The organism is Aquitalea sp. LB_tupeE (assembly GCF_013391415.1).
GTDB lineage: Bacteria > Pseudomonadota > Gammaproteobacteria > Burkholderiales > Chromobacteriaceae > Aquitalea.
Window position 1 is genome coordinate 1 of record NZ_JACAXB010000008.1, and the last position, 115,035, is coordinate 115,035.

The 115,035-nt window shown below is 57.4% G+C and carries 102 protein-coding genes, 12 tRNA genes and 1 pseudogene (1 of these 115 only partly in view); 44 read left to right on the forward strand and 71 right to left on the reverse strand.

Annotated elements, in window-relative coordinates; translation table 11 throughout:
* Together HWX34_RS21025 and rnr are read right to left on the reverse strand one after the other, a co-directional pair.
* The coding region (locus HWX34_RS21025) for a hypothetical protein (RefSeq protein ID WP_218645021.1) at positions 1–194 on the reverse strand (194 nt) is incomplete at its 3' end.
* A 192-nt stretch (positions 195–386) separates the two neighbouring features.
* Positions 387–2,999, reverse strand: a complete 2,613-nt coding sequence (rnr, locus tag HWX34_RS02105) for a ribonuclease R (protein ID WP_178970782.1) — start codon at positions 2,997–2,999, stop codon at positions 387–389.
* Between the two features lie 76 nt (positions 3,000–3,075).
* On the opposite strand from rnr, the gene HWX34_RS02110 reads away from it, so the two are divergent.
* The 3 genes from HWX34_RS02110 to HWX34_RS02120 all read left to right on the forward strand — a co-directional run bounded on the left by HWX34_RS02110 (position 3,076) and on the right by HWX34_RS02120 (position 3,440).
* Positions 3,076–3,162, forward strand: a tRNA-Leu gene (locus HWX34_RS02110).
* 51 nt (positions 3,163–3,213) lie between these two features.
* A tRNA-Leu gene (locus tag HWX34_RS02115) sits at positions 3,214–3,300 on the forward strand.
* A 53-nt stretch (positions 3,301–3,353) separates the two neighbouring features.
* A tRNA-Leu gene (locus HWX34_RS02120) sits at positions 3,354–3,440 on the forward strand.
* Positions 3,441–3,498: 58 nt separating this feature from the next.
* Here the strand turns inward: HWX34_RS02120 and HWX34_RS02125 are convergent.
* Both HWX34_RS02125 and acpA read right to left on the reverse strand, forming a co-directional pair.
* Entirely contained in the window at positions 3,499–4,914 is a 1,416-nt protein-coding gene (locus tag HWX34_RS02125; RefSeq protein ID WP_255496542.1) for a DHA2 family efflux MFS transporter permease subunit, read from the reverse strand.
* Between the two features lie 149 nt (positions 4,915–5,063).
* Positions 5,064–6,680 (reverse strand): acid phosphatase, encoded by a 1,617-nt coding sequence (gene acpA, locus HWX34_RS02130; RefSeq protein WP_178970783.1) that lies wholly within the window; start codon positions 6,678–6,680, stop codon positions 5,064–5,066.
* Positions 6,681–7,005: 325 nt separating this feature from the next.
* On the opposite strand from acpA, the gene HWX34_RS02135 reads away from it, so the two are divergent.
* Entirely contained in the window at positions 7,006–8,136 is a 1,131-nt protein-coding gene (locus HWX34_RS02135; RefSeq protein ID WP_255496543.1) for a cytochrome-c peroxidase, read from the forward strand.
* Between the two features lie 11 nt (positions 8,137–8,147).
* Here HWX34_RS02135 and HWX34_RS02140 read toward each other — a convergent pair whose 3' ends face one another.
* The 17 genes from HWX34_RS02140 to ndk all read right to left on the reverse strand — a co-directional run bounded on the left by HWX34_RS02140 (position 8,148) and on the right by ndk (position 25,212).
* Positions 8,148–8,639, reverse strand: a complete 492-nt coding sequence (locus tag HWX34_RS02140) for a heme-degrading domain-containing protein (RefSeq protein WP_178970785.1) — start codon at positions 8,637–8,639, stop codon at positions 8,148–8,150.
* Entirely contained in the window at positions 8,636–9,685 is a 1,050-nt protein-coding gene (locus tag HWX34_RS02145; protein ID WP_178970786.1) for an oxidoreductase, read from the reverse strand. The genes HWX34_RS02140 and HWX34_RS02145 overlap by 4 nt, the downstream gene beginning before the upstream one ends.
* A 138-nt stretch (positions 9,686–9,823) precedes the next feature.
* Entirely contained in the window at positions 9,824–11,119 is a 1,296-nt protein-coding gene (locus tag HWX34_RS02150; RefSeq protein WP_178970787.1) for an adenylosuccinate synthase, read from the reverse strand.
* A gap of 32 nt (positions 11,120–11,151) precedes the next feature.
* A complete protein-coding gene (locus HWX34_RS02155; protein ID WP_045844763.1) occupies positions 11,152–12,303 on the reverse strand; it encodes an ATP phosphoribosyltransferase regulatory subunit in 1,152 nt (383 codons plus the stop codon).
* 111 nt (positions 12,304–12,414) lie between these two features.
* The gene (gene hflC / locus HWX34_RS02160; RefSeq protein WP_370459655.1) at positions 12,415–13,281 is read right to left on the reverse strand and encodes a protease modulator HflC; all 867 of its coding nucleotides are present in this window, start codon (positions 13,279–13,281) and stop codon (positions 12,415–12,417) included.
* A 13-nt stretch (positions 13,282–13,294) separates the two neighbouring features.
* The gene (gene hflK, locus HWX34_RS02165) at positions 13,295–14,521 is read right to left on the reverse strand and encodes an FtsH protease activity modulator HflK (RefSeq protein ID WP_255496544.1); all 1,227 of its coding nucleotides are present in this window, start codon (positions 14,519–14,521) and stop codon (positions 13,295–13,297) included.
* Positions 14,490–15,635 carry a GTPase HflX gene (gene hflX, locus HWX34_RS02170; RefSeq protein ID WP_218645023.1) on the reverse strand — a complete coding sequence of 382 codons (1,146 nt, stop codon included), beginning with the start codon at positions 15,633–15,635 and terminating at the stop codon, positions 14,490–14,492. The genes hflK and hflX overlap by 32 nt, the downstream gene beginning before the upstream one ends.
* A gap of 125 nt (positions 15,636–15,760) precedes the next feature.
* Positions 15,761–16,018, reverse strand: coding sequence for an RNA chaperone Hfq (gene hfq / locus HWX34_RS02175; protein ID WP_045844760.1), 258 nt, complete (start codon positions 16,016–16,018; stop codon positions 15,761–15,763).
* A gap of 89 nt (positions 16,019–16,107) precedes the next feature.
* Complete coding sequence (gene der, locus HWX34_RS02180; protein WP_045844759.1) at positions 16,108–17,520, reverse strand: ribosome biogenesis GTPase Der; 1,413 nt, start codon at positions 17,518–17,520, stop codon at positions 16,108–16,110.
* 8 nt (positions 17,521–17,528) lie between these two features.
* Positions 17,529–18,668, reverse strand: a complete 1,140-nt coding sequence (gene bamB / locus HWX34_RS02185) for an outer membrane protein assembly factor BamB (protein ID WP_178970789.1) — start codon at positions 18,666–18,668, stop codon at positions 17,529–17,531.
* A 3-nt stretch (positions 18,669–18,671) separates the two neighbouring features.
* Positions 18,672–19,301 (reverse strand): tetratricopeptide repeat protein, encoded by a 630-nt coding sequence (locus HWX34_RS02190; protein ID WP_178970790.1) that lies wholly within the window; start codon positions 19,299–19,301, stop codon positions 18,672–18,674.
* Positions 19,302–19,318: 17 nt separating this feature from the next.
* The gene (gene hisS / locus HWX34_RS02195) at positions 19,319–20,590 is read right to left on the reverse strand and encodes a histidine--tRNA ligase (protein ID WP_178970791.1); all 1,272 of its coding nucleotides are present in this window, start codon (positions 20,588–20,590) and stop codon (positions 19,319–19,321) included.
* Between the two features lie 54 nt (positions 20,591–20,644).
* Complete coding sequence (gene ispG / locus HWX34_RS02200; protein WP_178970792.1) at positions 20,645–21,928, reverse strand: flavodoxin-dependent (E)-4-hydroxy-3-methylbut-2-enyl-diphosphate synthase; 1,284 nt, start codon at positions 21,926–21,928, stop codon at positions 20,645–20,647.
* A gap of 14 nt (positions 21,929–21,942) precedes the next feature.
* Positions 21,943–22,881, reverse strand: coding sequence for a RodZ domain-containing protein (locus HWX34_RS02205; protein ID WP_178970793.1), 939 nt, complete (start codon positions 22,879–22,881; stop codon positions 21,943–21,945).
* Positions 22,882–22,883: 2 nt separating this feature from the next.
* On the reverse strand, positions 22,884–23,627 hold the full coding sequence (gene pilW / locus HWX34_RS02210) for a type IV pilus biogenesis/stability protein PilW (protein WP_255496545.1): 744 nt from the start codon (positions 23,625–23,627) through the stop codon (positions 22,884–22,886).
* Positions 23,624–24,718, reverse strand: coding sequence for a 23S rRNA (adenine(2503)-C(2))-methyltransferase RlmN (gene rlmN / locus HWX34_RS02215; RefSeq protein ID WP_131355213.1), 1,095 nt, complete (start codon positions 24,716–24,718; stop codon positions 23,624–23,626). Before rlmN ends, pilW begins: the two co-directional genes overlap by 4 nt.
* Positions 24,719–24,786: 68 nt before the next feature.
* Positions 24,787–25,212: a nucleoside-diphosphate kinase gene (gene ndk / locus HWX34_RS02220; protein ID WP_045846015.1), complete on the reverse strand. Its 426-nt coding sequence runs from the start codon at positions 25,210–25,212 to the stop codon at positions 24,787–24,789.
* A gap of 139 nt (positions 25,213–25,351) precedes the next feature.
* Here ndk and HWX34_RS02225 point away from each other — a divergent pair, with 139 nt between their 5' ends.
* Both HWX34_RS02225 and HWX34_RS21195 read left to right on the forward strand, forming a co-directional pair.
* Positions 25,352–26,185, forward strand: a complete 834-nt coding sequence (locus tag HWX34_RS02225) for an SPOR domain-containing protein (RefSeq protein ID WP_178970794.1) — start codon at positions 25,352–25,354, stop codon at positions 26,183–26,185.
* 15 nt (positions 26,186–26,200) lie between these two features.
* Positions 26,201–26,326 (forward strand): hypothetical protein, encoded by a 126-nt coding sequence (locus tag HWX34_RS21195; RefSeq protein ID WP_255496546.1) that lies wholly within the window; start codon positions 26,201–26,203, stop codon positions 26,324–26,326.
* A 22-nt stretch (positions 26,327–26,348) separates the two neighbouring features.
* Here HWX34_RS21195 and HWX34_RS02230 read toward each other — a convergent pair whose 3' ends face one another.
* The 4 genes from HWX34_RS02230 to iolC form a co-directional block, all read right to left on the reverse strand.
* Positions 26,349–27,842 (reverse strand): CoA-acylating methylmalonate-semialdehyde dehydrogenase, encoded by a 1,494-nt coding sequence (locus HWX34_RS02230; protein ID WP_178970795.1) that lies wholly within the window; start codon positions 27,840–27,842, stop codon positions 26,349–26,351.
* Between the two features lie 116 nt (positions 27,843–27,958).
* Entirely contained in the window at positions 27,959–28,756 is a 798-nt protein-coding gene (iolB, locus tag HWX34_RS02235) for a 5-deoxy-glucuronate isomerase (RefSeq protein ID WP_178970796.1), read from the reverse strand.
* Positions 28,753–29,670 carry a myo-inosose-2 dehydratase gene (gene iolE / locus HWX34_RS02240; RefSeq protein ID WP_178970797.1) on the reverse strand — a complete coding sequence of 306 codons (918 nt, stop codon included), beginning with the start codon at positions 29,668–29,670 and terminating at the stop codon, positions 28,753–28,755. Before iolE (HWX34_RS02240) ends, iolB begins: the two co-directional genes overlap by 4 nt.
* An 18-nt stretch (positions 29,671–29,688) precedes the next feature.
* Positions 29,689–31,626, reverse strand: a complete 1,938-nt coding sequence (gene iolC, locus HWX34_RS02245) for a 5-dehydro-2-deoxygluconokinase (protein WP_178970798.1) — start codon at positions 31,624–31,626, stop codon at positions 29,689–29,691.
* Between the two features lie 235 nt (positions 31,627–31,861).
* Here iolC and HWX34_RS02250 point away from each other — a divergent pair, with 235 nt between their 5' ends.
* Positions 31,862–32,728: a MurR/RpiR family transcriptional regulator gene (locus HWX34_RS02250; protein ID WP_218645024.1), complete on the forward strand. Its 867-nt coding sequence runs from the start codon at positions 31,862–31,864 to the stop codon at positions 32,726–32,728.
* On the opposite strand, the gene HWX34_RS02255 is transcribed toward HWX34_RS02250, so the two are convergent.
* From HWX34_RS02255 to HWX34_RS02285, 7 genes are all read right to left on the reverse strand, one after another.
* The gene (locus tag HWX34_RS02255; protein WP_178970800.1) at positions 32,658–33,575 is read right to left on the reverse strand and encodes a DMT family transporter; all 918 of its coding nucleotides are present in this window, start codon (positions 33,573–33,575) and stop codon (positions 32,658–32,660) included. The genes HWX34_RS02250 and HWX34_RS02255 overlap by 71 nt on opposite strands.
* Positions 33,576–33,734: 159 nt before the next feature.
* Positions 33,735–34,760 carry an ABC transporter permease gene (locus HWX34_RS02260; protein ID WP_178970801.1) on the reverse strand — a complete coding sequence of 342 codons (1,026 nt, stop codon included), beginning with the start codon at positions 34,758–34,760 and terminating at the stop codon, positions 33,735–33,737.
* A gap of 47 nt (positions 34,761–34,807) precedes the next feature.
* The gene (locus tag HWX34_RS02265; RefSeq protein ID WP_178970802.1) at positions 34,808–36,355 is read right to left on the reverse strand and encodes a sugar ABC transporter ATP-binding protein; all 1,548 of its coding nucleotides are present in this window, start codon (positions 36,353–36,355) and stop codon (positions 34,808–34,810) included.
* Between the two features lie 58 nt (positions 36,356–36,413).
* Entirely contained in the window at positions 36,414–37,352 is a 939-nt protein-coding gene (locus HWX34_RS02270; protein WP_178970803.1) for a sugar ABC transporter substrate-binding protein, read from the reverse strand.
* A gap of 366 nt (positions 37,353–37,718) precedes the next feature.
* Positions 37,719–38,630 carry a myo-inosose-2 dehydratase gene (gene iolE / locus HWX34_RS02275; RefSeq protein ID WP_178970804.1) on the reverse strand — a complete coding sequence of 304 codons (912 nt, stop codon included), beginning with the start codon at positions 38,628–38,630 and terminating at the stop codon, positions 37,719–37,721.
* Between the two features lie 31 nt (positions 38,631–38,661).
* On the reverse strand, positions 38,662–40,518 hold the full coding sequence (iolD, locus tag HWX34_RS02280; protein ID WP_370459656.1) for a 3D-(3,5/4)-trihydroxycyclohexane-1,2-dione acylhydrolase (decyclizing): 1,857 nt from the start codon (positions 40,516–40,518) through the stop codon (positions 38,662–38,664).
* A 167-nt stretch (positions 40,519–40,685) separates the two neighbouring features.
* Positions 40,686–41,741: a LacI family DNA-binding transcriptional regulator gene (locus tag HWX34_RS02285; RefSeq protein ID WP_178970805.1), complete on the reverse strand. Its 1,056-nt coding sequence runs from the start codon at positions 41,739–41,741 to the stop codon at positions 40,686–40,688.
* A 209-nt stretch (positions 41,742–41,950) separates the two neighbouring features.
* Here HWX34_RS02285 and HWX34_RS02290 point away from each other — a divergent pair, with 209 nt between their 5' ends.
* From HWX34_RS02290 to HWX34_RS02315, 6 genes are all read left to right on the forward strand, one after another.
* Positions 41,951–42,862: a sugar phosphate isomerase/epimerase family protein gene (locus HWX34_RS02290; protein ID WP_178970806.1), complete on the forward strand. Its 912-nt coding sequence runs from the start codon at positions 41,951–41,953 to the stop codon at positions 42,860–42,862.
* Positions 42,863–42,888: 26 nt separating this feature from the next.
* Positions 42,889–43,713, forward strand: coding sequence for a TIM barrel protein (locus HWX34_RS02295; RefSeq protein ID WP_178970807.1), 825 nt, complete (start codon positions 42,889–42,891; stop codon positions 43,711–43,713).
* Between the two features lie 37 nt (positions 43,714–43,750).
* Positions 43,751–44,758 carry a Gfo/Idh/MocA family protein gene (locus tag HWX34_RS02300; protein ID WP_178970808.1) on the forward strand — a complete coding sequence of 336 codons (1,008 nt, stop codon included), beginning with the start codon at positions 43,751–43,753 and terminating at the stop codon, positions 44,756–44,758.
* Positions 44,759–44,957: 199 nt separating this feature from the next.
* Positions 44,958–45,944 carry an inositol 2-dehydrogenase gene (gene iolG, locus HWX34_RS02305; RefSeq protein WP_178970809.1) on the forward strand — a complete coding sequence of 329 codons (987 nt, stop codon included), beginning with the start codon at positions 44,958–44,960 and terminating at the stop codon, positions 45,942–45,944.
* A 59-nt stretch (positions 45,945–46,003) separates the two neighbouring features.
* Entirely contained in the window at positions 46,004–47,032 is a 1,029-nt protein-coding gene (locus HWX34_RS02310; RefSeq protein ID WP_178970810.1) for a Gfo/Idh/MocA family oxidoreductase, read from the forward strand.
* Positions 47,033–47,165: 133 nt separating this feature from the next.
* Complete coding sequence (locus HWX34_RS02315) at positions 47,166–48,383, forward strand: GGDEF domain-containing protein (RefSeq protein ID WP_178970811.1); 1,218 nt, start codon at positions 47,166–47,168, stop codon at positions 48,381–48,383.
* 16 nt (positions 48,384–48,399) lie between these two features.
* On the opposite strand, the gene HWX34_RS02320 is transcribed toward HWX34_RS02315, so the two are convergent.
* A complete protein-coding gene (locus HWX34_RS02320) occupies positions 48,400–49,869 on the reverse strand; it encodes an acetyl-CoA hydrolase/transferase family protein (protein WP_218645030.1) in 1,470 nt (489 codons plus the stop codon).
* A gap of 531 nt (positions 49,870–50,400) precedes the next feature.
* On the opposite strand from HWX34_RS02320, the gene HWX34_RS02325 reads away from it, so the two are divergent.
* The 7 genes and pseudogenes from HWX34_RS02325 to HWX34_RS02355 all read left to right on the forward strand — a co-directional run bounded on the left by HWX34_RS02325 (position 50,401) and on the right by HWX34_RS02355 (position 58,632).
* A complete protein-coding gene (locus tag HWX34_RS02325; protein ID WP_178970813.1) occupies positions 50,401–51,021 on the forward strand; it encodes a TetR/AcrR family transcriptional regulator in 621 nt (206 codons plus the stop codon).
* A 77-nt stretch (positions 51,022–51,098) separates the two neighbouring features.
* Positions 51,099–52,643 carry an efflux transporter outer membrane subunit gene (locus HWX34_RS02330; RefSeq protein ID WP_178970814.1) on the forward strand — a complete coding sequence of 515 codons (1,545 nt, stop codon included), beginning with the start codon at positions 51,099–51,101 and terminating at the stop codon, positions 52,641–52,643.
* A gap of 50 nt (positions 52,644–52,693) precedes the next feature.
* Positions 52,694–53,821 (forward strand): efflux RND transporter periplasmic adaptor subunit, encoded by a 1,128-nt coding sequence (locus HWX34_RS02335; protein WP_178970815.1) that lies wholly within the window; start codon positions 52,694–52,696, stop codon positions 53,819–53,821.
* Between the two features lie 9 nt (positions 53,822–53,830).
* Complete coding sequence (locus HWX34_RS02340; protein ID WP_178970816.1) at positions 53,831–56,896, forward strand: efflux RND transporter permease subunit; 3,066 nt, start codon at positions 53,831–53,833, stop codon at positions 56,894–56,896.
* Positions 56,897–57,161: 265 nt separating this feature from the next.
* Positions 57,162–57,386, forward strand: a complete 225-nt coding sequence (locus tag HWX34_RS02345; protein ID WP_178970817.1) for a hypothetical protein — start codon at positions 57,162–57,164, stop codon at positions 57,384–57,386.
* A gap of 61 nt (positions 57,387–57,447) precedes the next feature.
* Complete coding sequence (locus HWX34_RS02350) at positions 57,448–57,723, forward strand: transposase (RefSeq protein ID WP_370459657.1); 276 nt, start codon at positions 57,448–57,450, stop codon at positions 57,721–57,723.
* Between the two features lie 38 nt (positions 57,724–57,761).
* Positions 57,762–58,632, forward strand: a pseudogene (locus HWX34_RS02355) (IS5 family transposase).
* 61 nt (positions 58,633–58,693) lie between these two features.
* Here HWX34_RS02355 and HWX34_RS02360 read toward each other — a convergent pair.
* From HWX34_RS02360 to HWX34_RS02375, 4 genes are all read right to left on the reverse strand, one after another.
* Positions 58,694–58,834 (reverse strand): transposase, encoded by a 141-nt coding sequence (locus tag HWX34_RS02360; RefSeq protein ID WP_370459659.1) that lies wholly within the window; start codon positions 58,832–58,834, stop codon positions 58,694–58,696.
* 146 nt (positions 58,835–58,980) lie between these two features.
* Positions 58,981–59,056 (reverse strand) — tRNA-Thr (locus HWX34_RS02365).
* A gap of 60 nt (positions 59,057–59,116) precedes the next feature.
* A tRNA-Pro gene (locus HWX34_RS02370) sits at positions 59,117–59,193 on the reverse strand.
* An 80-nt stretch (positions 59,194–59,273) separates the two neighbouring features.
* Positions 59,274–59,350 (reverse strand) — tRNA-Pro (locus HWX34_RS02375).
* A gap of 92 nt (positions 59,351–59,442) precedes the next feature.
* On the opposite strand from HWX34_RS02375, the gene HWX34_RS02380 reads away from it, so the two are divergent.
* The 4 genes from HWX34_RS02380 (at position 59,443) to HWX34_RS02390 (ending at position 64,438) form a co-directional block, all read left to right on the forward strand.
* Entirely contained in the window at positions 59,443–60,444 is a 1,002-nt protein-coding gene (locus HWX34_RS02380) for a recombination-associated protein RdgC (protein WP_178970818.1), read from the forward strand.
* Positions 60,445–60,933: 489 nt separating this feature from the next.
* Positions 60,934–63,105 carry a catalase/peroxidase HPI gene (gene katG / locus HWX34_RS02385; protein ID WP_178970819.1) on the forward strand — a complete coding sequence of 724 codons (2,172 nt, stop codon included), beginning with the start codon at positions 60,934–60,936 and terminating at the stop codon, positions 63,103–63,105.
* Between the two features lie 253 nt (positions 63,106–63,358).
* On the forward strand, positions 63,359–63,481 hold the full coding sequence (locus HWX34_RS21200) for a hypothetical protein (protein ID WP_255496548.1): 123 nt from the start codon (positions 63,359–63,361) through the stop codon (positions 63,479–63,481).
* Positions 63,482–63,658: 177 nt separating this feature from the next.
* The gene (locus HWX34_RS02390) at positions 63,659–64,438 is read left to right on the forward strand and encodes a class III extradiol ring-cleavage dioxygenase (RefSeq protein WP_178970820.1); all 780 of its coding nucleotides are present in this window, start codon (positions 63,659–63,661) and stop codon (positions 64,436–64,438) included.
* A gap of 47 nt (positions 64,439–64,485) precedes the next feature.
* On the opposite strand, the gene HWX34_RS02395 is transcribed toward HWX34_RS02390, so the two are convergent.
* From HWX34_RS02395 to HWX34_RS02405, 3 genes are all read right to left on the reverse strand, one after another.
* Complete coding sequence (locus tag HWX34_RS02395) at positions 64,486–65,424, reverse strand: dihydroorotate oxidase (protein WP_178970821.1); 939 nt, start codon at positions 65,422–65,424, stop codon at positions 64,486–64,488.
* Positions 65,425–65,546: 122 nt separating this feature from the next.
* The gene (gene feoB / locus HWX34_RS02400) at positions 65,547–67,316 is read right to left on the reverse strand and encodes a ferrous iron transport protein B (protein ID WP_178970822.1); all 1,770 of its coding nucleotides are present in this window, start codon (positions 67,314–67,316) and stop codon (positions 65,547–65,549) included.
* Entirely contained in the window at positions 67,313–67,573 is a 261-nt protein-coding gene (locus HWX34_RS02405) for a FeoA family protein (protein WP_178970823.1), read from the reverse strand. The genes feoB and HWX34_RS02405 overlap by 4 nt, the downstream gene beginning before the upstream one ends.
* A gap of 189 nt (positions 67,574–67,762) precedes the next feature.
* On the opposite strand from HWX34_RS02405, the gene dcd reads away from it, so the two are divergent.
* Positions 67,763–68,332: a dCTP deaminase gene (gene dcd / locus HWX34_RS02410; protein ID WP_059286513.1), complete on the forward strand. Its 570-nt coding sequence runs from the start codon at positions 67,763–67,765 to the stop codon at positions 68,330–68,332.
* 371 nt (positions 68,333–68,703) lie between these two features.
* Here the strand turns inward: dcd and HWX34_RS02415 are convergent, their stop codons facing one another.
* The 4 genes from HWX34_RS02415 to cysK form a co-directional block, all read right to left on the reverse strand.
* Positions 68,704–69,018: a hypothetical protein gene (locus tag HWX34_RS02415; protein ID WP_178970824.1), complete on the reverse strand. Its 315-nt coding sequence runs from the start codon at positions 69,016–69,018 to the stop codon at positions 68,704–68,706.
* 276 nt (positions 69,019–69,294) lie between these two features.
* Complete coding sequence (locus HWX34_RS02420; protein ID WP_178970825.1) at positions 69,295–69,705, reverse strand: YchJ family protein; 411 nt, start codon at positions 69,703–69,705, stop codon at positions 69,295–69,297.
* Positions 69,706–69,713: 8 nt separating this feature from the next.
* Positions 69,714–70,040: a hypothetical protein gene (locus HWX34_RS02425; RefSeq protein ID WP_255496550.1), complete on the reverse strand. Its 327-nt coding sequence runs from the start codon at positions 70,038–70,040 to the stop codon at positions 69,714–69,716.
* A 287-nt stretch (positions 70,041–70,327) separates the two neighbouring features.
* On the reverse strand, positions 70,328–71,260 hold the full coding sequence (gene cysK / locus HWX34_RS02430) for a cysteine synthase A (protein ID WP_178970826.1): 933 nt from the start codon (positions 71,258–71,260) through the stop codon (positions 70,328–70,330).
* Between the two features lie 120 nt (positions 71,261–71,380).
* On the opposite strand from cysK, the gene HWX34_RS02435 reads away from it, so the two are divergent.
* Positions 71,381–72,250 carry an ion transporter gene (locus tag HWX34_RS02435; protein WP_178970827.1) on the forward strand — a complete coding sequence of 290 codons (870 nt, stop codon included), beginning with the start codon at positions 71,381–71,383 and terminating at the stop codon, positions 72,248–72,250.
* 18 nt (positions 72,251–72,268) lie between these two features.
* Here the strand turns inward: HWX34_RS02435 and HWX34_RS02440 are convergent, their stop codons facing one another.
* The 3 genes from HWX34_RS02440 to HWX34_RS02450 form a co-directional block, all read right to left on the reverse strand.
* The gene (locus HWX34_RS02440) at positions 72,269–73,393 is read right to left on the reverse strand and encodes a glycerate kinase (RefSeq protein WP_178970828.1); all 1,125 of its coding nucleotides are present in this window, start codon (positions 73,391–73,393) and stop codon (positions 72,269–72,271) included.
* A gap of 88 nt (positions 73,394–73,481) precedes the next feature.
* Positions 73,482–73,886, reverse strand: a complete 405-nt coding sequence (locus tag HWX34_RS02445; protein WP_178970829.1) for a ProQ/FINO family protein — start codon at positions 73,884–73,886, stop codon at positions 73,482–73,484.
* A gap of 211 nt (positions 73,887–74,097) precedes the next feature.
* Positions 74,098–74,182, reverse strand: a tRNA-Leu gene (locus HWX34_RS02450).
* A gap of 217 nt (positions 74,183–74,399) precedes the next feature.
* Between HWX34_RS02450 and HWX34_RS02455 the strand changes: the two genes are divergently transcribed.
* The gene (locus HWX34_RS02455; protein ID WP_178970830.1) at positions 74,400–75,596 is read left to right on the forward strand and encodes an amino acid aminotransferase; all 1,197 of its coding nucleotides are present in this window, start codon (positions 74,400–74,402) and stop codon (positions 75,594–75,596) included.
* A 90-nt stretch (positions 75,597–75,686) separates the two neighbouring features.
* On the opposite strand, the gene HWX34_RS02460 is transcribed toward HWX34_RS02455, so the two are convergent.
* On the reverse strand, positions 75,687–76,796 hold the full coding sequence (locus HWX34_RS02460) for a nucleoid-associated protein (protein ID WP_255496551.1): 1,110 nt from the start codon (positions 76,794–76,796) through the stop codon (positions 75,687–75,689).
* Positions 76,797–77,035: 239 nt separating this feature from the next.
* On the opposite strand from HWX34_RS02460, the gene HWX34_RS02465 reads away from it, so the two are divergent.
* From HWX34_RS02465 to HWX34_RS02485, 5 genes are all read left to right on the forward strand, one after another.
* Positions 77,036–77,572, forward strand: a complete 537-nt coding sequence (locus HWX34_RS02465; protein WP_178970831.1) for a fimbrial protein — start codon at positions 77,036–77,038, stop codon at positions 77,570–77,572.
* A gap of 75 nt (positions 77,573–77,647) precedes the next feature.
* Positions 77,648–78,394 carry a molecular chaperone gene (locus tag HWX34_RS02470; protein WP_178970832.1) on the forward strand — a complete coding sequence of 249 codons (747 nt, stop codon included), beginning with the start codon at positions 77,648–77,650 and terminating at the stop codon, positions 78,392–78,394.
* A gap of 14 nt (positions 78,395–78,408) precedes the next feature.
* On the forward strand, positions 78,409–80,901 hold the full coding sequence (locus tag HWX34_RS02475) for a fimbria/pilus outer membrane usher protein (protein ID WP_178970833.1): 2,493 nt from the start codon (positions 78,409–78,411) through the stop codon (positions 80,899–80,901).
* Positions 80,902–81,087: 186 nt separating this feature from the next.
* Entirely contained in the window at positions 81,088–82,185 is a 1,098-nt protein-coding gene (locus HWX34_RS02480; protein WP_178970834.1) for a fimbrial protein, read from the forward strand.
* Between the two features lie 137 nt (positions 82,186–82,322).
* Positions 82,323–83,405 (forward strand): fimbrial protein, encoded by a 1,083-nt coding sequence (locus HWX34_RS02485; protein WP_178970835.1) that lies wholly within the window; start codon positions 82,323–82,325, stop codon positions 83,403–83,405.
* A gap of 110 nt (positions 83,406–83,515) precedes the next feature.
* Here HWX34_RS02485 and HWX34_RS02490 read toward each other — a convergent pair.
* The 8 genes from HWX34_RS02490 to HWX34_RS02525 all read right to left on the reverse strand — a co-directional run bounded on the left by HWX34_RS02490 (position 83,516) and on the right by HWX34_RS02525 (position 86,980).
* A tRNA-Cys gene (locus HWX34_RS02490) sits at positions 83,516–83,589 on the reverse strand.
* Between the two features lie 42 nt (positions 83,590–83,631).
* A tRNA-Gly gene (locus HWX34_RS02495) sits at positions 83,632–83,707 on the reverse strand.
* A 31-nt stretch (positions 83,708–83,738) separates the two neighbouring features.
* Positions 83,739–83,814: transfer RNA gene (locus HWX34_RS02500), tRNA-Gly, on the reverse strand.
* Positions 83,815–83,859: 45 nt separating this feature from the next.
* Positions 83,860–83,935 (reverse strand) — tRNA-Gly (locus tag HWX34_RS02505).
* Between the two features lie 28 nt (positions 83,936–83,963).
* Positions 83,964–84,039 (reverse strand) — tRNA-Gly (locus tag HWX34_RS02510).
* Positions 84,040–84,127: 88 nt separating this feature from the next.
* A complete protein-coding gene (pgsA, locus tag HWX34_RS02515) occupies positions 84,128–84,709 on the reverse strand; it encodes a CDP-diacylglycerol--glycerol-3-phosphate 3-phosphatidyltransferase (protein WP_045845694.1) in 582 nt (193 codons plus the stop codon).
* A gap of 26 nt (positions 84,710–84,735) precedes the next feature.
* Entirely contained in the window at positions 84,736–86,541 is a 1,806-nt protein-coding gene (gene uvrC, locus HWX34_RS02520) for an excinuclease ABC subunit UvrC (protein ID WP_178970836.1), read from the reverse strand.
* A gap of 4 nt (positions 86,542–86,545) precedes the next feature.
* A complete protein-coding gene (locus HWX34_RS02525; RefSeq protein ID WP_178970837.1) occupies positions 86,546–86,980 on the reverse strand; it encodes a DUF4124 domain-containing protein in 435 nt (144 codons plus the stop codon).
* A 133-nt stretch (positions 86,981–87,113) separates the two neighbouring features.
* Between HWX34_RS02525 and guaB the strand changes: the two genes are divergently transcribed.
* A complete protein-coding gene (guaB, locus tag HWX34_RS02530; RefSeq protein ID WP_178970838.1) occupies positions 87,114–88,577 on the forward strand; it encodes an IMP dehydrogenase in 1,464 nt (487 codons plus the stop codon).
* Positions 88,578–88,665: 88 nt separating this feature from the next.
* Here the strand turns inward: guaB and HWX34_RS02535 are convergent, their stop codons facing one another.
* Positions 88,666–89,151 carry a GyrI-like domain-containing protein gene (locus HWX34_RS02535; RefSeq protein ID WP_178970839.1) on the reverse strand — a complete coding sequence of 162 codons (486 nt, stop codon included), beginning with the start codon at positions 89,149–89,151 and terminating at the stop codon, positions 88,666–88,668.
* A gap of 262 nt (positions 89,152–89,413) precedes the next feature.
* On the opposite strand from HWX34_RS02535, the gene HWX34_RS02540 reads away from it, so the two are divergent.
* Entirely contained in the window at positions 89,414–90,286 is an 873-nt protein-coding gene (locus tag HWX34_RS02540; protein WP_178970840.1) for an alpha/beta fold hydrolase, read from the forward strand.
* Between the two features lie 140 nt (positions 90,287–90,426).
* Entirely contained in the window at positions 90,427–91,284 is an 858-nt protein-coding gene (locus tag HWX34_RS02545) for an HDOD domain-containing protein (RefSeq protein ID WP_178970841.1), read from the forward strand.
* A 63-nt stretch (positions 91,285–91,347) separates the two neighbouring features.
* Here the strand turns inward: HWX34_RS02545 and HWX34_RS02550 are convergent, their stop codons facing one another.
* Together HWX34_RS02550 and HWX34_RS02555 are read right to left on the reverse strand one after the other, a co-directional pair.
* Positions 91,348–92,838 (reverse strand): carboxypeptidase M32, encoded by a 1,491-nt coding sequence (locus HWX34_RS02550; protein ID WP_178970842.1) that lies wholly within the window; start codon positions 92,836–92,838, stop codon positions 91,348–91,350.
* Positions 92,839–92,923: 85 nt separating this feature from the next.
* Complete coding sequence (locus HWX34_RS02555) at positions 92,924–93,625, reverse strand: hypothetical protein (RefSeq protein ID WP_178970843.1); 702 nt, start codon at positions 93,623–93,625, stop codon at positions 92,924–92,926.
* On the opposite strand from HWX34_RS02555, the gene HWX34_RS02560 reads away from it, so the two are divergent.
* Positions 93,624–93,815 (forward strand): hypothetical protein, encoded by a 192-nt coding sequence (locus tag HWX34_RS02560; RefSeq protein ID WP_178970844.1) that lies wholly within the window; start codon positions 93,624–93,626, stop codon positions 93,813–93,815. The genes HWX34_RS02555 and HWX34_RS02560 overlap by 2 nt on opposite strands.
* Here the strand turns inward: HWX34_RS02560 and ribD are convergent.
* From ribD to ilvD, 7 genes are all read right to left on the reverse strand, one after another.
* Positions 93,790–94,896 carry a bifunctional diaminohydroxyphosphoribosylaminopyrimidine deaminase/5-amino-6-(5-phosphoribosylamino)uracil reductase RibD gene (gene ribD / locus HWX34_RS02565; RefSeq protein ID WP_178970890.1) on the reverse strand — a complete coding sequence of 369 codons (1,107 nt, stop codon included), beginning with the start codon at positions 94,894–94,896 and terminating at the stop codon, positions 93,790–93,792. The genes HWX34_RS02560 and ribD overlap by 26 nt on opposite strands.
* Before the next feature lie 105 nt (positions 94,897–95,001).
* Complete coding sequence (gene nrdR, locus HWX34_RS02570) at positions 95,002–95,460, reverse strand: transcriptional regulator NrdR (RefSeq protein ID WP_045845686.1); 459 nt, start codon at positions 95,458–95,460, stop codon at positions 95,002–95,004.
* Positions 95,461–95,608: 148 nt separating this feature from the next.
* Positions 95,609–96,856, reverse strand: a complete 1,248-nt coding sequence (gene glyA / locus HWX34_RS02575; RefSeq protein ID WP_178970845.1) for a serine hydroxymethyltransferase — start codon at positions 96,854–96,856, stop codon at positions 95,609–95,611.
* A 134-nt stretch (positions 96,857–96,990) separates the two neighbouring features.
* Positions 96,991–98,094, reverse strand: coding sequence for a hypothetical protein (locus HWX34_RS02580; RefSeq protein WP_178970846.1), 1,104 nt, complete (start codon positions 98,092–98,094; stop codon positions 96,991–96,993).
* Positions 98,095–98,854: 760 nt separating this feature from the next.
* On the reverse strand, positions 98,855–99,493 hold the full coding sequence (gene yfcF, locus HWX34_RS02585; protein ID WP_178970847.1) for a glutathione transferase: 639 nt from the start codon (positions 99,491–99,493) through the stop codon (positions 98,855–98,857).
* Positions 99,494–99,517: 24 nt separating this feature from the next.
* Positions 99,518–99,904 carry a nuclear transport factor 2 family protein gene (locus HWX34_RS02590; RefSeq protein ID WP_178970848.1) on the reverse strand — a complete coding sequence of 129 codons (387 nt, stop codon included), beginning with the start codon at positions 99,902–99,904 and terminating at the stop codon, positions 99,518–99,520.
* Between the two features lie 83 nt (positions 99,905–99,987).
* Positions 99,988–101,841 carry a dihydroxy-acid dehydratase gene (ilvD, locus tag HWX34_RS02595; protein ID WP_178970849.1) on the reverse strand — a complete coding sequence of 618 codons (1,854 nt, stop codon included), beginning with the start codon at positions 101,839–101,841 and terminating at the stop codon, positions 99,988–99,990.
* Positions 101,842–102,039: 198 nt separating this feature from the next.
* Here ilvD and lgt point away from each other — a divergent pair, with 198 nt between their 5' ends.
* From lgt to HWX34_RS02635, 8 genes are all read left to right on the forward strand, one after another.
* The gene (gene lgt / locus HWX34_RS02600; RefSeq protein ID WP_178970850.1) at positions 102,040–102,891 is read left to right on the forward strand and encodes a prolipoprotein diacylglyceryl transferase; all 852 of its coding nucleotides are present in this window, start codon (positions 102,040–102,042) and stop codon (positions 102,889–102,891) included.
* A gap of 118 nt (positions 102,892–103,009) precedes the next feature.
* Positions 103,010–103,858, forward strand: a complete 849-nt coding sequence (locus tag HWX34_RS02605) for a putative selenate ABC transporter substrate-binding protein (RefSeq protein ID WP_178970851.1) — start codon at positions 103,010–103,012, stop codon at positions 103,856–103,858.
* Positions 103,855–104,652 (forward strand): ATP-binding cassette domain-containing protein, encoded by a 798-nt coding sequence (locus HWX34_RS02610; protein ID WP_178970852.1) that lies wholly within the window; start codon positions 103,855–103,857, stop codon positions 104,650–104,652. The genes HWX34_RS02605 and HWX34_RS02610 overlap by 4 nt, the downstream gene beginning before the upstream one ends.
* Positions 104,646–106,214, forward strand: a complete 1,569-nt coding sequence (locus HWX34_RS02615) for an ABC transporter permease (protein ID WP_178970853.1) — start codon at positions 104,646–104,648, stop codon at positions 106,212–106,214. The genes HWX34_RS02610 and HWX34_RS02615 overlap by 7 nt, the downstream gene beginning before the upstream one ends.
* A 166-nt stretch (positions 106,215–106,380) precedes the next feature.
* Entirely contained in the window at positions 106,381–107,187 is an 807-nt protein-coding gene (locus tag HWX34_RS02620) for an ABC transporter substrate-binding protein (protein WP_178970854.1), read from the forward strand.
* Between the two features lie 90 nt (positions 107,188–107,277).
* Positions 107,278–108,015, forward strand: coding sequence for an amino acid ABC transporter permease (locus HWX34_RS02625; RefSeq protein ID WP_178970855.1), 738 nt, complete (start codon positions 107,278–107,280; stop codon positions 108,013–108,015).
* Entirely contained in the window at positions 108,012–108,686 is a 675-nt protein-coding gene (locus HWX34_RS02630; protein ID WP_178970856.1) for an amino acid ABC transporter permease, read from the forward strand. The genes HWX34_RS02625 and HWX34_RS02630 overlap by 4 nt, the downstream gene beginning before the upstream one ends.
* A gap of 177 nt (positions 108,687–108,863) precedes the next feature.
* A complete protein-coding gene (locus HWX34_RS02635) occupies positions 108,864–109,631 on the forward strand; it encodes a 3',5'-cyclic-nucleotide phosphodiesterase (RefSeq protein ID WP_178970857.1) in 768 nt (255 codons plus the stop codon).
* Between the two features lie 12 nt (positions 109,632–109,643).
* Here the strand turns inward: HWX34_RS02635 and HWX34_RS02640 are convergent, their stop codons facing one another.
* The 5 genes from HWX34_RS02640 to ppx all read right to left on the reverse strand — a co-directional run.
* The gene (locus HWX34_RS02640) at positions 109,644–110,408 is read right to left on the reverse strand and encodes an ABC transporter substrate-binding protein (RefSeq protein WP_178970858.1); all 765 of its coding nucleotides are present in this window, start codon (positions 110,406–110,408) and stop codon (positions 109,644–109,646) included.
* A 116-nt stretch (positions 110,409–110,524) separates the two neighbouring features.
* Positions 110,525–110,740 carry a heavy-metal-associated domain-containing protein gene (locus tag HWX34_RS02645; RefSeq protein ID WP_178970859.1) on the reverse strand — a complete coding sequence of 72 codons (216 nt, stop codon included), beginning with the start codon at positions 110,738–110,740 and terminating at the stop codon, positions 110,525–110,527.
* Between the two features lie 16 nt (positions 110,741–110,756).
* The gene (locus HWX34_RS02650; protein ID WP_178970860.1) at positions 110,757–113,105 is read right to left on the reverse strand and encodes a heavy metal translocating P-type ATPase; all 2,349 of its coding nucleotides are present in this window, start codon (positions 113,103–113,105) and stop codon (positions 110,757–110,759) included.
* A 124-nt stretch (positions 113,106–113,229) separates the two neighbouring features.
* Positions 113,230–114,297, reverse strand: a complete 1,068-nt coding sequence (corA, locus tag HWX34_RS02655) for a magnesium/cobalt transporter CorA (protein ID WP_178970861.1) — start codon at positions 114,295–114,297, stop codon at positions 113,230–113,232.
* Between the two features lie 3 nt (positions 114,298–114,300).
* Positions 114,301–115,035, reverse strand: the 3' portion of a protein-coding gene (ppx, locus tag HWX34_RS02660) for an exopolyphosphatase (protein ID WP_370459660.1). The gene runs 732 nt beyond the window's last position; only the last 735 of its 1,467 coding nucleotides appear in the window; its start codon lies off the right edge, out of view; the stop codon is at positions 114,301–114,303.

Here is a 115,035-nt window from a genome sequence, read left to right on the forward strand (position 1 = left end):
GTTTTTTTAAAGAGCGGTGCAGGTCGCTGCGTTTCGTTTCCATCGCTGCGTTGTCTGCTGAGGAGGCGAACTATACCGCCCTGCCCCACCCTCGTCAACACTTTGTGCGAAGAAATCTGCAGGATTTGCTGAAATTCCGTCGCACAGAACGCTAAGTCACTGAACGGTAATACTTTATGAAATGCGGGTTTCATGACTGTTTTGCTGCGGGTGCGCAGCCCGTCATGCGTTACTGCCTATCCTGCCAGTGAAAAAGGGGCTGACGCACGCAAAAATCGGCCTCGGTACCGAAAGACACAGGCACAGGCGTCAAAAAGCCCGGCTGACGCCGGGCTTTTTGCTGAGCCAGCGATTCTCACACAGGAGAGGCTGGCTAAATAACCAACTTACTGACCATCCGATTTCTTGGTATTACGGCTACGGCCGCGCGGCGCTGATGGTACTGCCGGCTCAGAACTTGCAGCCGGCTTACGGCGCGAACGCGGAGCAGGCGCAACGGCATCTCGCGCTGGCTGTACAGCCGAGGGACTGGCCGCAGACTTGCGTCGTGCCGCTGCCGGCGGGGCTGATTCTCCCTTCACAGACGGGCGCGGATCTACAGGTGTTGGCACAGCTGCCGGTTTGCGCCGATTCCTTGCGGTGCCGGATGCTGCCGATGCCGCCGGGGGGATAGCAGTCACATTATCCTGACGATTGTCAGCACGCTTGCCATGCTGACTCCGACCGCGGGCACCATGATTGCTCTGCTTGCGGGAGGATGCAGTATGACTTGCATGTTGCGGTTTCTCGCGCTTAGTACTAGGAGAAAACGATTCGGCCTGTTCAGAATCACGCACCAATGCAAAATCAACCTGGGCATTTTCCAGATTGGCGCTCACCACTCTTACCGTCAGAGTATCTCCGAGGCGATAAGACATGCCGCTCTTTTCACCGACAATCGCCTGTATGTCCTTGCGGAAGTGGAAGTAGTCCTTACCCAGTTCGGAAATATGCACCAAACCTTCCACATAGACATTATCCAACAGCACAAACACACCAAAGCTAGTGACCGCACTGATCTTGCCCTCGAACACCTCGCCCACTTTATCCTGCATGTAGTAAGTCTTGAGCCAGGATTCAACGTCACGACTGGCGTCATCCGCTCGCCGCTCTGTCATGGAACAGTGCATCCCAAGCTGTGCCCACTTGCCGGGTTTGTACTTACTACCTTGCAACACTGCCTTAATGGAACGGTGCACCAGCAAGTCCGGGTAACGGCGAATCGGTGAGGTGAAATGCGTGTAGGCATCATAAGCCAGACCAAAATGGCCATTATTGTCTGGCGTATAAACAGCCTGCTGCATGGAACGCAGCAACATGGTCTGCAACACAGGCGCATCGGGGCGGCCATGAATCTGCTCGGCAAGCTTGGCATAGTCCTTGGCAGTCGGCTTGTCGTTACCCGCAAGGGTGAGTCCAACCAATTGCAAGTAGTTGCGCAGGTTCTCCAGCTTTTCCGGAGTGGGCCCCTCATGCACACGATACAAGCACTTCTGCTTGCTCTTGAGCAGGAAGTCAGCTGCACAGACATTAGCCGCCAGCATGCACTCTTCAATCAAACGATGAGCATCGTTACGGATCACCGGAACGATTTTGTCTATCTTACCCTGATCATTGAAGACCATCTGGGTTTCGACCGAGTCGAACTCGATGGCACCGCGCTTGGCACGCGCAGCCAGCAATACCTTGAACAGGCCGTATAAGGTATGGATATTGGGCAATAAAGGATTATCGGTGCCATGCTGAATCCAGTCCCATACCTGGGTATAGGTCAGACGTGCCTTGGACAGCATGACCGCCGGATAGAACTGATAGCGCTTGACCTCACCCTTGCCGTTGATTTGCATGTCGCAAACCATGCACAGGCGCTCAACATCAGGATTCAAGGAACAGATGCCGTTTGACAGGGCTTCGGGCAACATGGGGATGACCCGACGCGGGAAATAAACGGACGTTCCGCGTTCCAGCGCTTCCTGATCAAGAGCATCACCCGGCTGAACGTAATGACTGACATCAGCAATAGCCACAATCAGCCGGAAACCCTTGCCTTGCTTCTCGGCATAGACAGCATCGTCGAAGTCGCGCGCGGTTTCGCCATCGATGGTAACCAAGGGCAAGTGACGCAGGTCGACACGATCCTTGGACAAGTCTTTTTTGCGTACCTTCTTGGGCGTGGATTTGGCCTGGGCTAATACTTCGGCCGGAAATTCGTGCGGCAAAGCATGTTTGCGCAAGGCAATTTCTATTTCCATGCCCGGATCGGCATAGTTACCCAGCACTTCCACAACCTGCGCTACCGGCTGTCGGTAGGCATCCGGATATTGCAGGATTTCCACCATGACCACCTGGCCGTGCTTGGCATCCTTCTGGCTGCCAGGTTCGATCAGAATTTCATGCCGGATACGACGATCTTCAGGTGTGACGATCCAGACGCCACGTTCCTGATGAATACGCCCTACCAATTTGCTGAATGCATGATCCAGCACCTCGACAATTTTTCCTTCCTGCCGTCCACGACGATCAACACCGGAAGGACGGACCAGTACACGGTCGCCATGCATGACTTTTTTCATTTCACGTTCGGGCAGGAAAATATCCAACCCACTGCCTTCACCTTCATCCGGCAGAGCGAAACCAAAACCGTCACGATGACCTGAAACCTTGCACTTGATCAGGTCCAGTTTTTGCGCAGCACAAATCGCACCTTTTCGATTGATGATCAGCTGACCTTCACGCTCCATGGCTAGCAAGCGGCGCTCAAAGAAGCCCAATTCGGCATTCTTGATAGACAACATGGCGGCCAGTTCTTCCGGGAACATGGGCACACCATTATCTTCCAGGAGTTGCAGAACGAACTCCCGGCTGGGTAAGGGGTTGGAATATTTGAGTTTTTCTCGTTCCAAGAAAGGATCCTGCAAACGCAGGGGGATATTTTTTTGTTTTTTTGCAGATTGGGCCATTGACACCCTCAGAAACTTGTTTATAATTCGCATCTCGTTGCAGCAAGACAGCAACTGAATGATACAGCAAAGCAGTGCCCAGGTGGCGGAATTGGTAGACGCACTAGGTTCAGGTCCTAGCGCCCGCAAGGGTGTGGAAGTTCGAGTCTTCTCTTGGGCACCAACAAACTGTATTGTATAGTGCTTGTTCAGCTTGTAGCAGAAAACTTGGTTTGCCCAGGTGGCGGAATTGGTAGACGCACTAGGTTCAGGTCCTAGCGCCCGCAAGGGTGTGGAAGTTCGAGTCTTCTCTTGGGCACCAACAATTTTTAAAATCAGCATGCGCTGCTGGTTTGCAGTACCACAATTTGCTTTGCCCAGGTGGCGGAATTGGTAGACGCACTAGGTTCAGGTCCTAGCGCCCGCAAGGGTGTGGAAGTTCGAGTCTTCTCTTGGGCACCAATAAAAAGCCGTTGATCTTTGATCAACGGCTTTTTCCATTTTCAGACAGATAATTTCATTACGCTTGCTTTTTGCTATCGTCCCCGCGCGCTGCCAGTGCAGCACCAGCATTACGATCCAAGCTCCAGAAAAATGCGACCGAAAGCAAGGTCAGCACGCCCATCGCCAGAAATGACCATGCGAAGTCACTGCCTTGCAAAGTCTCATGTCCTTGCAATCCGGCAGTAGTCTGCAAAATGATGGCTGCAAAAGTCACACCAAACCCAGCTGCCAGCTGCTGCGCCACGCTGGAGAGGCTGGTGGCATGGCTCATGCGAGCCTGTGCCACGTCTGCAAAAGCAATGGCGTTCAGACTGGTAAATTGCAAAGAGCGCAGAAATCCACCCAACACAAACACCAGCAGCATTACCCAGTGCGGCGTTTCGGGACGAAACAGTCCGTACACCGCCATGGAAATGGCAACCAAGACGGCATTCCAAGTCAGCACTTGCTTGAAGCCAAAACGTTCAAGCACGCGCGATACAATGGTCTTCATGAAGATAGCCCCGATCGCAGTGGAGCACGTCAGCAAACCCGATTCAAACGGCGTGTAGCCAAAACCAAGTTGTAGCATCAGGGGCAGCAGAAACGGCGTAGCCCCAATACCCATCCGTATGAGAAAGCCACCCCACACACTGGCATGAAAGGTTGGCAAGCGTAGCAAGGACAAATCCAGCAACGGTTCATCTACCCGGCGGTAATGCAGCAAGTAAGCCAGCAACATCACTGCCCCAGCCATACTGACTGTCAAAGAAAGGTTGGCCGACAACATATGCTTGCCCTCGGTAGCCAGTCCCAGCATCAGCATGGACAAGCCCACTCCGGTCAAGAAGAATCCGGTCTTGTCCAGTGCCGGTACATTCTCATCCCGCAGATTCTCGATGTAACGGCCTGCGAGCACCATGCCAAGCAGGCCGATGGGAATATTGATGAAGAAAATCCAGCGCCAATGGAAATAAGTGGTGATAAACCCACCCAATGGTGGCCCGATAACCGGGCCCAACAGGGCTGGAATGGTCAGATAGCTCAATGCCCGAACCAGTTCATCCTTGCGTGTGGTACGCAAGATGACCAGCCGCCCCACTGGAACCATCATCGCCCCACCCATCCCCTGCACGAAACGCGCCAGCACGAAAGATTCAAGCGAGCCGCTAAAACCACACAAAACCGAACCCACCATGAAAACCAGAATGGCGGAGCGGAAAATACGTTGGGCGCCAAAACGGTCTGCCATCCAGCCGCTGACCGGAATGAAAACGGCAAGACTGACCAGATAAGATGTCAGTGCCAGCTTGAGAGCCACTGGATCGACCTGCAAATCCTGTGCGATAGCTGGTAATGAGGTGGAGATTACCGTTGCATCCATGTTTTCCATGAATAGCGCGGTGGCGATGATGAGCGGTGTAAGCATGCCGCTGGCAAGAAGAAACTGCATATTGTGTCAAAGTGATGGGAAGGGACTGAATTCAGTCTAACAGTTTGACCCATGCCTGCCGTCATGATCTTACAAACAAGTGTTGCGGATGACTAAATAAAACAAGGCAGCATATGGCTGCCTTGTTTGTAGCGGGAAATTCAGTGGCGTTACTGCGCAGTCAAATCCAAGGCATTGCTGAGATCACCCATTGGTGCTGCGCCATTGGCACGCAAGCCCGCATCCCGTTCGAGCAAGCCAGGCAAAGGCTGCAACTCAAAACGGCGCGTCAGGAAACGCAAAATCGAGCCGGTATCGTATTGCGTGTGATCGACAAAGCCTTTGCGGGCATACGGGGAGATGATGATGGCGGGAATACGGCTGCCCGGGCCCCAACGATCGCCTTGCGGTACAGGAGCATGGTCGTAGATACCGCCGTTTTCATCATAAGTCACTACAATCAGCATGTTCTTCCACTGCGGGCTCTGTTGCAGACGGGCAATGACCTGAGCGATGTGTTCGTCACCATCTGCCACGCTGGCATAGCCTGCATGCTGGTTGACATTACCTTGTGGTTTATAGAATGCAACCGTTGGCAGCTTGCCGGCTTGCGCAGCCTGGAGGAATTCTGCATCAAAATCCTTCAGGTGTGCCTGACGGTTGGCCTGCCGGGTAAGCGGGTCAAACTCAGCATAGTAGTTAAAGGGCTGATGGTGCGGCTGAAAGTTTGGCGTACTGCCGTTGTAGATATTGCTGCGTGCGGCCAGTGCAGCATTCCAGCCACCGGCATACCACGCCCAGCTCACCCCTTTGGCACTCAGCCGGTCGCCGATCGTCGGGCCATTCTGCGCCGGGAGGGTGGTCGCTTTGGCAGTGTCTGCGTACTGGCTTACTCCGTTGGTAGCCGGTGCATTGCCACTGGGCTGGTATAGCGGCTGCATGGTATTGACCGCATAGAACATGCCCTGCCCGTCTTTTGGTGTCAGGTTGCCGTCATTCTTGTAGCTTGGCTTGCCTTCTAGCACAGACGTCTTGGCACTGGCTGCCGGGGTCAGACGCAGGAAACGCCCCTGCGCGTCGGTGTCGATGGCCGAAATGGAATCCCGAGCCGGCGAGTCAGCTGCATCTGCATGCGGATATTGCGGAGCACAGGCACAGATCAGGTACTGGTGATTCAGGAAGGAACCACCAAAGGCACCCATGAAGAAGTTGTCGGCCAGCGTGTACTGACGCGCCAGCTTCCACAAGGCCATTTTGCTGCCATCGTAATACCCCATGCTCAGACCGCCGGCATCGGAATAAGCGGCAAACTTGTCGTTGGTACCACCATTGATCTGCATCTGGTTGTTATAAAAACGGTGAACCAGATCTCGTGTCGTGACATCCTGCGCAATCACGGTGCCGCTGCCCTGCACTCCTTTGGGATCATCCAGCTGGAACGGCCGGTTGGGCCAGCCCATGGTTTGTGCCTGGGACAAGGTGACACGCTGCCCGGCTACCGTCAGACCACCCCAGGTTGGCGGCAATAAGGGAAGCACGGACCCGTCAAAATCCTTCTGCGGAACATAGGTACCACGTGCAGAGGGGTTCACGCCGGGTATGCCGTTTGCACCGGGAAACAGTCCGTATAAATTATCAAAAGCGCGGTTCTCGGCAAAAATGACCACTACGTTCTGGATGGCATCAAGCGAGCCTGCGGTTGCCGGTGCCGCTACAGGCATGCTGTTACAACCTGCCAGCGCAAGGGTCAGCGCCATCGGTGCCCACAAGAGCTTGGAATTTTTCATGTCTGTCTCCGTTTGCTGAATACCAGCGATTGTGGCTGCGGCGTGTTGCAGCATGATGATGGATTAGAAACTGAAAATTATGGATGCGGCAAGGCGGCAGTTACTGACCCTAGTACAGAGGCTTAACGTCATCAGGCCGTGATGAAACTGCGTTATGTTGCAAGAATTCTGTTATCGATCCAGGACCATGCACCACACTTTCCCCCTGATACGCATCTCACATTGGCTAAGCGCGGTTCTGCTACTCGGCAGCCTTTCTGCATGCACCCCAACCAACAAGCAAGTGCAACACAGCCAGACAACCGGTATCTATGCGGTCCCAACAATGCCGGACAACCGCCAGCTGACCCAGCTGGGACGCCAGCTTTTCTTTGAAACCGCGCTGTCGGCGAATGGCAAGCAATCCTGTGCCAGCTGCCATAGCCCAGAGCATGCGTATGGCCCTCCGGATGGCAAGTCGGCACAACTTGGCGGGCTGGATGGCAAACAAATGGGTAACCGTGCAGTGCCATCCCTGCGCTATTTGCAGACTGTACCGCCTTTTAGCGAGCATTTTCGCGACAACGATGGCAATGACAGCGAGGATGCAGGGCCAACCGGGGGCTTTACCTGGGATGGCCGCGCGGCCAGCCTGCACGAACAGGCGTCCATTCCATTGCTGGCAAGTAATGAGATGGCCAATGCCAGCGCAGACCGGGTGGTGAAGCAGCTAAAAGGCAGTGCAAGTGCCAACGCCTTCATGGCAGTTTTCGGCAAGGATATCTTCCTGCACCCGGCACAAGCCTTCGACAAACTGGTGCTGGCACTGGAGGTGTTCCAGCAAAGTCCGGCAGATTTTTATCCGTATAGCAGCAAATATGATGACTGGTTGCGGGGCCAGGCTGAACTGAGCCGCCAGGAGCTGCGCGGCTTGCAAGTATTCAACAATCCGGACAAGGGTAACTGCGCTGCCTGTCATTTGAGTGAGCGGCAGCCCGATGGCGGCTTTCCGGCATTCAGCGACTTTGGCCTGATTGCCCTGGGAGTACCGCGTAATCGACAACTGGAAATAAATCGGAATACGGCATTCCACGATATGGGTCTATGCGGGCCGGTCCGCCAGGATATGCAGAAAACAGAATACTGCGGGCTATTTCGCACCCCGTCTTTGCGCAATGTGGCCACACGCAAGGTGTTTTTCCACAATGGCGTATTCCATGATTTGCGCAAGGCGGTGGAATTCTACGCCAGCCGCGATACCCAGCCGGAGAAATGGTACCCCGCTGCCAGCAATGGCCAGCCAGTGATGTTTGATGATTTGCCGACGATTTATCATGGCAATATCAACCGCGAAGCCCCCTTTGGCGGAAAACGGGGAGCACCGCCAGCGCTGAGTGCACAAGAAATCAACGACTTGCTGGCTTTCCTCGGTACGCTGACGGATGCCGATGCCCGCCCAGCCCGCAGCGGGCAATAGCAGAGTATGGCTTACCGCTCCAGCCGGGGCACATCCGCCCGGCCCAGCATGGCAGCGAGCACATCCACCACCAGTTGATGATCCTCGCGTTGTGGTAAGCCGGACACCACCACCGAGCCGACACACAAGCCGCCTTCCAGCCGCAGCGGAAACCCGCCGCCATGGGTAGCGTAATCTGCCAGTAGCAGCCCGTTCTTCTCCTGCAAGCTGGTTTGCTGGCGCTGGCAATCCAGACCGATGGCCAGTGAGCTGCGCTCAAACTTCTGCACCACATTGTGTTTGCGACGGGCCCAATCCTCGTTATTGGCCGTGGCACCCGGCATCAGGCACTGAAAATGCCGGGTCTGGTTGAGGGTAAGCACAATTGCCAAAGCAGCACCACGGCGCATTGCCTCCTCCCGCAGCCTACAACCCAACAACCACGCCGTGTCAGCATCGAATTGCTTGAATTGCAGCAGGGCTTCCTGTTGCGCAATGATCTGTAAATCCTGCTCGATACTCACAACACTTCCTCCGCCGATACTTCACGCCCCAATGCGGCGCTACGCACTGCGCGCTCCAACCACTCCATCACATTGACCGCTTCAGCAGCTGTCACCGGATTACTGCCCTGCCCATGGATGGCTGCGGCAACTCGCTGGTAGTAACAACGATAGTCGCCCGCCAGATTAGCCAATTGGGTGCTATTGCTCGCATCCCCCTCAGCCACAATCAGTTGCCCCGGCTGCGGGTCAGTCCCCCAGCCCTCCCCGCCTACAGCCTTGCCCTGCTTGAGATCAGACTCCTGTGTATCCAGTCCATATTTGACATAGCTGGCGAGATCGCCATGCACCGCGTAGCGCGGGATACCACCACTCACCAGGCATGAGCCATGCAATACCACGTGCGTTGCCGGATAGCGCAATTGCACATGGAAATAATCCGTCGCTTTGGCTCCCTGACGCTGCGTGGCAAGAAAGGCGGTAATTCCCAGAGGGCGCCCGAACAACAACAAGGCCTGATCCAGCAGATGCGGGCCCAGGTCGTACCACAGACCGCTACCGGCCCCACCCTGCTCGCGCCAGCGCTGTCGTACTGCAGGACGGTAGCGATCAAAATGCGAGACAAACTGGCTGATCTGGCCCAAGCGGCCACTGTCCAGTAACTGGCGCAGGGTCAGAAAATCCGCATCCCAGCGACGATTATGGAAAACAGATAACAACACGCCCTGCTGTTTTGCCAGCGCATCCAGCTGTCTTGCCTCGTTGAGCGTGACGCTAAATGGCTTGTCGACGACAACATGCTTGCCAGCCAGCAGCGCCGCCTGAGCCTGTGCGAAATGCAAGTCATTGGGTGTAGCAATGACGATCAGGTCGACTGCTGCATCTTGCAAAGCCTGTTCAAGGGTGGGCCAGCATCGTGCATCAGGCCAGTCAGCCTGTAACTGCTCGGGCTTGCTGCTGACAATACCGTATAAGCGCAGGTCCTGGCAGGCGGCAATCAAGGGGGCATGGAAGGTTTTACCGGCATAACCATAACCAAGCAGTACAGCATTCAGAGGTGTGCTCATGTCATTTCCAGAGGGTGGCAAGGCAGGTGGATCGCGCACAGGAGACAACTGCATCCCAGGTGTTAGCGCTATCATGCCAGCCCTCACACATAAAAAAAACCCACCGTATGAGGTGGGCTTTTTTTGATCAGGCCAGGATTACAGCCCGTAAGGATGACGCAGTACGATGGTTTCTTCACGGTCGGGACCGGTAGAAACGATATCGATCGGCGCACCACATACTTCTTCGATACGCTTCAGGTAAGCCTGGGCGTTAGCCGGCAGGTCTTCCCAGCGCTTGGCTCCAACGGTGGAGTCGGTCCAGCCCGGCATGGTTTCGTAGACCGGTTCGCACTTGGTGACGGCATCGGAACCGAAGGGCAGGATGTCGATCTTCTTGCCGTCCAGCATGTAACCGGTGCACAGCTGGATTTCTTCCAGGCCGTCCATCACGTCAAGTTTCATCACGCACAGACCGGACACACCGTTGATCTGGATGGAACGCTTCAGCGCAGCGGCATCGAACCAGCCACAACGACGCGGACGACCGGTAACCGAACCGAACTCGTTACCACGCTTGGCCAGGAAGGCACCAATTTCATTTTCCTGTTCGCTCGGGAAGGGACCGGAACCCACGCGGGTGCAGTAGCCCTTCACGATACCCAGCACGTAGCTGAGCATTTGCGGCGGCACACCCGCACCCGGTGCGGCGGCACCGGCCACGCAGTTGGACGAGGTAACAAAGGGGTAAGTACCGTGGTCGATATCCAGCAGCGTGCCTTGGGCACCTTCAAACAGGATGGGAGTACCGGCCTTGTCCATGTCGTACAGTGTGCGGGACACGTCAGACACCATCGGCTTGATACGCTCTGCCAGCTTCATGGTGTTAGCCAGGATTTCTTCGTAACTTACCGGCTCGGCCTTCAGCAGATTGGTCAGCAGGAAGTTGTAATACTCAACGTTCTCTTTCAGCTTGGAGGCAAAACGTTCCGGGTTGAACAGGTCGATCACCTTCAGGGCGCGACGGGCAACCTTGTCTTCATAGCAAGGGCCGATACCACGACCGGTGGTACCGATTTTGCCAGCACCCAGTGCAGCTTCGCGCGCCTGATCCAGCGCTACGTGGTACGGGAGGATGAGCGGACAGCCTTCGGCAATCTTCAGACGGGCCGAAGCATTCACGCCAGCAGCTTCCAGTTCGTCGATTTCCTTCAGCAGTGCTTCAGGCGACAGCACCACGCCATTACCGATAAAACATTCCACGCCTTCACGCAGAATGCCGGACGGAATCAGGCGCAGCACGGTTTTCTTGCCATTCACCACCAGGGTGTGGCCCGCATTGTGACCACCCTGGAAACGTACCACAGCACGTGCGTGGTCGGTCAGCCAGTCAACGATCTTGCCCTTGCCTTCATCACCCCATTGGGTACCGATCACGACAACATTCTTGGACATTGGAAAAACCTCTTCTTCAGTCAAACTAAAAATCAGTTAAAGGGGACGATCTGCCAGCCGTCAGCGGCCGGAACGAGTTCACGGTTGCAGCCGATGGCCTCGGCTGATTCCCCCAGATAATCAATGATCACCACTTCACCACCGGCGCGCAGGCGCTCGACTTCTGCCTGTGCCGCTGGCAGATGGCGATTAGAAACGCGGATGCCCATGGCACTGCCGCGTTCCGGCAGGATCTGGATCAGGTCACGCAGATCCAGACTGAAACCTGTCGCCGGACGGGCGCGACCAAAACGGCGGCCGACATTGTCGTAGCGGCCACCACGCGCCAGCTCTACCGCCCAGCCCGGGGCATAGGCGGCAAAAATCAAACCAGTGTGGTAGTGCGTGCCACGCAGCTCGGACAAATCAAAGCTAATGGCAACACGGCCTTCAAAAGCACGGGCAATGGCAGTCAGCTGCATCAGTGCCAGTTCCACTTCCGGCAAGGAAGGCAGACGCGTGCGCGCCTTTTCCAGCACGCTGGCCGGGCCGTACAGTTCGGGCAGGGCCAGGAAGGCAGAACGATACGGTTCAGCCAGACCGGCGACCTGCTCTGCAATGCTGGCGGCATCCTTGTTTTGCAACACGGCAAACAGTTCGCGGGTTGCCTGCGGTGACAAGCCTGCAGCATTGGCCAGACCACGGAAAATGGCGGTATGACCAACATCCAGACGCAGCTGAGGAACCTTGACCTGTTCCAGCGTGGACAGCATCAGTTCGATGATTTCAATGTCCGCCTCAATGCCGGCGTAACCATACAGCTCGGCACCAACCTGCATGGGCTGGCGCGAGCTCATCAAACCGTTGGGACGGGTGTGCACTACGCTGCCGGCATAGCACAAACGCGTCACGCCAGTGCGATGGCCCAGCAAATGCGCGTCGATACGCGCCACCTGCGGGGTGATGTCGGCGCGCAATCCAAGCTGATGGCCGGACAGTTGGTCGTCCAGCTTGAAGGTTTTCAGATCCAGCGCGGTATCCCCTTCGGCGATCAGCGAATCGACATATTCGATCAGCGGCGGCAGGACCAGTTCATAACCTGCACAGCGGAATTGTTCCAGCATCGCCGCCTTGGCAGACTCCACCTGGCGGGCAGTGGCGGGCAGAATGTCCGCAATGTATTCGGGTAACAGCCAGTTACGCATATTCCGTTTTCGACAAATAAAAGGCGGGATTCATCACCCCGCCCTGTTTACGGCAAACTGGCCGGGGTGTCCGGCCAGTCATGAAAACTGATTGTAGAATCAATACAACGCTTACTTGCCTTTGCTGGCAGACTGCGGGTTCTTGAAGTACTTGAAGAACTCGCTGTTCGGGTCCAGCACCATGACATCGCTCTTGTTCTTGAACGATTCCTTGTAGGCATCCATGCTGCGCCAGAACGCGTAGAACTCCGGACTACGGCCATAGGCTTCAGCATAAATCGCTGCTGCCCGGGCATCGCCAGCACCTTTCAGTTGCTGCGCCTTGTTGTAGGCTTCGGCAAGAATGACATCGCGTTGCTTTTCTGCTTCGGCCCGAATGCGTTCAGCATCGGCAGCACCTTCGCTGCGCAACTGGCTGGCGACGGTACGGCGTTCTGACTGCATACGGTCGTAGACAGAGCTGCTTATTTTATCCGGAAAATCGACGCGTTTTAAGCGCACATCGAGAATTTCCACGCCTATTTTACGCGCATCTGCGTCTGCGCGCTTGCGAACCGTCTCCATCACCTCGTCCCGCTTGCCGGAAATCACGTCAGCAACCGTCTTCTGGCCAAACTCGGCACGCAAGCCGTCATTGATGGTTTGCTTCAGGCGGGCAACCGCTGCGGCTTCCGAACCAACACTCTTGTAGAACTGTTCGACATCCACAATGCGCCATTTTACATAGCTATCCACCAGCACGTTCTTCTTCTCGCGGGTGTTGAACAGCTCTGGTGCTTCGGCATCGATGGTCAGCACGCGGCGGTCGAAATACCGCACATTCTGCAACAGCGGTATCTTGAAGTGGATTCCCGGGGTAGTAATGATGCGATTCACCTCGCCAAACTGGAAGACCATGGCGTACTGCCGCTGGTCGACCGTAAACAACGACAGGCTGGCGATGAACAGGGTGGCCAATACTGCGAGTAGGGTTGGCATGAGTTTTTGCATGTCAGCGCTCCCCGCCGAGAATGTCACGGCCACGACCGAAATCGCGACCATTCTTGTTGGCGCGCACGGCAGGTGCCGATGGCGTCACAGGCGGCGTTGCGGCAGGTGCAGATGCCGCACTGGCCGCAGGGGGTGCAGTTGGCGCAGCTGCCTGCATCAGTTTGTCCAGCGGCAGGTAAAGCAGGCTGTTTCCACCCTTTTGGTCCACAACAACTTTACTGCTGGAGCTCATCACCTGCTGCATCATGTCCAGGTACAGGCGGTCACGCATGACCTTGGGAGCCTTGTTGTATTCCGACAACACTTGCTTGAATCGAGAGGCATCGCCTTCGGCTTGCGCTACCACTTTCTGCTGGTAGGCCTCGGCCTCTTGTTCCAGTCTGGCAGCCATCCCCTTGGCTTTGGGCACGACATCATTGGCGTAGGCCAAACCTTCGTTGCGCAACTTGTCCTTGTCCTGACCGGCCTTCACCGCATCATCAAATGCGGCGAGCACCTGCTCGGGAGGCTGCACTGCATTGATGTTGACCTTGGCAATGCGCACGCCCAGTCCGTAACGATCCAGAATGTCCTGGATTACTTTCTGTGCATCTGCGGCAATCTGGGCACGGCCTTCGTTTAAGACGAAATCAACCTTGTTGCGTCCGACAACTTCACGAATAGCCGTTTCCGTAGCCTGCTTGACGATGTCATTGGCATTACGATCAGCCGAGGCATTGTTGAATAGGAAAGCCTTGGGATCTTTCACGTCGTACTGCACAGAAAGTTGTACATCGATGATGTTCTGGTCTGCAGTCAGCATCAGCGATTCCTCAGGCACCTTGTTCTTGGCATTGCTGCGGTACCCCACTTCCACGCTGCGCAGTTCGGTCAGGTTGACGATTTCGGCCTTCTCAAACGGGTAAGGCAGGTGCCATTGCAAGCCAGGGTCGGTGATGCGGCTAAAGCTGCCCATGCGCAACACCACACCCTGCTCCTTGGCATCCACGACATAAAATCCGCTACCCAGCCATAGTGCGGCCAGGACACCGGCAACAGCGATGGCGCCGCCCTTGAATGCAGCCTTGGGTTCCGGTCCTGGCTGCCCGCCGGCCGGAGGGCGGGCACCAAGCAAACGTGCCAGTTTCTGATTGAGCTGGCGGAATACTTCGTCTAGATCCGGCGGTCCGTCACTGCCCTGACGCCCCCGGTTTGGATCATTCTGCGACATATTCGTCTTGTTCTTCATGTTGGTTATCAGGTGACTGCAAGCGTTCGGCAAGTGCTTCACGCAAGAGTTCCAGCCCTTCCCCGGTGAGCGCGGACAGACGCACAGCCGCAATTTCTCCCAGTTCGTCGCGTTCAATGTCCGCTGGCAATTGGCGCAAATCTGTCTTGTTCCAGACGATTAGCTGCGGCACGGACTCGGCCCCGATTTCAGCCAGCACCTTGTTAACTTCCTCGATTTGAACATCGCGCAAGGGGTTGGAAGAATCGACGACATGCAGCAACAGGTCGGCCTGAATCGTTTCTTCCAGCGTGGCACGAAAAGCTGCAACCAGGGTATGTGGCAAATCCCGGATGAAACCAACCGTATCCGAAACAATGATGGAAGTTTCGGTATTGAGAAACAGCTTGCGGCTGGTAGTGTCCAGGGTGGCAAACAACTGGTCGGCAGCATAGGCACGCGCCTTGGTCAGCGCATTGAACAGGGTGGACTTGCCTGCGTTGGTGTAACCAACGATGGAGACCGAGGCAATGCCGGTACGTTGACGACCACGGCGCTGGGTGTTGCGCTGTTTCTGTACTTGGGCAAGACGCTCTTTTAGTGCCTTGACCCTATTACCCAGCAAGCGACGGTCGGTTTCCAGCTGGCTTTCACCCGGTCCACGCAGACCGATACCCCCCTTCTGGCGCTCAAGGTGGGTCCAGCCACGGACCAGACGAGTAGCGATATGCGACAGCTGTGCCAGTTCGACTTGCAACTTGCCTTCATGACTACGAGCGCGCTGGGCGAAGATATCCAGGATCAGGCTGGTTCGGTCGATCACGCGGCATTGCAGTGCGCGCTCCAGATTGCGCTCCTGTGCTGGCGATAGTTGATGATTGAAAATCACCACATTCGCACCGGTAGCCCTCACCATCACCCCGACCTCTTCCACCTTGCCCTTGCCAGCAAACAAGGCGGCGTCGGGCCGCTGGCGCTTACCCTGGATGATACCCGTGACAGTGACATTGGCAGAGCGAACCAGCTCGGCACATTCGGCAACATTTTCCTGATGATCCGGATCACCAAAATCCAGACAGACCAGCACAGCCTGGTCTCCAATATCGGGACGATCAAACACAGTATTCAAAACCATTATGAATGGGTTGCGCTGCAACTGCTGAGCATGGCTGCAGCCGAACCTGGCATGAAAAAAGGCCGACAAACCGTGTCTGGATGACACAGTCTGGCGGCCCGTGGAGGATACAGCGCTCGGCCCGATCAGGCGTCTTGCTGATCCTGCTTCTGACCCGGATGTTCGTGCGGGATATTAACCGGACGGGCCGGTACCACTGTGGAGATGGCGTGCTTGTAAACCATCTGGGTTACCGTGTTCTTCAACAGCACGACGTATTGGTCAAAAGACTCGACCTGACCCTGCAGCTTGATACCGTTAACCAGATAGATGGAAACCGGCACGTGTTCCTTACGCAGGATGTTCAGGAACGGGTCTTGTAACATTTGCCCTTTAGAGCTCATTCGTTTTCTCCGAATCGTTGATTGTTGTATTAAGTAATCTTTAAAACCCGGCTGGCATGCTTATTTTTAGCAGAAAAAAACCCAGCCTACTATTTTTTACCACTCTTGCCCCAGCGCACTTCCTTCTCGCGCCCACGCATCTTGGACATCGGTTTGGGCTTGGCTCTGGACTTTTCCTTGGACTCTTCGGTATCGAAAGGGTTTTCCGAGGTTTTGTACTGTACCCGCAGCGGCGTACCCTGCAGTTTGAACACCTTGCGGAAGGTATGTTCCAGATAACGCGTATAACTTGCCGGAATCGCATCCAGCGCATTGCCATGGATAACGATGATAGGCGGATTCATCCCGCCCTGGTGAGCATAACGCATCTTGGGACGCATCAGGCCCGAACGCGGCGGAGCCTGACGCTCAACTGCAACATTCAACACACGAGTGAGCTTGGGCGTGGCCAGTTTGACCATGGCAGCCTGGTAGGCTTCGTCGATGGACTTGAACAGATCGGCAACGCCACGGCCTTCGATGGCCGAGATGTAATGGAACTTGGCGAAATCCAGAAAGCTGATCTTGCGGGCGATGTCCCGCTTGATGGTTTCCTTTTGCTCGAAATCCAGGTTATCCCATTTATTGACTGCCACCACCAGTGCCCGGCCTGCTTCCAGTGCAAAGCCTGCAATGGTGGCATCCTGTTCGGAAATATCCAGCTGCGCATCCAGCACCAGTACTGCGACGTTCGCGTCTTCAATGGCCTTCATGGTCTTGATGACGGAAAACTTCTCAATCGCTTCGTTCACCTTGCCACGGCGCCGCACACCTGCGGTGTCGATAATGGTATAGGTATGGCCTTCGCGTTCGAAATCAATATAGATGCTGTCACGCGTGGTGCCTGCCTGGTCGAAGGCGATCACACGCTCTTCACCCAGAATGGCATTCACCAGCGTGGATTTACCTACATTCGGACGACCAATAACGGCAAACTTCGGATGATAGCGGTCTTCTTCTTCCACTTCTTCCGGGAAGTCTTCCAGCACCATGTCCATCAGTTCGCGCACGCCGTCCCCGTGTGCGGCGGAAATGACCAGCGGCTGGCCCAGTGCCAGTTCGTGGAATTCAGCTCCGGCAATGGCGTGGCTGATGCCTTCAGCCTTGTTGACCACCAGGAAAACCGGTCGGTCGATCTGGCGCAGTCGGTTGGCGATGATCTTGTCCTGCGGCGTGATGCCGGTACGGCCATCCACCAGAAACACCACCGCATCGGCTTCATCCACCGCCTGCAAGGTTTGCTTGGCCATCTCGAACAGGATGCCTTCGTCGACCACCGGTTCGAAACCGCCGGTATCCACCACCAGATACGGTTTGCCCCCGACGCGCCCATGACCGTAATGGCGGTCGCGTGTCAGGCCTGGCTGGTCGGCGACCAGTGCATCACGGCTACGGGTGAGCCGGTTAAAAAGGGTCGACTTGCCCACATTGGGACGGCCGACCAGCGCTACGGTAGGTTTCATTACAACATTTACTCAATGGACAGCAGCGTCAGGCGGCCACTTGCCGCTTGTACCAGGGCAGAAGAGCCCAGGGACAGGGGCTGGGCGACAATGCCTTCGCTACCTAGTTTCACACGGCCCACCAGGCTGCCATTTTCGTTGGACAGCAGGTGGCCATAGCCTTCGCCATCGATCACCAGAACAAAACGTCCGAGCATGGCGGGGCCAGATACATTACGGAATTTCAGGGCATCCGTTTTCCACAGGTTGCGGCCGGTAGTACGGTCATAGGCCCAGACTGAACCGTCTTCCGCAGTGACATACAGCTTGCTGCCATCCAGCGCCACTCCGCGGCTGGAGGACAACTCGCGCGCCCACATCAGGTTGCCGCCCTTGGCATCAAAGCAGGCCACCTTCCCCTGATACGCAACGGTACACACCTGACCGCTTTCGTAAACCGGGCGACTGGTAATATCGGTAATGCGTTCCAGCTCGGTTGCACCACGCGGGTTGGCCACTACGCCTTCCCACAGGGTATTACCGTTGGTCGGGCTGATGATGTCCAACTTGCCACCAGGCAAGCCCACCATGACCGCTTCGTTGCCGACGGCCTGCATGGAGCCGGTGTTGCGCACCAGCAGTTGCGGCTGCGTGTGGGATACCGACCATTGCTGCTTGCCGTCACTCAGGCTGAAACCGGTAAGACGCCCGTCATTGCTGCGCACCACCACCATGTTGCCAGCCACCTGCGGTGCTTCCAGAATGACGCTGGTCAGCGACTGCTCCCACAGTACCTTGCCGCTGTTACGGTCTGCGGCCAGCAGTTTGCCGTCCAAGGTGCCGACGATGACGGTATCACCAGCGACAGCCACACCGGAGGAGAGGCCGCGCTTGAGTGTGATGTCGGCAGTTTGACGACCGCTAAGAGCATCCACAACACGGATATGGCCGTCGGCATCGGCAGAAACCACATTACCGTTGGCATAAACCGGTGTGAATGTGCCATCGGATGCAGCTTGCGACAGCGTCCACTTCACTTTCAGCGCCTGGATGGGCTTGATGTCCGCCAGCGGTGTGGGCTTGGCAGCGACAGAACCTTCAAACCAGCTGGCGCAACCAGCCAGCAAGAAGGAGGAGAGTACAGCGGTAACCAGCAGTTGGCGGCGCATCAATTAGGCTCCCAGTGCGTCAAGTTTGGTCTGTATGAACTGGCGGTTGGGCGAATCGCCTACCAGCTTGGCAAGCGCAGCCTTGTAGGCGTCACGGGCAGCAGCCTTGTCACCCTTGGCGGTCTGGACATCGCCGCGCAGATCAAGGAACAGGGCATCAAAGGCTGAAGGATGAGCCTGACCCAGTTCGGCCAGCGCTGCATCGTAATGCTTCTGGTCAAGCTGAATGGTCGCCAGACGCAGATGCGCCACGGCCACCATGGATTCGTCCTTCACGTTTTGTACCACCCAGCCCAGCTGGGCCTGTGCCGTGGCCGGGTCGTTCTTTTCGAAGGCGACCTTGGCGGCAAGCAAGGCGGCATCAGCCGCGTAGGCGGTACCGGCATAGTCAGCCTGCAGCTGTGCAGCTGCCGATTTGACCTTGCTTAGATCCTGCGTCTGGGCAGCCTGCTCGACATCGGCAAACACCACGGCAGCCTTGCTGGCCTGCGCAGACTGATAATAGCCATAACCCTTGTAGCCCAGATAAGCCACGCTGATGGCCAGCACCGCACCACCAATCAGTTTGCCCCACTGTTGCCAGAAGGCTTTCATGGAGTCGATCTGTTCCTGTTCCTGCAAGTCGTACGCCATTGCGCACCCCCCTTATATCAAGCCTTGATCGCGGTGATGGTCGCGGCTACCTGTTCGAGCGCCACGCTTTGCTGTGCAGCATCTGCACGCATGGGCTTGACCACGGCCTGACCTGCCGCCATTTCGTTTTCTCCAATGATGACGGCAAATTCGGCACCGCTACCATCGGCTTTTTTCATTTGCGACTTGAAGCTGCCTTCACCCAGGTGCTGGATGACGGACAGGCCGGCATGGCGCAACTGCTGTGCCAGTTTCATCGCATACATGGCGGCACCTTCGCCTTGCTGGACGATGTACACATCCACATTGCGCGCTGCCGGCAACAAACCCTTGTCCTGCAACAGCAGCAACACGCGCTCCAGGCCCATGCCAAAACCGATGCCCGGGGCAGGCTTGCCGCCCAGCTGCTCGATCAGGCCATCGTAACGGCCACCGGCACATACCGTGCCTTGTGCGCCCAGTTCGGTGGTGACCCACTCGAACACGGACTGATTGTAGTAATCCAGACCACGAACCAAGCGCGGGTTTTCGACAAAGTCGATACCCAGTGCACCAATCATGGCCTTCCAGCCTTCGTAATGGGCACGTGAAGCGTCGCCCAGATAGTCGGACAAGCGCGGTGCGCTATTGGCCATTTCCTGCAAGGCCGGGTTCTTGGTGTCCAGCACGCGCAGCGGATTAGTGTACAGGCGGCGCTTGCCGTCTTCATCCAGAATGTCGACAAAGCCTTCCAGATAGCTGATCAGCGCCTTGCGATGGGCTGCGCGCTCTTCGGCATTGCCCAGTGAGTTGATTTCCAGACGCACATACTGGCTCAGACCCAGGCGTTGCCACAGGTCAGCGGTCATGGCGATGATTTCGGCGTCGATATCCGGGCCGGCAAAGCCCAGCGCCTCGATACCCATCTGGTGGAACTGGCGGTAACGGCCTTTCTGCGGTTTTTCGTGGCGGAACATCGGGCCCATGTACCACAGCTTCTGGGTGGTGTTGTACAGCAGGGTATGCTCCACCACGGCACGCAAGGTGCCAGCAGTGCCTTCCGGGCGCAAGGTCAGGCTGTCACCGTTGAGGCTGTCGACAAAGGTGTACATTTCCTTTTCGACCACATCGGTCACTTCGCCAATGGCACGGACAAACAGCGGGGTGGTTTCCACAATCGGTGTACGAATGTTCTGATAGCCATAATCAGCCAGCAGCTTGCGCAATACGCCTTCAAAGTATTCCCATTGGTACGACTCGGCGGGCAGTACATCATTCATGCCCTTGATTGCCTGCAATTTTTGCGCCATTTGATATTTTTTCTTGCTATTCGGTTGATCTTGCCAGTCTGTTACTGCCTGTGCTCAGCGCTGCGGCAGGATGGGAATGGTGCGCGCAGCCGGTGATTCCCGGCGCTTGCTGCCACCTTCACCAAAACGGCTGTGCACATAGTTGTTCACCAGCGCCATGAATTCTGCCGCGATATTGTCACCTTTCAGGGTGACATCCTTCTGGCCATCCACATAGACCGGCGCTACCGGAACTTCCCCCGTGCCGGGCAGCGAGATGCCGATGTCAGCGAGCTTGCTTTCACCCGGGCCATTTACGACACAGCCCATCACCGCCACCTTCATGTCTTCCACACCGGGATATTGCAAACGCCATACCGGCATCTGCTCGCGCAGGTATGTCTGGATCTGGTCGGCCAGTTCCTGGAAGAAGGTGCTGGTGGTGCGACCACAACCCGGACAAGCCGTCACCAGCGGGGTGAAGCTGCGCAAGCCCATGGTTTGCAGCAGCTCCTGCGCCACCACCACTTCGCGGGTCCGTGCTTCACCCGGCTGCGGGGTCAGCGAAATACGGATGGTGTCGCCAATGCCTTCCTGCAACAGGATGGCTAGCGCCGCAGAAGATGCCACGATGCCCTTGCTGCCCATGCCGGCTTCGGTCAACCCCAGGTGCAGCGGAAAGTCGCAGCGACTGCCCAGATCGCGGTAGACGGTGATCAGATCCTGCACATTGCTGACCTTGCACGACAGCAGGATGTTGTCTGCCGGCAGGCCAAGCTCCATCGCCTTATCGGCGGACTCCAGCGCCGACACGATCAGCGCTTCGCGCATCACCAGTTCCAGCGGCAGGGGTTGCGGCTTGCGGTTGTTCGCATCCAGCATGCGTGCCAGCAGGGCCTGATCCAGGCTGCCCCAGTTCACGCCAATGCGTACCGGCTTGTCCAGCTCGGCCGCAGTACGAATCATGTAGGCGAACTTGTCGTCGCCCTTGGCACCCTTGCCGACATTGCCGGGATTGATACGGTACTTGGCCAGTGCACGGGCACAGTCGGGGTATTCCTTGAGCAGGCGTTCGCCATTGAAATGGAAATCGCCCACCAGCGGGACATGACAACCCATGTCATCCAGGCGCTGGCGGATTTCCGCCACGCGCGCGGCGGCTTCCGGCGAGTTGACCGTAATGCGTACCAGCTCGGAGCCTGCCTGGGATAATTGATAAACCTGCTCTACGGTGGCGATGGCATCTGCCGTGTCGGTATTGGTCATGGACTGCACCACAACCGGTGCAGCCGACCCCACCATGACATGCCCCACTCGCACCTGGCGGGTGGGGCGTCGCGCGATATTCACGCTATTCATGCAACAATCCGCATTTACTTGAGTTCAATTTTGGCAGTAGTGCCACGAATCTTGTCGGCCAGCGTAACCGGCTGGCCATTAAAACTGAGTTCGACCTGCGCCGCGTTGCCGATCTTCAACTGAAAGGGCGGTGTACCGCTCAATTCCTTGCTGCCACCCGCTTCCAGCGTGCCAAATTGCAGTTTCTTGCCGGTGGCGTCAATGACGGAAATCCACGCTGCCTGCTTGGCACTGAGGCTGATCTTGCCGGTAGCGGCTGCCGGTGCGGCATCTGCAGCCGCTGCCACACTGGCCTGCGGCTTGCTGGCGACCGGTGCCGGCTGCGCCACCACGGCCGGGGCCGATGCGGCAGTCTGCACAGTGGCTGTTGGCGCGACTTGCGGCACGGAAGCCGCCTCATTCTGGGGCAAGGCAACACTGGCAGCAGCGGATGCCGTTGCGGCCGAGGCTGCCTGTTCAGTCAGCATGGGTTGCAAGCTTTGTTTGCTGTCATCTGCCTTATTGGCAGGTCGGGACAGCAACCAGACCGCAGCAGCAGCCAGTGCTGCCAGCAGCACTACGAGGATCAGCCACTTTCCCGCGTTGCCGCCAGCGGAGTGAGCGCTGCCCAGACTGCTTGCCTGTGCGGCCTGTGCCACGGCGTCACCTTGCCCGTCATGCTTGACCAGGTTGACAACTTCATTGACTGCAGACGGAAACTGCTGCTCCAGCCTGGCCATCAATGGTTCCGGATCAACCCGGAGAAAACGCGCATAATTTCTGACGAAACCACGGACAAAGGTTGCACCCGGCAGTTGCTGGAAATCATCGTGTTCGATGGCTTCCAGTTGCCGGATGGAAAGCTTCAGCCTGTCGGCCACTTCGCCCAGGCTCATGCCGGCCCGCTCGCGCGCTGCTTTCAGCGCCGCACCGACCTCAAAGCCGGCAGGCTGGTCATTTGCTTCCTGTTCCATCTTCAGCTTCCGCTCAACAGCATTTGAGTTTCTTTGGAGTCCGGGTATTTGTTTTTCAGCAGGGCCGAATATTCCGCCTCATGCGCCCGGTCTCCCCCTTTTCTGGCAATCTGCACCCCCAGCCACAGCACATCAGCTCCGGGCGGGGTATTCCCGACTATTTTCAGCAGGCGGGAAAAATAAAAGGATGCCAGCTTGGCATTGCCCAGCTCCAGATGCAAGGCCGCCAGCTCGCGCAGCGCCGGCGGATAGTCCGGAGCCAGTCGCAGTGCAGTCAGCAGGTAGTCGTTGGCCTGGGTGGTTTCCCCCAGTTTGACACTGCAGCGGCCCATATTGAGGTAGGCGGTTTGTGGCGTCTGGTACAAGGGGTTGGCAATGGCCTTTGCCAGGTAGTCCATCGCTGTGCGCGGGTGATCATGCTCGCACAGGAACTGGCCATAATTGTTATTGGCTTCAGGACTGGATGGATCGACCTGCAAAGCCTTCAGAAAGTTCTTCTCGGCATCGGCATCCAGATGCATGAGATCGAAAATGTAGGCACGTGTGAGATAAGCACCGACAAAGCTGCCATCGGCCGCGACAGCTTCATTGGCCGATTCGAGCGCCACGGGCAAATTGCCCATCGATGCATATTCTACGGCCAGCTGGCTGCGGATTTCCGCCAGTTTCCGGTTGGCCGGAGCGGCGAATGCGACACAGGCATACGCCAACAGGCTTGCTGCCATCCACACTCGCCACTTGATCATTTTTCATTCTCCTGTGCGATCTGCATCCATTTGACCTGGCGACGGGTCTTGTCCATCACCTGCCCCGCCAGTTGCCCGCATGCCGCGTCGATATCGTCGCCGCGGGTTTTCCTTACGGTAACCACGTAGCCCTGCTCCTGCAACATTTCCCGGAAAATCCGGATCGCATTATTGCTGGAGCGATCGTACCCTGAATTGGGGAAGGGATTGAACGGAATCAGGTTGAATTTGCACGGTACGTCGCGCACCAGCTCCAGCAACTGGCGGGCATGCTCGGGACGGTCATTGATACCGTCGAGCATGACATATTCAAAGGTGATGAAATCGCGCGGGGCCTTTTCCAGGTAACGCTGGCAGGCCGCCATCAGTTCCTTGAGCGGATACTTTTTGTTGATGGGGACGATTTCATCGCGAATGGCATCATTCGGTGCATGCAGGCTCACGGCCAGCGCCACCGGACAGGCCTCACGCAGACGATCCATCTGCGGCACCAGACCGGAGGTGGACAGCGTCACCCGGCGGCGGCTGAGACCGTAGCCGTGGTCGTCCAGCATGATCTGCAGCGCGCTGACCACATTGTCGAAGTTGGCCAAGGGCTCACCCATGCCCATCATCACCACATTGGACACGACACGTTCGTTTTTCGGGGTAATCCCCATGGCCTTGTTGGCCCACCACAGCTGGCCGATGATTTCGGCAGTGCTGAGGTTGCGATTGAAACCCTGGCGGCCGGTGGAGCAGAACGTACACTCCAGCGCGCAACCCACCTGGGATGACACGCACAAGGTGCCGCGGTCGTCTTCCGGAATGAACACGGTTTCCACACCGTTGCCGGTGCCAACGTCGAGCAGCCACTTGCGGGTACCATCACTGGACGCCTGCCCGGTCATCAAAGACGGTACGCGCACTTCGGCCCGCTCGTGCAGCTTGGCACGCAGGCTCTTGGCCAGGTCGGTCATCGCGTCGAAATCGTCTTCGCCCATCTGGTGCATCCAGCGCATCACCTGCTTGGCGCGGAAGGGTTTTTCCCCCATGGCGGCAAAGTGTTCGGTCAGCTGGTCCAGATTGAAGTCGAGCAGGTTGGTTTTCATGCAGTCCTCGGTAAAACAGCGGCAGCCACAGGGCTGCCGCCAGATACATCCATTACGGCAAAGCGAGATTAACGGGAGTAGATCTCGGAAGCGGCAAAGAAGTAAGCCACTTCGATGGCAGCGTTTTCAGCGCTGTCGGAGCCGTGTACGGCGTTAGCGTCGATCGATTCGGCGAAGTCGGCGCGAATGGTGCCGGCGTCAGCCTTTTTCGGGTCGGTGGCGCCCATCAGTTCGCGGTTCTTGGCGATGGCGTTTTCGCCTTCCAGAGCCTGGATCATCACCGGGCCGGAAACCATGAAATCAACCAGGTCCTTGAAGAAAGGACGCTCTTTGTGCACGGCGTAGAAGCCTTCGGCTTCAGCGCGGGACAGTTGCTTGAGCTTGGCAGCAACCACTTTCAGACCGGCGGATTCGAAACGGTCGTAGATCTTGCCAATCACGTTCTTGGCGACGGCATCCGGCTTAACGATGGACAGGGTACGTTCAATTGCCATAAAAATCTCCCAAATACTCCCAAATAACAGAACAAGTGGCTAAACTAGGCTGTAGTTTATCCACTCGGGTTACGCAATTCTGAGGAACCCGATATTTTACCAGCCTTTTCAAGCCTCTGCTGCATAAAAATTCAAGGCCATGACTGAACAAAACCACGGGCAGGACCACGGCCATGCGCCGGACGAACAAGACCTCAACAGCAAGCTGAAAAAACGCCTGGCGATTGCCGGTGGCCTGGTTGCGGTGGCACTGGCCGCCATTCCGGTGCTCGATGGCATGAAAAAGCCCAAGGTCGACATGACGGCCGCAGCGCCGGTCAGCAGCTCGGGCAAGATCGTCAACGCCGCCTCAGCTCCGGTGATGGAGGCCAGCGCACCGGAGCAGCAAGTCGCCAGCGCTCCGGCGGTGGAGGCCAGTGCGCCCGAGACTGATGCCGGAACTTCGCCTTCGCCGGCTGCTCCAGCCGCAGCCACCCCACAGACCCCTGATGTGAGCAAAACCCCGGCAGTGGCCAGTGCCAAACCAGTCACACCGCCAGTAGCGCACACGCCAGTCAGCAAACCGGCCGTGAAGGCGAATACCAGCACAACAAGCACCCCGGCCCCCGCCACAGCACCGGTGGCAAACACGGCATCACCTCATGTGGTAGCCAGCAAGCCCGCGCCGACCGCCAGCACTGTACCACCGGTGGTGGTGAGTAATGCAGAACCCAGCGCCCAGCCCCAGAGCGCGCCACTTTCCAAGGCCAAGCCGGAAGGCAGTTCACTGGGCTACAAACTGCAACTGGGTTTATTCTCCAGCATGGGCAATGCCGAAAAACTGGTGAAAGAGCTCAAGGCCAAGGGGATAGAGGCTCACACCGAAACCCGCGTACAACTTGGGCCGTTCAAGAACCGGGCCGAAGCCGACGAGGCCATGGCCAAGCTGCGCAGCCTGGGTTACACCCCGCTGCTAGCGCCCGCCGGACAATAAGTACAGCAAGCGATCATGCCCAGCCCGCCCTTCATCAAGGCGGGCCTTTTGTTTGCGCCGTCAAAAAAAGGCAGCCAAGGCTGCCTGAAGGTCGATCAGAGGATACAAACCATGTCCGGTACAAAAGAAGCCAAGCAATAAGCGCGGCCTCTCTTGCTAGCGCTCAACCCAGCGTGGGCATGGAAAACTCTGCGCTCTGCACCTGACCTGCTGGCCAGCGGCTGGTGATGGCCTTCATGCGGGTGTAAAAACGTACGCCTTCCGGGCCGTGCATGTGATGGTCGCCAAACAAGGACGCTTTCCAGCCGCCAAAGCTGTGGAAGGCCATCGGCACCGGAATCGGCACATTGATGCCCACCATGCCCACCTGGATGCGATGGGCAAACTCACGCGCGGTACCGCCATTGCGGGTAAAGATGGCCGTGCCATTGCCATAGGCATGCTGGTTGATCAGCCGTACTGCCGCTTCCAGACTGTCTACCCGTACCACGGCCAGCACCGGGCCGAAGATTTCTTCCTGATAGATGGTCATCTCCGGGGTAACGTGATCGAACAGCGTACCGCCAATAAAGAAGCCCTCCTCGCAGCCTGGCACCACCAGACCACGGCCATCCACCACCAGCTTGGCCCCTTCGGCCACACCCTGGGCAACGTAAGCAGTCACCTTGTCCAGATGCTGGCGTGTCACCAGCGGGCCCATTTCGGCCTTGGGATCGGTGCCGACATTGATGTGCAGTTGCCGGGTTCGTTCGGCCAGACGCGCCACCAGCGTGTCCGCGACATCGCCCACGGCAACGGCAACGGAAATCGCCATGCAGCGCTCACCGGCTGAACCATAGGCCGCGCCCATCAGCGCCTCGATAGTCATGTCCAGATCGGCATCCGGCAGCACCACCATGTGGTTCTTGGCCCCGCCCAGCGCCTGCACCCGCTTGCCATGCGCCGCACCGGTTTCATAGATGTAGCGGGCAATCGGGGTGGAGCCGACAAAGCTGACCGCAGCCACGTCCGGATGGGTGAGCAGGCCGTCTACCGCCAGCTTGTCGCCTTGCAGCACATTGAACACGCCATCCGGCAACCCGGCTTCCTGCAGCCATTCGGCAATCAGCAAGGGGGCGGACGGGTCACGTTCGGAAGGCTTGAGGATGAAGGTATTACCGCAGGCCAGTGCCACCGGGAACATCCACATCGGCACCATGGCCGGGAAGTTGAACGGCGTGATGCCGGCCACCACGCCCAGCGGCTGGCGCATGGTCCAGGCATCCACACCGGTGGCCACCTGTTCTGTGTATTCACCCTTGAGCAACTGCGGAATGCCGCAGGCAAACTCCACCACCTCCAGCCCGCGTTGCACTTCGCCCTGGGCGTCGGATTCCACCTTGCCATGCTCGCTGGAAATCACTGCGGCCAGTTCGCGCTGACGCTCTTCCAGAATGCTCTTGAAACGGAACAGGATGCGCGAGCGCTTGAGCGGCGACAATGCAGCCCAGGCCGGGAATGCAGCGTGGGCAGCGGCCACGGCGGCTGCCACATCTTGCGGCTCGGCCAGGGCAACTTCGGCTTGCGGGCGACCCAGCGCCGGGTTGAACACGGCACTGTAACGCTGTGCCGCACCAGCAGTACGCTGGCCATTGATGAAATGCGGAATCTGCAACATGGTTTCTCCTTGCTGCGGGCAAGCCGGGGGCCTGCCCTTGAGCGGTGGGCATCAAATGGATAATGAGCGGGAATGCGGTGGCCAGCACCGGACCAGAACGGCCCGGCACCACGGCCTCAATCAGGTAGTTGCAACAGCCACTGGTGCTGCGGGTCGTTGCGGAAGGACCACTGGCGCTTGGGCCCGGCCATCACGTTGAGGTAATAGGACTGGTAGCCATAGGGCACGCACACCGGGTGATAGCCGCGCGGCACCATCATCACGTCGTGGTTTTCCACCGCATGGGATTCGTCCAGGCTGCGGTCGTCGGTATAGACCCGCTGGAAGGCAAAGCCCTGCGGCGGGTCGATGCGGTGGTAATAGGTTTCTTCCAGTGCGCTTTCCGCCGGCAGATTGTCCAGATCGTGCTTGTGCGGCGGGTAGCTGGAGGAATGGCCGGACGGGGTGATGACCTCCACCACCAAGAGGCCGTCGGCCGGCTCGGTCTGCGGCAGGATGTCAGTCACATAGCGGGTATTTGCCCCCTTGCCGCGCACACTGCGCTGCATGCTGGCAGGCGCAATCAGCCGCACCTCGGGGCCCCGCTGGCCGGGGGCCGAGCACAAGGCCACTTCCGCCGGAGTCAGCGCGGTGATGGTCAGCGGCTCGCCGGCCGGGACATACACCGCCCATGGTGCCTGTTCGTCAAACACGCTGCTGCGCTCGCCCAGGCTGTCCCAGTACTGGCTGCCCGCCTGCACGGCGACTTTGCCGGTCAGCACCACCAGACAGCATTCGCGCCCGGCATCCTGCCAGCTTTCCTGTTCGCCCACATCCAGTCGTACCGCACGGAAACCGACATGATGCCAACTGGCACTGTGCGGGGTGATGTCGGCTATTACGCGCCCCTTGCCTGCCTTGACCAACAAGCTCATGCCACACTCCTTTCCTGCTGATTGATGGCCGCCACCAGCGATGACAGGGTGCGATAGCCCTTGTCGGCGTATTCATAGCTGGGCGCTACCACAGGGTCTTGCTCGGCCTCCACCACCAGCCAGCCCTGATAATCATGCTGCGCCAGCGTGTGCAGGATGGCGGCAAAGTCGATGCAGCCATCGCCCGGCACGGTAAACGCACCATTGATCACCGCCTGCAAAAAGCTCCAGTTACCGTTCCACGCCTGCTTCACCACTTGCGGGCGCACATCCTTGCAATGCACATGCACCACGCGGGCAATATGTTTGTTCAGTACCGCCAGCGCATCGCCACCGGCAAAGGTGATGTGGCCGCTATCAAACAGCAGGCCGACTTCCGGGCCGGTGACGGCCATCAGCTGGTCGATGTCCTGCGCGGTTTCCACATAGGCCCCCATATGGTGGTGATAAGCCAGGGTGATGCCGCGTGATTGCAGATGGCGGGCAAATTCGCTCAGCCGCGCGCCATAGGCCAGCCATTGCTGTTGACTGGTGAAACGCGGTCGCTTGTACAAGGGCTGCGGCTGGCCCTGAATGGCACTGGCCACCTCGCCATACACCATCACCTTGCAACCGTTTTGCACCAGTAGTTGCAGATGCGGCTCCACGCGGCGGATTTCCTCTTCCACGCTGCTTTCCGCCAGATATCCGGAATGCCAGCCTGACACGCACTCCACGCCATAGGGCTGTAATACGGCAGCCAGCGTTTGCGGGTCGCGCGGAAACTTGTTGCCCAGCTCGAAGCCCTGGTAACCAATGCGGGCACCCTCGCGCAAAATGGTGTCCAGCGTGACTTCCCCGCCCAGCGAGGGCAGATCGTCATTGCACCAGGAAATGGGGTTGATGCCGATTTTTACCTTGAATGGCTTGCTCATTATTGTTCTCCCGGGTGCTCAGCGCGGCTGGCGACGGCTGCGCCAGATGTCGATCAGGGTTTCAAAATTGCCACGGGCGGCTGCAATCAGCCCGGCGTCGTCCAGTTCGCCGGCCAGCCAGCGTTGTGACGGTTCGTGGAACAGCGTGCGTCCCACCATGAAACCACGGCAGCTGCGGCTGGCTGCCGCGTCGGCAAAGCCCTGACGCAGCACATCCAGCGAAGCATGCAGGCCCAGCAACACCACGCCACGGCAATAGGGGTCACGCTCGGCCAGCAGCGCGTCCACCGCCTGCCATTGCGCGGCCGACATGGATTCCAGCTTCCACCACTCCGGATAGATGCCCAGGTTGTAGAAGCGCTTGAGTGCGCGCAGCACGGTGTCCGGCTGTTGTGGCAGCTTTTTCGACGGAATCACTTCCAGCAGCAGCTCGTGGCCACTCAGTTGTGCGGCCTCGTAAATGGCGCGCACCTGGGCTTCCTGCTCCAGCCGGTTTTCCAGTGTGTCGTCCGGGTGGTACTGCACCAGACATTTGATGATGTGTTCCTGCGGCCAGCTTTCCAGCCGGGCTGTGGCGGTGCGGCCACGATCGAATTCCAGCGGGTTGGAACCGGGCAATTCCACCGGACGGCCTATCCACCAGCCGCGACCGGTGGCGGCATACATGGCATCCTCGCCGTAGCGGTCATCCACCAGAATGCCGATATGGCCTTGCAGTTGCAGCGCGCTTTCGGTTTGGGCCACCGCCTCCACCAGCAGGCGCTTGAGCACGGAAATGCGCGCCTCGTCCGCCCCGCTTTGCCGCGCCAGCTCGAAAAACTGGTTGCGGTGATCGAAGGCAAACACGCACAGGTCATCCCATTGCTTGCGCTTGATGCTGACCCGGTGCAGGCGGCTGAGCGTGGCATCGTCACCCGGCCGCAGCGGTGTCTGTTCCAGACCGAGAAAATAATCCAGTTCGGCCGGAGTGGGCATGGCCGGCGAGCAGCCATGGCGCGACACCACCAGTGCGCCGCAGGCATTGGCGCGGGAGCAGCACCAGCCGTAGTCGCGGCCATGCAGCCAGCCGGACAGGAAGCCGGACAGAAAGGCATCACCGGCGCCCAGTACATTCATCACTTCTACCTGCGCGCCCTTTACCGAGAAGGCATCCTCGATGCGCGCCGGGATGGCACCCGGAATCACCGCGCAGCCCAGCGGGCCACGCTTCACCACCAGCGTGGCCTGCGGAGCGAGCTGACGCACGGTGGCCAGGCTGGTGAGCAAATCGTCCGAGCCCCCGGCGATACTGATTTCTTCTTCGGTACCGACAATCAGGTCGAACAGCGGCAGTACCGATTGCAAATGGGCAGTCACACCATCGCTGGCGATATAGCGCTCTTCGCCATTGCCACGGCCGGTTATGCCCCACAGCACCGGGCGATAGTCGATATCCAGCACGGTGCGCACATCATGCTTTCGTGCCAGCGCCAGCGCCTTGCGGCTGGCGGCATTTACCTTGGCGGTGGAAAAGTGGGTGCCGGTAATCAGCAGCGCCTTGCTCGATGCAATGAAATCTTCATTGATATCCGCTTCTTCCAGCGCCATGTCGGCACAGTTCTCGCGGTAAAACAGCAGGGGGAAGGTATCGCGGTCCTTGATACCCAACAGCACCAGCGCGGTAAGCCGTTCCGGGTCCACCTTCACCTGGCTGACATCACAGCCTTCCGCTGTCAGGGTGTCCAGCAGGTAGCGGCCCATGTGTTCGTCGCCCACGCGGGACAGCATGGCGGACTTCAGGCCAAGGCGGGCAGTACCGAATGCAATGTTGGCAGAGGAGCCGCCCAGGTAGCGGGCAAAGCTGCTGGCGTCTTCCAGCCGGGCTCCCAGTTGGCGGGCATACAAGTCGATGGCCAGTCTGCCCAGGCAGATCAGGTCCAGCGGTCGGTCGGCAGCAAAATGGGTGGTGTTTTGCATGATGTGCATTCTTTGTCTCGTTGAGTGACTGTCCGCCGCTGCGGCCCGCCTCCACCCGCCCGGGGAAGTGCGCCGTCAGCCATATCGGTGAAGTCCAGCATAAATCGCTGGCCCAGCTAATGCAACTTTTTTTTCGTATTTATTTTCTAATAGAAATTATTTTCCGAAAAATGTTTTTGTAGTGCGGCAGTTTCACTCTAAAATGACGCCATCCACATTGCCGAACATTCCTGCCATGACCAAGGAAATAAGCGCCGATCAGCTGATGCAACGCATCGCCGAGGAATACGAAGACCTGAGCAAGCAGCTGAAAGTGATTGCCAAATACGTAGAAGAGCACCGCCAGACGCTGGTGCTGGAGCGTATTACCGACATTGCGCAGGCCTGCGAAGTACAGCCATCGGCCATCGTGCGTTTTGCCCAGCGCTTTGGCTTCAGCGGCTTTTCCGACATGCAGACGGTGTTCCGTGATGCCTTCGCCCCGGCCGGTGGCAATGTCAACAATTACCAGAAGCGCATCCGCAGCGTGATTGCCACCCAGGACACGCCGTTGAGCAATACCCAGGTGACGCAGAACTTCATAGCCGCCTGTCAGCAAGGGCTGGATGAGTTGTCGCAGTCGCTGGACCCGGCGGCCATCGACAAGGCAGTGGAATTGCTGGTGAAGGCGGACAATATCTATGTGGTGGCAGTGCGGCGCATGTTTCCGATTGCCAGCTATATCAGCTATGCCCTGCAGCACACCGCCAAGCGGGTGCATCTGGTATCCGGCCTGGGCGGCATGTACCACGACCAGATCCGCAGCATCCGCGAAAACGACCTGATGATAGCCATCAGTTTCCAGCCTTATGGCAAGGAAACCCGTTACTGCGCACGTGTAGCCGGACAAAACAAGGCAAAGCAGCTGGTGATTACCGACAGCCAGTTAAGCCCGCTGGCACGCAATGCCGATGCGGTGCTGACGGTAAAAGAGGGCACCGCGTTTTCCTTCCGCTCGCTCACCAGCACCATCAGCCTGTGTCAGGCCTTGTTCATTGCCCTGTCTTACCGGCTGGAACTGGTGATTGAAGAGACCCGCGACGCCGGGGCTTACGACGACTGATCAGCAAGGACGACATGATCAGCCCCGCGCCGGTCAGCTGACTGGCGCTCATGCTGCTGCCAAACCACCACCAGGCCAGCAAGGCCGTCCATACCGGCTCCAGCAGCAGGATGAAAGCCGAACGTTGCATTGGCACCCGCGCCTGCGCCCAGCCTTGCAGGAAGAAGCGGCCACAGGTGGCCAGCAGGATACTTACCAGCAGCCAGGCCGTCACCCCGCCGCTTAGTCGGGATGGCCAGTGCTCCACCAGCACACTGCCGAGCAAACCGGCCAGTCCCGCCAGCAGCAGCTGCAAGGCGGTCAGACTCAATGCCGGCGCCTTCGCCCCTGCCCTGCCGTTCAGATTGAGAAACACCGACATCGCCACGGCCGAAGCCAGAAACAGGCTGTCGGCCGCACCCAGCTGCCAGCCACCATGCAAGGCCATGGCCGCCACCCCCAGCGCGGCCAGCGGCATGGCCCACAAGGTTTGCGCCAGCAGCACGGTGCCAAACATCAGCCGCGCCAGCACTGGTGCCAATACCACACCCAGGCTGCCGATGAAGGCACCCACGCCCAGGTTGTTGCTTTGCTGCAGGGCCAGCATCCACAGCACCATGGCCAAGGCCAGCATCAGTGCACTCCATTTGCTGGTGGCAGGTAAATGCCATGGCCAAGGCTGGGCGCGTGTGCGTGCCAGTGCGGTCAGCAGCACACCTGCGCTGCCAAAACGCACGCCCAGAAACAGCAAGGGGGGCATGCCGCGCAACACTTCCTTGGAACACAGCCAGCCAAAACCAGCAATCAGGGTCACCAGTACCAGCGTGGCTTCAGCCAGCCCGGGGCGTACAACTTGTTTCACGCTCACAACACGATTCCGCAACAATGAAAAAACGGGAAGGCTTACCTTCCCGATCAACACCCTGCTGAAAGATTGTTGCCGCATTGCCATGCCGCATGCAGTCAGCGGAGTGTGACGCCGGCGACAGTTTAACTGCTGCCACCCCCGCTGTGTGATGCGGGACGATCAGCTGCGGCGGTTACGCTGGCGGTATTGGTCTGCCACCACGGCCACCACGATGATGATGCCTTTGACGATTTCCTGGTAATAAGCGTCGATACGCAGGAAGGTGAAGCCGGAGGTCATGGTACCCAGAATCAGCGTGCCGATCACCGTGCCGGTAATCTTGCCCAGACCACCATTGAGCGAGGTGCCACCGATGACCGCAGCGGCAATCGCGTCAAGCTCGTACATCATGCCCATGCCAGCCTGACCGGACACGGCGCGCGCCGATGTGACCACCCCGGCCAGGCCGGACAGCAGGCCGGCCACGGTATACACCAGAATCAGGTGACGGTTGACATTGATGCCGGCCACCCGCGCAGCGGCACGGTTGGCACCAATGGCATAGGTGTATTTGCCGTAACGGGTGTAGCTGAGGATGATATGGAACACCAGCGCCGTTACCAGGAAAATGATGACCGGATTGATCCCTGCCCCGATTGCCGCGTAGTTGTCCGACAGCATGCTGATGGGTTCACCCTTGGTATACCACTTGGCCATGCCGCGTGCGGTCACCATCACCCCCAATGTGGCGATGAAGGGCGGAATGGCGGTTTTGGCTATCACCGTGCCGTTGATCAGGCCGCACACCAGCCCCACCAGCAAACCGGCAGCCAGCGGTGCAAGCACCGGCAGGTCGGTCAGCGCGGGGAATACCGCACGGGCAAAGTCTGAAGTTTGCGCCAGACTGGCCGATACCATGGCGGTGAGCGCCACCACCGAGCCGGACGAGAGGTCGATACCACCCATGATGATGATCTGGGTGACGCCCACCGCGATGATGCCGATCACCGACACTTGCAGCACCATCACGATCAGTCTTTCCTTGTTGGCGATGAAGCTTTGGCCGACGAACAGCCAGCCCAACAGTTCGAATATCAGGGCCACGCCCAGCAGCACCATGAAGATGCGTGCTTCAGCGGGAAGCTTGAAGCCAAATGCGCCGGATTTTGCTGCCTTGTCCAGCGGCTGCGTATTGCTGATTGACATGTTGTCTTCTCCTGCTGTTATTGTGCTTTTCCTCGCTGGCGGCAATGTCAGCCGGCAGCCAGTGTCATGATGCTGACCTGGGTCGCGTCGGCCCGGTCGACAATGCCGGTCACCCTGCCCTCGTGCATGACCATGATGCGGTCGCTCATGCCCAGGACCTCGGGCAGCTCGGACGAAATCATGATGACAGCCACACCCTGCCCGGCCAGTTTGCAGATCAGCTTGTGGATTTCCGCCTTGGCACCCACGTCGATGCCACGGGTGGGCTCATCCAGAATCAGTATTTTCGGGTTGGTCAGCAGCCAGCGGCCAATCAGCACTTTTTGCTGGTTGCCACCGGACAGGTTTTCGATGCGCTCGTCCAGATTCGGCGTTTTCACCCGTAAGGTGCCAGACATGGCTGCGCACATGCTGTCCAGCGCCTGCTGGCGGACAAAACCGGCCTTGAGGTTGTCACCGCCCAGCACCGATATCTGCATGTTTTCCTGAATGCTCAGGTTGAGAAAACAGCCGGTGTCCTTGCGGTCTTCGGTCAGAAAAGCCATGCCGTGCTGCATGGCGGTGCGCGGGGAGTCCACACTCACGGCCTGGCCATTGATGCGGATCTGGCCGCTACTGGCCGGGCTGACGCCAAACAGGGTTTCCGCCACATTGCTGCGGCCAGAGCCGATCAACCCTGCCACACCAAGGATTTCCCCCTGGCGCACGGAAAAGGACACATCGTGGAACACGCCATCCAGGGTGAGGTGTTCCACTTCCAGCGCTACCTCGCCAATCGGCACGATGGTTTTGGGGAACATCTCGGTGATTTCGCGCCCCACCATCATGCGGATCACTTCATCATGGCTAAGCTGTTCCACCCGCTTGCAGCCGATGAAATGGCCATCACGGAATACCGATACCTCGTCGGCAATCTCGAACAGCTCGTTCATCTTGTGGGTGATGTAGATGATGCCCTTGCCCTGCTCACGCAGCATGCGCACGATGCGGAACAGATGGGCGACTTCGTGCTCGGTCAGCGCTGACGTGGGTTCATCCATGATCAGCACGTCGGAGTTGTACGACACCGCGCGAGCAATCTCCACCATCTGGCGGCTGGAAATGCTCAGGCTGGCCACCTTGGCCTCGGGGTCCAGATCGATGGACAGCTGGGCAAACAGCTCGCGGGTCATCTGGTACATCCTGGCGTGGTCGATCAGGCCGAAGCGGTTCAGCGGCTCGCGGCGGATCCAGATGTTTTCGGCAATGCTCATGAAGGGCATCAGGTTGAGTTCCTGATGGATCATGGCGATGCCGTTTTCCAGCGCGTCCAGCGGCGAAGTCAGCGCGATGTCGCGGCCGTGCAGGCGGTACACGCCCTTGTCCGGGATATACACCCCGGCCAGAATCTTCATCAGCGTGGACTTGCCAGCGCCGTTTTCGCCCATCAGTGCATGCACGGTGCCGGCGCGCAGGCGGAAGGACACATCATCCAGCGCCACTACACCGGGGAAAGCCTTGCGTACGCCTTCCACTTCAATCAGCAGCGTTTCGCGCTCCACGGGCGGGTGGGACGCTGCAGCTGCTTTCGGTTTTTCCGGGGCCAGGCTCAACATGGCTTGCTCTCCTCCTTGAGTACCGGGCGGCACACTGCTGCGGCCGCCCGCTTCAGCATTAGTTGCGCGACTGGTAGTTCTTCAGGTTGGCCTGGGTCACCAGCTCGAACGGTACCCAGATCATGGACGGCAGCTTCTCGCCACGCGACAGTTTCAGCGCGGTGTCTACCGCACCCTTGCCCTGACCGGCGGCATTCTGGAACACGGTGACTTTCAGCTCGCCGTTTTTCATGGCGGTGAGGGCATCCTGGGTGGCATCCACGCCAGCCACGATGGTTTTGTCCAGACGCTTGGCGGACTTGAGCGCCTGGATGGCACCCAGGGCCATTTCGTCGTTATTCGACACCACGGCGTCAAACTGCAGACCGGCACTCAGCCAGTTCATCATCAGGTCGCGGCCATCGGTACGCGACCATTTGGCAGTCTGTTTTTCCACAATCTTGATGCCGTTACACGGGGCCTTGGCGATGACTTCTTCCACATCCTTGGTACGCTGACGCGCGGCCTGGTTGGCCAGGTCGCCCATCATCACCACGATATTGCCCTTGCCCTTCATCAGGCGGCATACCTCTTTCATTTGCACGGTGCCGGATTCGGCCTCGTTGGAGCCGACAAAGGCCACCTTGGCGGGCAGGGTCTTGTCAGCCGGCATGCGGTTTACGTACACCAGCGGGATGCCGGCGCTTTGCGCCAGCTTGGTGATTTTCGGCGTGGCATCGGTATCCACCACATTGACGATGATGGCATCCACTTTCTGGGCAATGAAGTTTTGTACCTGGCTAAGCTGGCGGCCGACGTCGTTCTGCGCATCTTCAAACTGGATGTCCACACCCTTCTGGCTGCCTGCATAGGTTTTCATGTTATTGCGCAGCACGGTGAGGAAGTTGTCGTCAAAGGCGGACATGGTCACGCCCAGTTTGGCGGCGGATGCCGGCATGGCCAGCATGGTGAGGGAAAAGAACACTGCGGAACCAGCAAGCTTGGTGATGCGTTTCATTGATGCGTCTCCTGTCCTTATGGTGTGGGTTCGATCCCGACATGCCGCCGACCGCTCATGTTGCAGTGCAATGCGAAGCGCATATCGTGTTGTCGTGCAGCTAAGATAAGTGAGCCGCATCAATATTGCAAATAAAATTTCATGCTGCATTGCACATAGAAATATTTTTCTATATTTTGCCAGATGAACCAGTTGCCCCTGCAAACCAGGGTCCTGCAACAGCGCCATGCACAGCATGGCCATCCCATTGATTTAACGGGTTTTAACCGGGCACAAATGCAACAGCAAGGGCGAAAAAATGAAAAAGCCATGCCGACATGGCATGGCTACTGACAACGCGACCAGTTGTACTGGCAACAAGCGTTTTCAGGCAACAACCGGCTGGCGCAGGCTGGCACACAAGGCAGCCAGATAGTCATAGCCCTTCTTGGCGTATTCATAGCTGGGTGCCAGCGCCGGGTCCTGCTCGGCTTCCACCACCAACCAGCCACGGTAGCCATGGCGCTGCAGCGTGGCGAGAATGGGGGCGAAGTCGATCATGCCGTCGCCCGGTACGGTAAACACCCCCTTGAGCACAGCGTCCAGAAAGCTCCAGTTTTCTGCCTTGGCCTGTTGCATTACCGCCCGTCTTACATCCTTGCAGTGCACATGTACCACCCGGTCCACATGCTTGAGCAGCTCGACATAGGCGTCCCCCCCGGCAAAAGTGATGTGGCCGGTATCAAACAGCAGGCCGACATCCGGCCCGGTGAGGGACATCAGCACGTCCAGGTCGGCACTGGTTTCGCAATACGCACCCATGTGATGGTGATAAGCCAGAGTGATGCCCCTGCCGTTCAGCCAGGCGCCAAAGGCATCCAGTCGCGCGGCGTAATCCTGCCATTGCTGTTGACTGGTAAAACGCGGGCGTTGTGACAACGGGGTTTGCTGCTGGCCCTGCACTGAACCGGCTACTTCGCCATACACCAGCACCTGGCAGCCGTTGTAAACCAGCTTGTCCACATGCGCCGTCGCGGCGGCTATTTCCTGCTCAACCGTGCCGTTTGCCAGATGGCCGGAATGCCAGCCGGACACCACCGCCACGCCGTATTCGGCCATCTTGTCGCGCAGTGCCTGCGGGTCTTTGGGAAACTTGTTGCCCAGCTCGAAGCCGGCATAGCCGATTTCCGCGCCCTCCTGCAGACAGGTCTCCAGCGGGATATGGCCACCCAGTTGCGGCAGGTCGTCGTTACTCCAGGAAATGGGATTGATGCCGATACGCACGTCAAATTGCTGCACTGTCTCGCTCCTTATTTATGTCGTTGCTGTGCTACTGCCGTTGACGCAAACGGGCTTGCTCGTAGTCGGCGCGGGCACTGCGTACCGCTTCGCGTTCGGATACTTCCGGAATGCCCACCTCCCACCAGCTGCCGCCTTCCGGCGTGCATTGCGGACCATCGATGCGCAGCTGTATCAGATAACTGCGGCTGGATGCCCGGGCACGCACCATGGCGGCCAGCAGTTCGGCCACCGAGCTCACCGTTTCGGCCTCGGCCCCCAACGAGCGGGCATTCTGGGCAAAGTCGATCTGCGGAATGCCGTGTTCGCCGTGCAGGCAGTCGGCCAGCATATTATTGAAGGGTGCGCCGCCGCAGGCCTGCTGCAAACGGTTGATGCAGGCGTAGCCAGCATTGTCCAGCAGCACCACGATGATCTTGTGCCCCAGCATCACCGAAGTGGCCAGTTCATTGTTCAGCATCAAATAGCTGCCATCGCCCACCATCACGATGACTTCACGTTCTGGCCGGGCCATCTTCACCCCCAGGCCACCGGCCACTTCGTAACCCATGCAGGAAAAGCCGTACTCCATGTGATAACCACCTGGCGTACTGGTGCGCCACAGCTTGTGCAGTTCGGCCGGCAGCGTACCGGCAGCGCACACCACGATGTCGCGTTCGGCCGAATCTGCCGCCGAGGCCTGTACCGCGCCAATAGCCTCGGCATAGGTAGGCAAGTTGGCACGCGGGCTGCGCACAATTTCGTCCACCTGCCGCCGCCAGCCATTGCACAGCCGCTGGCTGTGGGCAGTCCAGTCGCTATCCGCCTGCCAGCCTTCCAGCGCAGCACTCAGCGCGGCCAGCCCAACGGCGGCATCACATTGCAGGCTGTGCCCACCCCATTTGATGGCATCAAAGCCATTCACATTGATGGACAACAGCGTGGCCTGCGCATATAGCGTGTGCGAGCCGGTGGTGAAGTCCTGCAAACGGCTGCCCACTGCCAGCACCAAGTCGGCCTGACCGGCCAGCTCATTGGCAGCCGGGGAACCCGTCACGCCGATGGAACCGGCCAGCAGCGGATGGTCCCATCTCAGTGCCCCCTTGCCCGCCTGACTCTCACCAACCGGAATTCCATGTGTTTCGACAAACTGGCGTAGCGCGTCAGCACCACCTGCGCTGTACAGTACCCCGCCACCGCACACAATGAGCGGGCGCTTGGCCTGGCGTAGCAAACTCGCCAGAGCAGCCAGTTCAGTGGGTTCGGCCGGAGGCTGACGGAAGTGGATATCGCGCTCGGCAAAGAAGGCTTCCGGCCAGTCAAAAGCCTGCGCCTGCACATCCTGTGGCAGGGCCAGTGTTACCGGGCCGCATTGTGCCGGGTCGGTGAGCGTGGCGATGGCGCGGGGCAAGGCGGTCAGCAACTGGGATGGCACCACGATGCGGTCGAAGTAGCGGGAAACCGGGCGCAGGCAATCCACCGCCGACACACCGCCATCCTGAAAATCTTCCACCTGCTGCAATACCGGGTCCGGGGCACGTGAAATGAACACATCCCCCGGCAGCAACAGCATGGGCAGGCGATTGACGTGCGCCACCGCCGCAGCAGTGACCAGATTGGTACAACCGGGGCCGATCGAGGTGCTGACCGCCATCATGCGGCGGCGGAAATGCGCCTTGGCATATGACGTGGCGGCCAAGGCCATGCCCTGCTCGTTGTGGGCGCGCAAGGTGGGCAGCACATCCTGCGCGGCCTGCAAGGCTTCACCCAGACCAGCCACATTGCCGTGACCGAAAATGGCCCACACACCGCCAAACAGCCGCTCCCGGCTGCCATCCGGCATGGTGACAAACTGCGCAGCCAGATAGCGCACCAGCGCCTGGGCCACGGTGAGACGTACGGTTTTCACATTGCTTCTCCAGAGGGCAAGCAGCCAGCAGGCGGTGGGGCGGCACCGGGCCGGGCTTGATGTCGGTAAGGGAGGTGTCAGCCGCTACGATATAAGATTCCAGCACATTTGCAAATTATTTTTCATTTTTATTTTTTTTGGAAAACATTTTCCTGATCATGGCGTGATCAGCCCGGCAGGTAGGGCCAGGGTGTCATGTTTTCTGCCAGGTACAAACGGAACTGCGCCGGGCCGATTTCCCCCTCCACCGGCCACATGTCCAGGGTGGCCAGCAGCTGTTGCAAGGCCTTGATGGCCTGGCCATCCGGGTCCTGGTCGATCACCACATCCAGCAGCCCCTGTTGCAAATACTGTTGGTGGTCGTCCGACAGCTCGTGTGTCACCCAGCACACCTTGTCGTGAATGGCATAGCGACGCAGCGCGGCCTCGATGCCGGGTGAGCCCGCTCCGCTGTTATAAATACCGGCAATCGGCTGGCCCTGCTTGAAGGCATGGCTGACGGCGGCATAGCAACGGTCCGCATCGTCATGGGTGGCGGTGGCCACCTGATCGCAACGCAAATGGGGAAAGCCCTGTGCCAGCACCTCGGCACAGCCGCTGGCCCGCTCCAGGTGGCCACGGTAATCCGGGCGACTGGACAGCAGCAGCACCCGTCCGGGCTGGCGGCACAGCCGGCCCAGCAACCAGCCTGCGGTGCGCCCGGCAGCGTGGTTGTCGATGCCGACATAGTGCGCCTGTGGCAGATCGGCCACATTGCTCACCACCAGCGCGACTTGTTCGCCCCGTTGAATAGCCGCTTGCAGGGCTTGGCGCACCGCCGGGGTATCCGGTGCCGCCACAATCAGGCCGTGACGCCGGTAGGGCCGCGCGCGCAATGCGCGCAACAGGCCGGCTTCGTCTTTCTCGCCCACGGTCTGCAGGTGCACCACCACCCGCTGGTCCAGCAGAGGCAAAGCCTGTTGCAAAGCCTGACGCAAGCGACGGAAGAAGGGTGAGGGGTTGTCCGGTAGCAGGATATCCAGATGAATCAGCCCATGGCGGGTGTCGGGCAACAGCCGTGGCACCGCCAGCGCACGCGCGGCGGCTACCACCTTGGCACGCGCCTGGGCCGACACGCTGCCACGTTCGTTCAACACCCGGTCCACCGTGGCCACACTCACCCCGGCCTGAGAGGCGATTTCAATGAAACGGGCAGTTTTCTTGCGACGTGGCGGGCTGCTCATCGGCGGGCTCCTGCAGACGAATGGGGTGGCACCAGCCGCTCACCTTGACGATTTATCGTCAATTCAGCAACTGAAACCGTGCAGGCCTTGCCCTAGATTGCCTCCCAGGACACCACGCTGCAGCCCTTTTACCACAAGGCCATAGCCGTTTGGCATTAGATGCACTGCAACATGACAAGCAGCCAACACCACAAGAAATGGAGGACGACATGAAGCTTGCCCTGGACCCGTACATGCACCGGCACCTCAGCCTGCCGGAACTGTGCCGCAAGACGGCCGAACTGGGTTACCGCCACATCGAACTATCCCCGCGCGCCGACCTGCTGCAATGGTGGGCCATGCCACGTGCCAATAGTGAACGGCTGGCCGGTTTCAAGCAGGCCATGCGCGAACACGGTGTCAGCCTGGCCACGCTACAACCGATGTACCGCTGGGCCAGCCCGTTTGAAGATGAACGCCAGGCGGCGATGAAATACTGGAAGAAAGCCATCGAAATTGCCGTGGAGCTGGAATGCGACACCCTGATTTCCGAATTTGGCCGTGGTGCAGCGCCAGAACGCTCGGCAGGACTGGGCGCCGGCATCAATACGCCAGAGCAATGCGAAGCTGCATTCTGGCGTTCCATGGAAGAACTGGTGCCGATTATCGAGCGCGAAGGCCTGCAACTGTCCATCGAGCCGCATCCGGAAGACTGGATCGAAACTTTCCAGCCCGCTCTGGACATTGTGCAGGTGATTGGCTCACCCAATGTGAAGCTGTCCTATATCGCGCCGCACACTTTCTATTACGGCGACGACATGGGCGCCATGCTGCGCGCAGCCGCGCCGGTACTGGCCCATGTACGTGTGGCCGACACCTTCAACCACAAGGCCTCATCCGGCCTGCGCTATATCGTCAATCCACCCGGCGCCAATGTACGCGTGCATCAGCATCTGGATATCGGCCAGGGCGAAATCGACTGGGATGTGTTTTTTGCCACCCTGGCTGACATCGGTTTTGACGGTGTGCTGTCCTCCTGCGTATTTGCCTGGGAGGAACGCGCCGACGCATCGTCGCGCTTCATGCTGAGCGAAATGCAGCGCTACCTGGATAAGCACTACCGCAACTGGCAATCGCAGTAAGCCCCCTCACCCGCAGAAAGCCCACCATGAACAACAGCATCCGTTTTGCCATCAACCGCATCAGCGCACCGCGCCTGTCCTTTCCCGACTATCTGGCCATGTGCCGCCGTCTGGGTGTGACCGACATTGAAATCCGCAACGACCTGAACGGCGTGGAAATCAGCAATGGCACCCCGGCCACCCAGCTGCGCGATGCAGCAGCCGAAGCCGGCATCACCATCCGCACCATCAACGCGCTCTACCCGTTTGATGTTTTTGACGCCGACCTGCAACAGCGTGCCGTACAGCTGGCCGCCTATGCCCGCGACTGTGGTGCCCAGGCGCTGGTGATGTGCCCGCTCAACAGCCGTGACGATGCCCGCAGTGCCAGCCAGCGCCAGCAGGACCTTATCCATGCGCTCAAACAGCTGAAACCGATTCTGGACGACCACGGCATCACCGGACTGGTGGAGCCGCTGGGCTTCGAGGAATGCGCACTGCGTCGCAAATCAGCCGCCGTCACCGCCATTTACGCCGCCGCCGGTGAACGCCATTTCCGCCTGGTACACGACACCTTCCACCACCACCTGGCTGGCGAGGACATTTTCTTTCCGGAGCTGACCGGGCTGGTACACATCTCCGGCGTGGAATCCACGGCATTGGCCAGCAATGAAATGCGCGATGGTCACCGCGTGCTGGTGGGCAGTGCCGACCGGCTGGGCAATATTCCGCAGCTGATAGAACTGCTGGCGCGCGGCTATCAGGGGGCGGTGTCGTTCGAACCCTTTGCCAGCGACATCATGGAAGCACCGGACAGCGAAACCCTGCTGCGTAACAGCATGGACTACATCCGCCAGCAACTGGCCGCTTGAAACCCATCACACGATAAACAAGATCAAGGAGACAAACATGACTTTAGCCATTGGCGTCATCGGCACAGGAGCCATCGGGCAGGACCATATCCGCCGCATCAGCCAGACCCTGTCCGGCGCAAGCGTGGTGGCCGTCCATGATATCAACCCCTTGCAAGCCGAGGCTACGGTGCAGCAATACCAGCTAACTGCCCGCGTGCACGACAGCGGGCAGGCACTGATTAGCGACCCGGCAGTAGAGGCCGTTCTGGTCACCTCCTGGGGCCCCAGCCATGAAGAATTTGTGCTGGCCGCCATTTCCGCCGGCAAACCGGTATTCTGCGAAAAACCGCTGGCAGTCACTGCCGAGGGCTGCATGCGCATCGTTAATGCCGAACTGGCACATGGCAAACGGCTGGTGCAAGTTGGCTTCATGCGTCCCTATGACACTGGTTACCGTGCGCTCAAGCAAGTACTGCAGGAAGGCCGTATTGGTGCGCCGCTGATGTTGCACTGCGCCCATCGCAATCCATCCGTAGGCGAAAGCTACACCACGCCCATGGCCATTACCGACACGCTGATACACGAGCTGGACGTATTGCGCTGGCTGCTGGAGGAAGACTATGTATCGGCGCAGGTGGTATTCCCGCGCAAGAGCAGCCACGCCCTGCCCCATCTGGCCGACCCGCAGATCGTGCTGCTGGAAACCCGCAGCGGCGTGCGTATCGACGTGGAAATCTTCGTCAACTGCCAGTACGGCTATGACATCCAGTGTCAGATCGTCGGCGAAACCGGCATTGCCAGCCTGCCAGAGCCATCCAGCGTGCCGCTGCGCAGCGCCGCCAGTTATTCCACCACTATCCTCACCGACTGGAAACAGCGCTTCATCGCCGCTTACGACGTGGAGCTGCAAGCATTCATTGACGGTGTGCAGGCCGGAACCCTCACCGGCCCCTCAGCCTGGGATGGTTATGCCGCAGCCGTAGCTGCGGATGCCTGCGTGCAGGCGCAAAAGAATGGCGCAGTGGTAGACATCAACATGCCCGATCACCCTGACTTCTACTGATTTTCCTCGCGTTTTCTGCAGCACACTTCCTCGGACTTGCCACAGCTGCCTCATGGCTGCTGTGGTTTTTTTATCGCACACCACAGAAAATAAAATTTCCAAATAAATATTTTTCAGAAATTATTTTCTAACATATACTGCTCAGCAAGCAAGCCAATCAACTGCACGGTTGGCCAACAACACGCATGAGGAGACAGCAATGACCGCAGTAGCCCTGTTCGGAGCCGGCCGTATCGGCAAGATCCACGCCGCCAACCTGGCTGCCCAGCCCGGCGCACGCCTGAAGTATGTCGTCGATACCCACCAGCCTTCTGCACAGGAACTGGCGGCACAATATGATGCCAGCGTGGCCGACATCGACAGCGCACTGGCCGACCCGGAAGTGGGCGCAGTGGTGATTGCCTCCAGTACCGATACCCATGCCGACCTCATCCTGCGTGCCGCTGCGCGCGGCAAGGCCATCTTCTGCGAAAAGCCGGTGGACCTGACACTGGAGCGTGCCCGTCAATGCGCCGCAGCGGTGAAAGAAGCCGGCGTAGCCTGCCTGATCGGCTTCCAGCGCCGCTACGACCCAACTTTTGCCGCCGTGAAAGCGCGCATCGAAGCCGGTGAAATCGGCCAGCCAGAAGTGCTGGTAGTCACCAGCCGCGACCCGGGTGCCCCACCGGTGGACTACATCAAGCGCTCCGGCGGCATTTTCAAGGACATGCTGATTCACGACTTCGACATCTGCCGCTGGATTCTGGCTGACGAAGCCGTCAGTGTGCAGGCCACCGCCAGCGTGCTGACCGACCCGGCCATTGGCGAGGCAGGGGACGCCGACACCACCGCCGTCACCATCCGCACCCGTTCCGGCCGCCTGTGCCAGATCAACACCAGCCGCCGTGCCGCCTATGGCTACGACCAGCGTTTTGAAGTGCTGGGCAGCCTGGGCATGTTGCAGGCCGGTAATCACCGCCCTACCGAAGTCACTGCCTATGGCGGCCAGCAGGTCAGTACCGACCTGCCGGAACACTTCTTCCTGGAGCGTTACCGCGCCGCCTATGCACTGGAAATGGCCCACTTCTTTGATGTGGTGCAGCGCGGCCTTGCCCCGCGCACCACGGTGGAAGACGGCGTCAAGGCGCTGGAACTGGCCGATGCCGCCACCCGCTCCTGGCAGGAAAACCGCCTGATCCAGCTGTAAGCCTTCCCTTCCTCTATCACATGCCCGCCGCCCAAACTGCCGGCGGGCAGGGAGATGTCATGTCTGAACTTAATATCGGTATTGTCGGCCTGGGTCGGCTTGGTCGTCGTCATGCGCTCAATCTGCGCCACCGCATTCGTGGTGCCCGGCTGGTGGCTGCATGCTCACCGCTGGATGAAGAACTGGGCTGGGCTGCAGAAAATCTGCCCGGCGTACACCGCCACCACACACTGGAGGCCATGCTGGCCGAGCCTGATGTACATGCGGTATTTCTGGTCACCCCCACCGCACTGCATGCCGAGCAGATCATCGCCTGCCTGCGCGCTGGCAAGCATGTGTTTTGCGAAAAACCGCTGGCCTTGAATGTGGAAGATTGTCAGAAGGTGGAAGCCGTGGCGGCGGATTGCCCGCAGCTCAAGGCCATGGTGGGTTTTGTGCGCCGCTTTGATGCCAGCTATCAGGATGCGGCGGACAAGCTGCAACAGGGACTGGTGGGCCAGGCCTATCTACTGCGCTCACAAACCTGCGATCTGAACGATGAAAACGGCTTTTTTGTGAAGTTTGCCCCCAGCAGCGGCGGCATTTTCATGGATTGCAGCATTCACGATATCGACCTGGCGCGCTGGCTGCTGGGTTCGCCCAAACCGGTCCGTGTCTGGGCCACCGGCACCAATGCCTTGCACCCGGCACTGGCCGATTGTGGCGATGTGGACAATGGCGTGGCCATGCTGGAATTTGCCGATGGCAAGCTGGCCTGCTTCTATGCCTCGCGCACCCAGGCGCATGGCCATGAAACCCTGACCGAAATCTTTGCCACCGCCGGACGGCTGACCGTGGGCGCCAATCCGCGCGCTAACCGGGTGGACATCAGCGATGTCCACGGCGTGCGCAATGAATGCGTGCAGGATTTCTACCAGCGTTTTGCCGAGGCCTTTGTCAGCGAAGCCCAGCATTTTGTCGATGCCGTGCTGTACGACCAACCGCTGGCGCTGAGTCTCACCGATGCCACCGAAGCCACCCGCATTGGCCTTGCCATCACCCAGGCCTTGCGCAGCAAACAGGTGGTGGAGCTGTGTCGAGTGACATAACGTCTGCCCGCGTGCAGCTGGCAAGTGGTTTCACCCTGTCCGTCCAAGCGCCACACGTGAAAACCTTGTTGCCAGCAACACAATAAACGATCAAGCTCGCTCCCTATCCTAACCACCGATTGCGGGAGCGATCTTGGAAATTCTCCCCGGCCTCGCGCTGGATCCAAGCACACTGATCTTTTCCATCGGTGCCCTGGCACTGATGTTGTCGACTATTTCCTGGAGCATGGCACTGGCCAACCAGCGCCAGTCGCTGGGGCTGGGTGCCTGGGCCAGCGGCACGGCCAGTGTCGGCATTGCCTTTGTACTGTTTTTCCTGCGCGGCCATGTCAGCTGGTTTCTGAGCTTTCTGGTGGCAAACAGCCTGGTCTTGTTCGGATCGTTCTGCAGCCTGCTGGCACATGCCCGCTTGCACGGCTTTCGCCCGCCATGGCGGCTGGGACTGAGCAGCAATCTGTTCGGCATGAGTGGCATCCTGCTGGTGTACTACCTGAATCAGCCGCGCCACATCGCTGTATTTACCCTCAGCCTGGCATTGGCCGCGCAATTAACCATCGCTGCCACCCAGACCCTGCGTCATGCCCATCGTCCGCGTGCCACTGCAGTATGGCTGGCCTGCGCCATGCTGCTGACACTTGCCAGCGCCTATGGCCTGCGTGCCTTGGTCAGCCTGACTGCACAAGCCGACAGCGTGGCCCTGCAGGCTCATGCCATGCCGCAGATCGGGGCATTACTGACCGGTGCGGTAGGGCTGGTGGGGGCCTCGATTGCCTTTTTTGCCATGGTGCATGACCGCCAGCAGCGGGAAACGCTGGAGCAAACGCGCCGCGATGGCATTACCGGCCTGTATACCCGGGCTGCCTTCCTGCAACTGGCGCAGCAACTCATCGCACAGGAAAATGGCACAGCCTACGCGGTCATCATGCTCGATCTGGACCACTTCAAGCAGGTCAATGACCGCTTCGGACATGCCAATGGCGATATGGCGCTGAGCCAGGTGGGACGGATCATGGCCAGTGTGTCGCGACCTGCCGATATTGCTGCGCGTTATGGTGGGGAGGAATTCTGCGTATTGCTGCCACAGACCGATGCCGGTGGAGCAGCGCAGATGGCAGAAGCCCTCCGCCGCCAAATGGCCAGCAAACCCGTACAGCTACGCCAGGGCCAGCAGTTGCAGCTGACCCTGTCTGCCGGCCATGCGGTGTGGCAAAGGGGTGAAACTCTGGAGCATGTCATCGAACGTGCCGACCAGGCCCTCTACCGAGCCAAGGCAGCAGGCCGTAACCAGGTGTGTGCGGCAGCGCTGCCGGAACAGGCGCAACAAGCACAATACGCTCCGCCCACAGCCTGATCAGGCCAGCCTGCAATCAGGGCCGCATGCTGCCCTGCTCCACCAGCCGCCCATGCCAGGACAATGCCTCTCCCAGCAGATGCGGCGTGTGCTTGCCCTTGCTGGCGTGGCAGGCGCGGTCGAAGTAATCCTGCAGCAGCGGGCGATAATCCGGATGCGCACAGTTGGCAATCACACTGCGCGCACGCTGCTTGGGCGACAAGCCGCGCAAGTCGGCCAGTCCCTGTTCGGTGACGATGATGCAGACGTCGTGCTCGGTGTGATCGACATGGCTGACCATGGGCACGATGCAGGAAATCGCGCCGTTTTTGGCGGTGCTGGGAGTAACAAAGCAGGACAAAAAGCCGTTACGGGCAAAGTCGCCAGACCCGCCAATGCCATTGATGATGGAGGTGCCTGCCACATGAGTGGAGTTGACGTTGCCGTACATGTCCGCCTCCACCATGCCATTGATGCCGATGCAGCCCAGACGGCGCACAAGCTCGGCATGGTTGGAGATTTCCTGCGGCCGCAACACGATGCGCTCGCGGTAGTGGTCGATATTGCGGGCGAACTCCTGCACGCCTTCCGGGCTGAGCGACAAGGCGGTAGCCGAGGCCATGCGGATGGTGTCGGTGCGGATCAGATCCAGCATGCCGTCCTGAATCACCTCGGTAAACGCTGTCAGATTGGTAAAGCCGCCATCACGCAAGCCACCCAGCACCGCATTGGCGATATTGCCCACGCCGGATTGCAGCGGCAGCAGGTTTTCCGGCAAACGGCCCATCCTGATTTCATGCTGGAGGAATTCCACCAGATGCCCGGCAATGCGCTGGCTGGTTTCATCCGGCGGCGTGAAACGCCCCAGCCGATCCGGTGCATGGGTTTGCACCACCGCCACCACCTTGGCCGGGTCTACGCGCAAATAGGGCTCGCCGATGCGGTCGCCCGCCTGGGTCAGCGGAATCGGCTGGCGATTGGGCGGCAAGGCGGTGCCGTAGTAGATGTCATGCATGCCATCCAGCCCCAAGGGCTGGGTGCTGTTGACTTCCAGAATCACCTTGTCGGCCAGATCCAGCCAAGTCTTGTTATTGCCGATGGAGGTGGACGGAATCAGCCGGCCATCAGGCAAAATGCCCGCCACTTCCACCACCGCCAGGTCGATCTTGCCCAGAAAGCCAAACCAGGTGTACTGCGCCACCTGCCCCAGGTGCACGTCCATGTAGTCGATCTCGCCACGGTTGATGCGCGCACGCAGCTCCGGGTCGGACTGGTAGGGCAGGCGAAAATCAATGCCGCCCGCCTTGGCCAGTGCGCCATCCAGCTCCGGTGCGGTGGACGCACCGGTGAGCACACGCAAGGCAAATTTCTCGCCTCGTTCCTGCGCTGCCTCCATGCGGCCAGCCAGCGCCAGTGGCACTGCCTTGGGGTAGCCGGAGCCAGTAAACCCGCTCATGCCCACGGTCATACCCGGCTGGATGTGTGCGGCGGCCTCTTCAGCCGACATGATTTTCCCTGCCAGACCGGCATGGTGAATACGTTGTTCCACTTGTTGTTCCCTTGCAATTTCCGGCCTGTTGCGGCCTGGTGTTTTATCGAGCGTCGTGCCGTTCTGAAGTGTCGGCTTATTGTTGGCTGCCAACTTTGTCTTACGTTCACGTCAGCTAGCCAAGCCTGCTACTTAAGCAGCTTCAACCGGATTGCGGAGAACTAATCAGGCAAAACATGACCTGAATCAAAACTTGTTTGACCAAAGCTGATATAGGGTAGCCCTTGATTTTTTGCCTGACAAAAATGACATTTACATTTATTTTTATAAATTTTAATTTATTTGTCATAAACATACATCCCCACACTGCCATCGTGCCAAGCCGGAAAAAACCGGCATCGCACCACTCACATCCCCTGTTTGTTCTGTATCAAATTTGCATCAAATAGCTATATTTGACTGCCCGCGCAAAAAATTCGACCGCAAGGACTGGATTTGGGGATTAAACATTGTTAGCTTCTATGGGTTTTGGTAATTCAACCAAATGCCATGTCATCACCCCCAGCATCCAGACAGACCAATCCGCCAGAGACGGACAAGGACCGGCGCACCCTGCTGATTGAAGCCGCCTTGGAAGTCCTTCTTCATGACGGAATCATGGGGTTTAGCCAAAGCAAGGTGGCACGCCAGGCCGGCCTGCGGCAAAGCCATCTGACTTATTACTTTCCCACGCGCAACGATTTGTTAACCGTAGTGGTGGAACACGGCTGTCAATTAGTGATCAATGCTCAGGACTGCAGCGAACCTGCGGCCTTGGGCAGCCTGGAAGATTTCCGGCTGCGGATGTGCAACAACGTATGTGACACCCGCATTGCCCGCCTGATGGTGGCGGTTACCGTGGCAGCAGAAACCGACCCGCGGCTCAAACAGTGGATCAGCGATTTTGACCGCCGCATGTTGGACAACAAGAAAGAAGCATTCCAGCAATACGGCATCAGCTGCAGTACCAGTGAACTGGCGCTGTTCCACAGCACGATTGCCGGCATCGCACTACGCAATCTGAACAGCAGCACTCCGGAAGATCACGCCGAAGCCCGGCACCGGTTTTTGCTGGCATTCGACCGGCTGATTCTTGCGTCGCATCCGACACAAAGATCAGAAAAACCTTAGGAATCAACTCGCCCACAAGGCAGGACAATGCCCACACCCTTTCCTGGGGACCTGGCATGAAATGTAACAGGAGCATCATGATGCATCCCACCCCCTCTCCCGGCCGACAAGCACATGGCCGGACACTGATTGCGCAACGCGCTTTGCTGCCCCTGCTGCTGGGTCTTGGCCTGACCGGCTGCACGCTGACTCCGCCCACGCGGGCACCGCAGATGGTTGATGGCCAGATGCAAAACTACGGCAGCAAGCTGGCAGATCAACAAACCGCAGCCAGCCCCACCGGCATTGGTAACAGCGGCATTTCCCAGCACCTGGCTTATGGACAGCAGCTTCCCGCCGAATGGTGGCAGCTGTTCCGCTCTCCGGCGCTGGACAAACTGGTGCGCGAAGCCTTGCAGAACAACCCCAGCCTGACTGCTGCGCGCGCAGCGTTGAAGCAGGCCGAGGAAAACTACAATGCCACTTCCGGTTCGCTGCAGTATCCCTCGGTCAGTGGCCAGTTAGGTGCCAGTCGGCAACACCAGCTGTTATCGGGCAGTACGCCTGACAGCTATAACGTGTTGAGTGCCGGGCTGAACGTGTCCTACTCCCTGGACCTGTTCGGTGCCAACCGCCAACAATTACTGGGACTGATGGCAGCTACCGACTATCAGCGCTACCAGCTGGAAGCCACTTACCAGACCCTGATCTACAACGTCGTGACCACTGCCATCCAGGAAGCGTCACAACGCGCCCAGTTGCAAGCGACGCAAGACATGCTCGCTGCCAGCGAACAACAACTGCGCATTGTGGAAAAACAGGCCGCACTGGGCGGCGTGGCCCGCAGCAGCGTGCTGTCGCAAGCCACCCTGGTGGCACAAACCCGTGCGCAGCTCTCGCCGCTGGAAAAAGCACTGGACCTCACCCGCCATCAGCTGGCGGTTTATATCGGCAAGTTCCCGTCAGAACAGGGCCTGCCGGAATTCACCCTGGACAGTCTGCAACTGCCAGCCGAATTGCCTGTTTCCCTGCCGTCCGAACTGGTACGCCAGCGCCCGGATATCCGCGCCAGCGAGGCCTTGCTGCAACAGGCAGGTGCTGCGGTTGGCGTAGCCACTGCCAATCAGTATCCGCAAATCAACCTGACCGGCAGCTTTACCCGCGAGCGCTTGTTTATTGGCCCGGCCACCACCGGACTGAGCCTGTGGAGCATCGGTGCCGGTGTTACCCAGTCCCTGTTTGACGGTGGTTCCTTGCGCGCCAAAAAGCGTGCGGCAGAGGCAGCATTCGAACAAGCCCAGGCCCAGTACCGCGATACCGTACTCAAAGGCTTCCAGAACGTAGCCGACAGCCTGCGTGCGGTCAGCGCCGATGCGAGCACTCTGCAAGCCCAAACCGAAGCAGAAGCCCGGGCACGCGAAACCTTGCAGCTGACGGAAAAACGCTTCCGGCTGGGTGCCGTCAGCCAATTGGCGCTGCTGGACGCCCAGCGCAGCTGGCAACAGGCGCGCATCAGCCTGATCAGCGCCAGTGCCAGCCGTCATGCCGATTCCGCTGCGCTATTCCTGGCACTCGGAGGAGGCTGGTGGAACCGCAACGGCAACGATGCCAATGCAGAGCAGTCCGCTCAGGCTCGTCCCTGAACCCGGCACACAAACAACACGCAATCTAGAGAGATAAAAAGGAAAGCAATATGACCAAGCGAATGTTCATCATGCTGGGAGGCATAGTGCTGCTGGTAGTGGTGCTGGGGCTGGGCTTCTTCATGCATATCCGCAGCCTGATGGCGGCTGCTCCCAAACCGACACCACAGGTTGTCAGCACCATCACCGCGCACACCAGCCAATGGCAACCGCAACTCAAGTCCATCGGCACCCTCAGCGCCCAACATGGTGTGGACATCAGCAGCGAAGTGGCCGGCCAGGTACGCAGCGTTCTTTTCCAGTCCGGTCAGGACGTCAAGGCTGGCGACGTACTGGTACAACTGAACGCAGATGCCGACATTGCCCAGTTGCATGCGCTGGAAGCCGCTGCTGAACTGGCGGCCATCACCCTGAAACGGGACCAGGCGCAACTGGCCGTACAAGGGGTGGCCCAATCGCAAGTGGACAATGACGCGGCTGACCTGAAAAGCAAAAAAGCGCAAGTGGCACAACAAGCTGCCGTGGTGGCCAAGAAAACCATTCGCGCTCCGTTTGCCGGACGAGTGGGCATCACCAGCGTCAATCCGGGCCAATACCTGAATGCCGGCGACAAGATTGTCACCCTGCAACAGATCGACCCGATCCATATCGACTTCAACCTGCCCCAAAGCCAGCTTGCTGCCATTCATACCGGACAGAAAGTGGTGGTGCAAACCGATGGCACCGCGGACAAACAGTTTGTTGGCAGCGTGAATGCCATCAACCCCAAGGTCGACCCCAATACCCGCAACGTGCAGGTACAAGCCTTGATTGCCAATCCGGGCCGCAAACTGCTGCCAGGCATGTTTGCCAATGCCAGCCTGGACACCGGCAAGCAAATGCCTTACCTCACCCTGCCGCAGACAGCAATTACCTATAACGCCTACGGCTCCACCGTATTCGTGGTGGTGCCGGCCGGCAAGGATGCTTCAGCTGCAGGTGGCAATCTGGTGGCCAAGCAGGTATTCGTGCAAACCGGGCCGACCCGTGGCGACCAGGTGGCCATTCTCAGTGGCGTGAAGGAAGGTGACCAAGTTGTGACTTCGGGTCAGGTCAAGCTGAAAAATGGCATTGCCGTGGCCATCAACAACAGCGTACAGCCGGCCAGCAACCCCAATCCGACTCCGCAGGAACAGTAAGGGCCCGCCATGAACTTTACCGATATCTTCATCCGGAGACCGGTGCTGGCCACCACCATCAGCTTGCTGCTGGTGGTGCTGGGCTTGCGCTCGCTGTTTGGCCTGCCGGTCAACCAGTACCCGCAAACCCAGAATGCCGTGGTCACCATCTCCACCACCTATTACGGTGCGGATGCCAAAACCATTGCCGGCTTCATCACTCAGCCGCTGGAAGGTGCCATCGCCCAGGCGCAGGGCATTGACTACATGTCCTCCACCAGCAATAGCGGTGTGTCCACCATTACCGCCAACCTGCGGCTGAACTACGATGCCAACCGGGCGCTGACCGAAATCAACACCCAGGTCAATTCGGTGAAAAACCAGCTGCCCTCCCAGGCACAGCAGCCGGTGCTCACGGTACAGACCGGCCAGACCACGGACGCCATGTATCTTGGCTTTTACAGCAAGACACTGGCCAACAACTCGGTAACAGACTTCCTGAACCGAGTGGTCAAGCCCAAGCTGGATGCCATTCCCGGCGTGCAGACTGCCGAATTGCTGGGTGCGCGCCAGTTCGCCTTACGCGCCTGGCTGGACGCCAACAAGATGGCCGCCCACGGCGTGACTGCCACCGACGTAAGCAATGCGCTGGCCAGTAACAACGTGCTGGCTGCCGTGGGCAAGAGCAAGGGGCAGATGGTCAGCATTCCGTTGACCGCGGCGACGGACCTGCACAGCGTGGAAGAGTTCAAGAAGCTGGCAATCAAGCAAAGTGGCGATGCCATCGTGCGGCTGGAAGACATTGCCACTGTCACCCTGGGTTCGGAAAACTACGATTTCAACGTGGCTTTCAGTGGCGAACGCTCAGTGTTCATCGGCATCAAGGTAGCACCGGAAGCCAACATCCTGGACGTTGCCAAGACCGTACGTGAAGCTTTCCCAGCCATCCAGAAGCAACTGCCCTCCGGCCTCACCGGGCAGATCGTGTATGACTCCACCGACTTCATCAACACCTCGATTCATGAAGTGGTGAAGACCCTGCTCGAAGCTCTGGTCATCGTGACCGTGGTCATCTTCCTGTTCCTCGGCAGCTTCCGTGCCGTACTGGTGCCGGTGATTGCCATGCCGCTGTCGCTGATCGGCACTTTTTTCATGATGCTGATCCTGGGCTACTCCATCAACCTGCTGACCTTGCTGGCATTGGTACTGGCCATTGGCCTGGTGGTGGACGACGCCATCATCGTGGTGGAAAACGTCGACCGGCACATGAAGGAAGGCAAGTCACCGTTTGAAGCGTCCATCATCGCGGCACGCGAGCTGGGCAGCCCCATTCTGGCCATGACCGTGGTACTGGTGGCCGTGTATGTGCCTATTGGTTTCCAGGGTGGCCTGACCGGTGCGCTGTTTACCGAATTTGCCTTTACCCTGGCATCCGCCGTGACGGTGTCCGGCGTGGTAGCCCTCACCCTGTCTCCCATGATGTGCTCGCGCTTCTTCCGCCCCGAGCAGGATGAAGGCCGCCTGGTCAAAGCCATTGATCACACCTTCGAGAGGGTGCAAAACGGCTACCGCCGCCTGCTGCACAGCCTGCTGGAAACCTGGCAGGTACTGGTAGTCATGGCAGTCATCATGCTGGCGCTGCTGGGCGTGATGACCAAGATGTCGCAGTCCGAACTGGCACCGGAAGAAGACCAGGGCATCGTGTTGGGCCAGATTGTCGGCTCACCCACGGCGACGGCTGACCAGATGCAGACTTATGCCCAGCAAATGTTTGCCATCAGCAAGGCCACCCCGGAATACGAGCAGATGTTCCAGATCACCGGCACGCCGACTGTCAACGCCGGTATTGGCGGCATTCTGCTCAAACCGTGGGAAGACCGCACGCGCAGCGCCAAGCAAATCCAGCAGGATCTGCAAGACCGCTGGAACAAGATTGCCGGTGCACGGGTAGCAGCCTTCCAGTTCCCTCCGCTGCCTGGCTCATCCGGCTTGCCGGTCCAGTTTGTCATCAAGACTACCGAGCCGTTTGAAAACCTGAATGAAGTGGCCCAGCAGCTGCTGAACAAGGCGCAAAGTTCCGGCAAGTTCTACTTTGCCGACGTGGACCTGAAAATCGACGCACCGCAAAGCACCGTGGTGATCGACCGGGACAAAGCCACCGCCATGGGCATGACTCAGCAAGATGTCGCCAATGCCATGAGCGCGGCCATGGGCGGCGGCTATGTCAACTACTTCTCCATTGACGGCCGCTCCTACAAGGTCATCCCGCAATTGCTGCAAAAGGACAGACTCAACCCCGCACAGCTGCTGGACTACCAGGTACGCACGCCGAATTCCGGTGTGATTGCCCTGTCCACCATCGCCAAACTGAAAACCGAAGTAGTGCCGGAATCCATCACCCGATTCCAGCAACAAAACTCGGCCACCCTGTCCGGTGTATCCGGTCAGGCACAAGGCGAAGTGCTCAAATACCTGGAAGACACACTGAAGGAAATAGCGCCCAGCGGTTATACCGTGGATTACGCCGGTCCTTCACGGCAGTTCAGTCAGGAATCCGGTGGTTTTGCCCTCACCATGCTGTTTGCGGTAATCATCGTGTTCCTGACCCTGGCCGCGCTGTTTGAAAGCTTCCGCGACCCCGTGGTGATCCTGGTCTCGGTACCGCTGGCACTGTTTGGCGCGATGATCTTCATCTTCCTGGGCTTCTCCTCCATCAACATCTACACCGAGGTGGGCTTGGTGACACTGATGGGCCTGATCAGCAAGCACGGCATCCTGATTGTGGAGGTCGCCAACGACCTGCGCAGCAAGGGTGCCAGCAAACTGGACGCCATTGTCGGCGCGGCGGAAATCCGGCTGCGCCCCATCCTGATGACCACCGCAGCCATGGTATTTGGCGTCATCCCGCTGGTAATTGCCTCGGGTGCCGGTGCCGCCGGTCGCCACGCCATGGGTCTGGTTATTTTCACCGGTCTGTCCATCGGCACCTTGTTCACCTTATTCGTGGTGCCTGCCATGTATATGGCACTGGCCTCGGAGCATCACAATAAGGAAGCACAGGATCACACCACCACATCAACAGCGGATATCACCTGATACCACATTGATGTCACCAAAAAGCCCGCATGTGCGGGCTTTTTTCATGCCGGCAGCACGCAAAGTGATGCTTTATTGACCTAGGCAAAATGAATGTCCGAAACCATGCACTATTATCCAGACATCAACAGCAACAGAACCGGCCATGCTGCACATGGTGTCCAGCGCATACCTTGCGCCTCGACCAACGATGCCTCACCAGGCATCAGCTTCTGCTTGCTGTCATTCCATCATTGCAAAACATCCCCCAACAGGAGATAACCAAATGGACAAAGCAATCAAGGCAGCCATGGAAGGCCTGCTACGCGTTGCCACCGGCGAAACCCCGCACATCCGTCGTGCCAACTGCCCGGAAAACGGCTCCGAAGATCGCCAGGTCGACTGCCCGGCATGCCAGGCCATCGAGCGCGCAGAAAAACTGCTACACCCACAATGGGCTGACAAAACACAGATTCTGGAAACAGTCATTCGCCGACTGGATATCGGCTAAATCGGGTGCACCGGCGTTGTTGCACAAATCCGCCCGTCCAGCGGCTTGGTAAGATAGTGGCATGACCAAGCCCGCTCCAAAACGCTATCGAACGACCAACTGGAACGCCTACAACCAAGTCCTGATCCAACGCGGCTCTCTGTCCGTCTGGCTGAACACGATCATGTCATGGCAGGCGACTCCACGAGGCAAGCGCGGACGGACGCAGACCTATAGCGATGCGGCTATTCAATCTGACTATCAAGAACCTGTTTGGACTGCCTTTGCGGCAGTCCTTCAGTTTCATCCAGCGGGCTTTGTTACACAAATCAGGGCTTGCATCCGTCCGGTAGGATGACCGCATGAGCAAGCCCCCTCCCTCCCAAGTACCAAACCATCAACTGGCAGTCCTGTAATCAGTCCCTCAAGCAACGAGGGCAGCTCCTTCTCTGCCTCGACAAAGGCATGCACTGGTTGGCACCGGCTACCGACAAACGGGGACGGCAGCCCACTTTCTCCGATGCTGCCATCCAGTTCCGTCTCACCATCAAATGCCTGTTTGGCCTGGCGCTACGGCAAACCACAGGTATGGTCGAAAGTATGTTGCGCCTGGCTGGATGCTCTCCCGCCGACAAAAGGACCTACAAGTGAGCATTCTGTTGCAGAAGAAGCAGGCTTGCCTGTATCTCTTGGTGGACAGTACCAGCATCAAGATGATAGGTGGGGGCGAGTGGAAGGTGAAAAAGCATGGTGCTGACTACCGCCGCCAATGGAGCAAACTGCATCCGGGAATTGATGCGCTAACGTTGGAAATCCGGGCAGTGGAAGTAACCGACAATCGCACCGCTGATGCCACGCTGCCGCCAGAGCAGCAGAGCGAATTCCGGCGACAGAGGGACTGATGACCGTGACCAGGAATGGGGCGTACGACACCCGTCTATGTCATGCCGCGATTGCAGAGCGCGGAGCTGCGGCCATCATTCCGCCACGTCGAAACGGTCAATTCTGGAAAGGGAATTCACTGGGCAATCAGGCTCGCAATCTGTCGCTACGCTCGGTGAAATATCTGGGGTGCACACTCTGGAAAAAGTGGAGCGGCTACCATCGCAGCAGCGTAGTCGAAACGAAAACGCACTATTTCAAATTGCTGGCAGACCGCGTCAAATCGCGGGACTATGACCGCCAGGTGGCGGAGCTTCAAATCTGTGCAGCGATTCTAAATCGCGTCACAGCACTGGGCACGCCGCAAACGGTCCGCATGGGATAAATCCGACTGGGGATGGAGTAGTTCGGCCATTCATTGATTTACGCAACAAAGCCCCTTGGAGTTAACCCTCCGATCGCACCGCCTCGCCAGAACTCATTCGGTCCTTCAAATTGCCATTCAAGTAATCGTCCGGGTTCAGTTCCGGCGAGTAGCTAGGCAGGAAGAACAACTCAATTGCCTTCTTGTTCTCTTCTTCCTCCAGCCATGCCTAGGCCAAAGCAGCCAGATGCCCACCAGAAATAGGGAACCCGGTGATCCACATTGCCCAAATTTGCTTACATGGTGGTTACACAGCCAGAAAAAGAAAAAAGGGTTACAGGAAAAATCACTGTAACCCTTTGATTTACATGGTGCCGGTAAGAGGAGTCGAACCCCCGACCTTCGCATTACGAATGCGCTGCTCTACCAACTGAGCTATACCGGCTTACCAACTTGGTAAAAAAGCCTTGAGTCTCTGTGAAGAAATTCAAGGCTTTTTTTAATCTGGTCGGAGTGAGAGGATTCGAACCTCCGGCCTCTACGTCCCGAACGTAGCGCTCTACCAGGCTAAGCTACACTCCGATATGTGTCCCGCATTTATTTTTGCGAGATAAGCAATTTAACTGTTTTTCAGTTTTTTTGCAACATTTTTTTCAGAAATCTGGTCGGAGTGAGAGGATTCGAACCTCCGGCCTCTACGTCCCGAACGTAGCGCTCTACCAGGCTAAGCTACACTCCGCTTCCATTTTTCTGATCCTCGAATGTCTGCTTTTTGACCTGTTTCCGGGTTACAATCAGCGGCATTCAGAGGACGCGCATTATGGAACATTTATGTGGTTTAAGCAACTATCTTTTTATAGATTGAATCAGGAATCCCTGCACGAAACCGGCAAGCTGGTACAGGCACTGGAAAAGACCCCGTTCCAGCATTGCGGTGGTCTGGACTGGTTCAGCGAAGGCTGGGTCGCAGCGGCCTCGCATCTGGACAGCCCGGTCTACCAGGCAAGAGACTGCCAGTTACTGTCACTGAAGCGCGAAGACAAAGTACTGCCTGCTGGCGTCATTCGCGACTTTGTCGAGCTGAAAGTCCAGGAAATTGAAGACAAGGAACTACGCAAGGTTGGCCGCAAGGAAAAACTGGCGCTCAAAGAACAAGTCACCGATGATCTGCTGCCACGGGCATTTGTGCGCACACACCGCACTACCGCTTATCTGGATTGCCGCCGCGGCTGGTTGATGGTGGACTCAGGCACCGCCAGCAAGGCAGAAACTCTGGTTTCCAAACTGCGCGAGGCCCTGCCTCCCTTCCCGGCAGCACAGCCCCGAACCAAACTGGCACCACACACGGCCATGACCGATTGGCTGGCTGCAGGTGAAGCACCGTATGGTTTTGAGCTGGATGCAGATTGCGAGCTGAAAGATGGCAGCGAAAATGGCGCCGTTATTCGCTGCACCAGGATGGATCTGACGTCCGATGAAATCCGGCAGCATATCGCCACCGGCAAACAAGTCACGCGCATCGGCCTGATCTGGCAGGAAAAAGTACGCTTCATGCTGACAGATACATTGCAATTGAAGCGAATCCAGTTCCTGGATGTTCTGCAGGAAGAAGCCAGTCAGGCAGGTGACGACAGGGAAAGCCTGTTTGAAGCTACCTTTACCTTGATGAGCGAAGAGTTGGGCGAGCTGGTTGAGGCCTTGATTGAGGCCTTGGGCGGGCTGGAAGATAGCCAAGCGAACATGAGCAGCGCAGAAACCACCCCCGCGGCTGGCCGCCAAGAACCCGTCAGCGAAAAACCTGCAACAAGCCCATCAGACCTCCCCTGGGACTAACGTCCCTCAGGGAAACAATGAAGAGCCTTCGGGCTCTTTTTTTTTGATAGCACAAAACTAACAATCAATTAACAACAATCAATTTAACAAATCTATCGCCATACCGGATACTGCATGCATATCAAGAGCAGCAAATTTGTAAACTGAGACTTGTACCAGACATTTTGAGGATGCAGTCAGCTAGGATTATTCCTATTAATTTTTAAGAAGCATCCCAGTTATAAAGAACAGGCGATGCAGTACAAATACATCAAGCAATCCAGTACACAGGGAGTGCCTTATGCAAAACCAACAAACGTGGCAGGAAGTATTGCTCGACATATTGGCTGCATTTTCCGGTTTGCAGTAACTACACTGGGAAACAACCACCAGTCCATTTCCTTGTAAGGCATCACAAAGATCCGTGCCTTGACCGGGATATCAGCAAATCAATGGAGGCGAGTCCGCAAAGCTCGCCACACTCACAGCACTAAAGAACAGGAGCAAGTGATGGCACATACAACAGGTTCCGCAGGTAAATGTCCGGTTATGCACGGTGGCATGACACAGTCCAGCATGTCCAACACCGACTGGTGGCCCAAGTCGCTCAATCTGGACATATTGCACCAGCATGACAGCAAGACCAATCCGCTGGGTGCGGATTTCAACTATCGCGAAGAAGTGAAAAAGCTGGATGTCGAAGCGTTGAAGAATGACCTGAAAGCGTTGATGACAGACAGCCAGGAATGGTGGCCGGCTGACTGGGGCCATTACGGCGGCCTGATGATCCGCATGGCCTGGCACGCAGCGGGCAGCTATCGCATTGCCGATGGTCGTGGTGGCGCAGGTACCGGCAACCAGCGTTTTGCCCCGCTGAACTCCTGGCCTGACAATGGCAACCTGGACAAGGCACGCCGCCTCCTGTGGCCGATCAAGAAAAAATACGGCAACAAGATCAGCTGGGCAGACCTGATGATTCTGGCCGGCAACATGGCTTATGAATCGATGGGTCTGAAAACCTTCGGCTTTTCATTTGGCCGCGAAGACATCTGGCATCCGGAAAAAGACATCTACTGGGGCTCGGAAAAGCAGTGGCTGGCGCCGAGCGGTAGCGAAGGCAGCCGCTACTCTGGTGTACGCACGCTGGAAAACCCGCTGGCTGCAGTGATGATGGGCCTGATCTATGTCAATCCGGAAGGTGTGGATGGGCAGCCTGATCCGCAAAAAACCGCGCACGACATTCGTGAAACCTTTGCACGCATGGCGATGAACGATGAAGAAACTGTCGCCTTGACTGCCGGTGGTCATACCGTGGGCAAAACCCATGGCAATGGCGACGCAGCCAAATTGGGCCCCGCCCCGGAAGGTGCCGAACTGGAAGAACAAGGCCTGGGCTGGATGAATCACACCAGCCGCAGCATTGGCCGCAATACCGTCACCAGTGGCATCGAAGGTGCCTGGACCACCCATCCCACCCAATGGGACAACGGCTACTTTGACATGCTGATGGGCCATGAATGGACCCTGACCAAGAGCCCGGCCGGTGCCTGGCAATGGATTCCGATCGACATCAAGGAAGAAGACAAACCGGTAGACGTGGAAGACCCGAGCATCCGTTGTATGCCGATCATGACCGACGCCGACATGGCCATGAAAGTGGACCCGGTATATCGCGAAATACTCGAACGTTTCCATAAAGATCCGGCGCACTTCTCCGAGGTGTTCGCCCGTGCCTGGTTCAAGCTGACCCACCGCGACATCGGCCCGAAAACCCGCTACATCGGCCCGGACGTGCCGCAGGAAGAGCTGATCTGGCAAGACCCGGTACCGGCAGGCCGCCGCGACTATGATGTCGATGCCGTCAAGGCCCGGATTGCCGCCAGTGGCCTGAGCGTGGCCGAACTGGTCAGCACTGCGTGGGATAGCGCCCGTACCTTCCGAGGTTCGGACAAGCGCGGTGGTGCCAATGGTGCCCGCATTCGTCTGGCCCCGCAGAAGGACTGGGAGGGCAACGAACCGGAACGGTTGGCCAAGGTACTGAAGGTATTGGAAGGCATTGCCAGCGAATTCTCTATCAGTATTGCAGATGTGATCGTACTGGGTGGCAATGTGGGTATCGAACAAGCTGCGCGTGCGGCAGGCCATGCTCTGACCCTGCCGTTTGCGCCGGGTCGTGGCGATGCCACTGCCGAGCAGACCGATGCCGAATCGTTTGCCGTACTGGAACCGCTGGCAGATGGCTTCCGTAACTGGCAGAAACAGGATTACATCGTCAGCGCAGAAGAACTGTTGCTGGATCGCTCCCAACTGATGCGCCTGACTGCCAATGAAATGACCGTACTGATTGGCGGCCTGCGTGTTCTGGATACCAACCATGCAGGTAGCAAGCATGGCGTGTTTACCGATCGCCCTGGCCAGCTTACCAATGACTTCTTTGTCAATCTGACCGACATGGCTTACACCTGGAAGCCGGCTGGGCAGAATCTGTACGAAATTCGCGAGCGTCGCAGCGGTACGCTGAAATGGACTGCAACACGGGTTGATCTGGTGTTTGGTTCCAATTCTATTCTGCGTGCCTATGCCGAGGTGTATGCCCAGGACGACAACCAGGCCAAGTTCATCCAGGACTTTGCTGCCGCCTGGACCAAGGTCATGAACGCGGATCGCTTTGATCTGAGCTAATCAGCCCCCAACAGGCAGTCCTTGCCTGCTAGCCCACAGCGGTATCGCCTTCTCCGGTGATACCGCTTTTTCATTTCCAGCTTGGCATCCGGACTTGCTAGCAGCGCAATACCGTCTCTCATTGATATCCCGGCGGCGAGCTGTACAATGGCAAACCTTCATTTAAATTAGCAATTGAAGCTTAAATATTATAAATTTTACTTGCGAATAATTATCATTAAAATACAAATATCAACCTCTACAGGAGCGTTTCATGTCCCAAAACAAACACAAGCCTGCCGTCAAATGGCAGCAGATTCGTGTGATTACCGGATTGCTGATTGTTTGCAGTGGCTGGGGCTGGATGATTGAGTCGGTGGTACAAGGCACGATGTAGTAACCGTCACATTTGGCCAACAGCAGACGGGTTAGCCACAATGCTTTATTGTCTTGCCAGCGCCGGACAGCATTACTATTTCTTAATAGTAAATAATATGATGACAAAATAGCCATTTTTTTAACATGGCAATCCCATTAAGCTGTTCACATGGCAATTACCACAGGCATGACAATCATGAGCACCCGACAAGCAGCACTGTTCATTTCACATGGCGCCCCTACCCTGCCGCTGGAAGACAGCCCGACACGCCACTTTCTGACCCGACTGGGTGAAACGCTGCCGCGTCCCCGTGCCATTGTGGTGGTTTCAGCGCACTGGGAAACCAGCATTCCCACCGTCAACCTGGCTGCCAAGCCAGAAACCATGTACGACTTCGGTGGTTTTCCGGCAGCGCTCTACACCTTGCGCTATCCGGCCAGCACCGACCTTGGCCTGGCCGCAGATGTGGTAGACCGGCTACGCAATGCCGGGCTTCGGGTGGGCACCACCGACCAGCGCGCACTGGACCATGGCATGTGGACACCGCTGATGTTGATGTACCCGGCAGCAGATATCCCGCTGGTGATGGTGTCCCTGCCGCATAACGCAAGCGGGGAGACCTATTTCCAGATGGGGCGTGCGCTACGGGATCTGCGCGATGACAATGTACTTATCATCGGTTCTGGCAGCTATACCCACAATCTGTGGCAACTGAGCCGCGATGGCAGTGCGCCACAAGCCTGGACCGAAGCTTTTGCCCAATGGATGGACCAGGCATTGCTGGAAAACCGTCAGCAGGACATTCTCAACTGGAAACGGAATGCCCCGCTGGCCAGGGAAAACCACCCTACCGACGAACACTTCAATCCTCTGCTGGTGATGATGGGTGCAGCCACGGACAATACCGCGCCGGTAAAACTGCACGACGACTGGCGCATGGGTTCACTCTCCATGGCGTGCTGGCAATTTGACTAATCAGGTAGCAGGCCCTTTGCCAGAGGGCCTCTACCTTGAACAGGCGGTCACAGGGTTTTCAGCTTGCCACGGAAGTCAGCCAGGCACTGATAGCCTTTTGCTTCCATCAGCATGGCCAGCTCCTGCAGGATGCGGGCAAAAGCCCCCTCACCCTCCTCATAAAGGCAGGTGCCAATCTGTACCGCAGTGGCTCCAGCCAGGATATGCATGAACGCCTCCCGGCCACTGCTGATGCCACCGCAGCCCACCACATGCTTGTCCGGCAAGCGCCGGACAAACTCGCGCACATTGGCCAGTGCCGTGGGTAATACATAAGCCCCGCCCAGCCCGCCCAGCCCGTCCTTGGGCTTGATCACCACGCACTCGCGCTCCGGGTCGATCACCAATCCATTACCAATCGAATTGATGCAGGTAACAAAGCGCAAACGCGGGAAAGCATTGAGCACCCCAGCCATCTGATCAAAATGTACCGGGTCGAAATAGGGCGGCAACTTGACGCCGAACACGCCGGGATAGACATCACTCATGGCCTGCAAGCTTGCCAGACAAGCGGCAGGATCGTAGCCCAGCTGAGGCTTGCCAGGCAGGTTGGGACAAGACAGGTTGACTTCGGGTATGCAGGGCAGGTATTGCTCGGCCAGGCTGGCCAGCATCTGCAGATTGTCTTGCAGACTCATGCCAGACAGCGACAGGAACAGCGGTTTGCCAGCTTCATACGGGTAGCCACGCGCATAGTCCAGATAGTAGTCAAACCCGGCATTGGGCAGGCCCATCGAATTGATGCTGCCCAGCAGTGTTGCACAGTAGCGCGGCTCCGGATTGCCTTCTCTTGGCTGCAAGGTGCAGCTCTTGCTGATGACAGCACCGGCAGCAGAATGACGGACTTGCTCCAGCTCTTCCACCGAGCGGCACATCACACCGGAGGCATTGTACAAAGGATTGGTCATGGTCAGACCAAGCCAGGAAACAGACAGGTCTAGCCGCATGTTCACTTGCCTCAACATCAAAAGGCGCAGTGTGAGCCGACATGCCAGCCCCGGTACTGCGCCACGTCAAGCACCATGAAAAACGGCCGCTTGGCGGCCGTTTTCAGACAAGGCAGGACGCATCAGCGCAAATAGTGAACCCCCTGATAGAAGACAAAGGCGATGACCCAGGCCAGCAATACCGACCATGCCACTGACAGCGCAGTAAAGGCGCGGCTTTTTGACTCACGCCGTATTGCAGCAACCGTGGACAAACAAGGCACATAAATCAGGGTGAAAATCAAAAAGCTCATGGCCGAAGACCAGTCCAGATGGTGCAGCAACGCCGCGCCAAGGCCTGCTTCCGGCACACCGTAAATGACAGCCAGGCCGCCGAGCAGAATTTCCTTGGCCACAAAGCCCACCAGCAGGGCAACGGCCAGTTCATGCCGGATGCCAATGGGGTCGAGTACCGGTGCCATCACGCTGCCCAAGATATCTGCCAGCGTCTTGTCCTGGCCTGCCGGGATATGGGACACCAGCCACACCAATACCACGCCCATCAGGATGAAGCTGGAGGCCAGTTCCAGAAAGGCACGCACTTCACCAGCCGCCCGGATCAGCATATGACGCAGGCCCGGCAGGCGGTAAGGCGGCAGCTCCAGCAAAAATGCCTCGTTACCACGATAACGATGCTTGAACACCCAGGCAGTGAAAATGGCTACTGCAAAGCTGAGCAGATACAGTAGCAGCAACACCCAGGGCGCCTGCTGTGGCCGGAACAATATGCCGGAGAAAAACACTACCACCTGCAAGCGGGCCGAACACAGGGAAAAAGGAATGATCAACATGGTAAGCAAGCGTTGTTTGCGCTCGCGCATCACCCGCGTTCCAAGTATGGCGGGGACATTACAACCAAAACCCATCAGCTGCATGACGAAGCCACGCCCATCCAGCCCCAGCCGGGCCATGAAGGCATCTGTCAGATAAGCTGCCCGTGCCAGATAGCCGCTATCCTCCACCATGGCCATCAGGATGAAGAACACGAACAGAATGGGCGCAAAGGTCAGCACGGTGGATACCCCCTGCCAGATACCATCCAGCAGCAGGCTTTGCGCAATGGCCGGCAATGGAGCAAGCCAATGCCCAAGCGCAGCTTCCTTGAACCAGTCCAGCCCGGAGCCAACCAGGTCTTGCAGCGGTGTGCCAATCTGGTAGGTCAAGTTGAACAGCAGGGCCATGAAACCGAAAAACAACGGCAAGCCCAGCCATGGATGCATCAACCAGGCATCCACCTTTTCGGTCTGCCCCACCGGCAGCACCGGCGGCAAGCTCCACACCCCCTGCAAACAAGCATGCGCCAGTGCAATGGCCTGCTGGGTTTCAGGCACCTTATCCAACTGGGCGTGCACGGCTGGCTCTGCGCCGGAAGCCTGCCTGTTCAACATGTCCATCAGGCGCGGCCAGCCTTCCATGCGCTTGGCAGACACCAGCGCTACCGACACGCCCAGCTTTTTCTGCAAGGCATCAACATCCAGCTGGATACCCATCAGCCTGGCTTCATCCGCCATATTCAAGACCACGACAGCGGGCAGGCCACTGGCCAGTATCTGCATTGCCAGCGGCAGTTGACGGTCCAGCTGCGCGGCATTCAACACCAGCACCACGGCATCAAATGCAGTGCTCATCAGCACATCACGGACCACGGCTTCATCGTCGGTATAGCCGGTCAGATCGTTGACGCCGGGCAAATCCACCAGCTCCACCATTCTGCCACCCAGCAACACACGCGCACTGGTCAGGTCCACCGTCAGACCTGGCCAGTTGCCTACACGCTGCGACATACCGGTGAGACGATTGAACAGGGTCGACTTGCCGGTATTGGGCAAACCAATCAAGGCAAAACGCTTCATTCAGCCACCTTTACCCGAATGAAACGCGCCAGGCTGCGGCGCAGCAAAAACCGGGTACACCCCACCTCCAGCACCAAAGGCCCACCAAAAGGTGCGCGGCGCGACAAACAAAACTGACTGCCGGGAATCAAGCCAAATGCGGCAACGCGGCGAACTGCCTCATCGGACAGTTCAAGACTGTCAACCACCCCTTTACACCCCAGCGGAAACTTGTCGAGTGACACCATGTGCTGCCCAATAACGCGAATAATTTGCATTATTGTACGCAATAATCCCCTCGCTCTGTAAGGCTTTGCACGGCAGGATGAGGCCAACCCTTGAGCCATATCAATCTGCTCCGGCCGGACGGCAGGAACCGCAGCGTAATCCGTTTGCAAATGTGGCCCTGATGCTGCATAGCGTTTAGAATCTGCCTCATCTCCAATTTCTGTAACGGACCCCCGACCATGAGTATCAAATCCGACAAGTGGATCCGCCGTATGGCGCAGGATCACAACATGATCGAGCCGTTTGAATACAACCAGATCAAGAACATCAATGGCGAGAAGGTGATTTCCTTCGGCACCTCTAGCTATGGCTACGATATTCGCTGTGCCGACGAATTCAAGGTTTTCACCAACATCAACAGCACCATTGTCGATCCGAAAAATTTTGACCCGGACTCATTTGTCGAAGTCTCCGGCAAAGGCTATTGCATCATTCCTCCCAATAGTTTTGCCTTGGCACGCACGGTAGAGTACTTCCGCATTCCCCGTTCGGTGCTGACCGTTTGCCTGGGTAAATCGACTTATGCGCGCTGTGGCATCATCGTCAACGTGACCCCTTTCGAACCGGAATGGGAAGGCTATGTCACACTGGAATTTTCCAATACCACCCCGTTGCCGGCCAAAATCTACGCCAATGAAGGCGTGGCACAAGTGCTGTTTTTTGAGTCCGACGAAGTGTGTGATGTGTCCTATGCCGATCGCGCGGGCAAATACATGGGCCAAGTTGGCGTTACCCTGCCACGCCCCTGAATACCGCATGGCCAACCTGGCCGGCAGTAAAGACAAGGACAGCTTATGGCTGTCCTTTTTTGTTTGGTATGCAATTAAAAGCAGCTCGCATTATTGCTGCCTTGTTCTAGGATGAACTGTACGAAACAGTTTTCCTCGCAAGTCAATCAGCCTTTATTACAGTTTCTTCTTGGGGCGTCGCGGTTCCCCCTTGCCGTAACGCCCCTTTTTTTGCGCTCAAATAAATACAAATGAATATATTAAAATTATTAAAATTCCATAAAGATAAAATCCATTGCACCGAACACCACCGCATGGCATGGCCCCAAACAGAACAGGGCCAGCAAAAGCTGACCCTGGCCCGTACCCACTCCCCACAAACCCGACGCAGACTAAATCACTTCACTTGCCTTCTGGCAGGGGTCCGCCATCAACACCCTGGCGGCTTCGGCCAAGGCGTCCAGATCCTCATCCAGATGTTCCTGCAAATCCATCAAGGCGGCCCGCAATACCACCGCAGCCAACGCTGACTGCTTGTCACTGACACCAAACACATGCGACAGCACCCGCAATTCACGACAGCTGTTCAGATCCAGTGGAATTTCCAGCATGCGCACTGCATCGACATGAATGACTTCATCAGCCACCATTCCCTTGCTGCGACAACTTTCCAGCTCGCCCAGCAAGCCCTTCAGAGCCAGTCCCATCACACTCTCCTTTTAGCTTCCATTTAACCTTAGCTCCGGACAGAGCCCCGACCAAGAACAGGCAGCCAAGATGTTGACTTGAAACAAGATCTTCACGATTCCGGCCCCGGCGGATAGCGATAAAAATCATCATGTACAATGCAAAAATGGCTGCCCTATCACCATAGGACAGCCATTCTCAAATACCAGCGACAACCATCACGCCAAGGGAAAAACCACAGCTGGCAACGTTGGCCGCTGCACCGCAAGCTTGCGGCCCAAGCAACATACAGGCAATCAGCCTTCTTCGGCATCTCCGTCGACATAGAACCAGCGGCCATCTTCTTTACGGAAGCGACTGATTTCGTGCAGCCGTTGTGCCCGGCCATTCACCTTGTAGCGCGCAACAAACTCAACCACCCCGGCCTCATCATCCTTGCCACCGGCTTGAGTACTGAGAATATCCAGTGCCATCCATTTGACAAAGCGCTCTTCACGCGACAAATCCAGTTCAGCCGGGCGGGTGGAAGCATGCCAACTGGCCAGCAGGTAGTCTGCATTGTTCATGGTGTAAGCGGCATAACGAGAACGCATCAGGCTTTCGGCATTGGGAGCAGCCTCCTGGCCATTGATATAACGACCACAGCAGTCCTGAAAAGATGCAGGCAGCCCGCAAGGACAGCCCGTGGATTGTTTTTTCTTGCTCATTGTTTCTATTAGCCCAGCGCGGGCAATCCGTAGAGTTTCAACAGAAAATTGGTAAAAACAGGTTGTGGCGGCTTAGGCTGCATTTTGGGCCAACGTCGGAGCCACTCCCGCAGACGCATTTCCATCCGGGACTGCGATTCTTCCTGAGTCATCTGGCCGGCATCACGTTGCACGGCCAGGTAGCGGTACATGGCAAAGCAGTTGTCATCAACCTGATTGGCACCGACCAGACGCAAACGATAGACATTGAGCTGGTCGGCCGCGGCAACACGGCTCATGCTGCCGGTTTTGACCTTGTCCGCCAAACGATTTGCTTCTTTCAACAGCAAATCCACCTTGCTGTCAGCAGGACTAGCGGTCACAGCAGGGCGTGGGGAATGGCTGCCAGCGTTTTGTGGTGCCGCAGGCTGTTGCAATAAACTGCATGCACTGAGCAAAAAGGACAGCACCGCTAGTTGCAGCAAGGTCTTCAGGATGGAAAGCATGGCGGTAGTGTAGCGGATGTCAGGCAATCTTGGACAAAATCCACCATCATTCAGTTCGAGAAGCAGCAAAAATGACAAAACCGACCGGCGGAGAATGCGCAGTCGGTTTTACCCGGCAAGCCTGTAAACAGTCAGTATCAGGCCAGATGTTCAAACAGCGGGGTAGACAGATAGCGCTCCCCAAAGGAAGGAATCACCACCACAATCAGTTTGCCTGCATTTTCCGGTCGCTTGGCCAGCTCAATAGCAGACCATACCGCCGCACCAGACGAAATCCCCACCAGCACCCCTTCTTGCGTGGCTACTGCACGTGCCGTCGTAAATGCATCTTCGTTTTTAACGCGAATGATTTCATCATACACATCGGTATTCAGGATAGGCGGAACAAAGCCAGCGCCAATGCCCTGGATGGGATGGGGGCCTTTCGGTCCACCCGACAACACGGGAGAAGCATCCGGTTCTACCGCCACGACACGCACACCAGGCTTATGGGATTTCAGCACCTCACCAACCCCGGTGATGGTGCCGCCGGTACCCACACCAGCAACAAAAATATCCACCTGACCATCGGTATCGCGCCAGATTTCCTCAGCCGTGGTGTTGCGATGCACCTCAGGGTTGGCGGCATTTTCAAACTGCTGCGGCATGAACCAGCTGTCCGGGTTTTCTTCCACCAACTGGCGCGCCTTGGCAATCGCACCGCCCATGCCGTCCGGCCCCGGGGTCAGAATCAGTTCTGCACCATAAGCCTTCAGCAATTGCCGGCGTTCACGGCTCATGGTCTCGGGCATGGTAATCACCAGCTTGTAGCCACGTGCCGCGCATACCATCGCCAGGCCGATACCGGTATTACCTGACGTCGGCTCCACGATGGTGGTATGCGGCCCGATCTTGCCTTCTTTTTCGGCAGCATCGATCATGGCAACGGCAATACGGTCTTTTACACTGTGCGCCGGGTTGAAAAACTCCAGCTTGGCCACTACGGTGGCAACGCAGCCCTCGGTCACGCGGTTCAGCTTGACCAGCGGTGTATTACCGATCAGATCGGTTACGGTATTGGCGATACGCATTGTCTTATTCTCCCGGGCAACAATAATGCGGAATTTAATATCCCATATAATATATGAGCGTGTCGGAAAACCTAATAGTGTTTGCTTCTATTGAATGAACCAACAAATCCGGGTCTTACCATGCCTATCCAGGAAAACCTGATACCCCTGCACGGCTGGCGCCGCAAGCTCTACATCATCATTTTCGAGGCAGATACCCGGGCAGGCCGGATGTTTGACCTAGGCCTGATCCTGCTCATTTTATTGTCCTTGCTGACGGTCATACTGGAAAGCGTGGCCGGTATTCGGCAAAACTGGGGGCCGCAACTGAAGTGGCTGGATTGGCTGTTCACCATCGTCTTCACCACCGAGTACCTGCTCAGACTGATCTGCGTACACAAGCCGCTACGCTATGCGCGCAGCTTTTTCGGGGTGGTTGACCTGCTCTCCATCCTGCCGCTCTACCTCGGCCTGCTCATCCCTGAAAGCCGCTTTCTGGCCGATGTCCGGGTTTTGCGCTTGCTGCGCATGTTTCGCATCCTCAAACTCACGCGCTACATGGGTGAAGCACGTGAACTCAAACGCGCCATGCTGGCCAGTCGTCGCAAGATTCTGGTCTTCCTGATGAGTGTCATTGCCCTGGTCATCATCCTGGGCACCCTGATGTATGTGATTGAAGGAGAAGCCAACGGCTTTACCAGCATCCCCATCGGTATCTACTGGGCAATTGTCACCCTCACCACCGTGGGTTTTGGCGACATCACACCCAAAACCCCGCTGGGCCAGGCCTTGGCCAGCATCGTCATGATTACCGGCTATGGCATCATTGCCGTGCCTACCGGCATTGTGACGGCAGAAATTGCCCGTGGCAGCACAGCTACTCCGGCAGACAAGCAATCAGCCACCAGGCTTTGCCCGCATTGTTTTACCGAAGGCCATGACTGGGATGCCCACTTTTGCAAGCACTGTGGCGGCAAGTTGCCACGTCCGGCCAATCATACGGTCAGTTAGACAGCGCTACGCCTTTTGCTAGGCGTGCGCCGCCAGAATGGTACGAGCCAGCTGTTCGGCCTGGCTGGCAATCAAATGTGCAGCCTCCTGCATCGCCACATCCAGAGTCATGGGGCGGTTGCACAATGAATAGCAGCCATTAAATGTGGCTGCCAGCCTGCCCGCATCGTCCGCAATCACGGCACCGGACAACAAACTGACAGGCACTCCTGCAGACTTGGCCAGGGTCGCCACACAAGCTGGCGCTTTGCCGGACAGCGTCTGGCTGTCGCTGCGCCCTTCACCGGTCAGCACCCAGTCAGCCTCGGCAACAGCCGTCGCCAAACCAATATGGCTGGCCACGGCCTTGGCACCTGAGACCATCTGCCCACCCAATAGCTGTAATGCATAGCCCAGACCACCAGCAGCGCCACTCCCGGGTAAATCACATACCGACGTTTCCATGCCTGCATCCAGCAGCTTAGAAAAATAGGCAATACGGGCATCAAACCGAGCAATATCCGTCGCTGCAACACCCTTTTGCGGGCCGAATACCGCAGTTGCCCCCTGCTCCCCCGCCAAAGGATTTTCCACATCAGACCAGACTTCCAGCTTCACTTGCGCCAATCTTCCAGGTAGCGCATCACAAGACAGCGTTTCGAAATCAAGTACATCCTGCAGACTTCCTTGCAGTCTTTCACCCTGCACACCGAGCAGCTGCAAGCCCAATGCAACCAGACAGCCAGCCCCAGCATCATTGGTACTGGAGCCACCCAGGGCGACCGCAATCTGACGATAGCCATCCGCAAGCAATGCCTGCAGCAACTGACCAACCCCGCGACTACTGCGCTGCGTTACAGGGGTACTCCCTGCGTTTGGCAAACCAATGATGCGTGCCACTTCCATCACCGCAGTTCCATCTGGCAGCAACAGGCAGGCTACGGACTGCTCCAGCCCATTTGCATCACAAACAGAATAATGCAGCCACTGCCCCCCCACCGCAGCGTGCAAGGCATCCAGAGTGCCTTCACCGCCATCTGCCATCGGACGCAAAACACACTCAGCATGAGGATCGGCGCGTGCAATCCCCTGTTGCATGGCCTTCGCCACCTCAGCCGCTTCCAGCGACCCCTTGAAGGAGTCTGGTGCAAGTACCCAGCGCATAGCACGTCCCCATGACAAAAACAGCCAACATAAATGCAAAACCCCTCGTTGCCAAGGCAAGGAGGGGTCTGAAAACGGGCTGTGCAGCTTATTCAGCGGCAGCCTGATCGTTCTGTATGGTTTCAGCAGCCGGAGTCTCCGCTGCGGGCTTGGGAGCCGACATCAACTGGGCTGCCTTTTTCTCTTCAGCGCTCACTTCACCAGTAGGCTTGCCTGCGAGGTCAAAACGCTTGCCACCACGTGCCAGCGACTTTACATAGCGCGGCTTTCTGCAATGATTGGCGACAACGCGCGAAATCAGGGTTGCATCAAATTGCGGCAAGGCGGCAATCAGGCTCTCATGGATGCCCAGAGCCAGCGGACGGAATTGACGGAACACTTCGAACTTGCTGTAAACATGTTCCGCAATCATTTCAGTCTGTTTTTTCTTGGACAGACTCTGAACTGCGGACTTGAGAGCAGCACCCAGTGCCGTTTCGGTATTTGGCTTCATGAACTTCTATCTAGATCCAGTGATGCTTTTGTAATGACAGGCAAGCCTGCCAGACATGGGGGACGGCCACACACCGTCACAATACCAACTTGCCGTTTTATCCACGACACCGCAGTGATCTGTATGGTAATGCAGCTTGCCAAGCCGTGCCAGCAAAAGGCGGGAACGAATAGCAGCAGGACAGATTTGCGTGTCAGGCTGGCAACGATAATGGTGCGCCCAGCCGGGGTCGAACCGGCACAACCGAAGTCGAGGGATTTTAAGTCCCTTGCGTCTACCAATTTCGCCATGGGCGCACCGAGACGCGGATTATGCCAGTACTTGAGCACTGCGTCATCCTTCTGACGTGCATTTTACCGCGCGCCAGGCAAGAACATGCGCACAGCTTGCTGCCCGTGTGTGCTTTGCGCGAAGATGCACGATCAGCATGCCGGTTCTATCCTGTCATCAAGACCGGGTGGAACAGCATCCCCTGCATTCAATAACAATCTGCGACAAAGGAAGTGCCGTCTCATGTTCGAACATGTCGAAGCCTACCCTGGCGACCCCATTCTGACCCTGGTAGAAACATTTCATGCAGATCAACGTCCGCAGAAAGTGAATCTCGGCATCGGGCTTTATTATGATGAAGAAGGACGCATCCCGCTGTTGTCTTCCGTGCAAAAAGCCGAAGCAGCACGTGCTGCCACCCCTTCTCCACGCCCCTACCTGCCCATGGAGGGAGCTGCCAACTACCGTGCAGCTGTCCAGCAATTATTGTTTGGTGCAAAACACCAGGCAGTCACCGAACAGCGCATCTCCACGATTCAAACCATTGGTGGTTCCGGTGCACTTAAGGTAGGTGCTGACTTCATCAAACGTTATTTCCCACAAAGTGAAGCCTGGATCAGCACCCCCAGCTGGGATAACCATCGTGCCATTTTTGAAGGTGCCGGCATCAAAGTGCACGATTATCCCTACTACGATGCAGTCAGCGGTGGACTGCTGTTTGAAGAAATGCTTGCCACCATCAAGCAATTGCCAGCCCAAAGCGTAGTACTGCTCCACCCGTGTTGCCACAACCCGACCGGCGTTGATTTGAGCCCTGCACAATGGGACATCCTGATTCCACTGCTCAAGGCTGGCCAGTTGCTTCCATTCCTGGACATTGCCTACCAGGGCTTTGGCCAGGGCCTGGATGAAGATGCCTATGCCATTCGCAGCATGGCTGATGCCGGCATCAGCTTCTTTGTCAGCAACTCCTTCTCCAAGAACCTGTCCTTTTATGGCGAACGTTGCGGTGGGCTCTCCATCGTCTGTCAGGATGCGGAAGAAGCCACACGCGTACTGGGCCAAATGAAGGCCACTGTGCGTCGTAACTACTCCAGCCCTCCGACGCATGGCGGTCAGATCACCGCCGCCGTCATGAATGACCCTTCCCTGTTTGCAGAATGGCAAGGTGAAGTTGCCCAGATGCGCAGCCGCATCAAGGCCATGCGCCAAAGCCTGTATCAAGTCCTGAGCGAGCGCGTGCCCGGTCGTGACTTCAGCTACTTCATCACCCAGCAAGGCATGTTCAGCTACACCGGCCTTACACCTGAACAGGTTGACCGCCTGCGTGAAGAATTTGCAGTCTATCTGGTGCGTTCCGGCCGGATGTGCGTAGCGGGCCTGAACAGCCGTAATGTGAATGATGTTGCCGAAGCCATGGCGGCAGTACTGAAAGGCTGATAGGCATTACAAAGCAAAAAGCCCGGTCAAGTGCCGGGCTTTTTTGCATGCAGAAACTTGCCACAGGCAAGCCGGACTTGGTAAGAAGCCTTAATCCCGTTTATGCAACTTCAACACCAACGTCAGCTCACCTTCACCATCATCCTGCGACTGGATATTCTTCAAGGTAATGCCGCTAGGCAACAACACGCTGATACCGTGGCCTATACCATACTTGGAAAGCGTCTTTTCCAGCCGCTTGGCCATGCTTTGCGCGGGTAGACGCGCCTCATCATCCAGTGCAAAGCCATAAGTTTCAGCCGCATTGTCAAAAGCCTGGCTTACCTGCTCCTTGCCCACGAACTTTTCAGCAATCGAGCTGACCTGACCGGCGGACATCTCCTCCTCAGTCTCGCATACCGCCAGAAACTCATCCTTGAAGCGAGCCTGCTCCAAGGGATCGGCAATCTCTTCCGACAATTGCTCCACCACACTGGCAACCATGCGGCTACTGCTGTTGGCATCCGGAACCCGCATGGCCTTGAGAAAATCTTCCAGCCAGAACTTGGCCTGCTGACCACCGCGATCCACCGCATACACCATCGGACCACTCTCCAGAATCAGTGCACCTTTATCGATCAGCTTGGGATTGATCCCTGAGGCATGGCGAATATCAAACACCTCCCCGGACTCCACAACAGACAGAAAGTCATCGCGAACTTCCGATTTGAACACACCTAATGCACGCAGCTCACGCTCACCATCCGACAAGCCAGAGAAAAGGATGATGAAAAGATCACCCGCACTGATGTTGGGGTGCTGTGAACGGGCATAAAGGTGCTTGGCAATGCGCTGTGACAGCGCCAGGAAGTCGAGTTCACCACGGAAAAACTGCCGGGTGTAATGATAAATCTCATTCAGATTGAGATCGGACTCATGAAAGAACTGATGCTTCTTCTTGTCTGACACTACCCCACGCAGATAGCCGCTGAGGATCAGCGACGAGACATCATCATCAACATCACTGGCACGCTCAGACAACTGTAACGGTTCACCACGGGCTTGATTGCCTACCCGGTGCACCACCAAACGCTCAACACGCGACTCATCAATCAACATCGACCATTCCACCTTGATAAAGCGTTGATTATTGCCGTTTGCAGGGGCCAAAACAACCGAACCACACAGAAACAAGGGCAGCCGCCACGACATGGCGAACATCAGAATCAGCCCGCAAACAGGCAGCGCGGGCGGTGCACCACTGTTTAATGAAGTCTTCATTGCAAGGAAATGAACGTTCTAAAAACAGATTGAACAGTAATTATCAATCCGAGAAGGTAATGAAATTTCCTAGCCAAAAGTAGGACTGGTCTTAATTACAAGGCTTCGCAAAATGGCGATAGTTACGTCAGACAAGGCCTTCTTGTTGACGACAACTACTTAACCAAGGAACACCCGCCATGAAGAAACTCTTGACCATCGCCAGCGCAGCCGCCTTTGCCAGCCTTGCCACACCAGCCTTTGCCTTCGACGGTACCATCAATTTCACCGGCACCATCTCTTCTGTTACATGTAGCCTCGCAGCGGCAGGTGGTACCAACGTGGGTAGTGTGACCCTACCAACCGTCACGCAATCTTCTCTCAAAAACCCCGGTGATACTGCAGGTACCACCCAGTTCAGCATCAAGCTGTCTGGGTGCACAGGCACAGCCACACAGGCTAGCGCATGGTTTGAGTCTGGCCCTGAAATCAACGCCTCGGGGCGTATCCTCACCACGATCGCCGGCGCGAATACCGACACCCTCAGTATCGCACTCTACAACATGGGAAGTGCCACCCCGATCTCCATTGGGCAAAGCACTGTGGCTAGTGCCCCCTTCACCATCACTAGTGGTAGCGCAACGCTGAACTACCAAGCCAAGTACTACGCGGAAAAAGCAGTAAGTGCCGCTGGTGCTGTAGTAGGCAAGGTTAACTACACCATTCAATACCAATAAAAACCATATAAAACCAAAAAATGATCTAAAAAGGAGATACACCTGCTATCTCCTTTTTTAATAATGGATTAAATCATGGATAAGTCAAAGAGCACATTGGTAATGATTGTGGCCACGCTGCTGGCAAACACACCGGCAATGGCAGATGTATATATCAACGGCACCAGAATTATCTATCCAGCCGAAAAACGGGAAATAACATTCACCGTTGGCAATTCAGCAGCACAGAAAACATTAATACAAACCTGGATAGACGAAGGTAACCCTGGCGACACACCAGACAATAGCAAAGCGCCTTTTCTTCTTTCCCCACCACTTGCCGCAATTGGTGCACTGAAATCGCAAAATATACGCGTAAATTATACCGGAGAGAAGGAGCTACCCAATGACAAGGAGAGTCTGTTTTGGGTCAATGTACTTGAAGCACCCAAAAATACTCAAGACCCAAATGAACTGCGAATTTCACTTAGAACCAGAATCAAGCTTTTTTACCGACCACAAAATATGGAAATAAAACCGGAGCATGCGCCAGAGAAAATAGAATGGAAACTAGAAAAAAAAGAAAACAAATGGATGTTAACCGCCAACAACAAGAGCCCGTACTTCATCACCCTGAGTGAGATAAAAGTAAAAACAGATTCTTTCAGCGGGATGGCAAAAATATCTGCACAAAACTCGATGTTTCCTCCCCAAGGTACTTTAATATTTTCACTCAACCCGGAAAAAACAATTAAAGACAGCGGAATCAGTTTCAGCACCATCAATGACTATGGCGGGACAAGCACCTACACTTCGGATGCCATAACCATATCAACCCATTAATGTAAACAATCACCATGAAAAACTTTAATCATTTCCGTAGAACAAAAATCAATGTATTGATTCTGTGTGCTTTCAGCATGGCATACGAACATGCTATTGCCGGAAATGAAAACAAAGTTGCTCTGTTTGATAAAAGCATGCTCTGGGGAAACCTGAAAGATCTGGACGTCCGTAGTTTCGAGGAAGACAATGTGCTGCCTGATGGAACTTACAGCATTGATGTCATTTTCAATGGCACACCCAAAGGGCAGCAAACACTAACCATTAAAAAAAGTAATGGACAACAAAAGTCTGTCACCTGTGTCCCCAGGTCTTTACTCATTTCATTTGGCGTAAAAGAAAGCAATTTGCCAGATGGTGCGGATTTTGATGAGTGCGCCGATATCTCAACATACATCCCGAATGCATTTTACGAACTTGACGCCAATGAGCTATCGTTAAAAATCAGCGTTCCACAAATCAACGTAAAATACCAGCCCAGAGATTATACTCCGCCGGAAAAGTGGGAAGCCGGAGTGCCTGCCATTCTGCTGGATTACAACGGCAATACTTACTTCTCCAGAAACAACAACAGCACAACACAAAATGCCTATTTGTCAACAAAGCTGGGCATTAACGTGGGTGACTGGCAATTCAGAAATTCCACCTCGATCAATTGGGATAAAAACCAAGGTAAGTCCATTGTTCCCATTGAGAGCTATCTGAAACGGGATATCGATGCAATACAAGGTCAACTGATTGTTGGTGACAGTTTTACCGATGGCGATCTATTCGACTCGGTTTCCCTGCGTGGCGTACGGCTGGTTACAGACGATAGGATGAAGCCGGTATCAGAAACCGGGTATGCCCCTATCGTACGCGGGATTGCATATAGCAATGCCATCGTCACGATCAAACAGAATGGCTACATTCTGACGGAGACAACGGTAGCACCGGGTTCATTTGAAATTAACGATATTCCACCCGGTGTGTATAACGGTGACCTGGAAGTGACAGTCACAGAGGCCGATGGGCGTAAATCCACTTTTACCGTACCGTTTTCAGCACTTGCACGTTCATTACGCGAGGGTGCAAGTCGATACAATTTCAGTGTTGGCAAGGTAAGAAACCTGACCAACAGCAAACCTTTGTTAAGCCAGTTGACATACCAGCGCGGCATGAGCAATGCCGTGACCGGCAACGTCGGCGCGACACTGGCAGACGGCTATACGGCATTCCAGGCAGGTAGTGTCTTCAATACTAGTGCAGGTGCGGTGGGGATGGATGTTACCCACTCCAATACCAAGTTGGCAGATAAAAGCTATAGCGGTCAGTCGTATCGCGTCAGCTTTAACAAAATGTTCCAGAATAGCGGTACCAACATCACGCTGGCGGCTTATCGCTATTCTACAAGCGGCTATCTGAGTGTGCGGGATGGCTTGAATATGCGCGACCTGATGACAGATAACAATACAACGAATACCTTTTCCACGTATGCCAGGCTGCGCAGCCGTGCTGAAATCAATATCAATCAGTCTCTGACAGACAAGAGTTCGCTCTATGTAAATGCGTCCGTACAGAATTACTGGAATTCGGCAAGCCAAAACACCCAGTACCAAGCAGGATACCGCCACGCGTTCCACTGGGGCTCGGTGGGTATCAATCTCAATCAACAGCGCGACATGCAGAATAAAAAAGTCTCGACCATGATGCTGGACATCAGCATCAATATGGATGGTGGCAAGACATTCAGCTCTTCCTTGCGACAGGATACACAACATAGCCAAAGTCAGCAGATAAACGTAAGTGGTATCGCAGGGGAAGATAAAAAGTGGAATTACAACATGAATGCTTACCACACCAAAACAGATACTCAGGATGATACAACGCTGGGTGGCAATATTGTGTATTCAGGTAGCCATGCCGTGGTGAACGCCAGCACGAGCATTAACAAGAATAGCAAGCAAATGTCGCTGGGTGCGTCCGGCTCACTAATTGCCACGCAGCATGGCGTGTTCTTTGGTCAGAGTACTGGCGAAAGCTCTGCAATTGTTGAAGCCAAGGATGCTGATGGTGCCGAAGTGATGCCGGGGATTGGCGTAAAAATCAATAGCGCAGGCTATGCACTAGTTCCGTCCTTAATGCCTTACAGGCTAAATGATATCCAGCTGCAAACCGGCACCATGAGCCAAGGTGTGGAACTGGAAAACAGCAGTACGCAGGCAGTGCCGCGTAGTGGCGCGGTAGTGCATGTCAGGTTCAAAACAGACAAAGGCATTCCAATGCTGTTCAGGCCTCTGCAGTCTGACGGCAAGCCATTGCCATTTGGTAGCCGCGTGATGGATGAAAAGGGCAATGTCGTCGGCAACATAGGCCAAAACGGCAAACTGCTGGCCCGCGTGAAGCAAGCCAAGGGCAGCCTGTTTATCAGCATGGCCGATGGCAAGAACTGCAGCTTTGATTATGCAAGTGATAGCAACGCCAGCAAGAAAGGCATTCAATCTGTCACATGCAGTCTTGCTCAATAAATATATAAAAATGAATCATTCATGATTCTTCCTCAAAAACCATGGCATTTAATTACCATTTATCTGGATTATTTAATTTTATTCTTTTATTCTAGAAATCCACTGCCAGTGCCGCATGCGTAATAGTATCAACCACTCCTGACACCACCGCCAAAATAAGGTTTTTCTTATTGAATAGAGAGAATAATGATTAAATCTTGCCGCGATAAAATCAAGACAATTGGCAGCCATTTATTTGGATTACTTGTTTTGACCGTTTCACCCCAAATATACGCAGCAAATGTGCCCTGTACAACTGAGTTTGGCTCAGGCGTGCTTGAGGATCAAACGGTCAATGCAAGCCTGACTCCATCTTCACTAGTTTACACAGGTCCTGCGAACAAATCAGGCTCTGCAGGTGCTAGCTATTATGCTTCGACCTACCAATATTGCAACGGTGGCGGTGGCGTCTCACGAGACCCTTATCGACTTTGGGCAACATCTGATAGCGCTATTCAATTTACAGCGAATGGGCGTGTTATTCTACCAGACGCACCAGGGTTCGTTTTGTCTATTGGAGTAGCATCATCACTACGATCTGGTGGTAGCATTGAGTACCTGACATCAAACAGTAGAAAATCATTAAAACAAATGGCTGCCAGTGGATCGGGAAGTCAGTATGATGGTTATATATGGCCTTATATATTATTGGAATCTTCAGGCATACCGATTAAATCCGGAACTTATACCATTCCAAAAACATTGTTAATGAAAATTGAAGTAAGGAGCCCTAGCGACACTGCAGGAAATGGAGCTGACGTAAACTACATCAATGTTTATCTGAATACATTTACCATCACAGCCACCACAGCAACATGCACAGTCAAAAACCAGACTTTAACGGTTCCATTCCCTGCATCCAATACCAACGCCATCAACAATACGAGCATTGGCTCCAGCATTTTCACCAAACCATTCAGCATTCAATTAAATTGCCCTACATCCGGTGGGCCTGATGTGTACACTACCTTCACTGACAATAACAATCCGGGAAACACCAGCGACACCTTAAGTCTAGACCCAAGCAGCAGTGCAAAAGGTTTAGCTGTTCAATTGAAATACAAGGGAAGCCCTATCAAATTCGGGCCGGATACGAGCATGCCGGGCAACACCAATCAATTTTTACTGCAGAAAAGTGCAAGCGGGCTAGTCAGTTATGATTTTGATGCAGCACTAATAAAGACGGGGGCTGTCACGCCGGGAGATTACAAAGCCACTGCCACCTACACCATGAGTTACCAGTAATGGGCTTGGCTGATTCTGAGATATGAAGCTAGTAAAGCAGAAAACTGCGAGAATTTGTTGTCAGGCAATGGTACCGGAGTAGTGAAATTTTTCATCAGCACTTTTCAGCCACATGCAAAACTGGGCCTTAATAGACCATGCACACCGTTAAAATACAGTTATTTATACCAACATGTCCTTGGTTAGAAATAATTCGTTTAATTCTGTTTATCTACATGGGACTATTGGTATGTCAATCTACACTGGCTGGTTGCCGGGGTGGCAGCTGGACTGGCAGTGCAGTCGCCATTTCGCTGCCAGGCAGTATTACCGTGAATAACCCACAAAATGGACCACTGAATACACCACTATCTGACTGGTATGTGCTCAGCAGTAATTCTATTGTTTACTGCCCGCAAGGCGGTAATATTGCCTTGATTCCTACTGCGCTTCAACAGATGTCGGTAACCAGTTCGACAGACATATCATATAGCGAAGCTGGACTTACTTATACCGTTTTCCCAACCAATACTCCTGGAATCGGCTATATTCTGTCTTCTACCGTTTTGGCAGGTGGCATTGCCTATTCGACTTATCCCTTGACATCTTCCAGTGCGCAGACCATTGCGCAAGGTAATGTGTTTACTGATGTTAGTGTAAATATCACAGTAAAAGTCAGATTAATCAAAACCGGGATATTGTTATCAAATACCTATCAGCTAGCACAGCAAACTCTTGCATCGTATGCGGTGTCCACCAACTGGGCGGGTGGAAGCGGTTCTGTGTATATAACGGGTACGTCCTTGTCCATGCAGAATGCGACTTGCAGCACGTCGACCAGTGATATCCCAGTGAGCTTGCCAACGGTCACACCCACACAGTTCCCCACATTATCTTCTACAGCAGGCAGCACGCCTTTCAGCATTGTATTGAACTGCCCAAGCAGGATGAATGTGTATATGACCTTGACCGACAATAGCAATCCAGCGCAAACATCCAGAGTGATTTGTGCTGCAAGCGGATCGACGGCACAGGGCCTGGGTATACAGGTAACACGCAATGGAACAGCCATTGCACTTGGTCCGGATTCCAGCCTGTCAGGCAATACCAACCAGTTTCAGGTAGGCAGTAGGCTTAGCGGTATCGTATCCATTCCCTTGAATGCCAGCTATATCCGTACCGGAACCGTGACGGCCGGCACCTTGCAAGCCAAGGCCACCTTTACCATGTCCTATCAATAAGGGGGCAAGTAAGGTTGTTTGAGTGTGACGCCGCTACGCCCCATGCAGGACGGGCGCGACAAAGGGGAAGAAAACAAAAAGCCCTTGCAAGATTTGCAAGGGCTTTTGTCTGGAGGCGCGGGCCGGAGTCGAACCGACCTACACGGATTTGCAATCCGGTGCATAACCGCTTTGCTACCGCGCCGTAGCTGGTATTCAAACAGCACATGGTCTGCTTGAAAAATTGTGGAGCGGGAAACGAGGCTCGAACTCGCGACCTCAACCTTGGCAAGGTTGCGCTCTACCAACTGAGCTATTCCCGCGTCGTGGGTACTGCGTATTTGATAGTGCGGGTGGAGCGGGAAACGAGGCTCGAACTCGCGACCTCAACCTTGGCAAGGTTGCGCTCTACCAACTGAGCTATTCCCGCGTCGCATGGTACTACCAAATAGTTTACTGCTGCCAATACAGTGGATGGAGCGGGAAACGAGGCTCGAACTCGCGACCTCAACCTTGGCAAGGTTGCGCTCTACCAACTGAGCTATTCCCGCGTCGCATATACGGCTGCAAATCAAGTAGTGGAGCGGGAAACGAGGCTCGAACTCGCGACCTCAACCTTGGCAAGGTTGCGCTCTACCAACTGAGCTATTCCCGCGTACAACTTGGTTTGCTTCTCTTTTCTGCCACCGAAGTGGCGTCGAGAGAGTGCGAATTATAAGGGTTTCTTAGCCCCTGTCAACACTTCATACATCAATTTTTTTGCCGGAAAACTCGCGTGCAGCCATGCGCAGATAGTAAACCATTGACCACAAAGTCAAAATCACGGCGATCACCATGAAAATATTTCCCAGCAGCAAGGTACTGACCCCCGGCAAAAGCGGGCCGGCATATAACAGCAGCAAAATAGCCAGCATTTGCGCTGCCGTTTTCAGCTTGCCGATATAGGCCACTGCCACGCTGCCTCGACTGCCCATACCGGCCATCCATTCGCGCAGGGCGGAGATAGTGATTTCGCGGCCGATGATGATCATGGCCATCCAGCCTGGCGTGCGGCCCATTTCAACCAGCAGGATGAGTGCAGCCGCCACAATCAGCTTGTCGGCCACCGGGTCCAGAAAAGCACCGAATGCCGATGTCTGCCCCAGCTTGCGTGCCAGAAAGCCATCCAGCCAGTCTGTCCAGGCTGCCAGGAAAAAAATAAGCGCCCCTACATTGTTGCGGTCGGTCGCCATCAGCATGGAGTCTGGCAGGAAAAAGACGGCTACACACAGTGGTATCAGCGCAACGCGCAGCCAGGTAAGGAAGATCGGCAAATTGAAGGGCATGTGGTTAATCTGCTTATGGTTTTCGTTTAATGCAAAGCCTGGTAGATCTTTTCCGCGAGGGTCTGACTGATGCCATCTACCTGGGACAAGTCGTCAATACTGGCCGCCACTACACCACGCAAACCACCAAAGCGCAGTAACAATTGCTGACGTCGCTTGGCACCAACGCCCGGAATCTCTTCCAGCGTGGATGCGGTGCGGGCCTTGGCTCGTCGTGCGCGGTGTCCGGTAATGGCAAAGCGGTGTGCTTCGTCCCGGATAGTCTGAATGAGATGCAATGCCGGATGATCACTGCGCAATTGTAGCGTCTTTTGCTGATAAGGGAGGATGAGCGTTTCCAGCCCGGGTTTGCGTTCTTCTCCCTTGGCCACACCGATGATGGGCAAGGTTAGTCCCAACTCGGCAAAAACTTCCATTGCCACGCCTACCTGTCCCTTGCCGCCGTCAATCAGCACGGCATCCGGCAGCGTTCCCTCCCCTGCCGCCAAACGGCTGTAGCGCCGGGTAAGTGCCTCGCGCATGGCCGCGTAGTCGTCCCCTGGCTTGGCCGTTTCTATATTGAAGCGGCGATATTGCCCGGGCTGCATGGCTTCCTTGTCATACACCACACAAGAGGCGACCGTGGCCTCACCCATGGTATGGCTGATGTCAAAGCACTCCAGCCGCTGTACGCCTTCCAGGCCCAGGGCTTCGTTGAGCTGTGCCAAGCGATGCTGCTGGGTGGCTTTGCTGCTCAGACGCTGGCTAATGGCCAGTGCGGCATTCTTTTCTGCCATTTCCAGCCAGACGCGTCGTTCGCTGATGGGATTACTCACCAGATGAACACGGCGTTCAGACTGCTGCTCCAGCAGTTCACGCAATGCCGCTGAGACATCCTGATTGACAATGATAACCGGCGGCATGGGTGCACCCAGATAATGCTGGGCAAGAAAAGCGTCCAGCGTGGTGCTGGCATCATCCTCGACCGCCCCTTGCGGGAAGAAGCTTTTGTCTCCCAAATGGCGACCGCCTCGTATCATCACCATATTGATGCACACCAGCCCGCCATCGGCGACAGCTGCCACGACGTCACAATCCTGCTGGCTGGCATTACTGGAAACAAACTGCTTTTCCTGTACCCGGCTCAAGGCCTGAATCTGGTCGCGCAGCTCTGCTGCCTGCTCGAACTCCAGTGCCAGCGCCGCTTGCTCCATGCGCTGGGTCAGCGTGTCGATCAGCTCATTCTGCCTGCCTTGCAAAAAGGCCACGGCGCTTTGCACGTCGCTGCGGTATTCCTCGGCCGAGATATGCTCGACACAGGGTCCGGAGCAGCGTTTGATCTGGTATAGCAGGCAGGGGCGCGAGCGATTGGCGAACACGGCGTCTTCACAGGTGCGCAGGCGGAATACCTTTTGCAGGATCTGGATACTTTCGCGTACTGCATAGCTGTTGGGATAAGGGCCAAAGTACTGATGTGGCTTCTTGGGTTCGCCCCGGTAATACGCCAGCTGCGGAAAAGCGTGACCGGAGAGCATCAGATAGGGGTAGGACTTGTCGTCCCGGAACAGGATGTTGTACTTGGGGGCCAGCGCCTTGATCAGGTTGTTTTCCAGAATCAGCGCTTCGGCTTCCGAGCGGGTCACCGTGGTTTCGATATTGGCTATCTGCCGCACCATCAGCTGGATGCGCGGGGAGTGGTCGGTCTTCTGGAAATAAGAGCTGACCCGTTTTTTCAGGTCGATGGCCTTACCTACATAAAGCACATTGCCCGACGTATCGAACATGCGATAAACGCCGGGCAAATTGGGAAGGTTGGCCAGTACCGATTGAGGATCGAAACTGTTTGTCGTCATGAGTTCACTGATTGCACCAGTTTTGCACATCCTGCTGCGCCTGCTGCAACAGCGCACTGCGCTGGCTGTCGCTGGCCAGGGCATTGCTGCCCGGCATCTTGATGCGGCCGTTTTGCTGGATAGCAGCCTGATTCTCGCGCGCCCGCTTGCAGTTTTCTTGTGCGACCTTCTTGTTTTGCTCTTTCACCTTGGCATTTTCTGCCGAGATTTCGGCATTTTTCTTGTCCGCCTCGCTTTGCGGGGCCGACTTGACTGCCTTGGCCGGAGAGGAAGCAGGGCCGTAAGCACGAACATTCACCTGCTTGGCCTTGGAACCGGGCGGCGGCTGATCGGAGAAAACCGTCTTGCCGTTGGCATCGACATACTGGTACACCTCCGCCATGACCGGGGCGGACAGCACACATGCAACAAGCACACTCAGAATCGCAGGGGATTTCATTGTTTGGTGTCCTAAGCTGAAACATGCTGATTGTACGGTGTAGGCAGGCTGATCGCAAAAGCAAGCATCAGCATTTTTTGCAACACATCAACAGTCTCGGTATAATGCCGCTTTGCCGCAAAGGAAACGCCAGATGCGTATCATCGAGAAAGCCTATACTTTCGACGACGTTCTCCTCGTCCCGGCCCATTCTGAAGTTCTGCCGCGCGACGTAGTCCTCTCTACCAAACTCACCCGCAATATCACGCTGAACCTGCCGCTGGTTTCTGCCGCTATGGATACGGTTACCGAATCCGGGCTGGCCATTGCCATGGCACAGGAAGGCGGCATTGGCATCATTCACAAGAATATGTCGGCCGACAAGCAAGCTGCGGAAGTGTCCAAGGTAAAACGCCACGAAAGCGGCGTGGTCAAAGACCCGATCACCATTGCACCGGACATGCTGGTGCGCGATCTGGTTTTGCTGACCCGCCAACACAAGATTTCCGGCCTGCCGGTGATTGAAAACGGCAAGGTGGTGGGTATTGTCACCAACCGCGACCTGCGTTTCGAAACCCGTCTGGAACAGACCGTCGGTTCCATCATGACGCCGCGTGAGCGCCTGATTACCGTCAAGGAAGGCGCCAGCATCGACGAAGCCCGCGAGCTGATGCACACCCACCGCCTGGAGCGCGTGCTGGTGATCAACGATGCGTGGGAGCTGAAGGGTCTGATTACCGTCAAGGACATCGTCAAGACCAGCGAACACCCGAACGCCAACAAGGATAGCCAAGGCCGTCTGCGCGTGGGTGCTGCCGTGGGTACCGGTGGCGATACCGAACAGCGCGTGGCGGCACTGGTTGCCGCCGGCGTGGATGTGATTGTGGTGGATACCGCCCATGGTCACAGCCAGGGTGTGATCGAGCGCGTACGCTGGGTAAAACAAACCTACCCGCAAGTTGACGTGATTGGCGGCAATATTGCTACCGCGGCTGCGGCGCGCGCACTGGTGGAAGCCGGTGCCGATGGCGTGAAAGTAGGTATTGGCCCGGGTTCCATCTGCACCACCCGTATCGTGGCCGGTGTAGGCGTGCCGCAACTGACAGCCATCCACAATGTTTCCGAAGAACTGAAAGGCACTGGCGTGCCGATGATTGCCGACGGCGGTATCCGTTTCTCCGGCGATATCTCCAAGGCGCTGGCTGCCGGTGGCAACTGCGTAATGCTGGGCGGCATGTTCGCCGGTACTGAAGAGGCTCCGGGTGAAGTCGAGCTGTATCAGGGCCGTTCCTACAAGTCCTACCGCGGTATGGGCTCGCTGGGTGCCATGAGCCAGGGTTCGGCTGACCGTTACTTCCAGGACAGCTCCAACGCTGCCGACAAGTTCGTACCGGAAGGTATTGAAGGCCGCGTACCGTACAAGGGCCCGATCGCTGCTGTCATCCATCAGCTGATGGGCGGCCTGCGCTCTTCCATGGGTTACTTAGGTTGCGCCAACATCGATGAAATGCATGAAAAAGCCGGCTTTGTGGAAATCACCTCTGCCGGTATGCAGGAATCGCATGTGCACGACGTACAAATCACCAAGGAAGCGCCGAACTACCACGTTTCGCGTTAATCCTTCATGCCTTAGTCACAGTCGGTCCTGGACCGCTTGACGAACAAAAGCCCGCGCCACACGATGCGGGCTTTTTTGTGGCTGTTACTCAGGCCAAGGGCAGTAGCAAGCGGGTACGCCATGCCTCCGGTGCCACATCATGCGGACCGATCAAGGCTTCATCCAGCAAGGGGCGTTGGCCAAATTGCTCGCCACTACCGGGTAACCATTGCTGCAGCAACCAGTTCCATGCCGCTGCCAGGCCCTGATACGGCCCTTGATGCACAATGCTGGCATAGCGCCCTGCCGCCAGCGCTCCATAGACAAAACCCTGCTCTTCTACTTCGGCAGCGGTGAGCGACAACACTGGTGGTGGCGTCAGACAGGCTGCGGCGCGCAATGCCTGCGGCGCAACCGTGGCGGGGTCATCCAGATACTGCCCGAATGCACGCACGGTTTGCGGGCCTGCTGCATGCTGCTGCAACAGCGTGCGCAAGGCGGCAAATGCAGCTGCAATGCCAGAATAAGGCCCCAGATGCGGCTTCATCAGCACCGGCAGCGGCTGTTGGTAATGAATGATTTCAACCTGATACATGACGGGCTCCCGTTGAGTCTTGCGAGGCAAATAGCAAGCAGCTGAGCAGTGACGCAGGCAGCGTGATGCAAGCGGAATCCGGAGCCGCCACATGGCAAGGCTGGCGGACTCGCACCTCTACGGCACTCACGCCATCGTATCCATCCAGCAGATCATCCACTGCCCTGCGGACAGCATAAACCATGCTCAGACACTTCATGGTGAGTCTGCCCTGATTTTTCCGTACACTGACGCCCTGACCACCCCTGACAATCAAGCTGCCATGCCCCCTCTTCAGCCCAGCCGTAGCGAATTCATCACCATTAACCGGCATCACTATCACCTGCGCCACTGGGGCGATCCTGCAGCTCCCTTACTGGTCATGCTGCATGGCTGGATGGATAGTTCGGCCACTTTCCAGTTTCTGGTGGATGCCCTGCCAGGCAACTGGCATGTGGTGGCACCCGACTGGCGTGGTTTTGGCGACAGCGCCTGGAACACCGGCAGTTATTACTTTCCAGATTACCTGGCTGATCTGGATGCTTTGCTGCACCATCTCTCGCCAAACCAAGCGGTGCAACTGCTGGGGCACAGCATGGGCGCGATGATAGCCGGCATCTATGCAGGTGTCCGGCCAGCGCGCATCGCACGCCTGTCACTGGTGGAAGGCTTTGGCCTGAATGCCACTCGCCCGACGGAAGCACCGGGACGCTATGCCCGCTGGCTGCGTGAATGCCAGGAGCCTCCAGCTTTTAATGCCCTGGACAGCCTGGAAAGTGTCGCGGCCAAACTGATGGAACGCAACCCCAGGCTGGAAACACCCGCAGCCCTGTGGCTGGCCGCCTCCCTGACCCGTTGCAACGAACAAGGTGAATTGGTTTACCGTGCAGATCCACGCCATAAAATGGTTAACCCGGTGTTGTACCGGCTGGAAGAAGCCAAAAGCTGCTGGCAGCGCATCACCGCGCCGGTGCAATGGGTGATTGGCGGAGCACACTGGGATCATCCCATGGCCAAAGGGGTGAGAGACACCCTGCCGGAACGCCGCGCCTGCTTTGCCTGCTTGCAGGAAGATGTCATTGCCGATGCCGGTCATATGGTGCAGTGGGAGCAGCCCCGCCGTCTGGCGCAGGTCATTCAGTCTTTCCTGCTTTAAGCTGTATCCAGCAACGATTTCAGACACGCTGCGAATACGCTTGAGCGATGTCAAAATTAGCAAACAAGGGGGGAAGATGGCCCTACATTGGCGAAGAAGGCTGATAAAATGAACGGAAACCCTCACTCTAGTTGCCCAGCATGACGCCCTTGATCAGCACCGACGAACGCGACGAGCTCCTGAAAAACCTGGTTATCCCTCCCCGTCCAGATGTGCTGGACAAGCTGATGGGCTTGCGTCAGGACCCTGATATCACCCTGCAAAAGCTGGATGACATCATCAATGAAGACCCGGCACTGTGCGTTGCCATGCTTAAAGCCGCCAATACACCAATACTGGGTCGTGGCCGGCACATCACTTCGGTACACCTGGCCATCAGCCTGCTGGGTATCAAGAATGTCATCAGCCTGGTAAGCGGCCTGGTATTGCGCACCCGGCTGACCGCAGAAACACCGCCGGCCCTGGAACAGTTTTGGGATGGCACCCTGCAAATCGCCATGATCAGCTCGGCCCTGTGCGACCGCATTGTGCACGTGACCGACGACTGCCGTAGCTTTGCCCTGTTTCACAACTGCGGTATGGCCATCATGCTGATGCGCTTCCCCGGTTACAGCCGGACACTGCGGCTGGTGGAAATGGCCAGTGATGATCGTATCGGACTGGTGGAACAGGAACTGCACGGCACGCGTCATGATGTGGTGGGTTATCTGGTAGCCCGCAGCTGGAACATGCCGGAAAACTTTGCCAAAGCCATCCTGATGCAGAATGACGAAACAGTGATGACAACCGGTCCGGATGCCCCGTTGAACCACGATGGCCGCATGATGGTGGCGGTGACCCGTGCGGCACGCCATGTATGGCGCACGCTGACCCCGGGCAAGGAAGATGCAGGCTGGGACGCCCGCAAAGACGAGGTGCTCAACTACCTGGGCATGTCGGATGTGGAATTTGAAGACTGGGTGGATGCCATGCACCAGGAACTGGTAGTCACGGCATAAACAAGGCTCCCTCAATAAAAAACCGCGTGCCTGACACGCGGTTTTTTATTGGCTGCGGACACATCAACCCAGATAGCGGACCTGCAGATGGGAGCGGAAATAATCGGGATTCAAAGCTTCTCCGCACGCACGGCTGACCAGCTCGGCAGTGGTGTAGCGGCTGGCCTGATTCCAGATGTTCTGCTCCAGCCAGTCAAACACGGCGCTCAGTTCCCCGGCAGCAATGCGCTGGTCCAGGTCCGGCATGCTGCGCCGCATGACAGCAAAGTACTGCGCCGCATACATCGCACCCAGCGTGTAGCTGGGGAAGTAACCGAAGCTGCCGTCCGTCCAGTGAATATCCTGCAGGCAACCCTGCCGGAAGTTACCGCGGGTATCCACGCCCAGATAAGTTTGCATTTTCTCATCCCACAACGCGGGAATGTCTTCTGACTCGATCTCCCCTTCAATCAGTGCCTTTTCGATCTCATAACGCAAGATGACATGGGCGGGATAGCACAGCTCGTCGGCATCCACACGGATGTAACCCGGATGCACCCGGCTGTAGAGCAAGGCCAGGTTTTCCGGCGCAAAGGCTGGCTGCGTGCCCAGATGCTCGCCGATCAACGGTGAAATCAGCGACAGGAAGGCCGGGTTACGGCCCAGTTGCATCTCGAAAGACAGGCTCTGGCTTTCATGGATGCCCATGGAACGTGCACGTCCTACCGGCAGATGCAGCAAGTCGCGCGGCAAGCCTTGTTCGTAACGGGCATGACCGGTTTCGTGGATGATGCCCATCAGGCTTTGCATGAAGTCATCTTCGCGGTAGCGCGTGGTGATACGCACGTCTTCCGGTACGCCACCGCAGAAGGGATGCACGCTGACATCCAGTCGACCGGCATCAAAGTCGAAGCCCAGCAAACCCATCACCGCCAGGCCCAATTGGCGCTGCTGCTCCACCGGGAAGCTGCCTTGCGGCAGCAGCAGTTTTTCCTGTGACTGCTTTTCCATGACCTGGGCAATCAGACCCGGCAGCCAGGTCTTGACCGCGGCAAAGATACGGTCGATATCGGCACTTTGCATGCCCGGCTCGTACTTGTTCATCAGCGCATCGTAAGGGGTGCAGCCCTGGGCGGATGCCAGCAATTGCGCTTCCTGACGCGACAGCTTCACCACTTCGCGGAAGTTCTGCAAAAAGCCGGCCCAGTCATTATTGGCACGCTGTTCGCGCCAGGCATGTTCACAACGCGCACCAGCCAGTGCCTGGGCTTCCACCAGTTCGGCCGGCAACAGATTGGCCAGCTGCCACTCCCGGCGCATCTCGCGCAGGCTAGCTTGTTCGAATTCCGTTTGCGCTTCCTGCTCTGCCTGTTGCAGTTCTTGTGCCAGCGCGGGGTCGGTCAGTGTGGCATGCATCAGCACTTCCAGCTCGGCTTGCGCCGCTGCCCGCGCTTCATTGCCTTTGGCCGGCATCATGGTGGCCTGGTCCCAACCGGCGATGGCAGCCAGATGGGCATAACGGTGCAAACGGGTAAACCGGGTCAGCAAGGATGCATAAGCCGAGGATTGCGACATGCAAACTCCAATGAATGGGCCGGACAGCGCCGCGGCTGGTCAGCTGCAGTCTGCTGCTTCGGCAAGGTTGATGAGATGGCGGACGTCAGTACTGGCGGGTGGTATTACCCGGTTGCATCAGGCCTAGCGGTTGGGCGGCCTCTTCGGCAAGGTGAATGCGCTCATGCGCCGGCGGGAATGACAGCCAGTAATAGAAGTATTCCCGCGCCAGCTGGACAAAGGCTTTCTGGTTTTGCGCATCGCTCAGGTGCAGCAGCATGGCGTCCACCACCATACGGAAGCTATCCGGGCGGTAAGGTTGCCCGGAAAGCAGGAACAACATGGCTTTGAGCAGGTATTCCCGTTCCTGGATGTCTGCTTCGGGCATACCGTCTTCAAACAGCTTGCCCAAATAGATTTCCAGCGAAGGGGGAAAGGCTTCGAAGCCTTGCTGCTGCATGCGTTCGAGCAGGGATGCCAGTGAATCGGCCATTTCCAGCCGTACATTGCGGGTAGTGAAACCGGAACGGGCGGTGATTTCCACCAGCTTTTTGACATCGCCAAGCCAGAAATAATAATACTCGCGGGCGCAGGTCAGGGCAGTTACCCGGTCTGCCACCTCGCAATCATTAACGAAACGCTCCACCACCCGGCGAAAGGATTGAGCGTCCCGCGACACGCCAATCAGCAAGGGCAGCAAGCGGTCCAGCAACTGTCGGCGTTCCTGCAATACCTGCTCGCTGGCACCCTGGCGCAGGATCAGACGCAAATAGGCATCCAGTGCCTGTTGCAGGGCATCCCCGTCCATGGCTGGAAGTGCTGAGGCGTTCTCGGTCATTGGCATGTACTCGCAAGGTCGGCCGGTGCCGCTGCAGTCTTTCGTCACGCAAGTGCGCGGTAAAGACTTTTTCATTGTGGAACAGGATCAGGGCTTCGGCCAGACGATTTCTCCGCTTGCCGCAGCCCAAGCCGTCAAAGCTGAGCAAAAGTCATGTTGATACGGATGTCAGCGCCAACCATGCGCACATCCTGAATCTTCACTTGTTGTTTGTCGGCCAGATCTTCCAGCGCAGGCCAGGCAAACAAGCCCTGCGCCGTGCTGCCCACCAGGGCCGGGGCCAGGTACAGGATGGCTTCGTCCACCAGCCCGGCTCGCACCAGTGCGCCATTCAGCCCGGCACCCGCTTCGATCATGAGTTCATTGACACCACGCTCGGCCAGTCGTTGCATCAGTATGGGCAAATTGGCATGACCAGCTTCTTCAGGCAGCACCATCAGCTCGGCTCCACGCTGCAAATACGGCTGGTGCCGCAGCGGGTCGGCAATGCTGGTCACCAGCAAGGTATTGCCGCCGTGGAAAATGCGCCGGTCCGGCGGCGTGACCAGACGGCTGTCCAGCACCACCCGCAAAGGTTGCTGCGGCAGGATGAAATCGCGCACGGTCAGTTGCGGATTATCCACCAGCACCGTACCGCTACCGGTCAGGATGGCGCAGCTGCGCGCACGCAGCTTCTGCACATCGTGACGGGCTGCAGGGCCGGTAATCCACTGGCTCTTGCCATTGAGCAATGCCGTCTTGCCATCCAGTGTGGCGGCAGCCTTGAGCGTCACCCATGGCCGTTGTCGTTCCACGCGCGACAGAAAACCACGATGCACCCGGCGCGCCTCGGCCTCCAGCAGCCCGGCAGAGGCGTCGATGCCGGCAGCCCGCAACATGGCCAGCCCGCGACCGGCAACCTCATGGTAAGGGTCGACCATGGCGGCAACCACGCGCGCCAATCCTTCCCGTACCAGGCGTTCGGCACAAGGTGGGGTTCGGCCGTGATGACTGCAAGGCTCCAGCGTGACATAGGCAGTTGCACCCCGCGGCGAATCGCCACGCGCCAGGCAGTCCTTGATAGCCTGGATTTCGGCATGATCGCCACCCACTTGCAAGGTGGCACCTTCACCAATCACCTGGCCATCGCGCACCAGCACACAACCTACTCCGGGATTCGGTGCCGCGCGACGGGTTGCGGCTTCGGCCAGGCGTAACGCCTGTTGCATGAATACATGGTCTTGCGGGGAATACGACGACATCAACAAGCCTTCCAGCGGAATGAGAGTGGCCACGCCTGACATGCAGGCAGCGGCCGATGGCGTAAGCAAGCAAGCTGGCCGCTAACGCGGCGGCCAGGCTGATTATCAGTGATTGGACTTCTGGATTTCCTTGATGGCGTCGGAGAATTCGGAAATATCCTGAAAACTGCGATAGACCGAGGCAAAACGCACGTAAGCCACCTTGTCCAGCTTGGCCAGTTCGTTCATCACCATTTCACCAATCTGCCGGCTGGAGACTTCGCGCTCACCCAGTTGCAACAGCCGATGGCAAATGCGATCAATCGCATCATCCACCAGCGCAGTGGGAACCGGGCGCTTGTGCAGGGCACGCAAAAAGCTGGTGCGTACTTTCTCGATATCGAATTCGGAACGATGGCCACCAGACTTCACCACCTGCGGCATGCGCACATCGGCGGTCTCGAATGTCGTGAAGCGCTTTTCGCAAGCCAGGCAACGACGACGACGACGGATGCTGGCCCCGTCTTCACTGACGCGAGAGTCAATGACCTGCGTATCGGCATTGCCACAGAAAGGACATTTCATGACGTGTCAATCCAGTGAGTTTGATATGGTCTGATGGTATCAGCAAAGACCACGCAGGTTAATGCCTGCCATCGTAAAGCCGTGTGGATTTGGCGCAGACAAGAAAAAAGGCAGCCCGCAGGCTGCCTTCTGTCAAACATGCTGACGCTTACTTGGCATAAACCGGGAAGCGATGGCACAGGGCGGTAGCCTGTTCGGCTACGCGAGCGATGGCTGCATCGTCGTTCGGGTTGTCCAGTACGTCGGCTACCAGGTTGGCCACCATCACAGCTTCAGCTTCCTTGAAGCCACGGGTAGTGATGGCCGGGGAACCGATACGGATGCCGGAAGTCACGAACGGGCTTTCCGGGTCATTCGGAATGGCATTCTTGTTGACGGTGATGTGACCACGGCCCAGCAGCGCGTCGGCAGCCTTGCCGGTCAGGCCCTTGGGACGCAGGTCCACCAGGAAGACGTGGCTTTCGGTACGGCCGGAGATGATGCGCAGACCGCGCTCAGCCAGGGTACGGGCCATGGCGTCGGCGTTCTTCAGCACTTGTTCCTGATATACCTTGAATTCCGGTTGCAGCGCTTCCTTGAAAGCAATGGCCTTGCCGGCAATCACATGCATCAGCGGGCCGCCCTGCAGGGTCGGGAACACATTGCTGTTGATGCTCTTTTCGAACTCGGCCTTGGCCAGGATGATGCCGCCACGCGGACCACGCAGGGTCTTGTGGGTGGTGGAGGTCACGAAGTCGGCATGCGGCACCGGGTTCGGGTATACACCAGCGGCGATCAGACCGGCATAGTGCGCCATGTCGACCATGAAGTAAGCACCGCACTTCTTGGCGATCTGACCCATGCGTTCGAAGTCGAAGCGCAGGGCATAGGCGGAAGCACCGCCGATGATCAGCTTGGGCTTGGTTTCCATCGCTACGCGTTCCATATCGTCGTAGTCGATTTCTTCCTTTTCGTTCAGACCGTAGGCCACGATGTTGAACATCTTGCCGGACAGGTTGGCCGGGGAACCGTGTGTCAGGTGACCACCATGGCCCAGGTTCATGCCCATTACGGTGTCGCCCGGTTTCAGGATGGAGAAGTACACGGCCTGGTTGGCCTGGCTGCCGGAGTGCGGCTGCACGTTGGCGTACTCGGCACCGAACAGTTGCTTCACGCGGTCGATCGCCAGTTGCTCGATCACGTCCACGTGTTCACAGCCGCCGTAGAAACGCTTGGCCGGGTAGCCTTCGGCGTACTTGTTGGTCAGCTGGGAGCCTTGGGCTTCCATCACTGCGGGGCTGGTATAGTTTTCGGAAGCGATCAGTTCAATATGATCTTCCTGGCGTTGGCACTCGGCCTTGATAGCGGCGGCCAGTTCCGGGTCGAACTTGGCAATCGTCTGGTCAGCTGCAAACATCTTTGACTCTTCCATCAAAGGGTTAACGATGAGGCCATTCTACACGAATCGCCCGGTGGAAAATTTTCACGTAAAGCTATTTTGACGATACAGGCAAACGCTGTACGTCATGGTCATTGTTTATTGTTTATTGTTTATTGTCCGCTTGGCTGTGGCAGGTCGTCCGCAGTAAAGAACAGCGGAATTCCGTCACGGCTTTCCGGGTAAACCTCGGCCAGCACATGCACATCACGCACATGGCATTCGGCCATCAGTTCGCGGAAATTCGATTCAATCAATGCCACATTGTCCATGGCCGCCAGCGGCCAGACAAAAGCTTCCCAGTTGCGTTCGTCGCCTTCTGCCGACAAGGTGATGTGCAACTCACCGTTGTCGTGGGCGGACAGAATGGCCACCGGGTCTTTCGACAGCTCGCGCAGACGACGGATCTGGCTGCTGGCAAACACCTGCAAAGCCACTTCAAAGCGGGCGAAATTACCGGCCACCAAAGCCTGCATCACCGGCAAGGGAGGGCGGGCAATCGGAAACAGCGTCACACCGTCGGTATGCAACTGCTCGCCCAGGAATTTCATCAACGGCATGCCCCAGGCACCGACGGCACCACCCAGCTTTACCGGAACCGCATCGCCTTCCGGCTGGATGGCCACACCCAGCAGGTAACGCAGGAACACACCTTCTTCTTTCAGAGTGATGGCGGCACCGTTCAATGCTTCACCGACTCCGTCAACTGCGCTGGTCAGGTCACGGGTCAGGCGGTACAGCCTGGCTGCATCCATCGCCACCACCGTATCCGGGTGCAACAGTTGGCCAAACACACGCACATCACCATCGGAACTGATGACACCATGCTGGCGCAGCAATGCGTTCAAACCGTCTTCATCCGCAATGGCGGCGGGTAACGTTGCCTGGTTCTTGCTACCGGCCACCAACACCAGCGGCAAGGCAAATACGTGTGCACAGCGGCCATCCGGCTGCTCGACTGCGGCCCGCAATGCATCCCAGACAATCTTATAAGTGTCCTGCGACGGCACCATCGCCAAAGCGACCGAAATGGAGAGCAATTCGCCACGTTGCAACATTTGCGCCATGGCATCGCGGATGGCGACAAACCACATCTCACGATCCGCTTCTGTCGTCGCGTTCTGCACCGACAGCGCGTTGTGGATCAGCATATTGGTCAGCGATACCTGCGGGTGGTATTGGCGCGGGTCCGGGAGAGTGAGAAGCGGCTGCGACATCTTGTCATCCTGCTGAAATCGGGAAAGGCGATATTGTCGCACAGTCAGCCGCTGCCAGCTCATCAAGCAAGCGCTTGACTTTCAATTTAAAACATAAGAATGTGCTAATTTGCGACAAAAATGGATGTTTTTTCGTTTTCCGAAAATTCAGATGTTGACACTCGCACACGGCATCTGGATAATCCGTACTCGTTGAGATGCAGCAATTGCTTCTTGATAGTTTCTCCTCTATTTCTCCTTTGTAGACTTGGCGCGGGCCTCACGGCACCGCGCATTTTTTTTGCCTGCACGTACCGAAACAGCACCAAACACTGCTATAACACAATGTTATTAAAGATTTTTTACGAAATATCATAAAGAATCCGCCTCGCCACAAGCGCAGCCCAAGCAGCGACATCCCCCACACCAGCCCTACGGAACACCCTTGGCACGCCATCGCTGGCCAGTTCAATTCATGCCAATGGGAAATGTTCGAATGTGAGTAATTGCAGCGTAATTAGCACACATATATTGTATACAAGTTCAATTTGTGACAAAAAAGAAAAACCGAACATGCGGAAATGTTCGGTCTTGCAGGATGAGCAAGAAGACGTAGCGCCAAAACACGCTACCAATCAGGGAATCCGGTGCGCTTGCGTGACCGGAAATGATGTGACTGAGTGCTGAATTTTAAGTTCACCAGCCAAGAAAATTCTTATCCTGGATCAAACAGGAATGTGGCAAATACCCGACAGTTTTACTTGGTTTTCACCCTACTCGCTCATGGCAAGGCTGGCCGGGGCAAGTCCAGCCAGGCCAGCACGGATGGCCGTTGCCATTGCAAGGCCGCGTAATCTGCCAGTCGCGGCGGCATGGGGTCGCCATTCAGGCGCAGGCGGTTCAGCATCAGCGCCAGATCGACATCGACAATGCTCCACTCACCAAACAGGGTGTCCGAACCCGGCGGCAGGATCTGCTCGGCCACGCGTAGCAGCTTGTGGGCAGCCCGTGCCGCCACATCAGACAACGGTGCATGCACCGGTCGGTAAAACACCACCAGCGTGTCGCGCTCTTGCCGCAATGGCAGCAGGTCACTGCGCAGCCAGGCCTGGATTTGCCGCGCCCGCGCCCTGCCCTGTGCCGATTGCGGGTACAGCGCCGGGGCGGGGAACAGTTCTTCCAGATATTCGGTAATGGCCGTGGACTCGCTCAGCACGAAATCCCCATGCTGCAAGGCAGGCACACGTGCGGTCAGCGAACTGGCGGCATAAGCCGGGGCATGATGGGCCCCGTTGTCCAGATCCAGGGTTGACAGGGTGAAGGGCAGCTGCTTTTCCTGCAGCGCCACATACACCGACATGGCATAGGGGCTGCAATATTGGGCATCGACGGTCAGGTGGAGTGAAGAGGTAGTGTTCATCGCTAGCTTCCTTTGACGATCACATTAACGGGACTGGGGCTGGTCGAGTTGCACGGGGCCAGAGACAAAACTTGCACTGCTGATCTTGCCGGCTTCCACCGTATACAAACACAGCAGTTCAATCTGTCCTGGCCCCTCGGCAAAATTACGCCGGACCATTTCGTGGTCTATCACCACTTGGCCCAGGACCTGACGGTGCAACAGCCGCGCATGCAGATCGGGCTCGGCAAAGCGGGCGATGGCCCGTTGGCGTATTTCAGCATGGCCACGCGCCAGCAGTGTAGCCGGGTGCTGATACTGGCAGGCATCTTCGGCATAGGTTGCCAGCCAGGCGACCAGATCACGCGCGTTGTAGGCATCCAGTTGCCGTTGCACCACTGCTTCCGGGGATAAATCCTGCGTTTCGGCCATGCAGCTTGTCCTCCTGTTAAAAATGATGCGTAAAAAAACGGCAGCCGCAGCTGCCGTTTTAGCTCTTTCAGCGGGCAGTCCGCTTATTTTTCCACCTGGGTCACATCACGCACCGCACCGGTATCGGCACTGGTGGTCATGGCTGCGTAGGCGCGCAGGGCGGCACTGACCGGACGCTGACGATCCACCGGTTTCCAGGCATCACGGCCACGCGCTTCCATGGCGCTACGTCGTGCAGCCAATGCCTCGTCGCTGATGGCCAGACGGATACCGCGGTTGGGGATGTCGATCTCGATGGTGTCGCCCTCTTCCACCAGGCCAATGGCACCGCCTTCGGCAGCTTCCGGCGACACGTGGCCGATGGACAGGCCGGAAGTACCGCCAGAGAAACGGCCATCGGTCAGCAGCGCGCAGGCCTTGCCCAAGCCCTTGGACTTGAGATAGCTGGTGGGATAGAGCATTTCCTGCATGCCGGGGCCGCCTTTGGGGCCTTCGTAGCGAATGACCACCACGTCACCGGCGACGATCTTGTCATCCAGAATGGCGGCAACGGCGTCATCCTGGCTTTCGAAGATGCGGGCACGGCCAGTGAACTTGAGGATGGAATCATCCACACCAGCGGTTTTCACGATGCAGCCACGCTCGGCGATATTGCCGTACAGCACCGCCAGGCCACCATCCTGCGAGTAGGCATTGGCCTTGTCGCGGATGCAGCCACCGGCACGGTCGTCATCCACATTCGGATAGCGCATGGATTGCGAGAAGGCGATGGTGGTAGGCACGCCGCCCGGTGCAGCGCGGTAGAAGCGGCGGGCTTCGCTGTCTTCGCCATGGCGCATGATGTCCCAGGTTTCCAGCCCCTCGGCCAGCGTCTTGCTGTGGATGGTGGGCACATCGCGGTGAATCAGGCCGGCGCGGTCCAGTTCGGACAGGATGGCCACCACGCCACCGGCGCGATGCACATCTTCCATATGGTATTTCTGGGTAGCAGGGGCCACCTTGGACAGGCAGGGCACCGAGCGCGAGATGCGGTCGATGTCGGCCATCTTGAAGTCGACACCGGCTTCGCTGGCAGCAGCCAGCAGGTGCAGCACGGTATTGGTGGAGCCGCCCATGGCCACGTCCAGGCTCATGGCGTTTTCAAAGGCCTGCTTGGTGCCGATGGCACGCGGCAGCACGCTGGCGTCGTCCTGTTCGTAATAACGCTTGGTGATGTCAACGATCAGGCGGCCGGCACGGAGGAACAGTTCCTTGCGGTCGGCATGAGTAGCCACCAGGCTGCCGTTGCCCGGCAGCGACAGGCCCAGTGCCTCGGTCAGACAGTTCATCGAATTGGCGGTGAACATGCCGGAGCAGGAGCCGCAAGTCGGACAGGCCGAACGCTCAACGCGCTCCACGTCTTCATTGGAAATGGCGCTGTTGGCTGCTTCCACCATGGCGTCCACCAGGTCGAGCTTGCGGATGTCGTTGCCCCACTGCACCTTGCCCGCTTCCATCGGGCCGCCGGAAACAAAAATCACCGGAATGTTCAGGCGCATCGCGGCCATCAGCATGCCGGGGGTGATTTTGTCGCAGTTGGAGATGCACACCAGTGCGTCGGCACAGTGGGCATTCACCATGTATTCCACGCTGTCGGCAATCAGGTCGCGACTGGGCAGGCTGTACAGCATGCCGCCGTGGCCCATGGCGATGCCGTCGTCGATGGCGATGGTGTTGAATTCCTTGGCCACCCCGCCGGCGCGTTCGATTTCACGTGCAACCAGCTGCCCCATATTGTGTAGATGGACATGGCCGGGCACGAACTGGGTAAAGCTGTTGGCAATGGCGATGATGGGCTTGCCAAAATCCTCGTCTTTCATGCCGGTAGCACGCCACAGGGCACGGGCACCCGCCATGTTACGACCGGCGGTGGAGGTTTTGGAACGGTATTGGGGCATGTCTTGTTTCCTTGATGATCAGATGCTTGCAGAGCGCATTGCCACTGACCGCGCCTGTGTTGCAGGCAGGTCTGCCCTCTCCGGGGTGCCGCGGGATCGGGCTGGCCGCAATCTGTCATGGTAATGACAGGACGCGGCGGAACGCATTCCGTATAATTTCGTCCATATTCTTTTACCGCAAACGCACCCACCTGACAAATGATCGTTCATCCGCAGTTCGACCCCGTTGCCATTCACCTGGGCCCGCTGGCCATTCACTGGTATGGCCTGATGTACCTGCTGGGCTTTGGCCTGTTCCTGCTTCTGGGCAATTACCGTATCCGCCAGGGCCATGCTTTCCTTACTTCCAAGCTGCTGGACGACTTGCTGATGTATGGCGTGCTTGGCGTGGTGATTGGCGGACGCCTGGGTGAAGTGCTGTTTTACGAGCCAGGCTACTACTTCAGCCATCCGGCGGAAATTTTCATGGTATGGAAGGGTGGCATGTCCTTCCATGGCGGTTTCCTGGGTGTGCTGGTAGGCATGGCCTTGTTTGCCCGCAAGCAGCAGCGCAGCTTCTGGGAGCTGACCGACTTCATCGCCCCGCTGGTGCCGCTTGGCCTGGCCGCCGGGCGTATCGGCAACTTCATCAATGGCGAGCTGTGGGGCCGGGTAGCCAGCCCTGATCTGCCGTGGGCCATGCTGTTCCCCCAGGCGCGGGCCAATGATCTGGTCGAAGGTCAGACTTCGTCCGACCTGCTCAACATGCTGATGCAGTACGGCGCACTGCCGCGTCACCCCTCACAGCTGTATGAATTTTTGCTGGAAGGCATCGCCCTGTTCGCCGTATTGTGGGTCTATAGCAGCAAGCCGCGCGCGCGCGGGCAGGTGTCGGCGGTATTCCTGATCGGTTATGGTGTGGCGCGCTTTGTCAGCGAGTTTTTCCGCAACCCGGATGCCGGCATTTTCGGCCAGTCCTATACCATCAGCATGGGCCAGTGGCTGAGCCTGCCGATGATTGTCATCGGTGTAGTGTTGCTGGTCTGGTTCGGCAAGCGTCGGCAAGGCTAGTCTATACTGGCTGCAGACGGCCAGTCGTCCGTCATGAGAATTCATCACGAAAGCCAGTCCACGACTGGCTTTTATTTGTCCAGCGGCCCTGCGTCCGCCCAGATAAGGAAAACCCCTCATGAAAACACTCAAGCTATCCTTGGCCACCGCATTGCTGGCCCTGTCTGCGTTGGCCAGTGCCGAAGAAGCCGTGTTGAAAGTGTCTGCCATTCCGGACGAAGCTCCGACCGAGCTGCAACGCAAATTTGCGCCGCTAGGCCAGTATCTGGAAAAAGAGCTGGGGATGAAGGTGCAGTTTGTGCCGGTCACCGACTATGCCGCCGTGGTGACTGCATTGAACAGCGACAAGATAGACCTGGCCTGGCTGGGGGGCTTTACCTTTGTGCAGGCCAGCTTGCACGGCAAGGTAGTGCCGTTGGTGCAGCGCGAGGAGGACAGCAAGTTCACTTCCAAATTCATCGTGAATGCCGCAGTGGGTGCCAAATCGTTGAAAGACCTCAAAGGCAAAAGCTTTGCCTTTGGTTCGGCGTCGTCCACTTCCGGCCACCTGATGCCACGTTACTTCCTGCAAAAGGAAGGTATCAAACCGGAAACCTTCTTCAAGAACGTGGCCTACTCCGGTGCGCATGATGCCACCGTGGCCTGGGTGGCTTCGGGCAAGGTGGATGCCGGTGCGCTCAATGCCTCGGTATGGGACAAGCTGGTGGAAAGCGGCAAGGTGGATGGCAGCAAGGTAAAGCTGCTGGCTACCACCCCACCCTTCTACGACTACAACTGGACGGTGCGTGGCAATCTGGAGAAGAAACTGCAAGAGCGCATCAGTGCAGCCTTCCTCAAGCTGGACCCGAAAAAACCCGATCAAAAAGCCATTCTGGACTTGCAACGCGCCAGCCGCTTTATCCCGACCAAGGCTGACAACTACAAGGGCATCGAGTCCGCTGCCGAAACGGCAGGCTTGCTCAAGTGAGCCTGCTGTTTGACAACACCAGCCTGGAGCTGGGTGGCAACACCATTCTGCGAGATATCCGGCTGGAACTGGCCAGTGGCGAGCAGGCGGCCTTGATCGGCCCTTCCGGGGCGGGCAAAACCTCGCTGCTGTTACTGGCCGCCACCCGCTATCGCCCAAGCAGCGGCAGCCTGAGCGTGCTGGGCGACAACCCCTGGCATTTGTCGGCACGCTGGCTGCGTCGTTTGCGCAGCCGCATCGGCATGGTTTACCAGTCGCCCCCGCTACCAGCCCGGCAACGGGTGATTCACGCCGTTGCCGCAGGACGGCTGGGCCAATCCGGCACACTGGCGGCGCTGCGCCGCCTGTTGTGGCCGGATGATGGCGCGGCCATTCAGGATTGCCTGCAAAGGGTCGATCTGGCGGACAAGCTGTGGCAACGCTGCGACCAGCTCTCCGGCGGCCAACGTCAGCGGGTGGGCATTGCCCGCGTGCTGTACCAACAAGCCCAACTCCTGCTGGCGGACGAACCGGTATCGGCACTGGACCCCAGGCTGGCGGAGGACACCATCCGCCTGCTATTGGCCGAAGCATCTGCCAGTGAGGCCAGCCTGCTGGTGAGCCTGCATTCGGTCGAGCTGGCACTGGCCTACTTCCCGCGCATTATCGGTGTGCGCGATGGCCAGATCATGTTCGACCTGCCACGCGAGCAGGTCCATCCCGGTGTCGTCAGCGCCTTGTATGCCGATGAAAGACTGGCCGAGTCCGTCGCCCAGCCAGCCCATGCAGCAATCAGCCAGGGCCTGCGATGCTGAGTCCGCATCCGCGCGATCCGGCGCGCTGGCCACGCCTGTTCACCCTGTTGCTGGGCCTGCTGTTGCTGGCACCCAGTTTTCCGCTGACCCAGTTCAACCCGGCGACGCTGGCCAATCCCGACAGCTGGCACACCATGGCCGGTTTTGTTGCCGGTTTCTTCCCGCCGTCCTTGCAAAGCAGCTTCCTGCACGATGTGGCGCGGGAAACCATCACCACACTGGCCAGTGCCACCGCCGGTATTGCACTGGCCATCTTGCTGGGTGCGCCACTGGCCTTTGCCACCACACGGGCACTGGAGCGCCAGGCTCTGGCCGCCGAGCGCGCCTCGGCCAGCATGGAAGGGGTGAAGTCACTACTGCGCGGCCTGATGGTGATCCTGCGCGGGATACCGGAAATCGTCTGGGCGCTGCTGTTTGTCCGTGCAGCAGGCTTGGGCAGCCTGCCTGCGGTGCTGGCCATCGGCCTGGCTTATGGCGGCATGCTGGGCAAGGTGTATGCCGAGATTCTGGAATCCCAACCGCGTGAGCTGGCCGCTGCACTGCACCTGCAAGGCGCCAGCCGCTGGCAGTGCCTGTTGTATGGCTTATGGCCACAGGCCCTGCCCGAACTACTGAGCTACAGCGTCTACCGCTGGGAATGCGCGATACGCGCCTCCGCCGTGATGGGTTTTGTCGGTGCCGGTGGCGTGGGCCAGTTGCTGGACACCAGCCTGAAAATGCTCAATGGCGGCGAGGTCAGCACCCTGCTGCTGGTTTTCCTGCTACTGGTCAACCTGACCGAGGGCCTCAGCCTGCTGTCACGCCATGCGCTGGAACGCCCACGCGGTGGCGTGTACCTGCTGGGCAGCGGCATCGTGGCGGTGGTGGCCAGCGTGCAGTGGCTGCTGCCTGGCTGGCGCGATAGCGGTTTCGATCTCTCCGCCATCCCGCGTTTCATCCATGATTTTTTCCTACCGGATGGCAGCATGCTGGCCGAGCTGGCCCATGGCACGCTGGAAACACTGGCCATGTCGGCACTGGGCACGGTGCTGGCTTTTGTCGCCGCAGCAATGCTGGCGATGCCAGCCGCCGGGCGCTTTGGCAGCCTGCTCAAACTGGCCAGCCGCCTGCTGCTGAACCTGCTCCGCGGCGTGCCGGATTTGCTATGGGCATCCATCGCCGTGCTGGCGGTAGGGCTGGGCCCTGCTGCCGGGGTGCTGGCATTGGCCTTGCACACGGCCGGGGTGCTGGGACGTCTGTTTGCCGAAACGCTGGAAAATGCAGACCCGGCAGCCGAACAAGCCTTGCGCCTGGCAGGTGCCGGACGTGTGCAGGCCTTTAGCTACGGGCCATTGCCCGCCATCTTCAGCCAATGGGTGGCCTATACCCTGTACCGCTGGGAAAACAATATCCGCATTGCCACGGTGCTGGGCATCGTCGGAGCCGGTGGCCTGGGGCAGCAGCTCTATCTGGCCCTGTCCCTGTTCCAGCAGCACAAGGCGGCCAGCCTGATCATTGCCATGCTGCTGCTGTCCTGGCTGGTGGAGCAGCTTAGCCGCGCCTGGCGGCAACACATGGCGTGAATCGCCGGTCACACCCGTCCTGGCCCGGTTTATTCCAAATACAGATAAAAAATGCATTTTTAATCGTTTTACCTGCTGAGCCCGCGCCCCTAGCATGGAGTCCATTCACAGCAGTGCCTACCGGTACTGACTGTCATTGTCATCTCACTCCACAAGAGGCTTAGCCATGAAAACCCCTTCCCTGCTACTGGCGCTCACCCTGCTGGGCACTGCCGGCCATGCCTTGGCCGACCGTCTGGACGATATCAAGAAAGCTGGCGTACTGCGCGTGGCCGCCTTCGACAGCAACCCGCCGTTTGGTTTTCTGGATGCCAAAACCCACCAGATCAGCGGGCTGGATGTTGAAGTAGCCCAGGCCATTGCCAGCAAGCTGAAAGTAAAACTGGAGCTGGTGCCCACCAATCCGGCCAACCGCATTCCGCTGCTGGTGGCTGGCAAAGCCGACCTGGTTGCCGCCAACTTCACCGTGACCGAAGAACGCAAGAAGCAGGTGGACTTCAGCCTGCCGTACTTTGCTTCCGGTCAGCAGTTCATTGCCCGCAAAGGCAGCCTGAGCAAACCGGAACAGCTGGCAGGCCTGCGTGTGGGCGTGGACAAGGGCACCACCCAGGAAATCTACCTGCGTGAGAAATACAGCAAGACCACCGTAGTAGCCTACGATGACACCCCGCTGGCCTTCACTGCACTACGCAATGGCAATGTGCAGGCCATCTCACAGGATGGCTCCAAGCTGGCCGCCCTGCTGGCCAATGCGCCGGACAAGGCCAAGTACGAACTGGCACCGTTCACCCTCACCCGCGAATACCAGGCCATCGGCCTGCCCAAGGGTGAAGCACGCCTGACCAAGGTGGTGAATGAAACGCTGCTGGAACTGGAAAAATCAGGCCAGGCACACAAGATCTACGACCGCTGGTTCGGCCCCGGCACCAAGGCCCCGCTGCCGCGCGATTTCAAGATCGGCGACGCCGTCTGATTTTACCTGGACACACCAACCGGCCTGCGCCTCATCCGCACAGGCCGGTTTTCTGCATTATTGACCACCACTTGTTGAAAGAACGCACCGATGACACCGCCCTCCTGGCTGGGACAAGGCTGGCTGGCACCGCATTATCTGGGCTGGCTGCTGCATGGCGCAGCCATGACTGCCGCACTGGCACTGTGTGTCAGCCTGGCGGCCACCTTGCTGGGCATCTTGCTGTGCGCAGCACAGGATAGCCCACTGCGCGCGCTGTACTGGCCTGCTCATCTGTTTTGCAGCCTGCATCGCAACACGCCACTGCTGGTGCAGGTCTTGCTGTGGTATTTCGGCGCGGGCGGCTTGCTGCCGGATGTGACCATGCAATGGCTGAACACCCCGCATCAATGGGCATTACCGTTAGGCTTCAGCCTGGACTGGCCCTCTTTTGAATGGCTGGCCGCCTGGCTGGCACTATCGCTGTATTCGGCCAGTTTCATCAGTGCAGAGCTGGCCGCCGGGCTGAATACCGTGGCGCGCGGACAAAAACTGGCGGCACGGGCGCTGGGCATGAGTGAATGGCAGATTTTCCGCTTCATTGTGCTGCCGCAAGCCTTGCGGGTGATCCGCCAGCCACTGCTAGGGCAGTACACAGCCGTGATCAAAAATACCTCGCTGACCATGGTCATCGGCGTGGCAGAGCTGTCCTATACCTCGCGGCAGGTGGAAAGCGAAACCCTGCTAGCCTTTCAGGCCTTTGCCGTGGCCACCTTGCTTTACCTGCTGCTGGTCATCGGCACCCAGCTGGCAGGCAGCCGACAGGCCAACGGAGCACCTGACGCATGATGCTGACCTTGCTACAAGACAATCTGGACTATTTGCTGTGGGGTAATCTGGCCCAGGGGCAGCCAGGCGGGCTGCTGCTCACTGTCGGTATCAGTCTGGCTGCCGGTGTGCTGGCAACGCTGGGCGGACTGGCCGGCGGCATTGCCCTCACCATGGGCAGCCCGCGCCTGAAGCGCAGCCTGACCGTGCTGGTGCAAGTGTTGCGTGCCATTCCGGTGTTGATGCTGATTTTCTGGTGTTACTTCCTGCTACCCATTCTGTTTGGTATAGACATCCCCGGCGTGCTGACGGTGATTGCCGCGCTGGCACTGATCAACGCAGCCTATCTGAGCCAGTCGGTTCAGGCGGGCATCGCCGCCATCGGTAAAGGCCAGTGGATGGCTGGCGCTGCGCTGGGCATGACACGCTGGCAAACATTGCGCCATATCATCCTGCCCCCGGCCTTGCGCCACATGCTGCCCTCCTTCATCAACCAGTGGATTACCCTGCTCAAGGACAGCTCGCTGGCGTATGTGGTGGGCGTGGCGGAGTTCACCTTTGTCGCCACCCAAATCAACAATCGCGAACAGGTGTATCCCTTGCAAGTATTCGGCATTGTGGCCATTGCCTATTTGCTGTTGTGTTCCGGTCTGGAATGGAGCGGGCGGCGACTGGCAGGCAACTCCCGCTGATTTGCACGGATTTACCTGCCGCACGCGCCGGACGGATGGTGTTACTCCTACAATCTCATGACAGCCCGGTGGCAGAAATCACCACGAGCGCAATCCGGGGTATGACAGCGGCGCAATGCCATGGCATCGGCTACACTGCTAAGGGCTTCATGCAGCGCTTCATGCAAGGGGATGCACATGCACGTCAAGGTTCTGGGTTCATCATCGGGCAACGATCAAGCAGCGCGGACCACCTGTTTCAAGGTGGACGCTAACTGCCTGCTCGATTGCGGCAGCGGCATCAGCGAGCTGGATACCGCCGCCATGTTGCAGATTGATACCGTGCTGCTGACGCACAGTCATCTGGATCATTGCTGCGGCCTGCCCTTGCTGGCCGACGCCCATATCAACCACGGTGGCCGCGGGGTAGATGTCTATACCCAGCCGGAAACCATCAGCGCGCTGAAACAGCAGATGTTCAACAGTGTGCAATGGCCAGACTACACCAGGGCCGCACCGGGCAATGCGCCCTGGCTGCGCCTGCATCCGGTGGAAGTGGGCGACGCCATTACCCTGCCCGACGGCATTGCCACCGCCTTGCCGGCCGAGCACAGCGTACCGGCGCTAGGCTGGCTGCTGGAAGGCCCGTGGCGCGCACTGGCCTTTACCGGCGACTCCGGCCCATGCCTGGCTTTCTGGCACTGGATCAGTCATGTGCCGTCGCTGACGGATGTGATTTGCGAACTGAGTGTTCTGAACGAGAAATCCGCCCATGCCATGGCGGCAGGTCATATGTCCCCGGCTCTGCTGATTCCGATGCTGGAAATCCTGCCGCCCAATGTCCATGTCTGGCTGACACATACCGACCATGCACAGCGCACACAGCTGCTGGAACAGGTGCGCAAGGAGCTGCCTTCACTATTGCACCTGCATCCACTGGATCAGAGCATCAGCATCGAACTTTAAGACTGCGCTGCCTTATTCGCCACGACCATAAATGCGGTTTAGTGGTGCCATGATGCGCGCCACGCTGCCATTGCGCCGGGCTTGTTCAAAGCCCTCGCGTACTTGCTGTACCAGCGCGTCGCTGGTATCACGACTGAATACCATGTAGAGCGCGGATTCCAGCTCGCTGAGCACATAGACCGGCTCGATGGCATTGCAATCCAGCCCATGCGGCGCGCACTTGGCCAGGCCCAGCGGAATCAGGTCGATGCGGCCAGCCTGCAGCATGGGTAGCAGCAGGTCACTGGAGTTCACCACCACCAAGGGCTGGCTGCCCGGCTCACCAAAGCCCTTGTGCCGCAGGTATTCCTCGCGGAAATCCATGTTCACTACCCCGATATGGTAGTGCCGGGCATCATCCAGATTGTGCACCACCACATCGTGACGACCTTTTTTGCGGAACAAGGCAATGCGGTTGGCAACCAGCGGGCCGATCCAGCGAAACTTGCTTTCCCGCTCCGGCGTTCTGGCCACCGGGAACATCAGTGTGCCGGGCTTGGCCAGCGTGGTGGTGTAGATACGTGCCCAGGGCTGGATATCAATCTGGTAAGGCAGGCGCGCAGCGTCCAGCGAGGCACGGACGACTGCGGTGCAGTAGCCCTGTATGGTACTCCCTTGCCGATAGGAAAACGGCAGGTTTTCCTCTGCCAACACAGACAGTGGCGCACCTTGTGCTGCATGACCAGCCAGCGCCAGCAGGCAGAGGGCCGACAGCTTCCGAATCCAGATACCCATCATCGTTTCATGTCACGGCTTTGCACCGTTGCTATGTATATGAACGATGCTGGTGACTCAACCAGCATCGGTAATGACGAGAGTATAAGGGTTTCTACCAAGCCGGGGTATTTATTCCCTTACTCGGCGGCCACTACATCAAAACCGGCATCTTCTACCGCGGCGGCCAATTCTTCCGGCGACACCGTCGCCGCGTCATAAACAATGCTGGCTTGCTTGTCTTGCAAGCTGACTTCCGCGCTGCTGACACCCGCCATGGAGGACAACACCTTGTTGATGCTGTTGGCGCAGCCGCCGCAGGTCATGCCTTCGATTTTCAGTTTCAGTTCACTCATGCTGTTTCCTTTGCGTTTATTTCCAGCGGCGCAGCAATAGGGAATTGCTGACCACCGAGACGGAGCTCAAGGCCATGGCCGCTCCGGCGACAACCGGGTTCAACAAGCCCAGCGCTGCCAGCGGAATGCCCAGAATATTGTAGAAAAAGGCAAAAAACAGGTTTTGCCGGATTTTAGCCAGCGTACTGTGCGACAAGCGGATGGCTGCGGCCACCTGGGTGATATCGCCCTGCATCAGCGTGATGTCGGCGGTTTCGATGGCTACATCCGAACCCGCGCCCATGGCAAAGCTGACATCAGCCGCTGCCAGCGCCGGAGCATCGTTGACGCCATCGCCCAGCATGGCCACCTTGCGGCCTTGTTGCTGCAACTCGCGCACGACTGCAGCCTTGTCTTGTGGCCGCAAACCCGCACGGTAATCAGTAATACCTGCCTGTGCCGCAATGGCGGCTGCCGTTGACAGGTTGTCACCGGTCAGCATGATGACCTGCACCCCTGTTTGCTGCAAGGCCTTAACCGCAGTCCCGGCCTCTGGCCGCAATGTGTCGGCAATAGCCAGCAAGCCCAGCAAACCGCCATTATTCGCCACAGCAATCATGCTTTGGCCAGGCAGTGGCCAGCCGGCCGGCAAGGCAGTGTCACAAGCCCAGTCCGGCCGCCCCACCCGCAAGTTGCCATGCCCTTCAAGACTGGCCGTCACCCCTTGGCCAACCTCGACCTGAAAAGCACTCAAGGGCAGCAAGGCCAGGCCACGCTGTGCCGCCTGTTGCAGGATGGCGCGCGCCAGCGGATGTTCCGACCCGCTCTCCACACTGGCCGCCAGTTGCAAGACGCGGTTTTCATCACCATCCGCAGCCCAGATGGTGGTGAGTTCGGGCTTGCCCCGGGTCAGGGTGCCAGTCTTGTCCACCAGCAAGGTATCAATGTGGCCTGCGGTTTCCAGGGCCGTTGCATTTCGAAACAACACGCCGCGGGCGGCGCCCTTGCCCACCCCCATCATGATGGCCGTAGGGGTCGCCAGCCCCAGCGCGCAGGGGCAGGCAATCACCAGCACGGCCACCGCGCGGATCATGGCCTGGCTCCAGTCGCCCAGCCACCAGCCATTGCCCAGCAAGCTGAGCAGGGCAATGCCCACCACCACCGGCACGAAGATGCCGGCAATCTGGTCTGCCAGTCGCTGGATGGGTGCTTTCGAACCCTGTGCCAGCCCCACCAGGCGGATGATTTCCGCCAGCTGGGTATGACTGCCCACACTGCTGGCGCGTACCTTGAGCATGCCTTGCTGGTTGCGCGTGGCGGCAAACACCTTGTCACCACAGCCCTTGCTGACGGGCATGCTCTCACCGGTCAGCATGCTTTCATCCACAGCGGCCTCGCCTTCCAGCACCACACCATCCACCGGCAGGCTTTCACCGTGACGCACCACTACCACATCGCCCACCTGTAACTGTTCCACGGCAATATCGTGTAACTGGCCATCCCGTTCGATACGTGCCTGACGCGGTGCCAGCCGCACCAGGCTGGCGATGGCAGCGGAGGTCTTGCCACGCGCGCGGGCTTCCAGCAACTTGCCCAGCAACACCAGAGTGATGACGGCGGCGCTGGCTTCAAAATACACATGCTGCTGTGATGCACCAGCCAGGGTGACTACCGTGGAGAGCAACCAGGCCATGCTGGTACCCAGCGCCACCAGCACATCCATATTGGCACCGCCACTGCGCAAGGCATGCCATGCCCCACGATAAAAGCGCCAGCCGACAATGAATTGCACCGGTGTGGCCAGCGCCAGTTGCAGGCCGCGCGACAGCATCAGGCCATGCCAGCCAAACAGCATGGCCAGCATGTCGATCAAGAACGGCAGGGTAAGCAGCAGGGACAGGCCAAACCAGGCAAGCTCCTTACTATCCTGAGCGGGTGTCTGCTCCGGGCTGGTACTGCCAGTGGCATCTGCCTGTGGCGTGGCGGTGAAGCCTGCCTTGCGCACGGCGTCCTGGGTATCCGCCAGTGTCAGCGCGCCTGCGGGAAACTGCAGGCTGGCCGTGTTGTTGGCAAAATTGACCTGTGCCGTCATGCCGGGCAGCTTGTTCAGCACTTTCTCCAGGCGTACCGCACAGGCAGCACAAGTCATGCCCTGGATATCCAGCTGCAGCTGCTGCTGCGGTATCGAAAAGCCAGCCTTGCTGATGGCCGCCTCTATCTGCCGCAACTGTTCCTGCCCGCCCTGATAACGCACTTGCGCCTGTTCGCTGGCAAAGTTGACGCTGGCGCTCACGCCTTCCAGCTTGCCTAATACTTTTTCCAGCCGCACGGCGCAGGCAGCACAATGCATGCCGGTGATGGGCAGGGTAACGGTAATCTCGCGCATGATGGACTCCTTGCCTGCAAGTATATACCCCCAAGGGGTATATTTGCACCCTGCGTTTTTGCCCCTCAAGCAATAAAAAACCGCAGGGCGCTGGCTGCTGCGGTTTGTGGTGGAAAGCCTGGATTCAGATCCAGTTGCGGCGGGAAAACAGCCAGATCAGCCCGATGGCAATGCTTGCCATCAAACCCAGCACCCCGAAATAACCATAGTGCCAATGCAGTTCCGGCATGTTTTCAAAGTTCATGCCGTAAATGCCGGCAATCAGGGTGAGCGGCATGAAGATCATGCTGAATACGGTCAGTACCCGCATTTGCAGGTTCAGCCGGTGCGACTGGGTGGACAAATACAGGTCAAGCATGTCAGACACCAACTCGCGCGACATCTCCAGTGATTCGATGACATGCATGGTGTGGTCGTAGGCATCGCGCAGATAGACCTGCGTCTCCTGCTGAATCAGGGTGTAATCACCACGCATCATCGTCAGCAGGATTTCGCGCAAGGGCAGAATGGAGCGGCGCAGCTTCAGACAATCATGCTTCAGGCGCTGCACCCGGTTGAGCACACCTTGCTCACGGCCATGCAGCAGCAACTGATCGGTGCGCTCGACATGTTCGGTAAACTGGCTCAGTACCCCGAAATAGTCATCAATGATGGCATCCAACAAAGAATAAGCCAGATAGTCAGCACCTTTATGGCGCAAGACACAGCGTGCACTACGCAAACGTTCACGCACGGGTTCGAACACACCGGTCGGCCTTTCCTGGAAGGTCAGCACGAAATCACGGCCCAATACGAGATACATCTGGTCGTAACTCAGACGGCCACTATCTTCCGGGAAATGAAATACACGGGTGGCAATGAACAGGTAATCGCCATAATCCTCAACCTTGGGACGCTGCCGGTTATTCAGAATATCTTCCTGCACCAGCGGGTGCAGCTGGAAGCGCTGGCCGATGGCCTGCATCACGACCGGGTCGTGCAGACCATAGACATTGAGCCACAATACCGGCTGTTCCGGCTGGTAAGCCAGCCCGGCCGCGATACTGTCAAACCGGCTTTCATTCAGCTGCTGCGGGCCGTATTCCAGCAAGGTGATGCTGCTGCTGGCCACTTTCTGCTCACCCACCGGCAGCAGCGCGCCGGGTGCTTCCCCCAAGGTGGGCACCCGTTGTTTTACCTGAGCATGGCGCATGGTTCAGCGTTGACTGATGTCGAGTTCAAAACCGACATTTTTCCACTGCGACACTTCCTGACGGAAGGCACTGGTGGTCAACGGATTGTCTTTCAGCCAGTTCTGGCTGACTGTCAGAACAAACCCTTTGGCATCCGGTTTCAGGTCCAGCTCGGCAGGCAAAACAATGGTATTGCGGCTGCGATAGAACAAGACAGCCAGACGCAAGGCCACCACCGCTTGCCACAAGGCCGGGTCGTTCACCACCTGCAGCATCTTGCCCATATCGCCACGATGCCCCAGCACGATGGTGGCGAGCATGGCCTGCTCACGCTTGGAGAAACCCGGCATGTCGGCGTTTTGCAGAATATAGGCCGAGTGCTTGTGATAGGCCGTATGAGCGATGGTGAGGCCGATTTCATGCAGCCGCGCCGCCCAGATCAGCCGCTTGAGCATGTCCTGATCCAGGTCCTCGCCGGCCACCATGCGGTACAGGCGCTCGGCCAGTGCCTGCACGCGCTCGCTTTGCGCCACATCCACGTGATAACGCCGCTTGAACAACTGCACCGTGCTCTCGCGCATGTCCTTTTCCCGCTGGCGCCCCAGCAGGTCGTACAACACGCCATCGCGCAGCGCACCCTCGGCCACGATCATCTTGTTGACGCCAAGTTCTTCGAAAATGGCAATCATGATGGCCAGACCGCCGGGCAATACCGGCAGGCGGTCAGCCTTCAAGCCGTTGAGGCTGACGTTTTTCAG

What these genes read in the sequence shown, in the direction of transcription:
- guaB (WP_178970838.1), top strand. Translation starts at nt 87,114, where the DNA reads ATGCGTATCATCGAGAAAGCCTATACTTTCGACGACGTTCTCCTCGTC.
- HWX34_RS21195 (WP_255496546.1), top strand. Translation starts at nt 26,201, where the DNA reads ATGCCCAGCCCGCCCTTCATCAAGGCGGGCCTTTTGTTTGCGCCGTCA.
- HWX34_RS02270 (WP_178970803.1), bottom strand. Translation starts at nt 37,352, where the DNA reads ATGAAACGCATCACCAAGCTTGCTGGTTCCGCAGTGTTCTTTTCCCTC.
- katG (WP_178970819.1), top strand. Translation starts at nt 60,934, where the DNA reads ATGGCACATACAACAGGTTCCGCAGGTAAATGTCCGGTTATGCACGGT.
- HWX34_RS02300 (WP_178970808.1), top strand. Translation starts at nt 43,751, where the DNA reads ATGACTTTAGCCATTGGCGTCATCGGCACAGGAGCCATCGGGCAGGAC.
- HWX34_RS02455 (WP_178970830.1), top strand. Translation starts at nt 74,400, where the DNA reads ATGTTCGAACATGTCGAAGCCTACCCTGGCGACCCCATTCTGACCCTG.
- HWX34_RS02290 (WP_178970806.1), top strand. Translation starts at nt 41,951, where the DNA reads ATGAAGCTTGCCCTGGACCCGTACATGCACCGGCACCTCAGCCTGCCG.
- HWX34_RS02540 (WP_178970840.1), top strand. Translation starts at nt 89,414, where the DNA reads ATGCCCCCTCTTCAGCCCAGCCGTAGCGAATTCATCACCATTAACCGG.
- ndk (WP_045846015.1), bottom strand. Translation starts at nt 25,212, where the DNA reads ATGGCAATTGAACGTACCCTGTCCATCGTTAAGCCGGATGCCGTCGCC.
- HWX34_RS02145 (WP_178970786.1), bottom strand. Translation starts at nt 9,685, where the DNA reads ATGAGCACACCTCTGAATGCTGTACTGCTTGGTTATGGTTATGCCGGT.
- iolB (WP_178970796.1), bottom strand. Translation starts at nt 28,756, where the DNA reads ATGAGCTTGTTGGTCAAGGCAGGCAAGGGGCGCGTAATAGCCGACATC.
- rlmN (WP_131355213.1), bottom strand. Translation starts at nt 24,718, where the DNA reads ATGAAAACCAACCTGCTCGACTTCAATCTGGACCAGCTGACCGAACAC.
- HWX34_RS02620 (WP_178970854.1), top strand. Translation starts at nt 106,381, where the DNA reads ATGAAAACCCCTTCCCTGCTACTGGCGCTCACCCTGCTGGGCACTGCC.
- HWX34_RS02125 (WP_255496542.1), bottom strand. Translation starts at nt 4,914, where the DNA reads ATGCAGTTTCTTCTTGCCAGCGGCATGCTTACACCGCTCATCATCGCC.
- HWX34_RS02380 (WP_178970818.1), top strand. Translation starts at nt 59,443, where the DNA reads ATGTGGTTTAAGCAACTATCTTTTTATAGATTGAATCAGGAATCCCTG.
- HWX34_RS02650 (WP_178970860.1), bottom strand. Translation starts at nt 113,105, where the DNA reads ATGCGCGAGATTACCGTTACCCTGCCCATCACCGGCATGCATTGTGCT.
- rnr (WP_178970782.1), bottom strand. Translation starts at nt 2,999, where the DNA reads ATGGCCCAATCTGCAAAAAAACAAAAAAATATCCCCCTGCGTTTGCAG.
- hfq (WP_045844760.1), bottom strand. Translation starts at nt 16,018, where the DNA reads ATGAGCTCTAAAGGGCAAATGTTACAAGACCCGTTCCTGAACATCCTG.
- HWX34_RS02295 (WP_178970807.1), top strand. Translation starts at nt 42,889, where the DNA reads ATGAACAACAGCATCCGTTTTGCCATCAACCGCATCAGCGCACCGCGC.
- cysK (WP_178970826.1), bottom strand. Translation starts at nt 71,260, where the DNA reads ATGCGTATCGCCAATACCGTAACCGATCTGATCGGTAATACACCGCTG.
- HWX34_RS02525 (WP_178970837.1), bottom strand. Translation starts at nt 86,980, where the DNA reads ATGAAATCCCCTGCGATTCTGAGTGTGCTTGTTGCATGTGTGCTGTCC.
- HWX34_RS02340 (WP_178970816.1), top strand. Translation starts at nt 53,831, where the DNA reads ATGAACTTTACCGATATCTTCATCCGGAGACCGGTGCTGGCCACCACC.
- HWX34_RS02545 (WP_178970841.1), top strand. Translation starts at nt 90,427, where the DNA reads ATGACGCCCTTGATCAGCACCGACGAACGCGACGAGCTCCTGAAAAAC.
- HWX34_RS02330 (WP_178970814.1), top strand. Translation starts at nt 51,099, where the DNA reads ATGATGCATCCCACCCCCTCTCCCGGCCGACAAGCACATGGCCGGACA.
- HWX34_RS02310 (WP_178970810.1), top strand. Translation starts at nt 46,004, where the DNA reads ATGTCTGAACTTAATATCGGTATTGTCGGCCTGGGTCGGCTTGGTCGT.
- glyA (WP_178970845.1), bottom strand. Translation starts at nt 96,856, where the DNA reads ATGTTTGCAGCTGACCAGACGATTGCCAAGTTCGACCCGGAACTGGCC.
- HWX34_RS21200 (WP_255496548.1), top strand. Translation starts at nt 63,359, where the DNA reads ATGTCCCAAAACAAACACAAGCCTGCCGTCAAATGGCAGCAGATTCGT.
- HWX34_RS02640 (WP_178970858.1), bottom strand. Translation starts at nt 110,408, where the DNA reads ATGATGGGTATCTGGATTCGGAAGCTGTCGGCCCTCTGCCTGCTGGCG.
- HWX34_RS02555 (WP_178970843.1), bottom strand. Translation starts at nt 93,625, where the DNA reads ATGGACGGGGATGCCCTGCAACAGGCACTGGATGCCTATTTGCGTCTG.
- lgt (WP_178970850.1), top strand. Translation starts at nt 102,040, where the DNA reads ATGATCGTTCATCCGCAGTTCGACCCCGTTGCCATTCACCTGGGCCCG.
- HWX34_RS02420 (WP_178970825.1), bottom strand. Translation starts at nt 69,705, where the DNA reads ATGAGCAAGAAAAAACAATCCACGGGCTGTCCTTGCGGGCTGCCTGCA.
- nrdR (WP_045845686.1), bottom strand. Translation starts at nt 95,460, where the DNA reads ATGAAATGTCCTTTCTGTGGCAATGCCGATACGCAGGTCATTGACTCT.
- HWX34_RS02625 (WP_178970855.1), top strand. Translation starts at nt 107,278, where the DNA reads ATGACACCGCCCTCCTGGCTGGGACAAGGCTGGCTGGCACCGCATTAT.
- HWX34_RS02350 (WP_370459657.1), top strand. Translation starts at nt 57,448, where the DNA reads ATGACCAAGCCCGCTCCAAAACGCTATCGAACGACCAACTGGAACGCC.
- HWX34_RS02560 (WP_178970844.1), top strand. Translation starts at nt 93,624, where the DNA reads ATGGCTGGAAGTGCTGAGGCGTTCTCGGTCATTGGCATGTACTCGCAA.
- HWX34_RS02405 (WP_178970823.1), bottom strand. Translation starts at nt 67,573, where the DNA reads ATGCAAATTATTCGCGTTATTGGGCAGCACATGGTGTCACTCGACAAG.
- HWX34_RS02465 (WP_178970831.1), top strand. Translation starts at nt 77,036, where the DNA reads ATGAAGAAACTCTTGACCATCGCCAGCGCAGCCGCCTTTGCCAGCCTT.
- HWX34_RS02260 (WP_178970801.1), bottom strand. Translation starts at nt 34,760, where the DNA reads ATGTCAATCAGCAATACGCAGCCGCTGGACAAGGCAGCAAAATCCGGC.
- HWX34_RS02335 (WP_178970815.1), top strand. Translation starts at nt 52,694, where the DNA reads ATGACCAAGCGAATGTTCATCATGCTGGGAGGCATAGTGCTGCTGGTA.
- hisS (WP_178970791.1), bottom strand. Translation starts at nt 20,590, where the DNA reads ATGGCGCAAAAATTGCAGGCAATCAAGGGCATGAATGATGTACTGCCC.
- HWX34_RS02205 (WP_178970793.1), bottom strand. Translation starts at nt 22,881, where the DNA reads ATGGAACAGGAAGCAAATGACCAGCCTGCCGGCTTTGAGGTCGGTGCG.
- iolC (WP_178970798.1), bottom strand. Translation starts at nt 31,626, where the DNA reads ATGCAAAACACCACCCATTTTGCTGCCGACCGACCGCTGGACCTGATC.
- HWX34_RS02135 (WP_255496543.1), top strand. Translation starts at nt 7,006, where the DNA reads ATGCCGGACAACCGCCAGCTGACCCAGCTGGGACGCCAGCTTTTCTTT.
- pgsA (WP_045845694.1), bottom strand. Translation starts at nt 84,709, where the DNA reads ATGCCCTTCAATTTGCCGATCTTCCTTACCTGGCTGCGCGTTGCGCTG.
- HWX34_RS02250 (WP_218645024.1), top strand. Translation starts at nt 31,862, where the DNA reads ATGACCAAGGAAATAAGCGCCGATCAGCTGATGCAACGCATCGCCGAG.
- HWX34_RS02535 (WP_178970839.1), bottom strand. Translation starts at nt 89,151, where the DNA reads ATGTATCAGGTTGAAATCATTCATTACCAACAGCCGCTGCCGGTGCTG.
- HWX34_RS02445 (WP_178970829.1), bottom strand. Translation starts at nt 73,886, where the DNA reads ATGAAGCCAAATACCGAAACGGCACTGGGTGCTGCTCTCAAGTCCGCA.
- bamB (WP_178970789.1), bottom strand. Translation starts at nt 18,668, where the DNA reads ATGCGCCGCCAACTGCTGGTTACCGCTGTACTCTCCTCCTTCTTGCTG.
- hflX (WP_218645023.1), bottom strand. Translation starts at nt 15,635, where the DNA reads ATGGTTTTGAATACTGTGTTTGATCGTCCCGATATTGGAGACCAGGCT.
- HWX34_RS02645 (WP_178970859.1), bottom strand. Translation starts at nt 110,740, where the DNA reads ATGAGTGAACTGAAACTGAAAATCGAAGGCATGACCTGCGGCGGCTGC.
- acpA (WP_178970783.1), bottom strand. Translation starts at nt 6,680, where the DNA reads ATGAAAAATTCCAAGCTCTTGTGGGCACCGATGGCGCTGACCCTTGCG.
- HWX34_RS02395 (WP_178970821.1), bottom strand. Translation starts at nt 65,424, where the DNA reads ATGCGGCTAGACCTGTCTGTTTCCTGGCTTGGTCTGACCATGACCAAT.
- ilvD (WP_178970849.1), bottom strand. Translation starts at nt 101,841, where the DNA reads ATGCCCCAATACCGTTCCAAAACCTCCACCGCCGGTCGTAACATGGCG.
- ribD (WP_178970890.1), bottom strand. Translation starts at nt 94,896, where the DNA reads ATGTCGTCGTATTCCCCGCAAGACCATGTATTCATGCAACAGGCGTTA.
- HWX34_RS02190 (WP_178970790.1), bottom strand. Translation starts at nt 19,301, where the DNA reads ATGGCGTACGACTTGCAGGAACAGGAACAGATCGACTCCATGAAAGCC.
- hflC (WP_370459655.1), bottom strand. Translation starts at nt 13,281, where the DNA reads ATGCCAACCCTACTCGCAGTATTGGCCACCCTGTTCATCGCCAGCCTG.
- HWX34_RS02550 (WP_178970842.1), bottom strand. Translation starts at nt 92,838, where the DNA reads ATGTCGCAATCCTCGGCTTATGCATCCTTGCTGACCCGGTTTACCCGT.
- iolG (WP_178970809.1), top strand. Translation starts at nt 44,958, where the DNA reads ATGACCGCAGTAGCCCTGTTCGGAGCCGGCCGTATCGGCAAGATCCAC.
- HWX34_RS02225 (WP_178970794.1), top strand. Translation starts at nt 25,352, where the DNA reads ATGACTGAACAAAACCACGGGCAGGACCACGGCCATGCGCCGGACGAA.
- hflK (WP_255496544.1), bottom strand. Translation starts at nt 14,521, where the DNA reads ATGAAGAACAAGACGAATATGTCGCAGAATGATCCAAACCGGGGGCGT.
- HWX34_RS02590 (WP_178970848.1), bottom strand. Translation starts at nt 99,904, where the DNA reads ATGGCCGAAACGCAGGATTTATCCCCGGAAGCAGTGGTGCAACGGCAA.
- HWX34_RS02325 (WP_178970813.1), top strand. Translation starts at nt 50,401, where the DNA reads ATGTCATCACCCCCAGCATCCAGACAGACCAATCCGCCAGAGACGGAC.
- uvrC (WP_178970836.1), bottom strand. Translation starts at nt 86,541, where the DNA reads ATGACGACAAACAGTTTCGATCCTCAATCGGTACTGGCCAACCTTCCC.
- pilW (WP_255496545.1), bottom strand. Translation starts at nt 23,627, where the DNA reads ATGATCAAGTGGCGAGTGTGGATGGCAGCAAGCCTGTTGGCGTATGCC.
- HWX34_RS02345 (WP_178970817.1), top strand. Translation starts at nt 57,162, where the DNA reads ATGGACAAAGCAATCAAGGCAGCCATGGAAGGCCTGCTACGCGTTGCC.
- HWX34_RS02285 (WP_178970805.1), bottom strand. Translation starts at nt 41,741, where the DNA reads ATGAGCAGCCCGCCACGTCGCAAGAAAACTGCCCGTTTCATTGAAATC.
- HWX34_RS02320 (WP_218645030.1), bottom strand. Translation starts at nt 49,869, where the DNA reads ATGTCGGCTGAAGAGGCCGCCGCACACATCCAGCCGGGTATGACCGTG.
- HWX34_RS02580 (WP_178970846.1), bottom strand. Translation starts at nt 98,094, where the DNA reads ATGTCGCAGCCGCTTCTCACTCTCCCGGACCCGCGCCAATACCACCCG.
- HWX34_RS02415 (WP_178970824.1), bottom strand. Translation starts at nt 69,018, where the DNA reads ATGGGACTGGCTCTGAAGGGCTTGCTGGGCGAGCTGGAAAGTTGTCGC.
- yfcF (WP_178970847.1), bottom strand. Translation starts at nt 99,493, where the DNA reads ATGAACACTACCTCTTCACTCCACCTGACCGTCGATGCCCAATATTGC.
- HWX34_RS02390 (WP_178970820.1), top strand. Translation starts at nt 63,659, where the DNA reads ATGAGCACCCGACAAGCAGCACTGTTCATTTCACATGGCGCCCCTACC.
- HWX34_RS02435 (WP_178970827.1), top strand. Translation starts at nt 71,381, where the DNA reads ATGCCTATCCAGGAAAACCTGATACCCCTGCACGGCTGGCGCCGCAAG.
- HWX34_RS02635 (WP_178970857.1), top strand. Translation starts at nt 108,864, where the DNA reads ATGCACGTCAAGGTTCTGGGTTCATCATCGGGCAACGATCAAGCAGCG.
- HWX34_RS02470 (WP_178970832.1), top strand. Translation starts at nt 77,648, where the DNA reads ATGGATAAGTCAAAGAGCACATTGGTAATGATTGTGGCCACGCTGCTG.
- HWX34_RS02475 (WP_178970833.1), top strand. Translation starts at nt 78,409, where the DNA reads ATGAAAAACTTTAATCATTTCCGTAGAACAAAAATCAATGTATTGATT.
- corA (WP_178970861.1), bottom strand. Translation starts at nt 114,297, where the DNA reads ATGCGCCATGCTCAGGTAAAACAACGGGTGCCCACCTTGGGGGAAGCA.
- iolE (WP_178970797.1), bottom strand. Translation starts at nt 29,670, where the DNA reads ATGAGCAAGCCATTCAAGGTAAAAATCGGCATCAACCCCATTTCCTGG.
- HWX34_RS02460 (WP_255496551.1), bottom strand. Translation starts at nt 76,796, where the DNA reads ATGTTCGCCATGTCGTGGCGGCTGCCCTTGTTTCTGTGTGGTTCGGTT.
- HWX34_RS02265 (WP_178970802.1), bottom strand. Translation starts at nt 36,355, where the DNA reads ATGTTGAGCCTGGCCCCGGAAAAACCGAAAGCAGCTGCAGCGTCCCAC.
- der (WP_045844759.1), bottom strand. Translation starts at nt 17,520, where the DNA reads ATGAAACCTACCGTAGCGCTGGTCGGCCGTCCCAATGTGGGCAAGTCG.
- HWX34_RS02150 (WP_178970787.1), bottom strand. Translation starts at nt 11,119, where the DNA reads ATGTCCAAGAATGTTGTCGTGATCGGTACCCAATGGGGTGATGAAGGC.
- HWX34_RS02440 (WP_178970828.1), bottom strand. Translation starts at nt 73,393, where the DNA reads ATGCGCTGGGTACTTGCACCAGACTCCTTCAAGGGGTCGCTGGAAGCG.
- HWX34_RS02155 (WP_045844763.1), bottom strand. Translation starts at nt 12,303, where the DNA reads ATGCGTAACTGGCTGTTACCCGAATACATTGCGGACATTCTGCCCGCC.
- HWX34_RS02630 (WP_178970856.1), top strand. Translation starts at nt 108,012, where the DNA reads ATGATGCTGACCTTGCTACAAGACAATCTGGACTATTTGCTGTGGGGT.
- HWX34_RS02230 (WP_178970795.1), bottom strand. Translation starts at nt 27,842, where the DNA reads ATGTTGCAGATTCCGCATTTCATCAATGGCCAGCGTACTGCTGGTGCG.
- feoB (WP_178970822.1), bottom strand. Translation starts at nt 67,316, where the DNA reads ATGAAGCGTTTTGCCTTGATTGGTTTGCCCAATACCGGCAAGTCGACC.
- HWX34_RS02605 (WP_178970851.1), top strand. Translation starts at nt 103,010, where the DNA reads ATGAAAACACTCAAGCTATCCTTGGCCACCGCATTGCTGGCCCTGTCT.
- HWX34_RS02615 (WP_178970853.1), top strand. Translation starts at nt 104,646, where the DNA reads ATGCTGAGTCCGCATCCGCGCGATCCGGCGCGCTGGCCACGCCTGTTC.
- dcd (WP_059286513.1), top strand. Translation starts at nt 67,763, where the DNA reads ATGAGTATCAAATCCGACAAGTGGATCCGCCGTATGGCGCAGGATCAC.
- HWX34_RS02480 (WP_178970834.1), top strand. Translation starts at nt 81,088, where the DNA reads ATGATTAAATCTTGCCGCGATAAAATCAAGACAATTGGCAGCCATTTA.
- HWX34_RS02485 (WP_178970835.1), top strand. Translation starts at nt 82,323, where the DNA reads ATGCACACCGTTAAAATACAGTTATTTATACCAACATGTCCTTGGTTA.
- ispG (WP_178970792.1), bottom strand. Translation starts at nt 21,928, where the DNA reads ATGAATAGCGTGAATATCGCGCGACGCCCCACCCGCCAGGTGCGAGTG.